Source organism: Microbacterium awajiense (genome assembly GCF_039536545.1).
GTDB lineage: Bacteria > Actinomycetota > Actinomycetes > Actinomycetales > Microbacteriaceae > Microbacterium > Microbacterium awajiense.
Window position 1 is genome coordinate 353,143 of record NZ_BAAAYU010000001.1, and the last position, 114,483, is coordinate 467,625.

The following is a 114,483-nucleotide window of genomic DNA, read 5'->3' on the forward strand; positions in this document are numbered from 1 at the left end:
GACCGTCGGTCTCGGCGATTTCGGCGCGGGCGATGCCGGCGCGCGGCCGCCGAAGGCGTCACCGATGCCCTTGAGGGCTTCGGTGAACTCGCTCGGGATGATCCACATCTTGCTCGACGCGCTCTCGGCGATCTTCGGCAGCGTCTGCAGGTACTGGTAGGCGAGGAGCTTGTCGTCGGGGTCGCCGTTGTGGATGGCATCGAAGACCATCTCGATCGCCTCGGATTCGCCCTGGGCGCGCAGCACCGCGGCCTGCTTGTCGCCCTCGGCGCGCAGGATCTCGGCCTGGCGTCGTCCCTCGGCCTCGAGGATCTGCGACTGCTTCGACCCCTCCGCCGTGAGGATGGCGGCACGCCGATCGCGCTCGGCGCGCATCTGCTTCTCCATCGAGTCCTGGATCGACAGCGGCGGGTCGATCGCCTTCAGCTCGACGCGCGAGACCCGAAGACCCCACTTGCCGGTCGCCTCGTCGAGCACGACGCGCAGCTGGCCGTTGATGTTGTCGCGACTGGTCAGCGCCTCCTCGAGGTTGAGGCCGCCGACGACGTTGCGCAGCGTCGTGGTGGTGAGCTGCTCGACGGCGCTCAGGTAGTTGGCGATCTCATAGGTGGCCGCGCGGGCATCGTTGACCTGGAAGTACACCACCGTGTCGATCGAGACGACGAGGTTGTCCTCGGTGATCACGGGCTGCGGCGGGAAGGACACGACCTGCTCGCGCATGTCGACCAGTGGCCGCAGTCGGTCGATGAACGGAACGAGAAGGTTCAGGCCGGGGCTCAGCGTGCGCTGGTAGCGCCCGAGTCGCTCGACGATTCCCGCGTACGCCTGCGGGATGATGCGGATCGAGCGGAAGATCACGACGATCACGAAGATCGCCAGGACGACCAGCAGCACGATGACGAAGATCTGGCCGATGAAGGCTCCGGGGTCAACCATGGTCGGGGGTCCTTTCTGCCGGGGGAGTGGCGGCCTGAACCTCGACGGTGGCGCCGTGGACGGCGGCGACGGTGACGCGGACGCCGACGTCGAAGCCGGCATCGGGCACACCGTCGGGAAGACGTGCAGTCCAGCTCTCGCCGTTCTCGAGGCGAACGGATCCCGCTCCGTCGACGAACGGCGCGATGACGCGCCCGCCCATGCCGTAGAGGGCGTCGACGTTCGTCGCGACCGCTGGATCGCGTGAGCGCAGTGCCCGCAGCAGCAACGGGCGGATCGTGAACAGGAGGAGCGCGGAGAGGATCGCCGCCATGGCGATCTGCAGCCACCAGGGTCCGCCGAGGAGGTTGACGCCGAGGCCGCCGATGAGGCTGCCGGCCGCGAGCATGAGGAAGGTGAACTCCAGAGTGACGAGCTCGACGATCACGAAGACGAACGCCAGCGCGAGCCACAGAATCCACATGTACTGCGTCAGGTCCGGCAACATCGTCCGTCCTCCTCGTCCCCCCTTCGAGACTACCAACGCGTGGGGCCGACGGCGCCCGATTGGTAGGGTCGAACCGGTCCGGCGGGTGGTCGGATCGCACCGCCAGCTACAGGAGTCCGACATGACCCAGCCCCTCGCATCCGGATCCCTCTCGGGCCGTACCGCACTGGTGACCGGTTCGTCGCGGGGGATCGGCGCCGACACGGTGCGCTACCTCGCCGAAGCGGGGGCCGACGTCGTCATCAATTACCGCAACAAGGCACCCCGCGCCGAGAAGCTCGCCGAGCAGCTGCGCGGGCTCGGCGTGCGCGCCCTCGTGGTGGGTGCGGACCTGACCGACCCGGCATCCGTCGGCGCCATGTTCGACGAAGTGCGGGCGACGTTCGGTTCGCTCGACATCCTCGTGCTCAACGCATCGGGCGGCATGGAGTCGGGAATGGCCGAGGATTACGCGCTCACGCTCAACCGGGACGCCCAGGTGAACGTCCTCGAGACCGCGCTGCCGCTGATGGGCGACGGGGCACGCGTCGTGTTCGTCACCAGTCACCAGGCCCACTTCATCCGCACGACGCCCACGATGCCCGAGTACGAGCCGGTGGCGCTGTCGAAGCGGGCCGGTGAGGACGCCCTCCGCGAGTACATCCCGGCCCTCGCCGAGCGGGGGATCGGCTTCACGGTGGTCTCGGGAGACATGATCGAGGGGACGATCACCGCGACGCTTCTCGAGCGCGCCAATCCCGGGGCCATCGCCTCGCGCCGCGAATCCGCCGGCAAGCTCTACAACGTCTCGGAATTCGCCGCCGAGGTCGCGCGTGCCGCCGTCGACCCGGTGCCCGAAGACAACACCCGCCTGGTCGGCGACACCGGTTCGTTCGCGGGGGAGTGACGTGCGCGCGGGCGACATCGAGACGCTCACCTCCGTCGGACGCCCCGACATCGCGCCGGACGGATCGTTCGCGGTCTTCGCGGCCTCGCGCCCCGATCTGACTGCCAACCGTCCGGTGGGCCAGCTGTGGCGTGTCGATCTGCCCGACGGCACGCCCCGGCGACTCACCCGCGGCATCGCCGACTCGTCTCCGCGGCTCTCGCCCGATGGGCGCGCGGTCGCGTTCGTCCGCGGCGATGCCAAGGGCCGCGGCCAGATCTTCGTCGTGGATGCCGGGGGAGGGGAGCCGGTTCAGGCGACGGATGCACCCGCGGGGGTCGGCGGGTTCGCCTGGTCGCCCGACGGCGAACAGTTCGCGTTCACGGCACGTGTGCCGGAGCACGGGCGGTACGGCACGGTGGAGAGGCTGGAGGCCGCCGCAGAAGCGCCCCGGCGCATCACCGGCGTGCGGTGGCACGCCGACGGCCTCGGGTACCTCGGGGATCGCCCGGCGCACCTGTTCGTGATCGCCGCGCCGCCGACCGACGCCGAGCCCTTCTACGAGCCGGCGCCCGTGGCGCTGGCCGACGGCGAGCCCCAGCCCGAGCATCGGGTGGTCGCGGCGACGGCGCGCCAGCTGACCGACGGTACGGCGTCGCACGCCGGCGTCGTCTTCTCCGCCGACGGCACCGAGATCCTGACCGTTCCCGACGACATCGAGCTGTCCAGGCGCGACCTGAGGGATCGCGTCATCGCCGTCCGCGCGGACGGCTCGGGCTGCCGGGATGTGCTGACCGCCGACGCAGGGATCGGCGTGTACGAGATCGCCGTCGCCGACGACGGCGCCGTGCTGATGCTCGGATACGAGACCGGTCCTGACGGAATCGACTTCGTCGCACCCGGCGTGGCGCTGTGGCTGCTGGAGGCGGGGGAGCCGCGCCGGCTGACGGACGCCGAGACCATGGACCTGGGCGAGGTGGGAAGTCACCTCACCCCGCTGGGCGAAGACGTGCTCGTGCAGAACCGCGCTCACGGCCGCGTGCACCTTCTCCGTGTCGATCGAAGCGGCCGCGTCGCCGAGGTGATGGGCGGCGACATCGAGGTCGGCGGCCACGCGGCAGCAGCCGACCGCATCGTCGTCAGCGCCGCTCTGCCTGATTCGTTCGGTGAGCTGTTCCTGATCGAGTCCGAGCAGCAGACGCAGCTCACCGCGTTCGGCGGCGCGGCGGCCGCTGCGGGCATCGTCGCGCCGCGCGAGCTGACCGTCGCGGGCCGCGATGGCTACGCTGTGCACGGCTGGGTGGCGACACCCGAGGGGGAGGGGCCGTTCCCCGTGATCCTGCAGATCCACGGCGGCCCGTATGCGTCATACGGTATACACCTGTTCGACGAGACGCAGGTGCTCGTCGATGCCGGCTACGCCGTCGCCTACTGCAACCCTCGAGGCTCCGCCGGCTACGGACGCGCCCACGGGCGCAGCATCCGGCGCGCGATGGGAACGGTCGACTTCCACGACGTGATCGACTTCCTCGACGGTGTGCTGGAATCCGACACTCGACTGGATGCCTCGCGGGTCGGCGTCATGGGCGGCTCCTACGGCGGATACCTGACGGCATGGATCATCGCACACGAGCGCCGCTTCTCGGGCGCGATCGTCGAGCGCGGCTTCCTCGACCCGGTCTCGTTCCAGGGAACGAGCGACATCGGATCCTTCTTCGGTGACGAGTACGTCGGCGTCGAATCGGAGTCGATGCAGGCGCAGAGCCCCATGGCGGTCGTCGGCCGGGTGCGGACTCCGACTCTCGTGCTGCACTCCGAGCAGGATCACCGCTGCCCACTCGAGCAGGCGACCCGCTATTACAGCGCGCTCAAACGCGCGGGAGTCGAGGCCGAACTGGTCGTGTTTCCGGGGGAGGGCCACGAGCTGAGCCGGTCGGGCCGGCCGCGCCATCGCGTGCAGCGGTTCGAGGTCATCCTCGATTGGTGGCGGCGCCACCTGCCCGTCGACTGACGATGATGAGGGCCCCCGGGAGCGATCCCGGGGGCCCTCATCGTCACGAAGTCGCTTACGCGCCCTTGCCGAAGGTGAACGCGCGCACGATGTTGATGATACCGAGCACGATCAGCGCGATGCCGATCAGCCACCAGAGGACGACGGCGCCCCACAGCGGCGAGAACAGCAGCACCACACCGGCGATGATGCTGACGATCGCGAAGAAGATCGTCCAGCCCTTCGACGACGCGTCACCGAGCGTCGACAGCGACACGATGCCCTCGATGATCCACATGATTCCCACGAGGATGCCGAGGAACAGCGCGAGCCACGCAGTGGCGGCACCGAGGTTGAGGAATGCGATGATGCCCGCGATGACGAACAGGACGCCGAGCACGATGTGGCCGACGCGCGCCCAGCCGCCCTTGGACTTCGAGAAGATGCCGAGGCCGGCGTAGACGAGGCCCGCGGCGATCGCGTAGATCGCGATGATGGCCGTGACGACCATCGCCGTCTTGCCCGGCCACACGAGGACGAGGATGCCGACGATGACGGCGAGCACGCCGCCGACGCCGAGCGCCGTCCGGATGCCGTTGACCGCGGACTTTTCCGCAGCGGATTCGGTGGTCATGGGGAGGCCTTTCTGAGAGTTTCCTGGGAACTGCGGTGCCGAGTCTAGCGCCCGTCGGGGCCCGTCCGCTTACTCGTCCGCGTGTGTCACCCAACGTCTCACCCCTCACCGACCCTGTCGGAGCCGGGACCCGCACCGGGGACGATCTCCGTGGACGAGTGATCGGCCTGTCCCGCGAGGACGGCCGAGATCAGCGCGTCGAGCACGCTGTGCGTCGCGATGCGGGCCGAGTCGTCGTCCGGACGGTCCGCCAGCCAGAGCGCGGCTTCGTTCATCCCACCGGACAGCAACTGGGTCGCCGCGTCGGTGAAATGACCCGGACCGAGGAGGATCTCGAGAACGGCGCGGAGCTCAGCCGCCGATGCGGCGGCGTCGAGCGCGCGCCATGTATCCCATCCGAGAGCCGCCGGCGCCTCCACCAAGAGCAGCCGCGCGACCGCGCCCTCCGTAATGGCGTCCAGGAACACGTGGCATCCTTCTCGCAGCTGTGCGGCGGGATCGGCGTGGCGTTCGGCGTGGCGCGTGACGGTTGCTGCGATGCGTTCGTGCGCACGTCCGGCGACTGCGCGCATCACGCCAGCCTTGTCGCCGAAGTGGTGGTACACCGCCCCTCTCGTCACCCCGGCCTCCTGGGCGATCTCGTCGATCGAGACGGCCTGGTACCCCTGATCGCTGAACCTTCGTGTGGCGGCATCGAGGACCGCGGCGGCTGTCCGGGCGGCGTCGGCGGCGGATGCGCGGGGCATGGGCTTTCCTTTACGTGCAGTGTGTATGTATATTTCCGTTACATGCATATCGTACGTAAAGGAGGTCCCATGGCGACGCTGAACAGCTTCTATCCCGTGCTCGAGGTCCACGATCCTCGGCGGGCCGCCGATTTCTTCGTGTCGTACTTCGGGTTCGAGGCGACGTTCTTGTCCGACTGGTACGTCAGCCTGGCGCGCGACCCGGCATACGAGCTGGCATTCCTCGCGCATGACCATCCGACGATTCCGGAAGGCTTCGGTTCGCGTGTGGCGGGCGTCCTGCTCAATCTTGAGGTCCCGGACGCGACGGCCGAGTACGACCGACTCGTTCGCGGCGCCGGTCTCACGTGTCCGCTGGCGCTGCGCGACGAGCCGTTCGGGCAGCGTCACTTCATCCTCGAGGGACCCGAGAGGATCCTGGTGGACGTGATCGAGAACATCCCTCCGTCTGGCGAATTCGCAGCCCAGTACGCGGAGTGAGGCCGGGCGCGGTCAGGTAAAGACCGCCGTCGCCGATAATGCACATTATGTCAGTCCTGATCATGACGACGCGCAGTTCCCACTCCCCACAGGACGAAGGGGCGGAGCCTCGCGGCTCCGCCCCTTGGATGATCTCTCGCCGGTCAGAGTCCGGCGGCGTCGTCGGTCGAGCTCGTCGTGCGGTGCGTCACCTGCTCGTTGCCGGCGGAGTCCGTCGTGCGGGCCACCGAGTCGACCTGACGGCGTCGCGCCAGCAGCACGATGCCGATCAGGAGCACGACCACTCCCGCGCCCATCAGGATGTAGCCGACCATGTCGAGGTCGACGAACTCGGTCTCGACGTTCACGGCGAACGCGAGGATCGCTCCGATGGCGATCAGTACGATTCCAGCTCCGATGCTCATGCGGGGTGTCCTTTCCGGGGTGCATCCGCTCCCCTGAACCGGGCGCTGTGCGCGCCGCCCAGCAGAATGACACGGGCGGGGGCACTCTGTGCCAGGGGTTGACACGCGACCGCACAGTGTGCTCAGCGTCGTGGGCCCGAGGCATCCCACCACCGTCGTAGTCTTGATGCGGCTTGAACCGCGGGAGGACTGATGGACGCGATCCGGATCTCGGACGAGGTGCGCGACGCCGTCGCCGACGGACGGCCGGTGCTCGCCCTCGAATCGACGATCTTCACGCACGGACTCCCCCGCCCCCGCAATCTCGACGTCGCCCTCGACGCCGATCGACGCGTGCGCGCTGCCGGCGTCGTGCCGGCGACGATCGGCGTGGTCGAGGGGGTGCCCACCGTGGGCCTGTCCGTCGACGAGATCGAGCGACTGTCGACGTCGGATGCCGCGGTGAAGGCGAGCATCCGCGATCTCGCCGTCGTCGCGGTGAAGTGTCTCAGCGCCGGCACCACGGTCGCCGCCACGGCGCACCTCGCCCATGCTGCGGGCATCCGCGTGTTCTCGACCGGCGGGCTCGGCGGCGTGCATCGAGACGCTCCGCACACGTTCGACGAGTCGGCCGACCTGCCCTCGCTCGCGGCCCTGCCGATCGTCGTGGTGAGCGCCGGCGTGAAGTCGATCCTCGACATCCCCCTCACCCTCGAGCGCCTCGAGACGCTCAGTCTCGCCGTCGTGGGCTACCGAACGACCGACTACCCCGGCTTCTACATCGCCGACTCGGGTCACGACATCGAGTACGCGGCCGACTCCCCCGACGAGATCGCGCGCATGGCGCGGACGCGCGACGCGCTCGGCATCGCGTCGGCGCTGCTGGTGGCCAACCCGGTCTCCGCCGACGAGCAGCTGCCGCCGGACCTCCACGACGAGGTGCTCGCGCGGGCGCTGGCCGAGGCCGAGCGCGCGGGGGTGAGCGGACACGACACGACGCCGTTCCTGCTCGACTTCGTGCAGCGCGAAACGGCCGGACGCAGCCTCGACGTCAACGTCGCGGTGTACCAGGGCAATGTCGACCTCGGCGCGCAGATCGCCGCAGCGCTGATCGCCCGCGCCTGATGCTCACCGTCATCGGCGACCTCATCGACGACGTGATCGTCCGTCGCCCCGGCGCGCTGGAGCGCGGCACCGACAACCCCGCCGTCATCCGCCACACCCGCGGCGGCAGCGCGGCCAACGTCGCCGCGGCAGCCGCGCCCCTCTCCCCCGCGCGGTTCATCGGCCGGGTGGGACGGGATGCCGCCGGCGACAGCCTGGTCGCGGCGCTGCAGTCCGCGGGCGTCGACGCGCGGGTGCAGCGCGGCGAGCGCACCGGCACGATCGTCATCCTCGTCGACGACGACGGCGAGCGGACGATGATCACCGATCGCGCGTCCGCCGCCGACCTCGAGCCGATCGAGCAGTCGTGGCTGGACGGCACCTCGTGGCTGCACCTGCCGCTGTATGGTTTCACCTCGGAATCGTCGCGGGGCGCATTGCTCGCGGCGGCCGCATGGGCGGCGCGATCCGGCGTGCCGGTGAGCATCGACCTGTCGAGCACCGCTCTGATGCGCGAACTGGGCGCGCCCGTGCTCGCCGGCATCCTGGCCGACGTCGTACCCGATGTCGTCTTCGCGAACACCGACGAGGACGGGTGCCTCGCCGAGCTGGGACTGGAGCCCCCGTCGGATGCCGTCTACATCGTCAAGCGCGGGCCGGCGCCGGTGCTGCTCGTCGTCGGCGGCACCTGCACCGAGGTGGCCGTGGAGCCCGTCGCCGACGTCGTCGACTCGACCGGTGCCGGAGACGCCTTCGCCGCCGGGTACCTCGCCGGCGCCCGAGAAGGGCGCTCTCCGCGGGACTGCGTCCTCGCGGGGATCGTCCTGGCCGCGGGCGCCGTTCAGGGATTGGGCGCCCTTCCGGGCTGAGCTCTGAGGATTCGAGCACGGGGACGCCGGGATCTGGCGGGCGCCCCTCCCCGGCCGGCGCTCGGGCAACGGTAAGTTCTTCTCCATGACGTCAGAGTCGCTCGCGGATTCGCCATTGTCCGATGCGGTGGTGCTCAGACCCGCCGTCGACAGCGACATCGGGGCCCTCCGCGCGATCGATTCGGCGTGCTTCCCCGCGGGACGCGCTGACGTCGAGCCGGCGCACGAGGGCGAACTCGAAGGGGCGCTCGCGGCCGGTCAGATCACGGTCGCTGTCCGCGACGGCTCGGTGGTCGGGTTCATGCAGACCGAACTGCTCAATCCCGACCACATCTATCTCGCCGCGCTGGCCGTCAGGCCCGAGCATCAAGGCTCGGGCATCGGCGGCGCGCTCGTGCGGCGCTTCCGCGACGAGGTCGCGGACACCACTCCGCGTCCGTCGGCGACGACGGTCACGAGCCCGCAGAACGTGGCCATGATCGACCTGCTGACACGCAACGGATTCGTCGGTACCCGCGGCATCCGGGACTACTTCGGCCCCGACAAGCATCGCGTGTACTTCCAGCTGAAGAGCCGCCAGCGGGTCGCCGACCCCGATGACCGCTCGCTCGTTCCGGCCGTGGCGGTCGACCACCTGCTCGACCTCCTCGCCGATGCCGAGACGCAGCTGACGTCGGTGGTGCGCAGCTTCCAGGGCACCTTCGTGGAGGTGTCCCGGATCGAAGCCGAGGACCGCGCGGGACTCCGGGCGGACGAGGTGTCGGTGAGCACCGGGGAGGCGGGCGCGGTGCTGGCGGCGCTGACGTTCCTCCTGGGTTTCTCCTTCGCCGTCGATGCCTTCTCGGACGCGCTCCGGATCCTGACGCTCGTGGCGACGATCCTCACCCTTGGGGCTGCGCAGGTGTATGCGAACGCGTCGGGTTCGCTCTCCCGGCTGCAGGACGATCAGTTCGCCGGCTACATGAAGTGGGGCAACCTCCTGCTGGAGTTCGGCGGCGTTTACCCGCTGGTCCTCGTTCTTCCGGCCGTCTTCGCGAATGTGTCCGAGAGCCTCTGGCTGTCGTTGATCACCTCACTGGCGGTGACCGTGCTGATCATCCTGTACGAGGTCTCGCCGTTCTCGATCTCGGGGCGCTACTCGCGGGACCTGGCGTTCTGGGTGCTGGTCTCGGCGAGCGCGCTCCTGCCGCTCGCCGCGATGCCGCTGCAGCAGTGGACCGGCAGCGACACGGTCTGGGTGGCCGCTGTCGCGGTCGTCTTGCTCGTGCGGCTCCTCTGGCTCGTGCCCGGCAGCCGGCAGGAGCTCGGCGTGCGGATGCGCCCGATGCGCCGCCGATGAGCAGCCGCGCCGGCGCACCCTGACCGGCTGTCGGAGGCCTTGGCTAGCGTGTGTGCATGCCCCGCGTGATCTTCTACACCGCCACCACCCTCGACGGCTTCCTCGCCGACGACGAGCACTCGCTGGAGTGGCTCTTCTCGGTGCCCGGCGGCGAGGGAGGCGGTGATGACTTCGCCGCCTTCCTCGACGGCATCGGCGTGCTCGTCCAGGGGTCGTCCACATACCAGTGGGTGCTCGACCATGAGGACCTCGTCGCGCACCCCGAGAAGTGGCCGGAGTACTACGGCGCGCGACCGACGTGGGTGTTCACGTCGCGCAGGCTCCCGAGCGTGCCCGGTGCCGACATCAGATTCGCCGACGGCGACGTGGCATCACATTGGCCCGAGATCCGGGAAGCGGCTGGGGATCGCGACGTGTGGGTCGTCGGCGGCGGCGACCTCGCCGGGCAGTTCGCCGACGCGGGCCTGCTCGACGAGATCCGCGTGTCGGTGGCACCGGCGACGCTCGGGTCGGGCAAGCCTCTCCTCCCCCGACGGTTCGGCGCGGACCGGCTGGAACTCACCGACGCGAAACGTGCGGGCGCGTTCGCCGAGCTGACCTATCGCGTGTCGGCGCCGGGCGCCTGAGGCGCCACCGAGGTCCACGTCGCGAACTTGGGCTCCCGACCGTCGCCCGATGAGGTGCCGGTCAGTCGTCGTCGCACCCAGGGTCCGAGGTGATCCCGGTAGTAGGCGCGAGCACCCACGGCCACGGTCGGCAACTCCGGCAGCGACCACCACGCTGTGGGCGGTTCGACCCCGAGCGCCGTGAGCACGCGCGCGGCCACGCGGTGGTGTCCGCGCGAGTTCATGTGCAGGCGGTCCTCCGACCAGTAGGGCGGCGTCGAGAGCTCGCGGTCGGGCCAGTTCAGCGCGCGCACCACATCGGGGCGATCGGCGACCACCGCGTTCACCGCGCGCGAGAGGTCATCACCGCGACGCTGGATCACCCGCCCCATCGGCAGCTGGGGTGAGGGATTCGCGCCCGAGAGCAGGATGAATGTCACGCCCTCCTCGTCGCAGCGCCTGAGAACCTGCTCGAACGCGCTGACGATGTGCGCGATGCTCGTCCGAGGCCGCAGCATGTCGTTCCCGCCGCCGTTGAAGGACAGATGGGTCGGCTTCAGGGCGAGGGCGGGCTCGAGCTGCTCATCGACGATCGGGCGGACGAGCTTGCCGCGTATCGCGAAGTTCGCGTACTCGACGGTCTCGCCGAGTCCGTTCGCCCACCCCTGTGCGACGAGATCGGCCCACCCCCTCACGTGACCGTCGGGCAGTTCATCGCCGATGCCCTCGCTGAACGAATCGCCGATCGCCACGTAACGCACTGCCATGTCTTCACCCTATGGGCGTGTCAGCGGGCATCCAGACTGGCACCACGACGGTCGGCCAGGCCCCACGCGGCGACCGCGGCCACACCGAAGAAGACCGCGAATACGACGAAGAGCAGGGGCGTGCCGCCGGCGAGCAGCAATCCAGGCACGGCGAGCGGCGCCAGGATCGACGCGATGCGTCCGACGCCGGCGGCCCATCCCGAGCCGGTCGCGCGCAGGGACGTCGGGTACATCTCGGGTGTCACCGCATACAGCGCTCCCCATGCGCCGAGGTTGAAGAACGAGAGCGCCATCCCCGCCCCGATGATGAGCGCCTCGGTGCTCGCGGTGCCGAACACGATGGCCGACAGCGCCGAGCCCACGAGGAACACCGAGAGGGTGGTGCGTCTCCCCCACACCTCGATGAGCCAGGCGGCGGCGGCATAGCCCGGCAGCTGGGCGAGCGTGATGATGACGGTGAAGCCGAACGACCGCACGAGGTCGTAGCCCTGCGCCACGAGGATCGACGGGATCCAGATGAACGCGCCGTAGTACGCGAAGTTGACGCAGAACCACACGAGCCAGAGCGACGCGGTGCGCAGCCGGAACTCGCCCGACCACAGTGTGCGAAGCCGCTGGCTCACGGTGGTCGCCGCCGGAGGGATCATGATCGGCCCGGTGGTCAGCCGCCGGCGTGCCTGCGTCGTCATCGAGGCACTCGATTCGAAGGACGAGACCACGCGGTCGGCCTCGTCGACCCTTCCCTGCCGCTCGAGCCAGCGAGGCGACTCGGGCAGGCCCCAGCGCACCGCGAGCGCGTACAGCGCAGGCAGCGCGCCGATCGCGAACGCCCACCGCCATCCGTCGTCGCTTCCGGGGATCACGAGGAAGCCGATCAGGGCGGCGGCGGTCCATCCGACGGCCCAGAACGCCTCGAGGATGACGATGAGGCGACCGCGCATCCGCGCCGGCGCGAACTCGCTCACGTAGGTCGAAGCGACGGGCAGTTCCGCACCGAGGCCCAGCCCGACGAAGAAGCGCAGCGCGATGAGCAGTGCGACACCGCCGACGAGCGCGCTGGCCCCGGTCGCGATGCCGTACACCAGCAGAGTGATCGCGAAGACCTGACGGCGACCGAATCGATCGGCCAGCAGTCCGCCGAGGGTCGCACCGACCGCCATTCCGACGAATCCCATCGACGCGATCCACGACGTCTCGGTCGGGCTCAGCTCCCACTGCACGGCCAGCGCCGCGATCACGAACGAGATGAGTCCGACGTCCATCGCGTCCAGCGCCCAGCCGATCCCCGACCCGGTGAGCACGCGCAGGTGCATCCGCGTGAAGGGCAGGCGATCCATTCGCCCGGAGAGGGTCGCGTCGTCGGTGCGGGCATCCGTCATGAGCGACATCGTACGGATGCCGCGCCCGCCGTGGTCGCTCTCAGGAGAGCATGTCGTGCACGAGCGGTGCGACATGCGTGCCATAGAGCTCGATCGACCGCATCAGGGCCGGGTGGCCGAGGGTTCCTGTCGAGAACTTCATGTCGAAGCGGTCGACGTCGAGGGTCCTCACCGTCTCGGCGATCTTACGGGCGACGGTCTCGGGCGAGCCGACGTACAGGGCGCCCTCCGGGCCGAGATCGTGCTGGAACCGAAGGCGGCTGTACGCAGGCCATCCGCGCTCACGTCCGATCGTGTCGTTCATCGCCTGGAAGCCCGGATACGCCTCCTCCCAGGCCTGCTCGTCAGTCGGTGCCACGTGACCCGGCGAGTGCACGCCGATCGGCCGCATCGTGTGCTCGAACGTCTCGAGCGAGCGTCGATAGAGGTCGACGAACGGGCGGAAACGGGCAGCCGGTCCGCCGATGACGGCGAGCATCAACCCGAATCCGTACCGCGCCGTGCGCACGACCGACTCCGGGGATCCGCCGACACCGACCCACGTGGTGAGGCCGCGCTCGGTCTTGGGGAACACGTCCGCCTCGTGCAGGGCCGGACGCATCGTGCCCTCCCACGTGACCGGCTCCTCTGCGAGCAGACGCGAGAAGAGCTCGAGCTTCTCGTCGAACAGGACCTCGTAGTCGCGCAGGTCGTAGCCGAACAGCGGGAAGGACTCGATGAACGATCCACGTCCGAGGATGACCTCGGCGCGGCCGTCGGAGACCGCGTCCAGGGTGGAGAACCGCTCGAACACGCGCACCGGGTCGTCACTGGAGAGCACGGTGACCGCCGTGCCGAGGTGGATGCGCTCGGTGCGTGCGGCGGCTGCGGCGAGCACGATCTCGGGGCTCGACACGGCGAACTCCCGGCGGTGGTGCTCCCCGACCCCGAAGAACGCCAGTCCGACCCCGTCGGCGAGCACCGCTTGATCGACGACATCGCGAATGGTCTGGGCGCCGCTGACGCGCGAGCCGTGCTCGTCCAGGGTGATGTCGCCGAACGTGTCGAGGCCGAGTTCGACCGGAGGGGTGTCTGCCATGTCGCTGCTTTCTATTCGGGTGAATGAAACCGAGGATCGCCGACATCCATTCCCGCCGACGGCGTCGCGGCGTACCGTGAAGATCATGGCCATCTTCGCGGATCGCGTCGAGGCCGGTCGGCAGCTCGCGCCCCTGCTCGAGCCGTGGGCGTCGCCGGGCGCCGTCGTCTTCGGCATCGCGCGCGGCGGAGTCGTGGTCGCCGCGCCCGTCGCCCGGCACCTCGGTGCTCCCCTGCGGGCGGCCGTGGTCCGCAAGCTCGGCTCGCCGGGGAACGAGGAGTACGCGATCGGCGCGATCGCCGACTCGGTGCGCGTTCTCGATGCCGACGCCGTGGCACGCACCCGCATCACCTCCACCGAGGTGGCCGAGGTCGAAGCCCGGGAACGTGCGGAGTTGGCGCGGCGGCGCGGACTGTTCGGAGCCTCGGTCGCGGACAACCTCGCGGAGGTCACCGCGATCGTCATCGACGACGGCATCGCCACCGGCTCCACCGCGACGGCTGCGTGCCGCTCGCTGCGGGCGCGGGGGGCGGCATCCGTGGTGCTCGCCGTTCCGGTCGCGCCGGCGCGGTGGGAGCCCGAGGTCGGAACCGTCGACGCGTACGTCTGTCCGCACCGTGAGCACCCGTTCTGGGCCGTCGGTCCGTTCTATCGGGACTTCCGGCAGACGACGGATGCCGAGGTCGCCGCTGCGCTGGACGACGACCCCGCTTCCTCGTGACAGATCAGCGAGTCAGGGCGCTGCGCAGCGTGTCGAGACCGACGCTGCCGACGTCGAGTGCCCTCTTGTGGAAGTCCTTGATCGAGAACGCGTCGCCTTCGCGATCGCGCAGCTCGTCGCGCAGCTCTTCCCAGATGCGCTGACCGACCTTGTACGACGGCGCCTGACCCGGCCAACCCAGGTAGCGGTTCACCTCGAAGCGGATGAACTCGTCGGGCATGTTCACGTTCCCCCGCATGAAGTCGAGCGCGTAGTCCGCGTCCCAGTCGCCCGATCCGTCGGGCCGTGGTTTGCCGAGGTGCACACCGAGGTCGAGCACGACACGCGCCGCGCGCATCCGCTGTCCGTCGAGCATCCCCAGCCGGTCTGCGGGATCGTCCAGATAGCCGAGCTGCTCCATGAGCCGTTCGGCGTAGAGGGCCCAGCCCTCGGCGTGCCCCGACGTTCCAGCGAGCAGACGGCGCCACGAGTTCAGCTGGGCACGGTTGTACACCGCTTGCGCGATCTGCAGATGGTGCCCGGGGACGCCCTCGTGATAGACCGTCGTGAGCTCGCGCCACGTGTCGAACTCGGTGACGCCCTCGGGGACCGACCACCACATGCGGCCGGGACGCGAGAAGTCGTCGGTCGGACCGGTGTAGTAGATGCCGCCTTCCTGGGTCGGGGCGATCCGGCACTCGAGCGTGCGGATCGGCTCGGCGATGTCGAAGTGGGTGCGGCCCAGCTCCTCGACGGCGCGGTCGCTCGTCTCCTGCATCCAGCGCTGCAGGGCGTCGGTGCCGCGCAGCTTGCGGGACTGGTCCTGTTCGAGGTGGGCGACGGCCTCGGCGACCGTGGCACCCGGGAGGATCTCGTCGGCGATCGCCTCCTGCTCGGCGACCATCCGTGCGAGCTCCTCGATGCCCCATTCGTACGTCTCGTCGAGGTCGATCGCGGCGCCGAGGAAGCGCCGCGAGTGCAGTGCGTACAGCTCGCGGCCCACGGCGTCGACATCGGACGCCGCCGGCGCGAGTTCGGAGCCCAGGAACGCCGCCAGCTCGTCGTAGGCGACGCGCGCCGCGTTGGCGCTGTCGGAGAGCTCGCGTGCCAGCGAGGCCGGCAGCTGCCCCTCCTCGGGGGCCGCATCGCCGGCGAACGTGGCGAAGAAGCCGTTGTCGCCGGTGTAGCGGCCGATCTGGGTGACGACCTCGACGACCTGGCGTCGCGCCGGAACCACGCCTTCTGCGATGCCGGTGCGGAGGGTCTCGATGTAACCCGACACCGCCCCGGGAATCGCCTCGAGTCGCTTGGCGACGATCGACCAATCGTCGGCCGACGCGGTCGGCATCAGGTCGAAGACGGCGCGGATGTCCTGCGCGGGCGACGCGATCACGTTGAGGTCGCGCAGGTGCCAGCGCGCATCATGCAGTTCGAGCGTGAGCTCGAGCTCGCGGGTGAGGTCGTCCTTGGTGACGATGTCGATGTCGTCGACGGGCTGCGCCTCGGCCAGCGCGGCCAGGGTGCTGCGTGCTGCGCCGGCCACCTCATCGTGGCCGACGGGAGAGTAGTCGGCGAGGCGGCCGTCGGGATCGGGTCGGCCGATGTACGTGCCCAGCTCGGGCACGAGGGCGGCGATGGTGTCGACCCACGCGTCGGCGATCGTGTCGACCGGCGTCGGGGTACGGGTGGGATCTGTCATGGCATCGAGCCTAGACAGCGCCGCGGACGCCGCCAAGCGTCAGTGCGCGGCCTCGTTCCAGTCGGCGCCGCGGCCGATCTGCACGTCGAGCGGCACCGACAGGTCGGCGGCCCCGCCCATGCGTGTGCGCACGATCGACTCGGCCTCGTCCCATTCGCCGGGCGCGACCTCGACGACCAGTTCGTCGTGGATCTGCAGCAGCACGCGTGACGCGAGTCCGCGCGCGGTGAACTCATCATGGATGCGGAACAGCGCGATCTTCATGATGTCGGCCGCGCTCCCCTGGATGGGGGCGTTCAGCGCAGCGCGCTCGGCGTTCTCGCGCAGCACGCGGTTGGGGCTCGACAGGTCGGGGAACGGCCGGCGGCGACCGAAGATCGTCTCGGTGTACCCGTCGATGCGCGCCTGCTCGACCGAGGAGCGCAGGTAGTCGCGCACCGCGCCGAAGCGGGCGAAGTACTCGAGCATGAGCTCTTTCGCCTCGGATTGCTCGATGCGCAGCTGCTTGGACAGCCCGAACGCCGACAGGCCATAGACGAGACCGTAGGACATCGCCTTGACCTTGGTGCGCATGATCGGCGATACGTCCGCGGGATCGACCGCGAAGACGCGTGCTCCGACGAACCGGTGCAGGTCCTCACCGGAGTTGAACGCCTCGATAAGGCCCGGGTCTTCGGACAGGTGCGCCATGATGCGCATCTCGATCTGCGAATAGTCGGCGGTCAGGAGCGTTTCGTACCCGTCACCGACGACGAACGCCGAGCGGATGCGACGACTCTCATCGGTGCGCACCGGGATGTTCTGCAGGTTCGGGTCGGTCGAAGACAGGCGCCCGGTCTGACTGCCGGTCTGCACGTAGGTCGTACGGATGCGTCCGTCCTCACCGATCGCGGAGTCGAGCGACTCGATGATCTGTCGCAGCTTCGTGGCCTCGCGGTGCTGGAGCAGAAGGTCGAGGAACGGATGCGGTGCAGTCTCCTGCAGATCGGCGAGAACCGCCGCATCGGTCGAGTACCCGGTCTTGGTCTTGCGCGTCTTCGGAAGGGCCAGTTCTTCGAACAGCACCTCTTGCAGCTGCTTGGGCGAACCGAGGTTCACCTCGTGGCCGATCGTCGCGTAGGCCCGCTGCGCGATCGCGTCGGCGCGCTCACCCAGTTCGGCCGAGAAGGTCGAGAGGGCCTCGTGCGAGACGGCGACGCCCGCGAGTTCCATGTCGGCGAGGGTCTGCAGCGTGGGCAGCTCGACGTCGATGAGGATGTCGGTGACCCGCGGCGCGAGCGCGGCGCGCAGCGCCTCGGTCACCCGCCGGACGTACCAGGCGCGCTGTCCCGGGGTGGCGCCATCGGTCTCGGGGACCAGCTGCGACGGGTCGGACTCAGGCAGCTTCTCGTCGAGGTAGCGGTCGACCAGGTCGGCCAGCGACTTGTCGGCGAAGCTCGGCCGCAGCAGCCATCCGGCGAGGATCACGTCGAACGCGATGCCGTCCAATCGCACGCCTGCTCGGCGCAGCGCCTTGACCTGGGGCTTGGCGTCGCACAGCAGCTTGGGTGCAGGCCCTTCGAGCCAGCCGCGCAGAGTGGCGGCGACCTCGTCGCTCCAGGTGATCTCGACCGCTTCGTCGCTGCGGGACAGGCCGAGACGGTGCGGCAGGCCGCCCACGACGTCGACGACGACGCCGACCTCGGCATCGGACGCAGCGACCCACTCCGCCAGGGCGGCGGCATCCGGCTCGGTGGGAACCGGCATGTCGGCGACGGGGGCGGCGGCGACGGTCATCGCCTCGTCGGCGCCCGCGGCCTCGAAGACACGGGGCAGCAGCGTGCGGAACTCGAGGCGCGAGAAGATATCGCGGACGGCCTGCGCATCGATCGGCTGCACGGCCAGGTCGGCCGGCCCGACCGGCAGCTCGACGTCAGTCAGCAGCCGGTTGAGGGAGCGGTTCCGACGCACGTCGTCGAGGTGCTCGCGCAGGTTCCCGCCGACGACACCCTTGATCTCGTGCGCGCGATCGAGCAGGGCGTCGAGGCTGCCGAACTGGGTGAGCCACTTCACGGCGGTCTTCTCGCCGACCTTCGGCACACCCGGCAGGTTGTCGCTGGTCTCGCCGACGAGCGCCGCGATGTCGGGATACTGCGCAGGGGGAAGGCCGTACTTCTCGACGACCGCAGCGGGATCGTAGCGCTTGAGCTGCGAGACGCCCTGCACGTTCGGGTACAGCAGCGTCACATCGTCGCTGACGAGCTGGATCGTATCGCGGTCGCCCGAGCACACGAGCACGTCGAAGCCCTGGTCCGCGCCCTGCGTGGCGAGGGTCGCCAGGATGTCGTCGGCCTCGATGTCCTCCTGCTGGAGCACCGTGATGCTCATGGCGGCGAGACAGTCCTGCAGCAGCGGGATCTGCCCGCGGAACTCGGCCGGCGTCTCGGAGCGGTTCGCCTTGTACTCGCTGTACTCACGGGTGCGGAACGACTGACGAGAGGTGTCGAAGGCGACCGCGAGGTGGGTCGGTTTCTCGGCCTTGATGAGATTGATGAGCATCGCCAGGAATCCGTAGATGCCGTTCGTGTGCTGGCCGTCCTTCGTCGAGAAGTTGTCGACAGGAAGTGCGTAGAACGCCCGGTAGGCGAGCGAGTGCCCGTCGACGACCAGCAGGGTAGGCTTTCCGGAGTCCGTCACCCTGCAAGCGTAGCCGGGGCCGGCGACAGCCCCCCGACCGAGAGCGAGCGATGGCAGAAGAGCCGACCGATGCCGCGCAGGCCGTGAACGCAATGGAATGGGCGGCGCGTCGCGGAGTCGGCGCCCTCGCGGAGAAGATGGGCTTCCGATGGGTCGAGTTCTCCGTCGACCGCTGCGTCGCGACGATGCCGGTCGAGGGGAACACGCAGCCGGTGGGCCTCATGCACGGCGGCGCATACGTCGTGCTCGGTGAGTCTCTCGGGTCGATGGCCGCCAACCTCCACGCCGGACCGGGGCGGCTGGCCGTCGGGGTCGACATCAACGCCACGCACACCCGATCGGCCACGTCGGGCACCGTCACCGGCGTGTGCACGCCGATCCATCTCGGGCGCACGATCACGGTGCATCGGATCGAGATCACCGACGATCAGGGCCGCCTGTGCTCGACCGTGCGCATCACGAACCACATCCGCGTCATGGATGCCTGAGCCGAACGCTCCTCGCATTCACCGGCCGCGTCGATACGCCCGCTTGCGCGGGCTACTCGACGATGGTTCCTTCGGCGTCAAGGCTGCTGTGCAGCATTGATCCCTTCGGACTCATTTCTTCGGCGCGAGCTGCTCGATGATCGCCTTGGCGACGTCCTGCATCGTGAGGCGCCGGTCCATCGACGCCTTCTGGATCCAGCGGAAGGCCTCCGGCTCGCTCAGACCCATCTTCTCGTTGAGCAGACCCTTGGCGCGGTCGACGAGCTTGCGCGTCTCGAACCGCTCGACCATGTCGGCGACCTCGGCCTCGAGGGTGATGATCTGCTCGTGGCGGGCCAGGGCGATCTCGATCGCCGGGAGCAGGTCGTTCGGTGTGAACGGCTTGACGACATAGGCCAGCGCGCCGGCTTCGCTGGCTCGCTCGACGAGTTCCTTCTGGCTGAACGCCGTCAGCAGCACGACGGGCGCGATGTTGTTCTTGCTGAGCTTCTCGGCCGCCGAGATGCCGTCGAGCTGCGGCATCTTCACGTCCATGATCACGAGGTCGGGGCGAAGTTCGGTGGCCAGCTGCACCGCCGTCTCGCCGTCGCCCGCCTCGCCGACGACGTCGAAGCCGTTGTCTCGGAGGATCTCGACGATGTCGAGGCGGATGAGCGACTCATCCTCCGCGACGACGACGCGGCGCGGTGCGGTCTGGGTGCTCTGTTCCTGCTCAGTCACCATTGAATCCTACGGTATGGTCGATCGCGACCGCGCGACGGGCCGGTGTGGCGGAATGGCAGACGCGGCCGACTCAAAATCGGCTGCCCGAGAGGGCGTGTGGGTTCGAGTCCCACCACCGGTACACGAAGAAGAGCGGATGCCCCGCAGGAGGCATCCGCTCTTCTTCGTCTGATCGGGTTCAGGCCCCGAAGTACTGGTTGCCGAGCGCCTTGCTCTTGAGGGCTTCGAACTCGCCCTGCGTGATGGCGCCGGAGTCGAGGAGTTCCTTGGCCCGCGCGATGTCCTCGGAGGGGCTGGCCGATGCCGAAGGACGGTACGAGTCGTCTTCGGGGGCTCCCATGCGTCGCACCTGCGCCCGCTCCGCCATGCCGCGACCGCGCGCGATCACGTAGATCAGCCCGGTCAGGAACGGCAGGAACACCAGCAGGATGATCCACAGCGCCTTCCACCAGCCGTTGAGCGAGTGATCGCGGAACAGGTCCGTGATGACCATGATCACCACGTACACGTAGGCCACGAAATAGAAGCTCCACAGCAGGATCCACAGGAATTCACCGAACAAGCCCATGCGGGCACCTCACTCTCCGTCGGACGGGCACCAGCGTACTGGGTGCGCGGCAGTTGCCGCGACTGCTACTCGCGGTAGATCGGTGCGCGTCCGAGGACGGCGTCGCCGACCTTGTGGATGCGGATGTCGTTGGTCGACCCCACGATGCCGGGGGGCGATCCTGAGATCACCACGACCCTGTCGCCGTCTTCGGCGAGATCGTTCGTCAAGAGGTAGTCGTCGACCTGGATGAACATGCGGTCGGTGTGGGGCACGTGCTCGACCAGGGTCGACTGGACGCCCCACGTCAGTGCCATGCGCCGACGGATCTCCGGTGCCGCCGCGAAGCCGATCATCGGGATGCGTGGGCGAAGTCGCGACATCCGACGGGCGGTGTCGCCGGACTCGGTGAAGATGCAGAGGTACTTGGCCTCGACGAAGTCGGCGACCTCGTTCGCGGCGAGCGTGATGGCTCCCGGCTGGGTGCGCGGCTTCGTGGTGAGAGGTGCGATGCGATCGAGCCCGTGATCCTCGGTGGACTCGATGATGCGCGCCATCGTCTGGACGACGATCACGGGGTACTCCCCCACGCTCGTCTCACCCGACAGCATGACCGCATCGGCTCCGTCGAGCACGGCGTTGGCGACGTCGCTGGTCTCGGCGCGCGTCGGGACGGGACTGGCGATCATCGACTCCAGCATCTGGGTCGCGACGATCACCGGCTTCGCCATGCGGCGACACAGCTCGACGGCGCGCTTCTGTACGATCGGCACGGCCTCGAGAGGCAGCTCGACACCCAGATCGCCGCGGGCGACCATGATGCCGTCGAACGCGTCGATGATCTCCTCGAGGTGGTCGACCGCCTGCGGCTTCTCGATCTTCGCGATGACCGGGATGTGGCGGCCTTCCTCGGCCATGATGACGTGGACGCGCTGCACGTCCTTGGCGCTGCGCACGAACGACAGTGCGATGAAGTCGGCGCCGATGCGCAGCGCCCACCGCAGATCCGCCTCGTCCTTCTCCGACAGCGCCGGCACGTTGACCGCGACACCGGGCAGATTGATGCCCTTGTTGTTCGAGACGGCGCCGCCGACGACGACCTTGGTCGTCACGACCGTTCCGTCGGTCTCGACGACCTCGACACGCACCTTGCCGTCGTCGATCAGCAGGGTGTCGCCGGGCTTGACATCCTGCGGCAGGCCCTTGAACGTGGTGCCGCAGATCTCCTTCGTGCCGGGCACGTCCTCGATGGTGATCTTGAAGATGTCGCCCTCGGCGAGCTCGTGCGGTCCGTCTTCGAAGCGGCCGAGCCGGATCTTCGGGCCCTGCAGATCGACGAGCACGGCGACGGCGCGTCCCGCGTCGTCGGCGGCCTTGCGCACGTTGGCGAAGTTGGCCTCATGGACCGGGTAGTCGCCGTGGCTCAGGTTCAGTCGGGCGACGTCGACACCGGCATCGATGATGGATCGCACCATCTCGTAGCTCGAGGTCGCGGGGCCCAGCGTGGCGACGATCTTGGCGCGTCTCATCCGTGGATTCTCCGGTGGGGGTTCGGTGGCGGAATGGCCGGTGCCAGCCTACGCGGGCTGCAGACCGATCGCGACATCGGTGGGACGCACCGGCGCAGGCAGCTGCGTCTCGCCCATGAGGTAGCGGTCGACCTCGGCGGCCGCCGCACGGCCCTCGGCGATCGCCCACACGATGAGCGACTGGCCGCGACCGGCGTCACCGGCGACGAAGACGCCCGGGGTGGCGGTCTGGAACCGGTCGTCGCGGGTCACGTTGCCGCGCCCGGTGAACTGCGTCCCCAGCTGCTCTTCGAGCGCCGTGCGCTCGGGACCGGTGAATCCCATGGCGATCAGGACGAGGTCGGCGGGGATCTCGCGCTCGGTCCCGCTCTTGGGAACACGGCGTCCGTCGACGTACTCCGTCTCAGCCACGCGGAGCGCGCGCACCTCTCCGACGTCGTTGGCGAGGAACTCCACCGTCGAGGCCAGGTAGGCGCGCTCGCCGCCCTCTTCGTGGGCCGACTGCACTTCGAAGATCGCCGGGGCCATCGGCCACGGCTGGGTGTCCGGACGCTCGGCGGGCGGCTGCTTGCCGATCGCGAGGTTGGTGACGCTCAGCGCGCCGTGGCGGTGCGCGGTGCCGATGCAGTCCGCACCGGTGTCGCCGCCGCCGATGACGACCACGTGCTTGCCGTGGGCGCTGATCTGGTTCGGCACGTGCTCGCCGGCGACCGCGCGGTTCGACTCGACGAGGTACTCCATCGCGAAGTGGACACCGGCCAGATCTCGCCCGGGGATCGGGAGATCACGGGGCAGGGTGGAGCCGGTGGCGACCACGACGGCGTCGTAGCGCGCTCGCAGATCGCTCCACGAGATGTCCTTGCCGATCTCGACGCGCGCGCGGAAGCGGGTGCCTTCGTCCTGCATCTGGCGCAGCCGCGCCTCGAGGTGCTTCTTCTCCATCTTGAAGTCGGGGATGCCGTAGCGCAGCAGACCGCCGATGCGGTCGTCGCGCTCGAAGACGGCCACGGTGTGGCCGGCGCGGGTCAGCTGCTGTGCAGCCGCGAGGCCGGCCGGGCCGGAGCCGACGACCGCGACCGTCTTGCCCGTCAATCGGCCCGGAGGCTCCGGCTCGATCCAGCCGTTCGAGAAGGCCTCGTCGGCGATCGACACCTCGACCTGCTTGATCGTCACCGCCGGCTGGTTGATCCCCAGCACGCACGCGCTTTCGCAGGGCGCCGGGCAGAGGCGGCCGGTGAACTCGGGGAAGTTGTTGGTCGCGTGCAGCCGCTCGCTCGCCGCGCGGCCCTCGCCGCGCCACGTCAGGTCGTTCCACTCCGGGATGAGGTTGCCCAGCGGGCACCCCTGGTGGCAGAACGGGATGCCGCAGTCCATGCAGCGCCCCGCCTGACGGCGCAGCACACCCGAGTCGGAGGCCTCGTAGACCTCCTTCCAGTCCATGATGCGCACCGGCACGGGCCGCCGCGGCGGCAATTCGCGCTCGGTGACTTTCAGAAAGCCCTTCGGGTCAGCCACCGGTCACCTCCATGATTCGGCTCCACACGACATCGCCATCGGGGTCGAGCCCTTCGGCGACGGCATCCTGGCGCGTCTGCAGGACGGCCGCGTAGTCGCGAGGCATCACGCGGACGAAGTTGTCGAGCTCGGTTTCGAAATCGGCGAGCAGTCGCGCCGCCAGCTCGGAGTCGGTCTCGGCGACGTGCTGTGCGAGCAGGTCGCGGAGCATCTCGGCGTCGCCGGACCCGAGCGGACCGAGCTCGAGCTCGCCGGAAGCGAGCGCCTCGCGATTGACGAGATCGGTCGACAGTCTGTACACGTAGGCGGTTCCGCCCGACATCCCCGCGCCGAGGTTGCGCCCGGTCGAGCCCAGGATGACGGCGAGGCCGCCCGTCATGTACTCGAGCGCGTGGTCGCCCACCCCCTCGACGACGGCCGTCGCGCCCGAGTTGCGCACGAAGAACCTCTCGCCCACGGCGCCGCGAAGGAACATCGTGCCCTGCGTCGCACCGTAGCCGATCACGTTGCCCGCGATCACGTTGCGGGATGCGTCGAAGGTCGCCCCGCGCGGCGGCCGGATGACGATCTGCCCGCCCGACAGGCCCTTTCCGACGTAGTCGTTGGAGTCGCCCTCGAGGCGCAGCGTGATGCCGGCGGGCATGAACGCGCCGAACGACTGGCCCGCCGAGCCGGTCAGGTTGACGGTGATCGAGCCCGAGGGCAGACCGTTCTCGCCGCGGGCGCGCGTGACGTGGTGGCCCAGCAGCGTTCCGACGGCGCGGGCGGTATTGCGCACCGGCAGGTCCAGGGTCACCTCGCCCCCGCGCGCGATGACGTCCTGCGCGGCCTCGATGAGCTGCACGTCGAAGTGCTGGTCGAGCTCATGGTCCTGCGCGCGGCTGTTGCGCCGTGACAGCTCCGGAGCGAAGGCCGGGCCGTCGAGGATCGGGGCGAGGTCCATGCCGTTCGCCTTCCAGTGCTCGATGGCCCCGTCGACGTCGAGCAGCTCGCTGTGACCGATCGCCTCGTCGAGCGAGCGGAAGCCGAGCTCGGCGAGGTACTCACGGACCTCCTCGGCGATGAACTCCATGAAATTCACGACGAACTCGGGCTTGCCGGTGAACCGCTGGCGCAGCACCGGGTTCTGGGTGGCGACGCCGACCGGGCAGGTGTCGAGGTGGCACACGCGCATCATGATGCATCCCGACACGACCAGCGGAGCCGTCGCGAAGCCGAACTCCTCCGCACCGAGCAGCGCGCCGATGATGACATCGCGCCCCGACTTCATCTGGCCGTCCACCTGCACGACGACGCGGTCGCGCATCCCGTTGAGCATGAGCGTCTGCTGGGTCTCGGCCAGACCGAGCTCCCACGGCGTTCCGGCGTGCTTGAGCGAGTTGAGCGGGCTCGCTCCGGTGCCGCCGTCGTGGCCCGAGACCAGGATGACGTCGGCGAGGGCCTTCGCGGTGCCCGCGGCGACCGCACCGATGCCCGACTGGCTGACGAGCTTGACATGCACGCGGGCGTTGGGGTTCGCGCGTTTGAGGTCGAAGATGAGCTGTTTGAGATCCTCGATCGAGTAGATGTCGTGGTGCGGGGGCGGCGAGATGAGCCCCACGCCGGCGGTGGCGTGCCGTGTGCGGGCCACCCACGGGTAGACCTTGGCGGGCGGCAGCTGACCGCCCTCGCCCGGCTTGGCGCCCTGCGCGAGTTTGATCTGGATGTCGTCGGCCTGCGTGAGGTACATGCTCGTCACGCCGAAGCGGCCGGAAGCGACCTGCTTGATCGCGCTGCGGCGCTCGGGGTCGAGCAGCCGGTCGACGTCTTCTCCGCCTTCGCCCGTGTTCGACTTGCCGCCGATGCGGTTCATCGCGATCGCGAGGGTCTCGTGCGCCTCGCGCGAGATCGATCCGTAGCTCATCGCACCGGTCGAGAATCGGCGGACGATGGACGAGACCGGCTCGACCTCGTCGATCGGCACCGGCGTGCGCCCCTCGGTGCGCACGCGGAACAGACCGCGAAGGGTCTTGAGCTCCTGTGCCTGGTCGTCGACGAGCTTCGTGTACTCGCGGAAGATGTCGTAGCGGCGGGTGCGAGTGGAGTGCTGGAGGCGGAACACCGTCTCGGGGTTGAACAGGTGCGGCGACCCATCGCGCCGCCACTGGTACTCGCCGCCGGTCCACAGTCGCTCGTGCGCGCGCACGGCGGCGTCCTCGGGATACGCGTACGCGTGCCGCGCGGCGTTCTCGGCCGCGATGACGTCGAGATCGATGCCGCCGAGCTTGGTTTCGGTCCCGGTGAAATAGGTGTCGACGAGTTCCTGCGAGAGGCCGACAGCCTCGAACACCTGCGCGCCGGCGTACGACGACACGGTCGAGATGCCCATCTTCGACATGATCTTCAGCACGCCCTTGCCGAGTGCGTAGATCAGGTTGCGCACCGCCTTCTCCGGGGTGACGCCCGTGATGAAGCCGGCACGCACGAGGTACTCGACGGTTTCCATCGCGAGGTACGGGTTGACGGCCGACGCGCCGTAGCCGATGAGCGTGGCCACATGATGCACCTCGCGGACATCGCCCGCTTCGACGACCAGTCCGCACTTCATGCGGGTCTGGTTGCGGATCAGGTGGTGGTGCACCGCGGCGAGCATGAGCAGCGACGGGATCGGGGCGAGGTCCTTGTTCGAGTCGCGGTCGCTGAGCACGATGAACTCCGCGCCGTCCTCGATGGCCTGATCGACTTCGGCGCACATCTGCTCGAGACGCTTCTTCATGCCCTTGTGTCCGGCCTCGACGCGGTACAGACCTCGGATCGTGACCGAGGTGCGTCCCGGCAGCGCCGTGTCGATGTGCTGGATCTTCGCGAGCTCATCGTTGTCGATCACGGGGAAGTCGAGCGTGACCGTGCGGGTGTGACCCGCGCCCTCGCTCAGCAGATTGCGCTCCGGGCCGAGCCCGAGCGACAGCGAGGTCACGACCTCCTCGCGAATCGAGTCCAGCGGCGGGTTGGTCACCTGCGCGAACTGCTGCGTGAAGTAGTCGAACAGCAGCCGCGGGCGGTCGCTGAGCACGGCCACGGGCGTGTCGCTGCCCATGGCTCCCAGCGGTTCGGCGCCGGTCTGCCCCATCGGCGTGAGGAGGATCTTGACCTCCTCCTCGGTGTAGCCGAAGGTGCGCTGACGGCGGGTGATCGAGGCGATCGGATGCACGATGTGCTCGCGCTCGGGAAGATCGGCCAGTCGCACGCGACCGGCATCCAGCCACTCCTGCCATGGGGCGAGGTCGGCGAGCTGCGCCTTGATCTCCTCGTCCTCGATGATGCGCTGCTGCGCGGTGTCGACCACGAACATGCGACCGGGACGGAGGCGCCCGCGGCGCTTGATGCGCTCGGGAGCGAAGTCGAGCACGCCCGTCTCGCTGCCGATCACCACCAGACCGTCGGTGGTCTCGGTCCAGCGGCCGGGCCGCAGGCCATTGCGGTCGAGGGTGGCGCCGACGAGCGTGCCGTCGGTGAAGATGAGCGCGGCCGGGCCGTCCCACGGCTCCATCTGCATCGAGTGGTAGTCGTAGAAGGCGCGCAGCTTCGGGTCGATGCCGACCTGCTTCTCGTACGCCTCGGGGACCATCATCATGATGGCGTGGGGCAGGGAGCGCCCCGTCAGGGTGAGCAGTTCGAGCACTTCGTCGAACGATGCCGAGTCGCTGGCGCCGGGCGTGCAGATCGGGAGCAGCGGCTCGATGTCGCCGATCAGCTCGGATTCGAGCTGGGACTGGCGCGCACGCATCCAATTGCGGTTGCCGTTGACGGTGTTGATCTCGCCGTTGTGGGCGAGCATGCGCAGCGGCTGGGCGAGAGGCCAGGACGGGAACGTGTTGGTCGAGTACCGCGAGTGGACCACCGCGAGCTCCGACGCGAAGCGCTCATCCTGCAGGTCGGGGTAGAACGGCTCGAGCTGCAAGGTGGTGACCATGCCCTTGTAGCCGAGGGTGCGGGCCGACAGCGAGACGAAGTACGCGCCGAGCTCGGTGCGCGAGCGCTTGCGAAGACGGTACGTGCGACGGTCGAGGGCGATGCCCGACAGCGCGGGGGCGTCGCCGGAGGCCGGGCGGGCGACGAAGAGCTGCTCGAAGACGGGCCGCGCCTCGAACGCGAGCTTGCCGAGGTTGTCGTCGGCCGTGGGGACCTCGCGCCAACCGAGCACCACGAGGTTCTCGCTGGCTGCGATGCGCTCGATCCCGGCTTTCTGCTCCGCCCGAGCGACGTCGTCACGGGGGAGGAAGACCATCCCCGCCGCGTACTCCCCCGCCGGCGGCAGATCGAAATCGACCACCTCGCGCAGGAAGGCGTCCGGCATCTGGGTGAGGATGCCGGCGCCGTCGCCGGTTCCGGCGTCCGAGCCGATCGCTCCGCGGTGCTCGAGGTTGCGCAGCGCCGTCAAGGCCAGGTCGATGATGTCGTGCCCCGGTTCGCCGCGCAGCGTGGCGACCATCGCCAGCCCGCACGCATCCTTCTCGAACGCGGGGTTGTACATGCCCTGCTTGGCGGGCGGGCCCGCGAGGGCGCTCTGCGTGCCGGGGACCGCGGCGGATGCCGCGCGACGGGGGCTCGAAGCCATGCTGACCGTCCTCACGTTGTTGCTCAAGGTTGGGACGACGTCGGCCCTGTGCTCCCTGCGGAGCGAGTTACTTCGTGGCGGCGCTTGTGGCGGTGCCTTCCCCGACTTCGGCCGTCGGCGGTTCGCTGACGTCGACGAAGTCGTCGGTGTCCTGCGATTGTACAGAACCTTCGGGGTGCCACTCCCGGCCCGGCACGTACGGCGATGCCTCGTCGCCGGTGTGCCGTCGCCGCTGCACGACGAGGATCACGATGCCGACCACGACGCCGGCGATGGCGGCCCAGACGTTGGTGCGCAGGCCGAGGAAGATCTCACTGGGATCGATGCGGATCGACTCCCACACGATGCGTCCGGCGCTGTACCAGATGAGGTAGAGCGCGAACAGGCGGCCCCATTGCAGGCGCAGGCGTCTGCCGGCCCACAGCAGGACCAGGACGCCGAGCGCGTTCCAGATCACCTCGTAGAGGAAGGTCGGGTGGAACAGCGTGTCAGGGGCGAGTCCCGGCGGGAACGCCGGATTCTCGGGGTCGATCTCGAGCCCCCACGGCAGGTCGGTGGGTAATCCGAAGAGCTCCTGATTGAACCAGTTGCCGAAGCGGCCGATCGCCTGCGCGAGCAGCAGACCCGGCGCGAGGGCGTCGGCGAAGCTCCAGAACCGGATGCCGGTCCACCGGCAGCCGAGCCACGCGCCGACCGCCCCGCCGATCAGCGCGCCGTAGATCGCGATGCCGCCCTCCCAGATGTAGAGGGCGGACAGCGGGTTCGCGCCCTCGCCGAAGTAGAAGCCCCAGTGGGTGACGACGTGGTAGACGCGGGCGGTGATGATCGCCAGCGGCACGGCCAGCAGCGCGATGTCGATGACCACCCAGGGCTCGGCCCCGCGCTTGGTGAGGCGGTGATTGGTCATGAGGACCGCGACGATGATGCCGGTGATGATGCACAGCGCGTAGAAGTGGATGCGCAGCGGTCCGAGATCGATGTAGCTGATGTCGGGGCTCGGAATGCTGGTGAAGACGCCCTGGGCGAGGCTCTGTACGGCGTTGATCATGCGCGGTGGGGGTCCTTGCTGGAGGGATGCCAGAGGTGGCCGGTGGAACGAGTCTAGTTCGCCCGCATGCGGGTGCCGGCCGAGAGCTGTGCTGCGGCGGCGCGCAGCGCGTCGATGCCGCCGTCGCGCAGCGCACGGACGAGCGCGGTCCCGACGATCGCGCCATCGGCGTAGTCGATCACGCCGGTGACCTGCTCGGCGTTCGAGATGCCGATGCCCACGCATGCACGTGCGGCCCCGTGCGCGCGGAGGCGACCGACGAGGGTGCGGGCGGCGGCATCGAGCTGGGCGCGCTCTCCGGTGATGCCCATGGTCGAGACGGTGTAGACGAAGCCGGTCGAGTTCTCGACGATGAGCGCGAGACGCTCGTCCGTCGAGGTCGGAGCGGCGAGGAAGACGCGGTCGAGGCCGGTGCGGCGGCTGGCCGCGATCCACTCCCCTGCCGCTTCGGGAGTGACATCGGGTGTGATGAGGCCGGCGCCGCCGGCCGCGGCCAGGTCGTCCGCGTATCGATCGACGCCGTACTGCAGAACGGGGTTCCAGTAGGTCATGACGAGCACCGGAACCGACACGCGCGCAGTGATCTCTGCGACCGCGGTGAACGTGTCGCGCATCCGGAAACCCGCGGCCAGGGCGGCCTGCGTCGCCTCCTGGATGACGGGCCCGTCCATGACCGGGTCGGAGTACGGCGGACCGAGCTCGAGCACGTCGGCCCCGGCTTCGGCCAGGGCCACCGCGGCGTCGACGCTGGTGGCGAAATCGGGATAGCCGAGCGGGAGATAGCCGACGAACGCGCCGCGGCCGTCGGCGTGGGCGGCGTCGATCGCCGCTTCGACGCGCGAGGTCATACGCGATCCTCCCGGTCGTACAGGTCGAAGTAACGGGCGGCGGTGTCCATGTCCTTGTCGCCGCGGCCCGAGAGGCTGATCGCGATGACCGCATCGGGTCCGAGCTCCTGGCCGATGCGCATCGCACCCGCGAGGGCGTGGGCGGACTCGATCGCGGGGATGATGCCCTCGGTGCGCGACAGCAGTCGCAGCGCCTGCATGGCCTCGTCATCGGTGGCCGGGATGTAATCGGCGCGGCCGATCGCGGCGAGCCACGCGTGCTCGGGACCGACGCCCGGATAGTCCAGACCGGCTGAGATGGAGTGGGATTCCACGGTCTGGCCGTCGTCGTCCTGAAGGACGTAGGTCATCGCACCGTGCAGGACGCCGGGACGGCCACGCTCGATCGAGGCCGCATGGCGGGGGGTGTCGACACCGTCGCCGGCGGCCTCCACGCCGTACAGCCGTACGCCCTCGTCGTCGAGGAACGCGTCGAACATGCCGATCGCGTTCGAGCCTCCTCCCACGCACGCCACGACCGCGTCGGGCAGACGGCCGGCCTCGGCCACCAGCTGCTCGCGCGCCTCCTCGCCGATGATCTTCTGGAAGTCGCGCACCATCGCCGGGAACGGATGCGGGCCGGCAGCGGTGCCGAAGATGTAGTTCGTCGTCTCGACGCTGGCCACCCAGTCGCGGTACGCCTCGTTGATCGCGTCCTTGAGGGTCCGCGAACCGGTCGTGACGGGGATCACCTCGGCACCGAGAAGCCGCATGCGGGCGACGTTGAGGGCCTGGCGCTCGGTGTCGACCTCGCCCATGTAGATGGTGCAGTCGAAGCCGAACAGGGCCGCGGCGGTCGCGGTGGCGACGCCGTGCTGGCCGGCGCCGGTCTCGGCGATCACGCGCGTCTTGCCGAGCCGCTTGGTGAGCAGGGCCTGGCCGATGACGTTGTTGATCTTGTGCGATCCGGTGTGATTGAGATCCTCGCGCTTGAGGAACACGCGCGCTCCCCCGGCGTGCTCGGCGAACCGGGGCACCTCGGTGAGGGCGGACGGACGTCCGGCGTACGAGCGCAGGAGCCCGACGAACTCGTCCTGGAACGCCGGATCCGCCTTGGCGGAGTCGTACTCCGCGGTGAGTTCGTCGATCGCGGCGATGAGCGATTCCGGCATGAACCGCCCGCCGTACTCGCCGAAGAACGGGCCGGGCGCGTCGCGCAGGCTCATGGGTGCCGCCTTCCGTCTCGGGGGTCGAACGCACCCGCTTCGAGGAACGTGCCGAGCGTTGCGACGGGGTCGCCGGTGACCAGCGCCTCGCCGATGAGCACGGCGTCGGCGCCGGCGCGGCGGTAGTGGGCGACGTCCGCCGGAGCGAGCACCGCCGACTCGGCGACCTTCACGACCCCGTCGGGGACGCGGCCGACGAGGCGCCCGAACAGGTCGGAGTCGAGTTCGAACGTGCTCAGGTCGCGTGCGTTGACACCCACGAGCCGCGCGCCGATCTCGGACGCACGGTCGACTTCGTCGGCGGAGTGGGCTTCGACGAGCGGAGTCATGCCGAGGTCGAGTGTCAGGGCGTGAAGACGTTCGAGCGTCGCCTGGTCGAGGGCGGCGACGATGAGCAGCACCAGGTCGGCGCCGGCCGCACGCGCCTCGAGCACCTGGTATTCGGTGGCGATGAAGTCTTTGCGCAGCACCGGGATGTCGACCGCGGCGCGGACGGACTCGAGGTCGGCGAGGCTGCCCTTGAACCGGCGCCCCTCCGTGAGCACCGACACCACGCTCGCCCCGCCGTCCTGGTAGCGCCGGGCCTGCAGGGCCGGATCGGGGATCGCAGCGAGATCGCCGCGCGACGGGCTCGCACGTTTGACCTCGGCGATGATCTTGACGTGGCCGGACGGCGCAAGTGCCGCCAGGGCGTCGCGAGCCGGAGGGCGGGCGACCGCCGCGGCCTCGACGTCCGTCAGCGAACGGACCTGCTCGCGGTGCGCCGCATCCTCCAGCGCTCCCGCGGTGAGTTCGGCGAGCAGACCTCGTCGCGCGGGCGCTCGCTCAGCGCGGGTGCTCAATGTTCTTTCGGCGCGTACTTCGGCCCGTTGACCCCGTAGCCGGCGCGGGCCATGCCCCAGCCGACGAGCGCGCCGACGACCACGAGAACCGCAGACGCCCAGACCAGCCACTCGACCGCGAAGAAGAAGGCCACGGTGCCGATCGTGATGGCGACGAGCATGATCACGACCGCAGTCCACGCGGCCGGGGAGTGTCCGTGGCCGGGGTCGCCGATGGGGTTGCTCATGGAAGTCCTCCGAGTTGCGGGTCGGTGGTCAGTCTAGCGGGCGGGCGGTCGGATCCTCGCCACGGCTGAGGTCGTCCCACGAGTCGATCGCATCGGTGCGCTCGGCGTCTGCGGGCCGTGGGCCGGACGCCGAGGCATCGGTCTCGTAGCGTCGTCCGCCGCTGCGCCAGCGATGCGCGGTCGCGAGTGTGAGAATCCCCGCGCCCGCCAGGAGAAGGGCTGCGACGACGGTGACGGCGGGCCACCCGGTGGCGCCGATCATCGCCACGAGGGCCGAGACAGACGCCTCTCCGGCTATCCCTGTCGCCTCGGTCACGGTGCCCGCGACGGCGGCGGTCGGATGCTCGGTCGCGATACGCGCGGCGAGCAGCATCAGGATGCATCCGATCGCCAGCGTGAGCACGCCGAACACGTACCGCAGCGCGCGGCCGACGATGGTGAGTGCTCCGCCGAGGGCGAGCGCCGCGAGGCTCAGCGGCGCGAGGAGGGGCACCGCCGCGGCGCCTGCGACGTCGAGGGTCTGCTCGGCCTCGACGAGGGTCACGACCAGCCAGGTCTGCGTTGACGAGATCACCCCGATCGAGCCGGTGGTGAGGATCGTCAGCACGGCCAGCAGCCGGGCGCGTCGCCTCATGGCGCGGCGTCCCGGCCGGCCACCGGCTCCAAGTCGTCGGCGTCGAAGCAGGTGTGCGTGCCGGTGTGGCAGGCGGGGCCGATCTGGTCGACCGAGATGAGCACGGCATCGCCGTCGCAGTCCAGCTTGGCGCCACGCACGTATTGGACGTTGCCGGATGTGTCTCCCTTGCGCCAGTAGTCGCCGCGCGAACGCGACCAGAACGTCACGCGACCCTCGGTGAGCGTGCGTCGCAGCGCCTCGGCGTCCATCCACGCCATCATGAGCACCTCGCGGGTGTCCCACTGCTGGACGATCGCCGCGACGAGGCCGCGGTCGTCGAAGGTGACGCGCGCGAGGCGATCCTCGATCGTCCGGCTCATGCCGCGACCTCCCGCACGTTGACCCCGTCGGCGATCATCGCGGCTTTGACGTCCCCGACGGTGAGCTGACCGGAATGGAAGACCGATGCCGCCAGGACGGCATCGGCGCCGGCGTTGATCGCCGGGCCGAAGTCGGCCGCGGACCCCGCGCCGCCGGAGGCGATCACCGGCACGCTGGAGACCTCGCGCATGAGAGCGACCAGCTCGAGGTCGAATCCCCGCTTGGTGCCGTCGGCATCGATCGAGTTGACCAGAAGCTCCCCCGCGCCCCGCTCGATCGCCTCCCGCGCCCAGGCCAGTGCGTCGAGCGTCGTCTCGGTGCGTCCGCCGTGCGTGGTGACCACGAACCCCGACTCGGTCCCCTCCGAGCGCTTCACGTCGAGCGAGAGCACCAGCACCTGCGCACCGAAGCGGTCGGCGATCTCGTCGACCAGCGAGGGTCGCGCGATCGCCGCGGAGTTGACGCCGATCTTGTCGGCGCCGACGGTGAGCAGCCGGGCGACGTCGTCGCCGGTGCGCACGCCGCCGCCGACGGTGAGGGGGATGAACACCTTCTCGGCGGTGCGGCGGACGACCTCATACGTCGTCGCACGCTCGTCGACCGTCGCCGTGACATCGAGGAAGGTGAGCTCGTCGGCCCCCTGCCGGAAGTACTCCTCGGCGAGCTCGACCGGATCGCCCATGTCGCGCAGGTTCTCGAAGTTGACCCCCTTGACGACACGCCCCGCCGCGACATCGAGGCACGGGATCACACGGCAGACCAGGGCCATCAGAGCCTCGCCGCGTGGATCTCGGTCACCAGGATCGCGCGGGCGCCGATCGCGTAGAGGGCGTCCATCACCTGGTTGACGCCCTTGCGCGGGATCATGACGCGCACCGCGACCCACTCCGGGTCGCGCAGCGGCGAAATGGTGGGCGACTCGATGCCGGGCGCGACCGCGACGGCCTGGTCCACCAGTTCGGTCGGCAGGTCGTAGTCGATCAGGACATAGCGGCGTGCGACCATCACGCCGCGCAGTCGGCGCAGCAGCGTCTCGGTGCCGGCGGCGTCGGAGGGACCGGCGACGAGCACGGCTTCGGACTCGAGCAGCACCGGCCCGAACACGTCGAGCCCTGCTTGCCGCAGTGTCGTCCCGGTCGAGACGACGTCGGCGACGGCGTCGGCGACCCCGAGGCGCACCGCCGACTCGACGGCGCCGTCGAGCGGCACCAGGTCGACCGCCACACCGTGCTCATCGAGGAACGAATCCACCAGCCCCGGATAGGCGGTCGCCACTCGGAGGCCCTCGAGGTCGGTCAGTTCGGAGAACTCACCGGGCGGGCCGGCGAAGCGGAACGTGGAATCGCCGAAGCCGAGCGCCTCGATCTCGCGCGCACCCGGCATGCGCGCGTCGCGCAGCAGATCACGGCCCGTGATGCCGACGTCGAGGGCGCCTGATCCCACGTACGTGGCGATGTCCTTGGGTCGCAGGTAGAAGAACTCGACGTGGTTGGCCGGGTCGATGACGTGGAGGTCCTTGGGGTCTCGACGCCCGGTGTACCCGGCCTCCTGCAGCATCTCGGCGGCGGTCTCGGACAGCATGCCCTTGTTGGGCACGGCGATTCTCAGCATCGGTGAGGCTTTCGTCGGGGTGGAAGGTCGGCGGAGCGGCTCACAGATGTCGGTACACGTCGTCCAGCGTGAGCCCCTTCGCGAGCATGAGCACCTGCAGGTGGTAGATCAGCTGCGAGATCTCCTCGGCTGCGGCGTCGGTCGACTCGTACTCGGCCGCCATCCAGACCTCGGCGGCCTCCTCGACGATCTTCTTGCCGATGGCGTGCACGCCCGCATCGAGCTGGGCCACCGTGCCCGAACCCTCGGGGCGCTGCGCCGCCTTCGCGGCGAGCTCGGCGTAGAGGCCGTCGAACGTCTTCACCCTGCCAGGGTAGCGAACGCAGGCGGTCGTCGGCCGCGTCAGCGGGCGTGGATGTGCCGTGAGGCCTCGGCACGCAGCCGTGCGATGGCCGCTGCGGGATCATCGCTGCCGAACACGGCCGAGCCCGCGACGAATGTATCGGCTCCGGCCTGCGCGGCGTACTCGATCGTGCTGTCCGATATGCCGCCGTCGACCTGCAGCCACACGGCGGATCCGCGTTTGCGGGCGTGGCGGGCGAGATCGCGCAGCTTGGGCATCGTGCCGTGCAGGAACGACTGGCCGCCGAACCCGGGCTCGACGGTCATCACGAGGATCTGGTCGAACTCGTCGACGATGTCGAACAGCGGTGCGACGGGGGTGTCGGGCTTGACGGCGACGCCCGCACGCGCGCCGATCGAGCGCAGGCGCCGTGCCAGGGCGACGGCGTCCTTCGCGGCTTCGAGGTGGAAGGTGACCGATGCCGCGCCGAGTTCGGCGTACTCGGGCGCCCAGCGATCGGGATCATCGATCATCAGGTGGACGTCCAGCGGCACGGGACTGACGTCCTGGATGCGCCCGACCATCTGCGGACCGAACGTGAGGTTCGGCACGAAGTGGTTGTCCATCACGTCGACGTGGACGAAGTCGGCGGATGCGATGCGGGCGAGCTCGGCCTGCATGTTGACGAAGTCGGCGGCCAGGATGCTGGGGTTGATGCGGACCCCGCGGTCGGGTTCGGCCTCGTGTGCGCTCACGGCTCCATCCTGGCATCCGCCGTCATCGGCGGCGCAGCAGCGACACCGACATGGCGTCGGTGTTGTGGCGGTGCGGCCACAGTTGGGCGCGCCCCGACCCGTCCGTCTGCGGCAGCAGTCCGGGATCGTTGTCGCACACCTGCGTGACCGCATCGCGTGCCGACAGCTCCTCGATCGCGTCCCCCCACTCGCGGTGGATGTCGGCGACGACCGTGGCGGTCTCGGCGAGGTGGGGCGAGCACGTGACGTACGCGACGATTCCGCCCGGTCGCAGCGCCCCGACGGCGGCGGTGAGCAGTTCCCTCTGCAGCTGAGTGAGCGCGGGGACATCGGCCGGTGACTTGCGCCACCGCGCCTCGGGGCGCCGGCGGAGCGCGCCCAGCCCCGTGCACGGCGCATCGACGAGAATGCGGTCGTAGGTGTCGGGCGACTCGGCCGCGCGCGTCCTGCCGTCGAGCTCAGACACGGGTACCCGACCCGGCACCGACCGAAGGGCCTGGCGGACGAGGCCTGCGCGGGCGGGGACGATCTCGTTGGCCTCGAGCCGCGCCCCGCCGATCCGCGCTTCGGCGGCCAGCAGCGCGGTCTTCCCGCCCGGCCCGGCACACAGGTCGAGCCACTTCTCGCCGTCGCGGATCGGCTCGACGCGGCTGAGCGCCAGCGCGGCCAGCTGCGATCCCTCGTCCTGCACGCGGCGGCGTCCCGCCGACCCGCTCACGAGCTGCTCGGGGTCGCCGGAGGCGAGCCGGAACGCGATCGGCGAGTAGGGCGTCCGCCGTGCGCGTGCCGGGATGTCGGCGAGTCCGGGCAGCGCCGCCATCGTCACGCGAGGCGAGGCGTTGTCGGCGGCCAGCAGCGCCTCGAGCTCTCCCGCGCGTCCCTCGGCGGCGAGTGCCCGACGGAACGCGCGCACGATCCATACCGGATGCGATGTGACCAGGCCGATCCGCTCGTCGTCGGAGCGTGCCGTTTCGGCGACGTGCGACAGCCAGTCGCCCGGCGTGTCGCGCGAGACGCGACGCAGCACGGCGTTCGCGAAGCCGCCGGCGCCGCGTCCGCCCGCGCGCCGTGCCAGCTCGACGGACTCGTTCACAGCGGCATGCGAGGCGACGCGCGTCGACAGCAGCTGGTGCACTCCCAGGCGCACCGCGTCGAGCACGGCGGGCTCGATGTCGCTGACCGGCCGGTCCGACGCGAGTGAGATGATCGCGTCGTAGGTCCCCTGGCGGCGCAGCGTGCCGTAGGTGAGCTCGGTCGCAAGCGCCGCATCCGCGGTGTCGAGTCCGGCGCGGCGGATGGCCGTCGGCAGCAGCAGGTTGGCGTACGCATCCGACTCGTGCACCGCGCGGATGGTCTCGAAGGCCACGCGTCGGGATCCGGTCGCACCGCTCATGTGCCGACCGCCACGCTCGGGGCGCGCTGACCGCGCCACCAGTCGGCGGCGTCCATCGGCGGCTTGCCGGCAGGCTGCACGCGCAGCAGCTCCACCGCGCCGTCCGATGCCCCCGCCAGCACCGCCCGTCCGTCGCCTGCGATCCGGCCCGATCCGGGTGAGGGTCGATCGGATGCCGCGGCCGAGAGCACCTTCAACCTCGCGCCGTCGATCGTCGTGAACGCGCCGGGCTCGGGGGTCGCGCCGTTGATGCGGTTCAGCACAGCCGTCCCCGGCTCGTTCCAGCGGATGCGGCCGTCCTCGGCGGTGAGCTTCGGCGCGAACGTCGCCTCGCCGGTCTGCGGGGTGGTCGTGGCGGTGCCCGCGGCGATCGCGTCGACGACCTCGAGCAGCACGTCCGCGCCCAGGACGGCGAGCTCGTCGAGCAGGGCGCCCGCCGTCGCACCACGCGGCACGGACACGGCGCGGCGGGCGAACACATCGCCCGCGTCCAGTTCGGCGACCAGTCTGAACACGCTCACGCCGGTTTCGGTGTCGCCGTTGATGAGGGCGTGCTGCACGGGAGCGGCACCGCGCCACCGTGGCAGGAGTGAGAAGTGCAGGTTGATCCAGCCGTGCCGGGGGGTCGCCAGCAGCGGCTCGCGCACGAGCCCGCCGTAGGCCACGATGACGCCGAGGTCGGCGTCGAGCGCCGCAACGCGTGCCGTGGTGTCGCCGTCCAACCGGTTCACGCGGATGGTCTCGGTTCCGGCATCGGCGGCGGTCGCCGCCACCGGCGACGGGGTGAGGACCCGCTTGCGGCCGAGCGGGGCGTCGCGCCGGGTGATCACGGCGACGACGTCGTGGTCGGAGGCCAGCAGCCGGCGCAACGACGGCACGGCCGGCTCGGGTGTGCCGGCGAAGACGAGGCGCATGGGGTTCCTCACAGCTCGAGGTCGGGCAGGTCGACGCGGACTCTGAGTGTATTGCGGCCGGGACCGCCGGCGCGGGGGCGACGGGAGTTCAGCGCGTCCGTCACCACCGCGGAGCGCAGCGCAGCGGTCACCGCGGGTCCGGATGAGTAGTCGAAGCGGACGAGCGCGCGGGCCTGTTCGCTCTCGCCGACCGGACCGAGGACGGCCTCGGAGTCGAGTGCGGTCACGGCTTCGCGCACCGCGCGGATGGCCGCATCCACACGTGCGCGCGGGCCCTCGACGGCGGCGACGCGCACCGTGGGGGGCATCCTCAGCGGTGCGCGGTCGGCGAGCTCGCTCGCGGCATAGGCGGGCTGCGTCCAGGTCGCGAGGGCGCGCGCGACGCCCCCTGCGACACCGACCAGATGAACTGGTGCGCCCGGCGCGGCCAGCGCGGCCGCGTTCGACCACCAGCGCAGGCACGCCTCGCCGACCCGCAGATCGTCGGCCTGCAGCATCCGGTCGCCATCGAGGAGCACGACGGCTCGATATCCGCCCTGTGCGATCGGCTCGGCGCCGCGCGTGGCGACGACCAGAGCGGGGGCGGCGTCGACGTGGGCGACGGGATGCTCGCCGTCGGCGACGATGACGCGGATGCCGGGGAACGCCCGCCCGAGCTCGTCGGCCGTCCGCTCGCTTCCCGACGAGGCCATCCGCACCTGGGTCGAGCTGCAGTGCGGGCACGCCCAGCCGCGCGCGTGGCGCCCGCACCACCCGCACACGGGCGTGGCCCCGGGTCTGGCGGCGCGCAACGGCCCGCCGCAGTGGGCGCAGCGCGCGGGACGCCGGCAGTCGGCGCACACGAGCGAAGGAGCGTAGCCCGGCCGGGCGACCTGCACGAGGACGGGGCCGTCCGCCACGGCCGTGCGGGCGGCTTGGAAGGCGGACGACGGCACGCGCGCACCGCGGCCTTCGCCTTCGCGCGTGGCGCTGAGGACGACCCGCGGGCTCGCCCGGCGCACCGGTGCGACGTCGGCGATCCAGCCCACCGACACGAGTCGCTGCACATCGGTGGTGCGCGTGTGCCCGGCGACGACGAGCGCACCGCCCTCGAGCTCGTGGCGGATCAACGCGGCATCGCGTGCGTGGACGCCGGGGCTGAGCGGCTCCCGCAGCAGCGGGTCGCCGTCGTCCCAGATCGCGACGAGACCGGGTCGCGCGATCGGCGAGTAGACCGCCGATCGGTTGCCCACGACGATCGCGGGCGCGTCCTCGAGCGTGCGCAGGAACGTGGCGTATCGTTCCGGACCGCTGCGTCGTGCGTCGTCGCGCACGACGGCGTCCGGGGGGACGCGGCCGTCGAGTGCCGCGAGCACCTGGGTCGCGTCGCGGTGGTCGGGTACGGCGATGATGCTGCTGCACCCGCGGGCGAGCTGGCGCGTGGCTGCGGCCGCCAGCAGCAGCGCCCACGCCCCGACGGTGCGACCGTCCGCCGTCTCGTCGGGCACGGCCGGGGCCGAGAGCGCGAGCCGCTCCCCCGCATCGATCCGCGCCGACAGGTCGACGAACGCCGCGAGCCGGGCGTCCGCCCACGCGACCGCGTCCTCGGCCACGGTCGGTGCGCCCGCCCGTCCCGCAGCGAGCCACGCCTTCTCGGCGCGCACCATCCGCTTCGGGATCGCGAGGCGCAGGATGTCGGAGGCCGAACCCGCCGCCCGGTCGGCGGCACGCCGTGCCAGCGCGTACAGCGCCGGGGTCAGCACGGGCACCGGCGACACGACGGCGTCGAGTTCGGACAGGGCGCGGTCCGAGGTCGAGGCATCCGTCACCTCGACGAGATAGCCGTCGATGATGCGGCCGGCGGTGCGCAGCGGCACCCGCACCCGCACACCCGGACGCGCGTCGTCGGCGAACTCGGCCGGGATCGCGTAGTCGAACAGTCGGTCCAGCTGGGGCAGCGGCGAATCGACGAGCACGCGTGCCACGCGCCCCGCGCTCATGTCAGAGACCGACGGCGGCCCGCAGCGCCTCGGCGCGATCGGTGCGCTCCCACGTGAATTCGGGCAGTTCGCGGCCGAAGTGCCCGTAGGCGGCGGTCTTCGCGTAGATCGGACGCAGCAGGTCGAGTGCGTCGATGATGGCCTGCGGCCGGAGGTCGAACACCTCGCGGATCGTTCCGGCGATCACGTCGTCGGCCACCGCGCCCGTGCCGAACGTCTCGACGTACAGACCCACGGGTGCGGCTCGGCCGATCGCGTAGGCGACCTGTACTTCGAGGCGCTCTGCGAGCCCGGCCGCCACAGCGTTCTTGGCGACCCACCGCATGGCGTATGCGGCCGAGCGGTCGACCTTCGAGGGGTCCTTGCCGCTGAACGCGCCGCCGCCGTGCCGCGCCGCGCCGCCGTATGTGTCGATGATGATCTTGCGCCCCGTGAGTCCCGCGTCGCCCTTGGGGCCGCCGATGACGAAGTCGCCGGCGGGGTTGATGACGTACTCGACGTCCGAGACGTCGAGACCCGTCTCGGCCAGCACGGGGTCGATCACCTCGGCCTGCACCGCCGCGCGCAGCGCGGCCAGCGAGATGTCGGGCTGGTGCTGAGTCGACAGCACGACCGTCTCGACGGTGCGCGGCACGGCGCCGTCGTAGCCGAGCGTCACCTGCGTCTTGCCGTCCGGCCGCAGGAACGGCAGAGCGCCGCTGCGACGGGCGTCGGCCAGGCGTTCTGCGATGCGATGCGCCGTCCAGATCGCCATCGGCATCAGCTGGGGCGTCTCGGTGGTCGCGTAGCCGAACATGATGCCCTGGTCGCCGGCGCCGAGCGTGTCGACGGGATCGATCGAACCGCCCTCGCGGTGCTCGAGCGCGTTGTCGACACCCGCAGCGATATCACCGGACTGCTCGCCGATCGACACCGTGACCCCGCACGAATCGCCGTCGAAACCGGTGTCGCTCGAGGTGTAGCCGATACGGTTCACAACACCCCGGACGATGCCGGGGATGTCGACGTAGCCGTCGGTGCGCACCTCGCCCGCGACGTGGATCAGGCCCGTCGTGACGAGGGTCTCGACCGCCACGCGACTGTCCCGATCCTCGGCGAGCAGAGCGTCGAGGATGCTGTCGGAGATCTGATCGCAGATCTTGTCGGGATGACCCTCGGTGACCGACTCGGAGGTGAACAGGCGCAGCTGCGTCATCACTCGGCGTCGCGCAGGCGCAGCTTGTCCTCGTGGATCTCGTGCATCGCGATCGTCAGCGGCTTGTCCTCGACGGTCGAGTCGACGAGCGGACCGACGTTGTCGAAGAGGTTCCCCTCGTGCAGGTCGGAGTAGTAGTCGTTGATCTGACGCGCGCGCTTTGCCGCGTAGATGACGAGCTGGTACTTGGAGTCGACCTTCTCGAGCAGGCTGTCGATCGGCGGATCGATGATTCCCTGGCTGGTGCCGGCCATGGCGGACCTCCTGAATGACGGTGGATGTGGGTGGAAGCGGTCGCGCGCCGCGCGCGCATCGGACAAGTCTACCGTGCGAGAGACACGACCTCCTCGGCGGCGCGGGCGACATCGTCGTTGACGACACGGAAGTCGAACTCGCCCTGAGCGGCGAGCTCGCGCTTCGCGGTGCGCAGCCGTCGGGCGCGTTCCTCCTCGCCCTCGGTGCCGCGGCCGACCAGACGGTGGACCAGCTCGTCCCAGCTCGGTGGCAGCAGGAAGACGAGCGTCGCCGTCGGCTCCGCCGCCCGCACCTGGCGGGCGCCCTGCAGGTCGATCTCCAGAAGCACGGTCCGGCCTTCGGCCAGTGCGGTGTCGATCGGCGCACGGGGCGTGCCGTACCGATACGCGTTGTGGACGGTCGCGTGCTCGAGCAGCTCGCCCTGGTCCACCATGCGGTCGAACTCCGCGTCGTCGACGAAGAAGTAGTGTTCGCCGTCGTTCTCGCCCGGCCGGGGCGGTCGGGTGGTCGCCGAGACGGACAGGTGGATCTCGGGGTGCTCAGCGGCGATGCGGGCCGCGACGGTGCCCTTGCCGACGGCGGTGGGCCCCGCGAGCACCATGAGACGGCTGCGGCCGTGTCGCGGCTCGAGCCGCGGCCAGCGCTCATCGAGGAACCTCCACAGCGCCGCGCGCTGGCGCGTACCCAGCCCGCCGATGCGCTTGACCGGTGAGATGCCGAGCTCGGCGAGGATGCGATCGCGCTTGCCGTCGCCGATCGCGGGGATCGCGGTCAGGAACTCGGTGATGCGCATGGCGCCTGCGGCCGAGTCGGGGTCCCGCCACGCGCGATCGAGCAGATCCTGCGGAGTGAGCACGCGCATCGCGACGTCCTTCTTCAGCGCGGCCCGCTCTCGGCGGGCGGCGACGGCGCGCCGCGACGCGGCCGCCCGGTCGACGTCGGGCGGCGTGCGGTGGTCAGACATGCACGCCTCCGTATGCCGCCGCGCGGCGGATGATCGCCTCGCGGACTCCTTCGGGGCCCGCGGACAGGATGCTGCGGCTCTCCGCGGCCACCACGAGGTGCGCCGCGGTGCCGAAGCGCGCCTCGAGGTCGCGCGGATCCGCGCCCTGGAAGCCGAAGCCGGGGCCGAGGATCGGCGCCGAGGGTGCGAAAGACGTGAGACCGGCCTCACGCCAGTCCACCGTCGCCCCGATGACGAATCCGAGTGAGGCCCACTCGCCGTCCGGGGTGGTGCGGGCGTTGCGCTCCGACACCTCGCGGATGATCTGGGCCGACACCGTGCGTCCGTCGCCGGCTGTCGCACGCTGCGAGGTCGCGGCATCCGGGTTGCTCGTCGCGGCGAGCACGAACACGCCCTTGCCGTGAGTCTCGGCGAGGGTGAAGGTGCCCTCGAGCGCGCCCGTTCCCAAGAACGGGTTCGCGGTCATCGCGTCGGCCTCGAGCGGCGAGCCGGGGGTGAGCCACGCGGCGGCGTACGCGTCCATCGTCGAGCCGATGTCGCCGCGCTTGGCATCGGCGATCACGAGCAGTCCCGCTTCGCGCGCCGCTCGGATGACGTCCTCGAGCGCCGCATAGCCCTGCGAGCCGTAGGGCTCGAAGAACGAGACCTGCGGCTTGACGATCCCCACCGTCGCGGCGGCGGCATCGACGACGCGCAGCCCGAACTCTCGCGCGCCCGCGGCGGTGGCATCCAGCCCCCACGCGGCGAGCAAGGTCGCATGCGGGTCGATGCCGACGCACAGGCGGCCGCGGGCGTCGATCGCGGCGCGCACGCGCTCGCCGAACGAAACGCTCATTCGCGCTCCTTCCGGTCGAGGGCGTACTCCTGAAGGCTCTTGACCTCGAATCCCTCGCGCAGCACGGGCAGGGCGCTGACCGCGGCGCCGAGCACGGCCATCGTCGTGAACAGCGCCTTGTCGGCGGCGACGGCCGCCGCGCGGATCTCGTAGCCGTCGGCGCGGGCCGTGCCGCCACTCGGAGTATTGACGACCACATCGATCTCACCGGCGTTGATCAGGTCGACCACGTTCGTCTCGTCGGTCTCCTGCGTGTCGGAGAACTTGTTCACCACACGCACCTCGATGCCGTTGCGCGCGAGGATCTCGGCCGTGCCCTCGGTCGCGACCAGTGAGAAGCCGAGCTCCTGCAGGCGGTGGGCGGGCAGGATGACCGCGCGCTTGTCGGCGTCGGCCACCGAGATGAACACGGTGCCCGACTGCGGCATCCCGCCGTACGCGGCCTCCTGCGACTTCGCGAACGCCGTCGGGAAGTCGCGGTCGATGCCCATGACCTCGCCCGTGGAGCGCATTTCGGGCCCGAGCACCGAGTCGACGATGAGGCCGTCGCGCGTGCGGAAGCGCTTGAACGGCAGCACGGCCTCCTTCACCGACACCGGGGCGTCGAGCGGGACGCGGGAGCCGTCGCGCTGGGGCAGCAGACCCTCGTCGCGCAGCTGGGCGATGGTGGCGCCCGCCATGATGCGGCTGGCGGCCTTCGCCAGCGGGATGCCGAGCGCCTTCGACACGAATGGGACGGTGCGGCTCGCGCGCGGGTTCGCCTCGATGACGTAGAGCACGCCGGCGCTGACCGCGAATTGGACGTTGAGCAGACCGCGCACCCCCACTCCTTGGGCGATCGCGCGCGTCGCCTCGCGCACGCGGTCGATCTCGGTGCGGCCCAGGCTCACGGGGGGCAGGGTGCAACTGGAGTCGCCGGAGTGGATGCCGGCCTCCTCGAGGTGCTCCATCACGCCGCCGATGTACAGCTCATCGCCGTCGTAGAGCGCGTCGACGTCGATCTCCACCGCATCGTCGAGGAACCGGTCCACCAGCAGCGGCAGTCCCGGCCCGATGATCGCCTGGTCGGCGATCCGCACGAAGTAGTCGCGCAGAGCGTCGGAGGAGTAGACGATCTCCATGCCTCGGCCACCGAGCACGAAGCTCGGACGGACGAGCACGGGGTAGCCGATCTTCTCGGCCACGGTCACCGCGCCGTCGACGTCGATCGCCGTGCCGTTGCGCGGTGCGACCAGCCCGGCCTCGTCGAGCAGCCGGGCGAACAGCTCGCGCTCCTCGGCGAGGTCGATCGCGTCGGGCTGCGTGCCGAGGATCGTGTAGCCGGCGTCCTGAATGCCTTTCGCCAGGCCGAGCGGGGTCTGTCCGCCGAGCTGGCACACGACGCCGAGGATCTCCCCCGACTGCGCTTCCGCGTGCAGGACCTCCAGGACGTCCTCCAACGTGAGCGGCTCGAAATAGAGGCGATCGCTCGTGTCGTAGTCGGTCGAGACCGTCTCGGGATTGCAGTTGACCATCACGGTCTCGAACCCGGCATCCGACAGCGCGAACGACGCGTGCACGCACGAGTAGTCGAATTCGACGCCCTGCCCGATGCGGTTCGGACCCGAGCCGATGATGACGACCTTCGTACGGTCGGACGGGGTCACCTCGGTCTCGTGGTCGTAGCTCGAGTAGTGGTACGGCGTCAGCGCGGGGAACTCGCCCGCGCACGTGTCGACGGTCTTGTAGACCGGGCGCACGTCGAGACCGTGGCGCACGCCGCGGACCTCGGCCTCCGAGTCGCCGCGCAGCTGCGCGATCTGCGCGTCGCTGAAGCCGTGCTCCTTCGCGATCCGCAGTGTCGCTGCGTCGAGTTCGCCCGCGGTGCGCACGAACTCGGCGACCTCGTTGATGAGCACGATCTGGTCGAGGAACCACGGATCGATCGCGGTCGCGTCGAACAGCTGCGCGACGGTGGCGCCCTTGCGCAGCGCCTGCTGCACCGCGATGATCCGGCCGTCGGTGGGCGTCTTCGCGATGTCGAGGAGCTCGTCGATCGAACGCGGCTCATCGCCCCAGTGGAAGCTGGAACCGCGCTTCTCGAGCGAGCGCAGCGCCTTCTGCAGGGCGGTCGTGAAGTTGCGGCCGATCGCCATGGCCTCGCCGACGGACTTCATGGTCGTCGTCAAAGTGGGGTCGGCGGCCGGGAACTTCTCGAAGTTGAAGCGCGGCACCTTCACGACGACGTAGTCGAGCGTCGGCTCGAAGCTCGCCGGAGTGACCCTCGTGATGTCGTTGGGGATCTCGTCGAGTCGGTAGCCGATCGCGAGTTTCGCCGCGATCTTGGCGATCGGGAATCCGGTCGCCTTCGAGGCGAGCGCCGACGACCGCGAGACGCGCGGGTTCATCTCGATGACGATGATGCGGCCGTCTTCGGGGTTCACCGCGAACTGGATGTTGCAGCCTCCGGTGTCCACACCCACCGCGCGGATGATGTCGATGCCGATGTCGCGCAGCTTCTGGTACTCACGGTCGGTGAGGGTCAGCGACGGTGCCACCGTGATCGAGTCGCCCGTGTGCACGCCCACGGGGTCGACATTCTCGATGGAGCACACAACGACCGTGTTGTCGGCCGTGTCGCGCATGAGCTCGAGCTCGTACTCCTTCCACCCGAGGATCGACTCCTCGAGCAGCACCTCGTGCGTCGGCGAGTCGTGCAGGCCCGCGCCGGCGATCCGCCGCAGATCGGTCTCATCGAACGCGAAGCCCGAGCCGAGCCCGCCCATCGTGAAGCTGGGGCGCACCACGAGCGGATAGCCGAGGTCGGCGGCGCCGGCGAGCACCTCGTCCATGGAATGGCAGATGCGGGATGCCGCGACGTCGGCACCGGCCTCGATGACCAGTTCCTTGAAGACCTGGCGGTCTTCCCCCTTGCGGATCGCATCGACCTTCGCGCCGATGAGCTCGACGTCGTACTTCTCGAGGATGCCGCGATCGTGCAGCGCCATGGCGGCGTTGAGCGCGGTCTGTCCGCCGAGGGTCGGCAGGATCGCGTCGGGCTTCTCCTTGGCGATGATCGTCTCGATGACCTCGGGGGTGATCGGCTCGATGTACGTCGCGTCGGCGAAGTCGGGATCGGTCATGATCGTCGCCGGGTTGGAGTTGACGAGGATGACGCGCACGCCCTCCTCGCGCAGCACGCGGCACGCCTGCGTGCCCGAGTAGTCGAACTCACAGGCCTGCCCGATGACGATCGGGCCCGATCCGATGACGAGGACGCTGTGGATGTCGGTCCGCTTAGGCATTCTCGGAGGTCTCCAGGGTCTCGGCGACCATGTCGCGGAAGCGGTCGAAGAGGTAGTTGGCGTCGTGGGGACCCGCGGCGGCCTCGGGGTGGTACTGCACCGAGAAGGCGGGGATGTCGAGTGCTCGCAGGCCCTCGACGACGTCGTCGTTGAGACCGATGTGGCTCACTTCGACCCGTCCATAGCCGTTCGGGCTGTCGAAGGCACCCTCGCGCGGCGCGTCGACCGCGAAGCCGTGGTTGTGGGCGGTGATCTCGACCCGACCCGTCGCGCGGTCGAGCACGGGCTGGTTGATGCCGCGGTGTCCGAACGGCAGCTTGTAGGTGCCCAGGCCCAGCGCGCGACCGAGCAGCTGGTTGCCGAAGCAGATCCCGAAGAAGGGCAGACCGTCGTCGAGCACCGACCGGAGCAGATCGACGTGGTCGCCCGATGCCGCCGGGTCGCCGGGTCCGTTCGAGTAGAAGACCGCGACCGGCTCGATCGCGCGGATCTGATCGATCGTCGCCGTCTGCGGCAGCACGTGCACGTCGAAGCCGCGTGCGGCGAGGTTGTCGATCGTGGCCTGCTTGACTCCGAGATCGAGCACGGCGAGCGGTCCGAGCCGGTCCCCCGTCGCCGGCGTCACCTCGACGCCTTCGACCGAGACGGCGGCCGACAGGTTCCGCCCCGCCATGGCGGGCGCCTCGCGCACGATCCGCAGCTGCTCTTCGGCGTCGATGGCGGCGGCCTCGCCCGAGAAGATCCCGCCGCGCATGCTGCCGTCGCTGCGGATGCGGCGAGTGATCGAGCGCGTGTCGACTCCGCTGATCCCCACGATGCCGTCGTCGGTGAGGGCGTCGTCGAGCGAGCGATCGGCTCGCCAGTTCGACACGACGCGCGAGGGATCGCGGACCACGTAGCCGGCCACCCAGATGCGGCGCGACTCGGGGTCTTCGTCGTTCATGCCGGTGTTGCCGATGTGCGGCGCTGTCTGCAGCACGATCTGGCCGGCATACGACGGATCGGTCAGCGTCTCCTGGTAGCCGGTCATGCCGGTCGAGAACACCACCTCTCCGACGGTCGTGCCGAGCGCGCCGTAGGCGCGGCCGGGGTGTCGGCTGCCGTCCTCGAGGACGAGCACGGCGGGATCGGCGGTGAAATGCGAGGTCATACGTCGGCTCCGGATGGCGTGGGGAGGATGCCGCTGATCGCATCGGCGAGTGCGCGGGCGGAGGCATCCTGGGGTCTGAGGTAGGTGTCGACGACCTGGTCGGTGAGCGCGCGCCACTCGAGGCGGGTGAGGCCGTCCTGCTCGACGACGCGGTCGATCGCGACGGTGGACTGGCCCACCCCGACGATGCGGTCGCGCGGGATCACGATGCGATCCTGTCCGGGCAGATCGAGCGCGACGCCGACATCGGCGACGGTGATCGTGGCCCGCGAGCGGAACGCCATGCCGGGCGCGGCGATGCGTTCGAGGGGCAGGTCGTGCCGCGTCGTCGCAACGTAGAGTCCGTCGAACACGGCCAGCACGTCGGCACCACCCGGCAGGTCCCCGGTGGGTGCGAACGGACCGGCGTCGCGGCGGGTCCGGCGGATCCAGGCCCACGCGAGCAGCCCCAGGATGACGAAGGTGACCAGGACCATGACCACCAGGGCGCCCTCGCGGGTCATGCGTCCACCCCCGGCCGATCCACGAGGGCACCGTCGGCGACGGTCGGGACGCCGCGGTGGAGGGTCCAGAGCACCTCACCGGGCAGCTCGCGGCCGAGATACGGCGAGTTCACGCTGCGGCCACGAAGGTCGTCCACGTCGAACGCGCGTACCGGCGCCGGGTCGTACAGAGTGAGAGACGCCGGTTGGCCGGCGGTCAGGGGTGTGCCGTGACCGCTGAGTCGTCCGATCCGGGCGGGCTCGCGCGACATGACGCGAGCGACGTCGGCCCACGTGAGCATGCCGGTGTCGACCATCGCGTGCTGCACGACCCGCAGCGCGCTCTCGAGGCCCACCATGCCGTTCGCGGCGGCCGCCCATTCACAGGCCTTCGCCTCGGCGGGATGCGGCGCGTGGTCCGTCGCGACGATGTCGATGGTGCCGTCGGCGAGCCCCTCGCGCACCGCCTGGACGTCCTCGGCACGCCGCAGCGGCGGGTTCACCTTGAACCGCGCGTCGTAGCCGCGCGCGAGCTCGTCGGTCAACAGCAGGTGGTGGGGTGTGACCTCGGCCGTGACGTCCACGCCGCGGCGCTTCGCCCAGCGGATGATGTCGACGGATCCGGCTGTCGACAGGTGGCAGACGTGCAGCCGCGAGCCCACATGCTCTGCCAGAAGCACGTCGCGCGCGATGATCGACTCCTCGGCGACGGCGGGCCAGCCGGTCAGTCCGAGTTCCGCCGAGACCGCGCCCTCGTTCAGCTGCGCGCCCTCGGTGAGTCTCGGATCCTGGGCGTGCTGGGCGACGACGCCGTCGAACGCTTTCACGTATTCCAGCGCCCGCCGCATGATGAGCGGATCCCACACGCAGAAGCCGTCGTCGCTGAACACACGGACCTTCGCCCGCGACTCGGCCATCGCTCCCAGCTCGGCGAGCCGTTCGCCCTTCTGTCCGACGGTGACCGCCCCGATCGGCTGCACGGTCACGTAGCCGGCCTCCTCGCCGAGCGTGAGCACCTGCTCGACGACTCCGGCCGAGTCGGCGACCGGCGACGTGTTCGGCATCGCGAAGACGGCGGTGTACCCGCCGGCGGCGGCGGCGCGGGAGCCGGTGAGCACGGTCTCGGACGCCTCGAAGCCGGGTTCGCGCAGATGGGTGTGCAGGTCGACGAGGCCGGGGAGCGCGACGAGTCCGTCGGCGTCGACGACCGTGGCTCCCGCCCGGTCCAGTCCCGATCCGACGTCGGCGATCAGACCGTCCTCGATGAGGATGTCGGCTGCGCCACCGCCGTCGAGGCGGGCTCCGCGGATGAGCAGGGTGGCGGTCATCGGGGGTCCTCCTCGGTCACGTTCTGCGCGGCATCCGGCCCGGACCCGGCCAGCAGCAGGTACAGCGCCGCCATCCGCACCGAGACGCCGTTGGCCACCTGGTCCAAGACCGTGGAGCGCGCGGAGTCGGCCGCTTCGGCGGAGATCTCCAAGCCGCGGTTCATCGGGCCGGGGTGCATGACCATGCTATCCGCGCTGAGCGCCGCCAGGCGCCGGGCGTCCAGTCCCCAGCGGCGGGAATACTCCCGTTCAGTCGGGAAATATGCGGCATTCATCCGTTCGAGCTGGATGCGCAGCATCATCAGCGCGTGAGGATCCCCCGCGATCGCCTCGTCGAGGTCGAACGTGACCGTCGCCGGCCAGTGCGAGACGTCCTGCGGGACGAGTGTGGGCGGTGCGACGAGGGTCACCTCGGCACCGAGGGTGTGCAGCAGCCACACATTCGAGCGGGCCACGCGCGAATGCAGGATGTCGCCGACGATCGCGACCCGCAGCCCGGCGAGGTCGCGCCCGCGGCTGGCATCGCCGAAGGTGCGCTTGCGGATCGTGAACGCGTCGAGCAGCGCCTGGGTGGGATGCTCGTGCGTGCCGTCACCGGCATTGACGACGCCCGCCGAGATCCATCCGCTCGTGGCCAGGGTCCGTGGCGCACCGGAGGCACCATGGCGGATGACGACCGCGTCCGCGCCCATCGCCTGCAGGGTCTGCGCGGTGTCCTGCAGCGACTCGCCCTTCGAGACGCTCGAGCCCTTCGCCGAGAAGTTGATGACATCGGCCGACAGGCGCTTGGCCGCCGCCTCGAAGGAGATGCGAGTGCGGGTGGAGTCCTCGAAGAAGAGGTTCACGACCGTCCTGCCCCGCAATGCCGGAAGCTTCTTGACTTCACGGCTCTGCGTGTCGGCCATGTCCTCGGCGACATCGAGAATGCGCAGGGCGTCGTCGCGGGACAGCGAGCGCGTGTCGAGCAGGTGCCTCATCCTTCGATCGTCACCTCCTCGGCGCCGTCGACCTCGGTCAGGCGCACGTTGACGCGCTCGTCACGCGAACTCGGCAGGTTCTTGCCGACGAAATCGGGTCTGATCGGCAGTTCGCGGTGCCCGCGGTCGACCAGGATCGCGAGCCGTACCGCCGCCGGACGCCCGACGTCCTGCAGCGCGTCGAGGGCGGCGCGGATGCTGCGGCCGGAGAAGAGCACGTCGTCGACGAGCACGACGACTCTGCCGTCGATGCCGGCGGGTGGGATCTGCGTCGGCTGCGGCGTGCGCGTCGGATTGCGATGCAGATCGTCGCGGTACATCGTCACGTCGATGGCTCCGGTCGGCACCGGTGCGCCGCCGAACCGCTCGAGCAGCCGTGCGATGCGCTGGGCCAGGGTGACGCCGCGGGTGGGGATGCCGAGGACGACCAGTCCGTCAGGGCCCTTGTTCGACTCCAGGATCTCGTGCGAGATCCGGGTCAGGGCCCGGGTGATGTCGGCTTCGGACATGACGGTGCGGGCAGAACCCGTGCGCGTGCTCATCCGCCGCTCCCTTCTCCGCCTCACGGGACGGGGTTAAAGGTTGCTGTGCTGCCCTCCACCCTACCCGTGTCGTCAGTGCGCGGGTGCCGGCTCGGCCGAGACGGCGCGGATCGGATGGCCCTGCGAGGTGAGGCACTTGCCGCTGGCGAGATCCCAGCTCCAGTCGTGCAGCGAGCAGGTCAGCACGCCGTCCTCGATCTTGCCGGTCTTGGTGAGATCGGCGCGCAGGTGGGGGCAGCGGCGCTGCACGATCCAGTCCCCGAGTCGGGCGTCCTCGGTCTGATCCGTCTGTTCGGCGTACCAGTTCTCGACGTACTCGATCCGGTCGCGCGAGAGGCACTTGAGGAAGGTCGTGAGGAACTCGTTGAACTTGCCGCTGCGGCCGACCTCGAATTGCATCGACAGGAAGATCGAGTTCGACCAGTCGATCTCATGGTCGGCGATGTTCGTGGAGACGAGGTCGGCGGGGATCGTGTACCAGTAGATGCACTCCTCCCCGGCGTACTCGCGCACCTTGGCCTTGGGGAAGTCGACGACCATGTCGAGGTCGCCGATGCGGAACCGGACGTTGCCGCCGACGCCGTTGCGGATCGTGCGGGCACGCCGCAGCAGCGGCTCCCACCACTCCTTGATCACGGCCAGCATCTCGTCGGGCGGCAGCACCGGGGCGCGGAGAGCCTCTTCGGCGGCGATCTCGTCCTGACGGCTGTCGCGCTGTTCGGCGAGGTACGCCCACTTGTCGCCGAAGATCCGCTCGATCTCGGCATCGGTGTACAGGGTCTGGGTGACCGACACCTCGCCGCCGACGATGTCGACGACGGTGCCCGGCAGGAACAGGTGCCCCTGCTGCTCGGGACGCTGCTCGGCCATGTGGGCGAGGAACTCTCGCTGGTCCGTGAAGATCGAGTCGTCCTCGAGCCCGGTGCCGTTGTAGCGGAACAGCTCCTCGCGCAGGAACATCGGCGGACCGGCCATCGGGAACACGTGCTCGGCGTCGACCTTCTCGATGTAGTACATCGCGCGCTTGTTCTGCGCGTCGCGCTTGAGCCTGGCGAAGTTCTGCTTCGAATCCTGCGGCAGGTCGTAGACCATAGGCCACCAGATCGCACCGGACACCTGCGTGAAGTATGCCTCGGGCTTCGAGAACGCCATGAGCTTGTCGAGGTCGAGCGGGTGCGAGTCGTTCTGGTTGAGGATGCTGGCCGTGCCGTCGTCGACCGACAGCGACGAGTCGCCGATCGGGCCGTCGCTGGGCGCGCGCAGCGGCGTGACCATCACCTTCAGGTCTCCGAAGTCCAGCGGCACCCCCGCCTCGGTATAGACGATGTTGTCGTAGCCGAGCTTGCGCAGATCCTGCTCGAGGTCGTCGGTCGGGTACTCGGGCAGCAGCACGCGGATGTCCTTGCGCACCACCCGTTCCATCAGAGCCGGGTCGAAGTGGTCGCGGTGGCGGTGTGAGACGTACAGGAAGTCGGCGCTGCCGAAGCGCTCCCAGTCCAGCGCCCGATTGTCGGGGAACGGAAACCACGACCCGAAGAAGGTCGGGCCGATGACGGGGTCGCACAGGATGCTGCCGCCCGCGGTCTCGATGAACATTCCGGCGTGGCCGAGGCCCGTGATGCGCATGCGTCTTTCCTCCGCCCTCGAGTCTAGGCGTGGGATCGCTCAGTCCTCGAACAGCCCGCGGATGTCGTCCGCGGACAGCTCCCGGCTGAACAGTGCGTCGTCGTCCAGGACGGATCGGAACAGTCGCGCCTTGCGTCGCTGGAGCGCCATGACCTTCTCTTCGATGGTCCCGGCCGCGATGAGCCGGTAGACCATCACGGTGCGTTCCTGGCCGATCCGGTGGGCGCGGTCGATCGCCTGCTCCTCCGCCGCCGGGTTCCACCACGGGTCGAGCAGGAAGACGTAGTCCGCCTCGGTGAGCGTGAGTCCGAATCCGCCCGCCTTCAGGCTGATGAGGAACACCGGCGCCTCGCCCGCCCGGAACGTCGCGATGGCCGCATCCCGGTCCTGGGTCGCACCGTCGAGGTAGGCACAGCGGATGCCGCGCTCGTCGAGTCGCGTCGATACGAGGCCGAGGAACGAGGTGAACTGACTGAAGACCAGGACGCGATGCCCCTCGGCGAGCGCCTCGTCGAGCCGTTCGAACAGCGCGGTCAGCTTGCTGGGCTCGATCTCGGTGTCGGCGGGATCGACGAGCCCGGGGGCGAGGCTCAGCAGCCGCAGGAGTGTGAGCGAGCGGAACACGATGAAGCGATTCCGATCGAGGTCGTCCAGCAGACCCAGCACCTTCTGGCGCTCGCGTTGGAGCACTGCGTCGTAGCGGGCGCGGTGGGCCGCGCTGAGCTCGACCGCCAGCTGCTGTTCCTGCTTGGGAGGCAGCTCGGAGGCGACCTGCTCTTTCGTGCGGCGCAGCACCAGCGGACGGATGCGACGCCGCAAGCGGGCGAGCCGACCGGTCCGGAAGCGCGAGCCCTCCTGGTTCTCGGGAACCTTGCCCTTCTCGATCGGCCCGACGTAGTCCTCGCGGAACCGTCGTGCCGAGGGGAACAGGCCGGGGGCCGTCAGCGACAGCAGTGCCCACAGCTCGTTCAGGCTGTTCTCCAGCGGCGTCCCGGTGACAGCGAAGACGACGTCGGCCGTGAGCGACTTCGCCGCGCGGTAGGCCTTCGTCGTGCTGTTCTTCACGAACTGCGCCTCGTCGAGGACGAGGCCTGCCCACGCCACCGCCGAGAACTCCGCATCGTCCAATCGCAGGAGCGTGTACGACGTGACCACGATGTCGGCCGAGCGAACGGCATCCGCGACCGAGCCGCCCCGTTTGGCCCGCGTCGTGTCGATCACCGTGACGCGCAGGTCGGGGGTGAACCGCTCGGCCTCGGCGCGCCACGTCGACAGCACGGACGTGGGCGCGACGACCAGGAAGGGCCGGGTTTCGCCGGTATCGCGCGTGCGCGAGATCATCGCCAGGATCTGCAGGGTCTTGCCGAGACCCATGTCGTCGGCGAGGATCCCACCCAGCCGGTGTTCCCACAGGAAGCACAGCCAGTCGTAGCCGGTCGACTGATACGGCCGCAGTCGTGCGCGGAGGCCGCGCGGCGAAGGCACGTGCGGAACCCCGGCCGCCGTGCGCAGGCCCTCGACGGTGGCGCGCCAGGACACGGCTGACTCCGACTCGTCCGCAAGGTCTTCGAAGTCGGCCCACACATCGGTCTGGTACCGGTGGATGCGCGGTCGGGCCTCCCACTCGGCCAGCTCGCCCGCCTCACCGATGAGGTCCTTGAGCCGCTGCAGGGCGGGATGGGTGAGCGAGAAGTAGGCGCCGTCGCTGAGCATCATCTTCCGCCGACCGAGTGTCAGCGCCGTGAAGAGAGCGGCGAACGGGATGCTGCGGCCGTCGATGGTCACGACGACGCCGAGTTCGAACCAGTCGGGGTCGTCCGACTCGACGGTCGACACCGCGATGCGCGGGTCACCCGCCAGTTCGCGGTAGGCCGGCCGCGTGCCGCGGATCTCGACGGCGATGTCGGGCTCGGCCTCGAGCCGCGGCAGCAGCGTCGTCGCGAACTCGCCCGCGTCGATCCCGCTGACCGTGCCCTGCGCGGCGAACTCGATCGGAGCGGCCCGCTCCCACACCCCGCGCAGTCTGTCGCCGATCTCGCTCTCGGCCCGCGCGTCGCGATCGCCGAGCCGTTCCGCGTACCACTCGTGCCGGTCGGGGCCGTAGCGCCACCGCAGGGTCCACGCCACGCGGTGCCCCGGCTGGAACTCGACCTGCACGGCCGCCACGGGCCGCTCCACCGCCGGGATGACGAAGCCGGGCGCCTCGACGACGGTGGTCCGCGCGATCCGCGGCAGATGGGTCGCCAGAAACTCATCGGCGTCCTCGACGGGAACCGTCACCTCCACGCCCTTCGCGAGCAGCGAAACCACGGGGGGCGTCAACGGCGCCGGCGCGAGCGTGAGTGCGATGCGGTCGCCGTGCGCGACGAAGCGGTACACGCCGGTCGAGCCGATGGGCCTGATGGATGCGGCATCCGTCGGACGCCCGTCGATCTCGATGCGAGGCGTCACGCGCACCGGGCCGTCGTCGCGCTCGACGCGAAGCGCGACCGACCCGGCGGCGGCAACAGCGACCGTCTGTCTTCGCGTGGTGGAGGTCAGCGGGATCCCGGCGGCCTCGGCGCCCGTGAGATGGGCCCACAGCAGACTCGACTCGACCTCGTCGAGGGTGAGCCATTCCGAGACGTCGGTGAAGGTGCCGAACGTGCGCATGTCGCGCGCGATGCTGAACAGTTCTGCGAACCAGCGCGCCTGCCGCGCGTCGTACCGAGCGGTCGGGCGTCGCAGCGTCTCCCACGAGACGTCGCCCTTGATCCACCCACCGGTGCGCGTGCTGCGCTCCAGGGGGCGAAGGCCGACGAGCACATCGGCGCCGTGCCGATGGATGCCGCGGGCCGTCGCGGTCTCGATCCGTACCGGCGACCACGACGAGTCGCTGCGCCGTGTGCGCTGACGCAGTTCGACGCCGAGAGCGAGGGGCGTCGCATCGGCCGTGCCCGAGTCCGGCGTCGCCCCGAGCACGCGACGCCACGCCACGGGCTCCGATCGTGGGGAGTCGGAGCGCGGCGTGGTCACGGCATCCATCATCCCCGGTGCCGGCGACGCCCGGACGGCCGCCTCAGGAAGCTCGGGCGATGCGCGCGAGGATCCCGTGGACGAACGCGCCGGAGTCGTCCGTCGACAGCTCTTTGGCGAGCTCGACGGCCTCGTCGATCGCCACGGCCGAGGGCACTTCGGGGTTGTACAGGATCTCCCACACCGCCACGCGCAGCACGGCGCGGTCGACCGCGGGCATGCGCGCCAGAGACCAGTCTTTCGAGAACGTCGTGATCTGCTCGTCGATCGCGTCGGCGTTGTCGATCACTCCGTCGACGATTTCGCGCGCGTAGAGCCAGGATGCTTCGCGCGAGGGTTCGCTGGCCGCGCGCGCCGCTTCGGCGGCCAGGATGACGGCCGGTTGCTGCCCGCGGACGTCGGCTTGGAACAGGATGTCCAGCGCGCGCTTGCGGGCCTTGGTGCGTGCACTCATCGACGGTGACGTGCCGCGGTCAGTTGACGCGACCGAGGTAGTCGCCCGTCCGGGTGTCCACCTTCACCTTGGTGCCGGTCTCGAGGAACAGCGGCACCTGGATCTCGTAGCCGGTCTCGACGGTCGCCGCCTTGGTGCCCGCCGAGGACCGGTCGCCCTGCAGCCCCGGCTCGGTGTAGGTGATCTCGAGCACGACCGACGCCGGGAGGTCGAGGTACAGCGGGTTGCCGTTGTTCAGGGCGATCGTGACCTGCTGGTTCTCGAGCAGGAAGTTCGCGGCATCGCCCACGGTGGCGGCCGGCACGTTGATCTGGTCGTAGTCGCTCATGTCCATGAACACGAAGCTCTCGCCGTCGTTGTACAGGTATGTGAAGTCGCGGCGGTCGACGTTCTCGATCTCGATCTTCGCGCCCGCGTTGTACGTCTTGTCGACGACCTTGCCCGTCACCACGTTCTTGAGCTTGGTGCGCACGAAGGCGCCGCCCTTGCCGGGCTTGACGTGCTGGAACTCCACGACGCTCCAGAGCTGCCCGTCGATGTTGAGGACGACGCCGTTCTTGATGTCTGCGGTGGATGCCATGGGTGAAGGGGGTCCGTTCGTGAGGGGTCGGAGGGGCCGGCGCCGGTGCGGCTCGACGGCCGACCAGCCATTCTACGGGATGCCGCGAGGCGACCTCGGGCCGTCAGCCGTCGGCCTGCCCGGTGATGACGTCGACGAGACGCGCGACCGCCGCCGCGTACCCGGCGACGCCTTCGCCGACGACGTGCACGAGGGCGACGTCGGCGACGTAGGAGTGGTGGCGGAACGGCTCCCGCGCGCGCACGTCGGAGATGTGCACTTCCGCGACCGGAAGCCCGACCCCCGACAGCGCATCGCGCAGCACCACGGAGGTGTGCGTGAGCCCTCCGGGGTTGATCACGATTCCGGCGCAGTCGTCGCGGGCGTCGTGGATCGCGTCGATGAGCACGCCCTCGTGGTTGCTCTGCACGGCGCGCACCTCGAAGCCGCGCTGCTGAGCGGCATCCCTCGTGATCGCCTCGACATCGGCGAGGGTCGCCGTGCCGTAGACGGCCGGCTCGCGGGTGCCGAGCAGATTGAGGTTCGGTCCGTTGACGAGCAGCAGTCGGCGGGGTGCGGTCACGGGAGAACCCTACTCGGGAGCGGCGGACGAGTGCGCGGCGACGAACTGGGCGGCATTGAACCCGAGTGCCGCCCCCGCGGTGCGATCCCGCCAGAACGCCTCGTCGCGTGCGAGCTCCTCGTCACGCGTGGACAGGAACGCGATCCCGGCGTCGGGGTCGCTCACCGCCTCGATCCGCAGCGCACGCACCTGGCGCCATTCGTGCAGCCGCACGCGGCGAACGGAGACGGAACCGGTCACCGGGCGACGTTGTCCTGCTCGTGGTACTGGGCGAGCAGCTCCCGCTCGCGGTCGCGCTTGGGGAAGGCGAAGAACACGAGCACGGCACCGAGCACGACCGCGACGATCCCCGCCAGGTACGACCAGTCCTGACCCTGCAGGAACGACTCCTTGGCCGCCTGCGTGATCGCATCGGCGTACTGCGGGTACTGCGCCGCGACCGACTCCGCGCTCGCGAAGGACTTCTGCAGCTGGGTCTGCACGTCCGCGCTGATCTGCGACGCGTCGGACGACGCGCTGATCTGCTTGGCGAACGCCGACGCGTAGCCTGCCGTGAGCAGCACGCCGAGCAGCGACTGCATGACCGCGCCGCCGAGATCGCGCTGCAGGTCCGCGGTGCCCGACGCCATGCCGGCCCGCTGGACCGGCACCGCTCCGGTGAGTGAGCGGGATGCGGGCGTGCCGGCGAGGCCCACCCCGGCGCCCACGAACGAGTATCCGAGTGCGATGGCCCAGTACTGCACCCCTTCTTTCCACAGCAGCAGCATCGTGAGGAAGCCGAGCAGCACGCAGGCGTAGCCCAGCAGCAGGGTGAAGCGCGCCCCGTGCGACTCGACGAGCTTGGCCGAACGTGGGGCGAGCAGCACCATGAAGACCGCCGCGGGGAGGATGGCGACACCCGACTCGATCGTCGAGTAGCCCAGGACGTTCTGCAGGAACTGCTGGCCGATGAACATCGCGGCCATGAGCGAGCCGAACACGATGACTCCCGCGCACGCGGCCACCCAGAAGATAGGGCGGGCGGCCACCTTCAGGTCGTAGAGCGGATTGCGGGCGCGCTTCTGGCGCCAGACGAACGCGACCAGGGCGGCGGTGCCGATGATGGCCAGGCTCAGCACGAGCGTGCCCGCGTCGGGGACGCTGGCGAAGTTGATCGCCAGGATGAGAGCGCCCACGAGCAGGGCGGAGAGGATGCCGCCCAGGTTGTCGACCGGGTCGGTCGCCTCGTTGACGTGGCTGGGAACGAGGAACATGATCATGGGGATCGCGAGCAGGATGAGCGGGAGTGTGACCAGGAACACCGACCCCCAGTCGAAGAACTCCAGCAGCGCCCCCGAGACGAGCGGCCCGAGAGCTGAGATGGCGCCGCCGATCGCGGACCACAGCGCGATCGAGCGGGTGCGCGCGGGGCCCGACCACAGGGCGGTGATCAGCGCGAGGGTGGTCGGGTAGGCCATTCCGGCCGCGACGCCGCCGAGGATGCGCGCCAGGATGAGGATCTCGATGGACGGTGCGAACGCGGACATCAGACACACCGGAAGCGACACCAGCACGCCGACCATCAGCATCATCTTGCGGCCGTGGCGGTCGCCCAGCGCGCCGAGCCAGAGGACCGATGCGGCAAGGCCGAGCGAGTAGCCGACCGCGACCAGGTTCAGCTGGGTCTGTGAGGCGTCGAAGGCCGCGCCGATGTCGGGCAGTGCGACGTTGGCCACCGCCATCGGAAGATTGGCGACGGCGGCGACGAGGATGAGCGTCGCGAGCACGGCGCCGGGGTGGGCCAGTTTGGTCGAGTCGGACATGGTCCGTCTCCTCAGGATCGTGGGGTCGACCGCGTGCGTGGCCGGGAGCTTCTTACGATCCTGGCGGAAAGCGGGTCCCGCGCGCATGTCTTCGCGCCATGCCGCGCCGGAAATCGTCCGATCTGCGTGACATCGCGACCGAAGTCAGCCGGCGATCTCCTGGTACGCGGCGAACAGCAGCGATTCGTCGGGCGCCTGCAGCACGGTGGGGCGCGCGATGTCGTCCAGCACGATGAAGCGCAGCATCCCGCCGCGCGACTTCTTGTCGCGCTGCATCGTCGCCAACAGCTGGGGCCACGCGCCCGCGCGGTAGGAAAGCGGCAGCCCCAGGGCGCCGAGGATGTCGCGGTGGCGCTGCGCGGCGGCATCCGGCAGGCGACCGGCCAGGCGCGAGAGTTCGGCGGCGTAGACCATTCCGACCGAGATCGCCGCGCCGTGGCGCCAGCGGTAGCGTTCGGCGTGCTCGATGGCGTGCCCGAGCGTATGGCCGTAGTTGAGGATCTCGCGCAGCCCGGCTTCTCGCAGGTCGGCGCCGACCACGCGCGCTTTCATCGCGATCGCGAGTTCGATGCTGCGGCGGAACGCCTCGCCGCGCGGATCGACCGCGGCCGATGGGTCCATCTCGACGAGGTCGAGGATCTCGGGCTCCTGGATGAATCCCGCCTTGACGACTTCAGCGAAGCCGGCGACCCGTTCGTTCGGCGACAGCGAATCGAGCAGATCCAGGTCGCACAGCACCGTGTGCGGCGCCCAGAAGGCTCCGACGAGGTTCTTGCCCTCGGCGGTGTTGATACCCGTCTTGCCGCCGACGGCGGCATCCACCATGCCCAGAACGGTTGTGGGCACCTGCACGACGGCGACGCCGCGCAGCCAGGTGGCGGCGACGAAACCGGCGAGATCGGTGACCGCTCCCCCGCCGAAGCCGACCACGGCGTCGGTGCGCGTGAAGTCGGCCTGCCCCATGACCTGCCAGCAGAACGCCGCGACTTCGATGCGCTTGCCCTGCTCCGCATCGGGGATCTCGGCGAGCAGCACGTCGCGGTCGCCCAGCAGCCGGCTGCGCAGGGCCTCGGCCTGCGCGGCCAAGGTCGGCGGATGGACGATCAGCACCTTGCGCGCTGCCGCCGGCAGCGCCTCGTCGAGCCCGGACAGGATGCCGTGCCCCACCCGGATCTCGTAGCCGGCGTCGTCGGTGACGGGGATGACGGTGGTCTGGGTCATGCATCCTCCTGTGTCGATGTGCGCGCCCACGCGGTGATCGCGTCGACGACCTCCTGCAGCGGGCCGTGCGACGTGTCGAAGACGACGTCGGCGAGCTCACGGTAGAGCGGACCACGCTCGCGCATGATCGCGTTCCAGCGCGTCATGGGGTCGCCGTCGTTCAGCAGCGGCCGCGTGCCGCCCCGGATGCGGGACGCCACCACGCGGGGCTCCACGGTGAGCAGCACCACCCGATGGTCGGCCAGCGCGGCTCGGGTCTGCTCATCGAGCACCGCGCCGCCGCCCAGCGACACGACGCCCGCGGTGGCCAGGCCGGTCGCGACGGCGTCGCGCTCGATCGCGCGGAAGGCCGCCTCGCCGCGCTCGGCGAAGATGGCCTCGATCGGACCGTGGTCGCGCACGATCGCCTTGTCGGAGTCGTAGAACGTCACGTCGAGCGCCTTGGCCACGCGCCGCCCGACGCTCGTCTTGCCCGCCCCCATGGGGCCGATCAGCACGATGGCGTCAGTGCGCGAGGTCATGCTCGGCGAGAGCCGGGTCGCTGTCGGCGGCGGACCGAAGCGCGTCGGGGATCGCAGCGAGATACGAGTCGACGTTGCGACGGGTCTCGGCCACACTGTCGCCGCCGAACTTCTCGAGGACGACATCGGCGAGCACGAGCGCCGTCATCGCCTCGGCCACGACTCCCGCGGCGGGCACGGCGCACACGTCGGAGCGCTGGTGGTGCGCGGTGGCCGCATCCCCCGAGGCGACATCGACGGTGCGCAGCGCGCGGGGAACGGTCGCGATCGGCTTCATTCCCGCGCGCACGCGCAGCACAGTGCCGGTCGACATGCCTCCCTCGGTGCCACCCGCGCGGTCGCTGGATCGGGTGATGCCGGATTCGGCGACGAACAGCTCATCGTGGGCGGCGGAGCCGCGGCGCCGCGTCGTCTCGAAGCCGTCACCGACTTCGACTCCCTTGATCGCCTGGATGCTCATGAGCGCCTGGGCCAGCTTGCCGTCGAGACGACGGTCCCAGTGCACGTGCGAGCCGAGCCCCGGAGGCAGGCCGTACGCGAGCACCTCGACGATGCCGCCCAGCGTGTCGCCGTCCTTGCGCGCATCGTCGACCTCCTCGACCATGCGCGCCGACGTGGCTGCGTCGAAGCAGCGCAGCGGATCGGCGTCGAGCGCCTCGACGTCGTCGGGGCCGGGCAATGCGGCGCCGTCGGGCACCCGCACGGGGCCGATCGACAGGGTGTGGCTCACCAGGCGGATGCCGAGCTCGGCCAGGAAGGCGCGGGCGACGGCGCCGAGTGCGACGCGTGCGGCCGTCTCACGGGCGCTGGCGCGCTCGAGGATGGGGCGCGCCTCGTCGAAGTCGTACTTCTGCATGCCGACGAGATCGGCGTGCCCGGGACGCGGTCGCGTCAGTGCCGCACCGCGGCCGCGCGACATCGCGGTCAACTCGACCGGATCGGCGCTCATGACCTCGACCCACTTGGGCCACTCGGTGTTGCCGATGCGCAAAGCGATCGGGCTGCCGAGGCTGAGCCCATGGCGCACGCCGCCCGAGATGCCGAGTTCGTCCTCTTCGAATTTCATGCGGGAGCCGCGGCCGTAGCCGAGCTTGCGGCGCGCCAGATCCGCCTGGATGGCGGGGCGCGAGACGGGCACGCCCGAGGGCAGGCCCTCCATGATGGCGACGAGTTCCGGGCCGTGCGATTCGCCGGCGGTGAGCACGCGGAGCATCCCGCTAGTCTCCCACGAGCGCAGACCGCATCGCGGACAGCACCGTCTCCTCGTCATGCAGCGGCTCGTCGGCGCTGCCCGTCGTGAACACGCGCACCTGGCGGACCGCCTGGTGCAGCAGCATCCCGAGTCCTGAGACGGCGTGCCCGCCCGTGCGGCTCCACGACTCGGCGAGCGGAGTCGGCCAGGTGCCGTACACGACGTCGAGCAGCAGTCCGCCGCACCCGGCCAGCCGCCGCGCCGCCTCGTCGTCGAGTCGTGCGTCGCCGGGAAGCGCGGCGATCGTGACCGGCACATCGGTGGCCGCGCCGTCGAGCGGGATGGGTCTCACGTCGATGTCGTAGTGCCGACCGAGACCCACGAGTGCGCCCGCCGCCTCGGGACGCCGCAGCGCGACCTCGACGACGCGGGCGCCGAGCTCGGCGAGGGCGACCAGTGCCGAGGTGGCGGTCGCGCCGCCCCCGATGAGGCGTGCGCTCGTCGCGCCGCGCACCCCTTCGTCGTGAAGGGCGTCGACCAGACCTCCCACATCGGTGTTGAAACCCCGTGGTCCGTCCGCGTCGAGCAGCAGCGTGTTGACGGCACCCGTTGCACGTGCGTGCAGGTCGTGGTCCACTGCGGCTGCATGGGCGACGCCTTTGAGAGGCATCGTCAGGGACAGTCCGCGCCAGCGCTCGTCGAGCTCGTCCAATCGGGCGCGGAACCGTGAGACGCCCACGCGACGCCGCCCGTACGACCAGTCGAGTCCGAGCACACCGTATGCCGCCTCGTGGAGCTGGGGCGACCGGCTGTGCGCGATGGGGTCTCCCCACACCGCGAGTCGATCGGCTGCGCTGTTCAGCACCCGGAGTCCGGGTTGTCGTTGCACCAGGCGATCCACTGCTCGCGCGCGCGCTCGTGCTCGGCGAGCGTCGAGGTGAAGACCGTCTCGCCCGTGTCCAGATTCACGGTCACGAAGTAGAGCCAGGGGCCGTCAGCCGGGTGCATGGCCGCGTCGATGGCGGTGTCGCCGGGATTGGAGATCGGTCCGATCGGCAGACCGGTGTGGACGTAGGTGTTCCACGGATTGTCGTCGAACTGGGCCTCGGCCGAGGTGCTCACCGATCCTTCGTGCAGTTCGCCGTAGCCGTACTGCGCCGTCGAGTCCATCTGGAGCAGACCGAACGTCTCCTGATTGCCCGGATCGAGGCGGTTCTCAATCACGCGCGAGACCTTGTAGAAGTCCTCTTCGAACCGCGCCTCGCGCTGGATGATCGACGCGACCGTCAGCACACGCTGTCGGTCTTCGACGGGGACCCCGGCGTTGTCCAGCGACTGCACGGTCCGGTTCACGAGGGTTCGGATGACATCCTCGGCTGTGACGCCCGGGTCGAACTCGTACATCGCCGGGAACAGCCAGCCCTCGAGTGAATCCGCCTCGACGCCGTAGTCGGACGGGTTCGCGGTCGCTGCCACGAAGTCCTCGAGCGGCAGCCCCAGGCCATCCGCGAGGATCGGGAGCGTCTGATCGACCGTGAGTCCCTCGCGCACGAGTGCGGAGTTCTCGAGCTTGTTGGCGGGATCCATCATCGCCTCGAGCGCCGCGGCGGAGGTCATCTGCTGCTGCAACTGGAAGACGCCCGGCACGAACGGCGGGTTCTGCCCGGTATCGACGAGGTAGTCGTAGAACGCCTCGGGGGTCTTGGTGACACCGGCCTCGTAGAGCGATTGGGAGATCGACTGACCGGTATCGCCCGACACGACCGTCACGAGCGCCTCGCCGTTGGCGAGTCCCGGCTCGAAGTCCTTGGGCTCCTCCCAGCCCATCACCTCGCGGATTTGCTCCTCATAGGTGTTCCAGACCCACAGGGTGCCGACGGCGATCCCGCCGAAGATGAGCAGGACGACGCCCAGCGCGATCCATCCGCCGATGCGGCGACGACGACGGCTGCGCTCCTGGGGTTCGTAGCCGAGATCGTCGGTGGTGCTGTCCCCCGTGAACAGATCGTCGAGGGTGGCGGTCGACGTCGACGGTGCCGGGCCGGCGGGCGTCGCAGCCGTCGCGGTCCTGCTTCGACGGGGTCCGGGCGCGCCGGTCTCGCCGACGAACGGCGATTCGCCGGATGCCGACTCGGCGGTGGCGACGGGAGCGGATCCGACCGGCTCGGTCACGGCGGCCGGCGGCGGGGCGGCCGCCGTGCGGGCGGCTGCTTCGCGTGCGGCGCGGCGTGACATCGGGGCGGGGGTTCCCGCGGCGGCGGTCGACGGCAGCGGCGCGGGCGTGGCCGCATCCGCCGGGGCCGGCGACGGGGTCACGGGTGCATCCTGAGCCGCCGGGGACGACTGTCCGCGTCTGTCGGGATCGGGGAGCTTGCCGAACAGATCCGCCAACGGATCATCGGACGTGGGTTCGGGCATGTCAGCTGGGCTCCAGGGGGACGGGCGTTCCGGGCGGCCGCCCTGTGCTCTTCTCGACATCGAGTGCCTGCTGAAGCAGCAGGGTGGCGGCGACCTGGTCAACAATGCTACGAGACTCTCGCTGGGATCGGCCCGAGTCCCGCAGTGCGGCGTGGGCGGTCACCGTGCTCAGCCGCTCGTCGACGAGCCGCACCGGCAGCCCCGAGGCCACCGCGAGGGCCTGGGCGAAATCGCGCGCGTCGGTCGTGGACGGCGTGTCCTCTCCCTTGAGATTGATCGGCAGACCGACCAGCACCTCGAAGGCGTCGAGTTCGCGCGCGATCGCGACGATGCGAGGAATCGACGCCTCGCCGCGCGGCACCGTTTCGACGGGTGTCGCGAGCAGTCCGTGCGGGTCGCACCGGGCGACACCGACGCGGGCGCGCCCGACGTCGACACCCAGGCGCGTACCGCGGCGGAAGCCCGTCACGAGGCGAGTGCGTCCTTCACCGCTTGCAGAGCGGCCGGCAGCGCGGACGCGTCCGTGCCGCCGCCCTGGGCGACGTCGTCGCGGCCGCCGCCGCCCCCGCCGAGGATGCCTGCGGCCGTCTTGGCGAGAGGACCCGCTTTCGCGCCCGCATCCCGCGCGCTCTGCCCCGTGGCCACGATCACCGTCGCACGGCCCCCCGATTCGGCGCCGAGCGCGACCACCGCGTCGGGCCCTACGCGCTCGCGCACCTGCAGGGCGAGGGAACGGACGTCGTCGGCCGCCGCCGACCCGAGCGCTGCGACGACGACGCGGTACGGACCCACGATCGCCGCTTCCGCGGCGAGGGACGGCACGCGCTCGGTGAGCGACGCCGACTCGAGGGCGGCGATCTTCTTCTCGGCCGCCTTCAGGCTCGCGGTCAGTTCGGCGATCCGCGCAGGCAGCTGCTCGCGCGGCGTCTTCAGCGTCGTCGACAGCTGCGACACGATGGCGCGCTCGGCGGCCATCGAGCGGAAGGCGTCCAGACCGACGAGAGCCTCGACGCGACGGTTGCCGGCGCCCACGGACGACTCCGAGACGAGATTGACCAGGCCGACCTCGGCGCTCGTCGACACATGGGTGCCGCCGCACAACTCGCGCGACCACGGGCCGCCGATGTCGACCATCCGCACGGTGTCTGCGTACTTCTCGCCGAACAGCGCCATCGCTCCGAGGTCCTTGGCCTCGTCGAGCGGCAGCACGCGAGTGGTCACCTCGAGGTTGTCGCGTACGGCGTTGTTCGCGATCTCCTCGATCTCGGTGCGTGTGGCGTCCGAGAGCGCCTGAGTCCACGAGAAGTCGAAGCGCAGGTAGCCGGCGCGGTTGAGCGAGCCGGCCTGGGTCGCCGATGTGCCGAGTGTGTCGCGCAGCGCGGCGTGCACGAGGTGCGTCGCCGAGTGAGCCTGACGCGCGGCACGGCGGTTGACCGCGTCGACGACCGTGGTCGCGGGCTGGCCGACACCCACTTCACCGTCGGTCACTTCGATGGTGTGGCTGATCAGACCCGGAACCGGTCTCTGCACGTCGAGCACATCGAGCGTGTAGCCCGGGCCGGTGATGATGCCCTTGTCGGCGACCTGACCGCCGGACTCGGCATACAGCGCGGTCTCGGCGAGGATGACCTCGGCGATCGTGCCCTGCGTCGCGCGGTCCACGGGATGCCCGTCGACGAGGATCCCCAGCACGGTCGATTCGGTCTCGAGGTCGGTGAACCCGGTGAATGCGGTCTCGCCCTTCGCGCGCAGCTCCCGGTACACGCTGTGGTCGGCGATGGCGCGCTTGCGCGACTTCGCATCGGCCTTCGCGCGGTCGCGCTGCTCCTTCATGAGCGTGTCGAACGCGGCGCGATCGACGTTCAGGCCGGCCTCCTCGGCGATCTCGAGGGTCAGATCGATCGGGAAGCCGTAGGTGTCGTGCAGCAGGAACGCCTCGGAACCGGCGATCGTCGTTCCCCCCGACTTCTTGGTGTCGGCGACGGCCAAGTCCAGGATCGTCGACCCCGATGCGAGGGTGCGCAGGAAGGTCTCCTCCTCGGCGAACGCGTACTGGCTGATTCGCGCCCAGTCGTCGACGACGACGGGATAGGCGGCAGCCATCGCGTCGCGCGACGCCGTGAACAGCTCGGGGAACGTCGGGCCGTCGACGCCGAGCAGGCGCATGGCACGGACCGAGCGGCGCATCAGGCGACGGAGGATGTATCCGCGGCCTTCGTTCGAGGGCGTGACGCCGTCCGAGAGCAGCATGAGCGAGGATCGGACGTGGTCGGCGATGACGCGGAAACGCACGTCGTCTTCGTGCTCGGCCCCGTAGCGGCGGCCTGACAATGCGACGGCGCGATCGAGCACGGGCCGCACCTGGTCGGTCTCGTACATGTTGTCGACGCCCTGCTTGATGAACGCGACGCGCTCGAGGCCCATGCCGGTGTCGATGTTCTTCGCGGGCAGCTCTCCGACGATGTCGAAGTCGATCTTCGAGCGGACGTTCGTGATCGCGTACTGCATGAACACGAGGTTCCAGATCTCGGTGAAGCGGTTGTCGTCGACCGCCGGTCCGCCGTCGCGTCCGTACGACGGGCCGCGGTCGAAGTAGATCTCGGAGCAGGGTCCTGCAGGGCCGGGCTGGCCCGTCGACCAATAGTTGTCCTCGCGCCCCAGTCGCTGGATCCGCTCGTCGGGCAGGCCGGCGATGCGCTTCCAGAGCCGTGCTGCCTCGTCATCGTCTTCGTACACGGTGACCCACAGGTCGCGCTCGGCGAAACCCAGTCCGCCGTCGGCCTCGGCGCCCGTGAGGAGGTCCCACGCGTAGGTGATCGCACCCTCTTTGAAGTAGTCGCCGAACGACCAGTTGCCCAGCATCTGGAAGAACGTGCCGTGCCGAGCGGTGTGGCCGACCTCCTCGATGTCGTTCGTGCGGATGCACTTCTGCACATCGGCGGCGCGGGCGTACGGTGCAGGCACGACACCGGTCAGATAGGGGATGAACGGCACCATGCCGGCGATCGTGAACAGGATCGAGGGGTCATCGCTGACCAGCGACGCCGAGGGCACGATCACGTGGTCGTTCTTCTCGAAGTAGTCCAGGTACCGGCGTGCGATCTCGGCGGTCTTCATTCGTGTGGATTCCTCGTCGGGCAGGCGGGCGAGGGCCCGGAACGGGCCCGTCGCAGGGTCGGGGTCAGTCTGTGGACTTCGCAGCCTTCTCGGCGGCGGCAGCCGCATCGGCCGCGGCCTCCTTCACCTCATCGACGATGTCGGAGAAGCGCGCCTCCTGCTCGCGGTAGGAGTCGCCGATGCGGTCGGTGAAGGCCGAGATCCGGGCATCCACCTCGGCGAGCACTTCTCGTCCGCGAGGGTCTTTGTTCACGTAGTGGGCCGCGACGAATCCGGCGCCGATGCCCACGACGAACCACAGCACGTTCTTCATGTGCCCATCGTAGGCGGAAACGCCGAAGGGCGCCGGGGTGAACCCGGCGCCCTTCGGCGATGAAGAACGCGACGTCAGCGCGCCGCGTAGTACTCGACGACGAGCTGGACGTCGCAGACCACGGGGACCTCAGCGCGCTTGGGGCGACGCACGAGGCGCGACTGCAGCGTCGAGAGGTCGACCTCGAGGTAGCCCGGGACGGGCGGCAGCACGTCGGCGTGACCGCCGGCGGCGGCGACCTGGAAGGGCTCGGTGCCTTCGCTGCGCTGCTTGACGTGGATGAGCTGACCCGGCTTCACGCGGAACGACGGGCGGTCGACGAGCTGGCCGTCGACGAGGATGTGGCGGTGCACGACCATCTGACGCGCCTGCGCGGTGGTGCGGGCGAAGCCCGACCGCAGTACGAGGGCGTCGAGGCGCATCTCGAGCAGCTCGACGAGGTTCTCACCCGTCAGGCCGTCCTTGCGGCGGGCCTCGTTGAACGTGTTGCGCATCTGCTTCTCGCGGATGCCGTACTGCTCGCGCAGACGCTGCTTCTCGCGGAGGCGGACGGCGTAGTCGCTGTCGGCCTTGCGCTTGGTGCGGCCGTGCTCACCGGGAGCGTACGGACGCTTCTCGAGGTAGCGCGCGGCCTTCGGGGTCAGAGCGACGCCGAGCGCGCGGGACAGACGGACCTTGCGGCGGTCCTGGGCCTTCGTGGTCACGAAGTGATCCTTCCGATGACGTGGCCGCGCATCTCGCGGCTCACGGACGTATCTCCCTCGCCTCGCCCTGTCCGGACTGCACGCCGGGGCACGCCGGGAGGTGGTCAGGAAGTGAGGGGATGCCCGAAAACTCGGTTTCGAGCCGATCCAGTCTACCAGACCGGCCCGTGGCGCTCAGTCGCCGCCGAGGATGCGGCGGATCTTGTCGACGCGCGCCGCGATGTCGCGCTCGACGCCGCGCGACGTCGGCTGGTAGTACCGCTTGCCGTCGAGCTCGTCCGGAAGGTACTGCTGCGTCGCCACGCCGACGTCGAGGTCGTGCGGATACACGTACCCCTTGCCGTGCCCCAGGCGCTTCGCGCCCGGATAGTGCGCGTCCCGCAGGTGCGCGGGCACCCGGCCGAACCCGCCGGCGCGGACGTCGGCGATCGCCCGGTCGATCGCGACATAGGCCGCGTTGGACTTCGCGGTCGTCGCCAGGTACGCGGTCGCCTCCGCGAGCGGGATGCGACCCTCCGGCATCCCGATGAACTGCACCGCATCTGCTGCGGCGACCGCGATGGTGAGCGCCTGGGGGTCGGCCAGGCCGATATCCTCGGATGCCGAAATGATCAGACGCCGGGCGATGAAGCGCGGGTCCTCCCCCGCCTCGACCATGCGCGCCAGGTAGTGCATCGCCGCGTCGACGTCGGAGCCGCGAATCGACTTGATGAACGCGCTGATCACGTCGTAATGCTCGTCGCCCTGTCGGTCGTAGCGCAGGAGCGCGCGGTCGACGGCGTGGGCGACGTGATCGGCTGTGACGACCGGCGCGGCATCCGTGTCGGACGCATCCGCGCCGGAGGCGGTCACGGCCAGACCTGCAGCGACCTCGAGCGCGGTCAGCGCGCGCCGCGCGTCGCCCGACGCGAGCCGGACGAGCGCATCGCGGGCGCCGTCGTCCAGCGCGACGGCGTCGTCGAGTCCCCGCGCGTCGACGACTGCGCGATCGAGGAGCATCCCGAGGTCATCATCGGTGAGCGGCTGCAGCGTCAGCAGCAGTGACCGCGACAGCAGGGGTGAGATCACCGAGAACGAAGGGTTCTCGGTGGTGGCGGCGATCAGCACGACCCAGCCGTTCTCGACGCCCGGCAGCAGGGCGTCCTGCTGCGCCTTGGAGAATCGATGGATCTCGTCGAGGAACAGGATCGTGGACTGCCCGTACAGGTCGCGCTGCGTCAACGCCTCCTGCATCACTTCCCGGACGTCTCGTACTCCCGCGGTGACCGCCGACAGCTCGACGAAACGCCGCCCCGACGAGCGGGCGATGGCCTGCGCGAGCGTCGTCTTGCCCGTCCCGGGCGGACCCCACAGAATGACGGATGCGGCGGTGCGGGAGGCATCCGGATCGGCGAGGGCGACCAGGGGCGAACCGGGCGCGAGCAGATGCGACTGACCCGCGACCTCGTCGAGCGACGTCGGGCGCATGCGGACGGGCAGCGGAGTCTGGCCCTGGAACAGCGCGGCAGAGGTCACGAAGCAAGGCTAGCCGCGGGCGGGGACTCTGCGCGTTTGGAGCCGCCCGCCCGCAGTGCATAGGATCAACGCGGCCCGGCGGCGACCGGGAGAGGGAGGTGCCGTGGCCACCGGCGGGAAAGATCGCACCGCGCGCGAGGCGCGGGAGCGAGCGCGCGTCTACGAGGCGCGGCGCGAATTCCACGAGTCCCAGCAGCGGCGCCGTGTCCGCGACAACTGGATCGCCGGCATCGCCGGCGGCGCGCTGATCGTCGCGCTGTTCGGCTCGCAGTACGTGTACTTCACCATGGGCCCGGGTGCGCCGTCGCCGGCACCGACGTCGACGTCGACGCCCACGCCCGTCGAAACGACGACCCCGACTCCCGAGCCGACGCCGACGGACACGGGTTCGCCCACGCCGACGCCGACCTCCTGAGGCTCTCCCCCTACGCACGGCTGCGGTTTCGCGCGCCCCGGTCGCACGAGCGGTGCGTACTAGGCTGTCATCGTCCATCCCCCACAGTGCGGCGCGCGCCGCGATGAGGTGCATCTCGTGACTGCTGCAGCAGAGTCCGCCACGTCCCCGACCGCCGACGAGCCCTGGGGCCGCGTCGACGACGACGGCACCGTCTCGGTGCGCGAAGCCGACGGCTGGCGCGTCGTCGGTCAGTTCCCCGACGGCACCCCCGAAGAGGCGCTCGCCTACTTCGAGCGCAAGTACGCCGATCTCGCTGCCGAGGTGGGCCTGCTCGAGGTGCGCCATCGGCGAGGCGGGGCATCTGCGTCCGACCTGCGGAAGGCGGCGCGCGCGGTGAGCGAGAAGCTCGCGGACGCCGCCGCGGTCGGAGACCTCGCCGATCTGCAATCACGCGTGGCGGCGCTCGGCGCCGAACTCGCCGAGGCGTCGGCCGAGGAAGCCGCCGCCAACAAGCAGGCGGTCGAGGACGCCGTGCGTGAGCGCACCGCCATCGTCGAGAAGGCGGAGGCGCTGGCGGCGAAGGATCCCAAGTCGGTGCAGTGGAAGCAGGCTTCGGCCGAGCTGAACGATCTCTTCGCCCAATGGCAGTCGCACCAGCAGAACGGGCCGCGGCTGCCCAAGGCGGCGTCGCAGGAGCTGTGGAAGAGGTTCCGAGACGCGCGGGCGACCGTCGACCGCCACCGTCGTGCGTTCTACGCCGAACTCGACGAAGCCCACAAGACCGTGCGTGACCGCAAAGCCAAACTCGTCGAGAAGGCCGAGGCGCTCGCGCCCAAGGGCGAGGACGGCATCGGCGCCTATCGAGAGCTGCTGGACCAGTGGAAGCAGGCGGGCCGGGCGGGTAAAAAGGCCGACGACGCGCTCTGGGCGCGCTTCAAGGCCGCCGGCGATGCGCTCTACGCCGCCCGCGGCGAGCGCGAGGCCGCCGAGGTCGAGGCATCACGGGAGAAGATCGAGGCGAAGCGGGAACTGCTCGTCCAAGCCAGGACGATCGCCGACGAGCCGTCGATCACGGCCGCGCGATCGGCCCTCACCCGCATCCAGCGCGCATGGGACGAGATCGGCCGGGTCTTCCCGCGCGACACCGAGCGGGCACTGGACGATGATCTCCGGAAGATCGAGCAGGCACTGCGCTCGCGCGAGGATGCGGACTGGAAGCGCAACGACCCACGCACGCGGGCCCGCGCCGACGACATGACCCGTCAGCTCAACGATGCGATCGCCAAGCTCGAGGACGAAGTCGCGGCCGCGGAGAAGACCGGCGACAAGAAGGCGATCGCCGCGGCGCAAGAGGCGCTCGAGGCACGCAAGGCGTGGCTCACCGCGCTCGGCGGCTGACTCCTCCCCTATCCGCTCCTCCTCAGAGGTTGTCCACAACCGCCGCTGTACGGCGCCGTCGGCAGCGACGATGCGGCACCATTCGGGAATGGGCTCGCCGTTCCTCTACTACGCCGAAGATCGTCTGTCGCTCGCTGAGCTGAGCGCGGCCAGGCTCGACGGAGACGTGGTCGAACTCGGCGATGCGTACATCCCGGCCGACGCGGTCGAGACTCCGTCCCTGCGCGCGGGTTCGCTGCGCGGCATCCTGGGCACCACTCTCGCGGCCACGCATCTGAGCGCGGCGTGGATCCACGGGGCGATACCGCAGCCGCCCACGCGACACACCGTCCAGCGCGCGGTCGAACGACGTCTGCACCACGTGATGGGCAGGCGCCTCGTATACCGAGACGTCGCCATCGCGGGCGAGGACCTGCTGCTGCTCGGCGGGGTGCTCGTGACGGCAGGCGTGCGCACGCTCGCCGATCTCGCGCGCGTCGACGACGCCTCCCACCGTGAGGCGATGCTGTCGCTCGCCGCTGACCGACCCGGGCTGGCCCGCGAAGCGGTCCGGTGGCTGGACGACCACCGCCCGCTCCCCCGGTGCCGCCCTGCGATGGCGGCGCTGTCGGCGCTCGCCGCGGACGAGGTCAGGACGAGGTGACCCGGTACACGTCGTAGACCGCGTCGATGCGACGCACCGCGTTGAGGACACGGTCGAGGTGCACGATGTCGCCCATCTCGAAGACGAACCGGCTGATGGCCAGGCGATCATTCGATGTGGACACCGACGCCGAGAGGATGTTGACGTGGTGCTCGCTGAGCACGCGCGTCACGTCGCTGAGCAGCCCTGATCGGTCGAGTGCCTCGACCTGGATCTGCACCATGAAGATGCTCTTGGTGTTGGGGGCCCATTCGACGTCGATGAGACGTTCCGGGTCGGACATCAGGGACTTCACGTTGGTGCAGTCGGCGCGGTGCACGGACACACCACTTCCCCGCGTGACGAATCCGACGATCGGGTCGCCCGGCACGGGTGTGCAGCACTTCGCGAGCTTGACGAGGATGTCGGGCGCGCCGCGGACGAGCACGCCCGAGTCGCCGTCGCGCGTGACGCGGCTCCGGCCGACCGGCGGAAGATCGATCGGCCCCGTGGTGGTGTCCTCCGCCGCGACGAGGGCTGTGACCTTCTCGATGACCGACTGCGTGGACACATGCCCCTCGCCGACGGCCGCGTACAGGGCGGACACATCCTCGTATCGCAGCTGCTGGGCCACCTCCTCGAAGGAGTCCTGGCTCATCAGACGCTGCAACGGCAGGTTCTGACGCCGCATCGCACGTGCGATGGCGTCCTTGCCCTGCTCGATGGCCTCTTCGCGACGCTCCTTCGTGAACCAGCCGCGGATCTTGCTTCTGGCGCGCGTGCTCTTGACGAACCCGAGCCAGTCCTGACTGGGCCCGGCGTCCGGGTTCTTCGACGTGAACACCTCGACGACGTCACCGCTCTTGAGCTCGGTCTCGAGCGGAACCAGACGTCCGTTGACCTTCGCACCCATGGTGCGGTGCCCGACCTCGGTGTGGACGGCATACGCGAAATCGACGGGAGTGGCCCCGGCCGGGAGACCGATCACGCGCCCCTTCGGCGTGAAGACGTAGACCTCCTTCGCACCGATCTCGAAGCGCAGCGAGTCGAGGAACTCGCCGGGGTCGGCTGTTTCGGCCTGCCAATCCGAGATGTGCGCGAGCCATGCCATGTCGGCGTCGATGGCTTTGGCGTCGGGCTTTCCCCCCGCCATCTGCTCCTTGTACTTCCAGTGCGCCGCGACTCCGTACTCGGCCTGCTGGTGCATCTCGTTCGTGCGGATCTGGATCTCGACCGTCCGTCCTCCCGGACCGATCACCGTGGTGTGCAGCGACTGGTAGAGGTTGAACTTCGGCGTTGCGATGTAGTCCTTGAACCGACCCGACAGGGGCGTCCAGCGCGCGTGGATCGAGCCGAGCACGGCGTAGCAGTCACGGACGCTTCCGACGAGGATGCGGATGCCGATCAGATCGTAGATGTCGTCGAACTCGCGACCGCGCACGACCATCTTCTGGTACACCGAGTACAGCTGCTTGGGGCGACCCATGACCCTGCCGCGAATGCGCAGCTCGCGCAGATCCGACTCGATCGCCTCGATGACCGACTGCACGTACTGCTCGCGTTGCGGGGTGCGCTGTTTGACCAAGCTCTCGATCTCGGCGTAGAGCTTCGGATGCAGAACGGCGAACGAGAGATCCTCGAGTTCCGACTTGATCGCCTGGATGCCGAGCCGATGTGCCAGCGGAGCGTAGATCTCGAGCGTCTCGGTCGCCTTCTTGGACGCCTTCTCGGGCGGTACGAAGCCCCACGTGCGGGCGTTGTGGAGGCGATCGGCGAGCTTGATGAGAAGGACCCGGATGTCGCGCGACATCGCCACGATCATCTTGCGAACGGTCTCGGCCTGGGCGCTCTCGCCGTACTTGACCTTGTCGAGCTTGGTGACGCCGTCGACGAGCATCGCGACCTCATCGCCGAATTCGGCGGCCAGATCGTCGAGCGGGTACCCGGTGTCCTCGACGGTGTCGTGCAGCAGCGCCGCGGCGATCGCCCGCGGGCCCAGGCCCAGATCGGCGAGGATCTGCGCGACGGCGAGCGGATGCGTGATGTAGGGCTCGCCGCTGCGTCTGGTCTGCCCGGCATGCGCGCGGTCGGCCACGCCGTACGCGCGCTCGATGATCGCGAGATCGCCCTTCGGGTGGTGCGTGCGGACGGTGCGCAGAAGCTGCTCGACGTCGTCGCGGCGGGCAGACCGCGAGAAGATCCTCGGGACGAGCCGCCGAAGCGACGATGAAGGCGCGCCGGGGGCGGTCTCGGTCATCCGGTCGCCTCCCCTCCCGCGGCCCTTGTCATCCTACGCCCGGGCGCGGGAGCGGGATCTCACGCAGGGGTGCCGGCGAGTTCGCGCGCAGCGAGCACGCGCTCGTCGCGTGTCTTGATTCCCGGCTCGTTCTCACGGAACAGGGCATACAGCGGCGCGGCGACGAACAGCGTCGAGTACGCGGCGACGATCGTGCCGACGAAGATCGACAGCGAGATGTCGGTCAGCGTCTGAGCGCCGAGCCAGAGCGCGCCGATGAACAGGATCGCCGCCGTCGGCAGCGCGGCGACGACCGTGGTGTTGATCGAGCGGATCAGGGTCTGGTTCACCGCGAGGTTGACGGACTCGCCGAACGTTCGACCCGACACTTCTCCGTCCTCGCTCGTGTTCTCCCTGATCTTGTCGAACACGACAGTCGTGTCATAGAGCGCGTAGGACAGAATCGTCAGGAATCCGATGACGGCGGCGGGCGAGATCTCGAAGCCGAACAGCGCGTACACGCCGATCGTGATGACCAGCACGTCCACGAGGCCCAGGATCGCGGCCGTCGACATCTTCCACGTGCGGAAGTAGATGGCGAGGATCAGGAAGGTGAGGGCGAGGAAGATCGCCAGGCCCCACAGCGACTGCCGGGTCACGTCCTGACCCCAACTGGGCCCGATGAACGAGGACGTCACCTCTGCGATCGGCACATCGTAGACATCGGCGAGTTCCTGCGAGACATCACGGGTCTCGGCGTCCGTCAGCTGATCCGTCTGCACGCGCACCGCGGTGTCGCCGATCGTGGTGACCTTCGTCGTCGCGCCGGGAACGACCGACTGCACGGCCTCGGTCGCCAGGGACTGGTCGGGGCTGGTGACGCCGGAGACGGTGAACTGCGAGCCGCCGGTGAACTCGATCGAGAACTGGATCGGGCGTACGAGCGGCACCAGCGCGGAGCCGATCACGAGGATCGCCGCGATGATGAACCACAGCTTGCGCCGCCCCACGAAGGGGAAGGAGGTCTTGCCGGTGTAGAGGTCGTTGCCGAGCTGGCTCATGGAGCGCATCAGTCGTCTCCCTCCTTCGCCGTGGTGGGCTTTCGGCCGTCATCGGCCCCTGCTGCTGCCAACTCCGCCTGCTTGCGCTCGGCGATCGTCTGGCGGCGCGCCGCCTCGCCGCGCGACTTGGCGCTGCGGCGTCCGGCGCCGCCGGTGGTCGTGGGCACCGGTGCACGGAACTGCGCGCGGCCGCGGTAGACGGCCCCCAGAGCCGCCGGGTCCATCCCCGACAGCGGATGCCCGGAGCCGAAGAACTTCGTCCGCGCAAGCAGCTGCATGACCGGGTGCGTGAACAGGATGAAGATCAGGACGTCGATGGCCGTGGTCAGACCCAGCGTGAAGGCGAACCCCTTCACCGTGGCGTCCGCGAGGATGTAGAGCACCACGGCGGCGAGCACGTTGATCGACTTCGAGATGTAGATGGTGCGCTTCGCGCGGTTCCACCCATCCTCGACGGCGCCCGTGATCGACTTGCCGTCGCGCAGCTCGTCTCGGATGCGTTCGAAGTAGACGATGAACGAGTCGGCGGTGAACCCGATCGCGACGATGAGTCCGGCCACGCCCGCGAGCGACAGGCGGAAGCCGATCCGCCACGCCAGGATGCAGATGGTGACGTAGGTGAGCACCGCCATCACCGCGAGCGAGGCGATGATGATGAAGCCCAGTGCCCGGTAGACGATCAGCGAGTAGATGGCGACGAGCGCGAGACCGATGAGGCCCGCGATGAGGCCGATCTGCAGCTGCTGCGAGCCGAGGGTGGCCGAGATCGTGTCCGAGCTGACGACCTCGAAGCTGAGCGGCAGCGCGCCGTACTTGAGCTGGTCTGCGAGGACCTGCGCGGTCTCCTGCGTGAAGCTGCCGGTGATGCTCGGTTTGCCATCGAGGATCACGCCGTTCATCGAGGGAGCAGAAAGCACGTAGCCGTCCAGGACGAACGCGAACTGGTCGAGCGGCGGCTCGGCACCGTAGAGGCGCTGACTGATCTCGCCGAACACCTGTGTGCCCTGCTCGTCGAACGTGAGGTTCACCGCCCAGCGACCCGTGGTCTGCTCCATGCCGAACGTGGCGTCGCTGATCGACGAGCCATCCAGCTCGACGGGGCCGAGGATGTACTTGACCGTCGTGTCGGGGTCGCACGTGATCAGCGGCTCGTCGACCGGGGCGGCGGCGGGGTCGTTGTCGGGATCGCTGCAGTCGTAGGCGAGGTATTCGGCCCACAGTGCTTCGGTGATCCAGTTCTGGTCGCTGCCGTTGGTCGGTGCGATCGTCGGAGTCGACTCCAGAGTCGGGTCGGGTGTGGGGTAGGGCGTTTCCTCGCCGTCCTCGCCGACGAAGGTGTTCGCCGGGGCCCCGGTGAACAGGACCGCGCGCAGCTGCAGCTGCGCGGACGCCTCGATCCGCTCGCGGGTCTGCTCGTCGGCCGTTCCGGGGATCTGCACGACGATGTTGCGACCGCCCTCGGTCGTGACATCCGCTTCACCGACGCCCGAGGCGTCGACGCGCTGGCGGATGATCGTCACGGCTTGGTTCATCTGCTCCGCTGACGGTGCGGCACCGTCTTCGGTCTGCGCTTCGAGGATGATCTGCGTTCCACCCTGCAGGTCGAGCGCGAGTTCGGGCGCCCAGCTGCTGGCGTTGAACACGTAGACGCCGAGGGCATTGATGCCGAACAGGACGGCCGTGGTCACCAGCAGTCCGGTGAGCGCGCGCCAGGCATGACGAACGGGGGTGGGTGTGGCCACGATTCAGCCTTCGAGTGGGGGGCGAGAGGGTGTCAGGCCGACTTCGAGCCGGTGTCGGAGTCCGGGTCGGTGCCCGGCTCCGCATCGGCCGTGGGCTCACCCGGCTCGACGGCGTCGGTCTCGTCGATCGATTCGATCGCCGGCGCGTCCGAGATCGGCTCATCGTCCGTGGGGGTCACGACGCGCAGGATCGCCTGGCTGTGCACCTCGATCTCGACACCCGGCGCGATCTCGACGGTCGCGGGCTGGTCGAGGTTGTCGGGGTCGAACGCGATGATGGTGCCGTACAGGCCTCCCTGCAGCATGACGCGTGCACCGGGCACGGTCTGGCGCGCCTTCTGCTCCTGCTCGAGCTTCTGCCGCTGCATACGGCGACGCGAGCTCCAGAACATGAAGACGAGCAGGGCGCCGAGCAGAAGGATGAGTCCGTACTGCTGGAAGAAGACGGCGAATTCCATGGAGGCGTTGGACCTTTCGGGTCAGGCGCGCCAGGCGGCACTGCCGGTGAGGGGAAAGACGAGGGGCGGAAAGCCTTCAGTGATTATAGGTCATCGAATGTGAAGGCCCCGTCGGGGTGCGCCACGCCCAGGTGGGCGTAGGCCTCGGGGGTGGCCACCCGGCCGCGAGGAGTGCGGCCCATGAATCCGATGCGCACCAGGTAGGGCTCCACGACGGACTCGATGGTCTCGGCCTCTTCGCCGACGGCGACCGACAACGTGCCCAGACCGACCGGTCCGCCGCGGAAGCGGCGAACGAGTGCGTCGAGGACGGCGCGGTCGAGTCGATCGAGACCTATCGCGTCGACGTCGTAGAGGTCGAGCGCCCGATCGACCGTCGCGATGTCGGCCGCCGTGCCGTCGCCGTGGACGACCAGGTAGTCACGCACGCGGCGCAGCAGGCGGTTCGCGATGCGCGGCGTGCCACGGGATCGACGCGCGATCTCGGCGCGCGCCCGCGCGGGCATTTCGACACCCAGTCGCGCGGCTGACCGCGCGATCACCTGCTCGAGTTCGGCGGCGTCGTAGAACTCGAGGTGGGCGGTGAAGCCGAATCGATCGCGCAGCGGATTCGGGAGCAGACCCGATCGTGTCGTCGCTCCGACCAACGTGAAGGGTGCCAGGTCCAACGGGATGCTCGTGGCGCCCGCGCCTTTGCCCACCATGATGTCGATGCGGAAGTCCTCCATCGCGAGGTAGAGCATCTCCTCCGCCGAACGTGCCATGCGGTGCACTTCATCGATGAACAGCACTTCGCCCGGCGTGAGGCTCGACAGCAGGGCGGCCAGATCGCCCGCGTGCTGGATCGCGGGTCCGCTCGACAGCCGCAGCGGCCGATCGCTCTCGTGGGCGACGATCATGGCCAGCGTGGTCTTGCCGAGCCCGGGTGGTCCCGACAGCAGGATGTGATCGGCCGGACGCTGCTGGATGCGTGCGGCGTCGAGCAGCAGCTGAAGCTGGCCGCGCACCTTCTGCTGACCCACGAACTCCGCGAGGGATGTCGGGCGCAGGGCGCCCTCGATCGCGAGCTCGGTCTCATCGATCGGCTCGCCGGCGTCGCGATGCTCATCCACCGGCCGGCTCCTTCCTCGCGGGGCCCAGCACCGAGAGCGTGAGCCGCAGCAGCGCCTGCACCGACGCGCGATCTGCGTCGGAGGCATCCTCGGCAACCGATGCGACCGCTTCTGCGGCGGTGCGTTCCGACCATCCCAGCCCGACGAGCGCGACCGCGACCTGGTCGCGCACCGCGCTCCCGCCGCCGTTCGATATCGCCGCGGCAGTGGCCGCGGGTGCGGCGAGCTTCCCCGTGAGCTGCACGACGATGAGCTTCGCGGTCTTGGGCCCGATCCCCGAGACGCGGCGGAACGGGGCGTCGTCGCCGTCGGCCACTGCCGCGGCGATCTGATCGACGCTGAGGGTCGACAGCACTCCGAGCGCCGACTTCGGCCCGACACCGGTCACGCCGAGAAGATGCGTGAAGACGGACAGCTCCTCGCGTGACGCGAAGCCGAACAGCGACAGCGCGTCCTCGCGCACGATCAGGGTGGTGTGCAGCATCGCGGTATCGCCCACATGCGTCGACCTCGTGACCGCCACGGGGACGGCGACGGAGAGCCCGACGCCACCGACATCGACGACGACGGCGTCGCCGTCGATGTGGAGCACTGTGCCGCGCACCGAGGAGATCATGGACCGAGCCTACGGAGCGGTTCGCAGTTTTGTTCGAGCGACACGCTCAACGACGGGCGAGTCGCTCGGCCTCGGCCCACGCGCGCTGCGCCGGCGTGGCCACGGCGGCCGTCCCGACCGTGGGCCCGCGGCGCCAGGCGTGGCACAGTGCGAGCGCGAGGGCATCGGCGGCATCCGCCGGCTTGGGTGGCTCATCCAGTCGAAGGATGCGCGCGACCATCGCTTGGACCTGACGCTTGTCGGCGGCGCCGTACCCGGTGATGGCGGCCTTGACCTCGGTCGGCGTGTGGGTCGCCGCAGGCAGGCCGCGCTCCCCCGCGACCAGCAGCGCGATGCCGCTGGCCTGGGCGGTTCCCATCACGGTCTGGCGGTTGTGCTGTGCGAAGACGCGCTCGACGGCGACGACGGCGGGAGCGTGCGCGTCGATGACGGCGCGGATCCCCGACGCGATCGTGGCCAGGCGGGTCTCGATGGCCGCCGTGGGGTCGGAGCGCACGACACCGACGTGGACCAGCGTCGCGGATCGATCGGACGCCACATCGACGACGCCGATGCCGCACCGGGTGAGGCCGGGGTCGATTCCCAGCACTCGCACCGTTCCGCGCCGCGCACTCGTCACCCCGTCACGCTAGGCGACGGGTGCGGTCGAGACGACCAGGCGCGCCCGGATGCCGGCTACTCCTCGTCGCCCTCGAGCTCCGCCTGCACCTCGGCGGAGAGATCGAAGTTCGAGAAGACGTTCTGCACGTCGTCGGAGTCCTCGAGCGCGTCGATGAGGCGGAAGATCCTGCGGGCGGTGTCGGCGTCGATCTCGACTTTGAGGTTCGGGACGAATTCCACATCCGCCGACTCGTAGTCGATCCCCGCATCCTGCAGCGCGGTGCGGACGGCGACCATGTCGGTCGCCTCGGTGACGACCTCGAACCCCTGCGCGTGCGGCTCGACCTCTTCGGCGCCGGCGTCGAGCACCGCGAGCATCACATCGTCTTCGGTCGTCTCCTCTCCGGAGACCACGATGACGCCCTTGCGGGTGAAGTTGTAGGCGACGCTGCCCGGGTCGGCGAGGGTGCCTCCATTGCGCGTGAGGGCGGTGCGCACCTCGGCGGCAGCGCGATTGCGGTTGTCGGTGAGGCACTCGATCATCAGCGCGACGCCATTGGGGCCATAGCCCTCGTAGACGATCGTCTGGTACTCGACGGCGTCGCCCGAGATCCCGGCGCCGCGCTTGATCGCGCGATCGATGTTGTCGTTGGGAACCGAGGTCTTCTTGGCCTTCTGAACCGCGTCGTACAGGGTCGGGTTGCCTGCGAGGTCGGCACCGCCGAGTTTGGCGGCGACCTCGATGTTCTTGATGAGCTTGGCGAACGACTTCGCACGGCGCGCGTCGATGACGGCCTTCTTGTGCTTGGTCGTCGCCCACTTGGAGTGGCCGGACATGCGGTCGAGTCTACCGGCGCTCTCAGAGCGCGAATTCGAAGCCGAAACGCGACGAGAGCAGGGCGACGAGGTCGCGCGGCACCTTGGAGAGGTACGCCGGCGCGGGTACGAGGGTGTCGGCCGCTCCGATGAACGGGAAGTACACGGGACCGTCGGTCCACGATTCGACCTCGTCGCGGATGGCGACGATCTCGCCGCCGATGCGGCGCAGCGCCGACAGCGAGATCGGTGTCGCGAGCCGCAGGGTGTCCGACACCGGCATGCGCCAGTGCGTCATCGACTCGCCCCGCCGGTCACGTGTCTCCTCGCCGAGCGGACCGAGGACGCGTCCCCATGCCGCGATACCCTGCACCGAGAGCGTGCGGTCCCACACGAACAGCGTGTCGCCGGGCGCAGTCGCGCTCACCAGCTCGTGCGACCACTCGAACCGCCGGTCATCCGCGGACTTCGGCGCCGACAGAGCGTCGCCCACGACGCCACCGGATGGAGCGATCAGCCAGTAGCGCTCCTCGGGGCGATCCGTCCACCAGTCGTTGATCGCCATGCGTTCGAATGTAGTCCGTGCGGACGGCGGGGCGTCAGGCTGAACGGACCGTGTCGAGGAACAGCCGGTGGAAGCGATGTTCGCCGGTGACCTCGGGGTGGAAGGACGTGCCGAGGAGCGCACCCGATCTCACGGCCACCACGCGTCCGTCGTCGAGGGCGGCGAGGGTCTCGACGCCCTCGCCGGTCTGCTCGACCGAAGGCGCGCGGATGAACACGGCGTGCACGGGCGGCTCGCCGAGCACCGGCACGTCGAGGTCGGTCTCGAACGAGTCGACCTGGCTGCCGAAGGCGTTCCGCCGCACCGTGACATCCAGTCCCCCGAACGTGTCCTGCCCCTCGATGCCGTCGGTGATCCGATCGGCGAGCATGATGAGGCCCGCGCAGGTGCCGTACACCGGCATGCCGGCCGCGATGGCCTCCCGCACGGGCTGCTGCATCCCGAACGCACGCGACAGCTTGTCCATGACGCTCGACTCGCCGCCGGGGATCACAAGCCCTTCGACGGCCGCGAGTTCGAACGGCCGCCGGACCAGCTCGACGTCGGCACCCAGATCCGCCAGCACACGCGCGTGCTCGCGGACATCGCCCTGCAGGGACAGGACGCCGACGCGGGGACGCGCCGCCACCCGACTACCAGCCGCGCTCGGCCAGGCGGTGCGGAGCGGCCAGGTCGGCCACGTTGATGCCGACCATCGCCTCACCGAGACCGCGCGACACGTCGGCGATGACCTTGGCGTCGTCGTAGAACGTGGTGGCCTTGACGATCGCCGCGGCGCGCTGTGCGGGGTTGCCCGACTTGAAGATCCCCGAGCCGACGAACACGCCGTCCGCGCCGAGCTGCATCATCATCGCGGCGTCCGCAGGAGTGGCCACGCCGCCTGCGACGAAGAGCACGACAGGCAGCGTGCCGGTCTCGGCGACCTCTGCCACGAGCTCGTAGGGCGCCTGCAGTTCCTTTGCGGCGACGTACAGTTCGTCCTTGGTCATCGAGCGCAGGTGGTTGATCTCTCCCGAGATCTTGCGGATGTGCTTCGTGGCCTCAGAGACGTCTCCGGTTCCGGCCTCGCCCTTGCTGCGGATCATGGCGGCGCCCTCGTTGATGCGTCGCAGTGCCTCGCCGAGGTTGGTGGCGCCGCACACGAACGGCACCGTGAAGCCGAACTTGTCGATGTGGTTGACGTAGTCGGCGGGCGAGAGGACCTCCGACTCGTCGATGTAATCGACGCCCAGCTCCTGCAGCACCTGGGCTTCGACGAAGTGACCGATCCGGGCCTTGGCCATCACGGGGATCGAGACCGACGCGATGATGTCGTCGATGAGATCCGGGTCGCTCATGCGTGCGACGCCGCCCTGGCTGCGGATGTCGGCGGGGACCCGCTCGAGAGCCATGACGGCGACGGCCCCGGCGTCTTCGGCGATCCTGGCCTGCTCGGCGGTGACGACGTCCATGATGACGCCGCCCTTGAGCATTTCGGCGAGGCCGCGCTTGACACGGCTCGAACCCGTCTCGGCTGTGGTCACGATGAATCCCTTCCGTTGCGCTGCGCGCGTGCTGGATCGAACAATCAATCGATTGGCCTAGGCCAAAAGATAGCATGGTCGCACGAGCTGCCCGGATAGGTGAAGGACGGTGACATGGACCTCGACATCAGCGGTCGGTCCGCGACCGAGATCGCCGAGAGCCTGCGCGCCCTCGTCGAGCGGGGAACGCTCGCGCCGGGCGAGTTGCTGCCACCGGTGCGCACCCTCGCCGAGTCGCTGGGGGTGAACCGCAACACGGTCGTCGCCGCCTATCGTCAGCTCGCCCAGGCGGGCGTGCTGGTCAGCCGAGGGCGCGGGGGAACGCGGGTCGCCGACCGTGCACCGGTCGCGCAGGAGGGCTACGCCGTGGACAGCGTGTTGCGCGACATCGGCACGGGAAACCCCGATCCCGACCTCATCCCCGATCCGTCCCCGCTTCTCGCCGGGATCGTCGGGCGACCGGTGCTGTACGGCGAGCCGGTCATCGACCCCGGTCTCGAGCGATGGGCGCGAGCGTGGATGTCGGACGGCGGCGCCGCACCGGATCGGCTGCAGCTGACCGTCACCAGTGGGGCCGCCGATGCCGTCGAGCGCCTCCTCGCCCAGTCCCTCACCCGTGACGACGCAGTGGCGCTCGAGGACCCGTGCTTCCTGGCGAGCATCCACACCGTTCGACTCGGCGGATACCGCCCGGTCCCCGTCGCCGTCGACGCCGAGGGCATGACCGTCGCGGGATTGAAGGCCGCTCTCGCCGAGGGGGTGCGGGCCGTGGTGTGCACACCACGCGCACAGAACCCCACGGGCGCGAGCCTGAGCGCCCGGCGAGCGGCAGACCTTCGAGCGGTGCTGAGCGACCACCCGTACGTCCTGGTGATCGAAGACGACCACTTCTCGGCGCTCAGCCGTCACCCCTACCACTCCCTCATCGGACCGCAGCACGAGCGGTGGGCCCGGATCCGATCGGTGTCGAAGTTCCTCGGCCCCGACATGTGCCTGGCCGTCGTCGCGTCCGACGGCGAGACGGCCGACCGGCTCGCGATGCGTCTCACCCCCGGCACGACGTGGGTGAGCCACCTCCTCCAGCGGCTCACGTGCGCGCTGATGACCGATCCCGGCGTGATCGCGTCCATCCAGGACGCCGGCGCGCACTACGCCGAGCGCAACGCCGCGTTCGCCCGACGACTCGCCGCGCACGGCATCCCGGTGCAGGTCGGTGACGGGTTGAACGTGTGGGTGGGGCTCCCGGTCCCTGCGCGCGCCGTGGCCGAGCAGCTGATGCGGCGCGGCTGGCTGGCACGCGGTGGCGACGACTTCCAGCCGACCGGCGACACGGCATCCACGCATGTGCGACTCACCGTGCACGACCTCGACGACGAGGAGGCGGAGCACCTCGCCGGCGACCTCGCCGCGGCCGTCAGGGCGGTGGGAGCGACCCTGGGCAGCGCGAACGTGCTCGCCGCACCACGGATGGGATGATCGAGCGGTGAAGATCCTTTCCATCCAGTCCGCCGTCGCTCACGGCCACGTCGGCAACTCCGCGGCCGTCTTCCCGCTGCAGCGCATCGGCGTCGAGGTCCTCCCCGTGTACACGGTGAACTTCTCGAACCACACGGGGTACGGGGCATGGCGCGGACCACTCATCGCCCCCGACGACGTCCATGAGGTGATCCTCGGCATCGAGGAGCGCGGCGTCCTCCCCCAGATCGATGTCGTACTCAGCGGATATCAGGGAGGCGAGGGAATCGCCGATGTGATCCTCGACGCGGTCGCCCGGGTGAAGGCCGCGAACCCTGCCGCCGTCTACGCGTGCGATCCCGTGATGGGCAATGCGAAGAGCGGATGCTTCGTGGCCCCCGCGATTCCCGTCCTGCTGCGCGATCGCGTCGTGCCGGCGGCCGACATCATCACCCCGAACCAGTTCGAGCTCGGCTTCCTCACCGGCACCGAGCCGGCGGACCTGGCCTCGACCCTCGCAGCAGCCGACCTTGCGCGTGCGAGCGGCCCCGCAACCGTGCTGGTCACCAGCGTCGAGAGGCCGGACGCGCCCGACGGCACCATCGAGATGCTCGCCGTCACGGACGACGGTGCGTGGATCGTGCAGACGCCGCGGATCCCGATGAAGGCGAACGGCTCGGGCGACGTCACCGCCGCGCTGTTCACCGCGCACCTCGCCCGCAGCGGTGACGCGGCCGACGCGCTCGCCCGAGCGACCTCGAGCGTCTTCGATCTGCTCTCGCTCACCCACCGCTCGGGCGAGCGGGAACTCCAGCTCATCGAGGCGCAGGAGGCGTACGCGCACCCGCGCATGCAGTTCGAGGTCGAACAGGTGCGCTGACGCCTCGGCACCGCACGCGTGCCCGTCTGCTAGGAGGGCCACGCCTCGGCGATGGCGTCGCGCACCTCGCCGAGCAACTGCGGAAGCGCCTTGGTCCTCGCGATGATCGGAAAGAAGTTCGCGTCGGTCGCCCAGCGCGGAACCACGTGCTGATGCAGGTGGCCGTCGACGCCGGCGCCCGCGACACGGCCCTGGTTCATCCCGATGTTGAATCCATCGCACTTCGACACGCTGCGCAGCACCCGCATGGCCTGCTGGGTGAGCGCGGCGATCTCGGCGGTCTCGGCGTCCGTCGCCTCGTCGTACAGCGACACGTGACGGTACGGACACACGAGCAGGTGGCCCGAGTTGTACGGGAAGAGATTGAGCAGCACGTACGCCGAGTCGCCGCGCGCGACGATCAGACCGTCCTGATCGCTCTTGCGAGGGGCCTCGCAGAACGGGCACACCTCGCGCAGCGGCTCGGGCCCGGCCTGGATGTACGCCATGCGATGAGGAGTCCACAGCCGCTGGAACCTGTCGGGCACCCCGGCGAACGCCGCGCCGTCCTCGAGCTCCGCGGCGCCGGTCACGCCAGATCCTCGGCGGTGTCGACGAGGCGTCGCTCGTCGATCGCGCGGCGGATCAGCGCGACCGCTTCGTCGCGCGGCACACCGTTGAGCTGAGTGCCGTCACGGAAACGGAAGGACACCGCGTCGGCCGCACGGTCCTGCTCACCGGCGATGAGCATGATCGGCACCTTGTGGGTGGTGTGGGTGCGGATCTTCTTCTGCATGCGGTCGTCGGCATGATCGACCTCGGCACGGACCCCACCGGCGCGCAGTTCGGAGATGATCCCCGACAGATGGGCGGCGTACTCCTCGGCCACCGGGATGCCCACGACCTGCACCGGCGACAGCCACACCGGGAACGCCCCGGCGTAGTGCTCGAGCAGGATGGCGAAGAACCGTTCGATCGAACCGAACAGCGCTCGGTGGATCATCACCGGGCGATGCTTCTCGCCGTCGGGACCGGTGTACTCGAGCTCGAAGCGCTCGGGCTGGTTGAAGTCGAGCTGGATCGTCGACATCTGCCACGTGCGGCCGATGGCGTCGCGCGCCTGAACCGAGATCTTCGGCCCGTAGAAGGCGGCACCACCCGGGTCCGGAACGAGTTCGAGTCCGGACGCCTCCGCGACTTCGCGCAGCGTCTGCGTCGCCTCCGCCCAGAGGCCGTCGTCGCCGATGAACTTGGGATTGCCCTCCTCCTTCGTCGACAGCTCGAGGTAGAAGTCGTTCAATCCGTAGTCGCGCAGCGTCTGCAGCACGAAGTCGAGGCTGTGGGTGAGCTCATCCTTGACCTGGTCGGCGGTGACGTAGATGTGGGTGTCGTCCTGCGTCATGCCGCGCACGCGGGTGAGCCCCGACAGCGTTCCGCTCTTCTCGTAGCGATAGACGGACCCGAACTCGCTCAGCCGCAGCGGCAGCTCGCGGTAGCTGCGGCCGCGCGACCGGAAGATCAGATTGTGGAACGGGCAGTTCATCGGCTTGAGGTAGTACTCCTGCCCCTGCCGGGTGACGTTGCCCTCTGCATCCACCAGCTCATCCAGCTGCATGGGCGGGTACATGCCCTCGGCGTACCACTGCAGGTGACCGCTGGTGATGAACAGGTCGCCCTTGGTGATGTGCGGACTGTTCACCACGTCGTAGCCGTTCGCGAGCAGCCGCTCGCGCATGTAGCGCTCGATCTCGTAGCGGATGATGCCGCCCTTGGGATGGAACACCGACAGCCCGGGTCCGATCTCGTCGGGGAACGAGAACAGGTCGAGCTCGACGCCGAGCTTGCGGTGATCACGGCGCGCGGCTTCGGCGATGCGCTGCTGATATGCCCGCAATTCATCCTTGGTCGGCCAAGCGGTGCCGTAGATGCGCTGCAGCTGAGGGTTGCGTTCGCTGCCGCGCCAGTACGCGCCTGCGACGCGCGTGAGGTCCCATCCGTTGCCGACCAGCCGGGTGGTGGGCACGTGCGGGCCGCGGCACAGATCCTTCCAGACCGTGACACCGTCGCGATCGACGTTGTCGTAGATCGTGAGTTCGCCCGCGCCGATCTCGGCGGCGGCGCCCTCGGCGGCATCCGCACCCGACCCCGGCCCGCCCTGCAGGCCGATCAGCTCGAGCTTGAAGGGCTCGTCGACGAGTTCGGCGCGCGCCTCGTCGGCGCTCACGACCCGGCGGGTGAAGCGCTGACCCTCGCGGATGATGCGCTCCATCTCCTTCTTGATCGCCTTGAGGTCTTCGGGGGTGAAGGGATCGATCACCCCGAAGTCGTAGTAGAACCCGTCGGCGACGGGCGGGCCGATGCCGAGGTTCGCCTGCGGTCGGATGCGCTGCACCGCCTGGGCGAGCACGTGCGCGGCCGAGTGCCGCAGGATCGAGAGCCCGTCGGCACTGTCCACGGTCACCGGCTCGACGGAGTGCGTCTCGTGAACCGTGGTCGCGAGGTCTCTCAGCTCGCCGTCGACGCGCATCGCGATGACGGATCGGTCGGGGAACAGGGTGAAGCCGTCGGTGGGATAGACGATGTCCGACGGAAGCTCAGCGTCGCTCAAAGGGAACTCTCCAGGTGGTCGGCATCCAGGCTACCGGTCGCCGCGGGCGGCTCCGCGTGTATCACGCGGAGCACCGGATCCTCCTCCACCTCGTGACGAGAGGTGCACCCGCGCAATATGCTGAGCGTCGTCGCGCCCGCACACGTCGTGCCGCCGCGACAGGGCACCACGCAGGACGACCGTGGGGGTCGACATGAGCGAGAGTGGCACCGCCGAGACCTCGGAGCGCGCTGATCGCGCCCGACGTCCGCTGCGCTGCGGCGAGCCGACCGTGTACGAGTACCCGACCGAAGACGGCGTCACACTCCGCCTGACGCGATTCCAGGGCGGCCGGAAAGGACCTGTCATCCTCTCCCCCGGCTTCGGCACCTCGGCCCTGGCCTACACGATCGACACGACTGAGACGAACTATCCCGAGTACCTGTACGAAAGCGGCTACGACGTCTGGGTGCTCGACTACCGCGCCAGCCCCGCGCTCGCCTCGGGCTCGACTCAGTTCACGCTCGACGAGATCGCCCGCTACGACTATCCCGCCACGGTCGAGAAGGTGCGTGCCGAGACGGGCGCCGACGACGTGCAGATCATGGCGCACTGCGTGGGATCGCTGACGATGCTGATGTCGCTGAGTCTCGGTCTGCCGCACGTGCGGTCGGCGGTGGCGTCGCAGCTGACGCTGCACCCTCGTGCGGGCGCACTGAACGAGCTGCGAGCCGGGGTGTACGCGGCGAACGTGATGGATGCGCTCGGAATCGACACCCTCACCACCGAGATCGACGACGACGCCTCCTGGTGGGAACGCCTCTACGACAAGGCTCTGGCGATCTATCCGTCAGGCGACGAACCGTGCGATCGCCCGTTCTGTCGACGGGTGATGTTCATGTACGGCGAGGTGTACGACCATGACCGGCTCAACGAGGCGACGCACGACCACATCGAAGAGGCGTTCGGCGTGGCGAACATCACGACACTCACCCAGATCACCCGCATCCTGCGCGAGGACCACGCCGTATCGGCCGACGGCGAGCACTCCTACGTGGCGGACGCCTCAAGAATGACGACCCCGATCGCCTTCATCCACGGGGAGCACAACCGGCTCTTCCTGCCTGAGGGCAGTCGGCTCACGTACGAGTGGCTGCGCGAGAGCAGCGACCCGGCGCTGTACACGCGCCACGTCATCCCCGACTACTCGCACATGGACTGCTTCATCGGCAAGGACGCCGCGCGCGATGTGTACCCGCTGGTGACAGCACAACTCGACAAGCACAACTGACCCTGGGAGAACCGATGAGCGGCGATGCGACCACCCCGCGCCCCGAACTGGAGGAGCTGTTCGCCTACCCGCTGTTCTCGGCGCTGACCGAGCGTCGCACCCGACGGATCCCGCGAGGGTTCTCGGTCGACGCGGGTCCGTTGGGCCACACGAGCTCCAACGACCCCGCTCCGCTGTCGAAGCTCGAGGAGGCGATACTGGTGACCACCATCGCCGGGATCACGGGTGCGACGACGCACGACGGCCCGCTGACCAAGCCGGACGGTGGCAGTGAATTGGGCACACCCTTCCTCAACATCCTCGCGCGCACGGCGAGCAGCGCCGACAACGCGCAGGCGACGTACTTCTTCATGATCAACGACGACGGGATCTTCCTGGTGCGCCACCCCACCGGAGCGCGTGCCCTCGAGATGGCATCGGATCTGCCGCCGAAGTGGTCGGACTGGTCCGACGCCGACTGGCTCGGGGCCGCCGACGAGTTCCTGGTGCAGGTCTCGGACAAGCGCATGGATTTCCCTCGGGAGTGGCCGTACTACCTGGGGTGGAATGCGCAGGCCTCGAACGCGCCCGGGACGACCCTGTTCTTCCCCGTGGTCGACTGCACGTGGCAGTACATCAACGCGCTGTTGATCCTCGCGTGCGAGCCCGACGGCAAACGCCCGATCTTCGTGGACGACTGGCGGTCCTTCCACCCCGCGTCGCCGTTCGAATGGCTCGCGAAGATCGCGGGCGGCCTCGGATTCTCGGACAAGGTCCCCTATCAGCCGATCGGCGGACTGAAGTGGGTGCGCAACGGCTTCGTGAGCACCGAGAGCAGTGTTCCGCTCGGCTTCGGCGGCGCGTTGCGCACCGACTACGAGGCGTTCTTCTACTTCCAGAACCTCATGCTCGTCGGACAGGCGATGGGGCTCGGCGGATGGATCCACGGTGCCGTGTTCCCGCCCTACATCTGGCAGCAGGCTCCCGAGAAGGGCCGGCACGGCCTCGGCTTCCGACTCGAAGAGCCCAAGAAGCACCGCGCCTGGCCACCTGTGCCGGCCTCGCAGGCGAACCCGGTCGGCATCGACGGCATCCTCGAGAGCCTCACGCCGCCCTACGTCTCGTCGATGGACGAGGCGGTCGATCGCGTGGTCGAGGCCAAGTACTCGGCCACCGGATCGGGGTACGGCAACGAGGGGATCTTCGCGCGTTCGTACAAGGACCCCGCCGACGCCAAGGCCTACGTCGACGCGGGAACCCGATTCGGCCCCAGGCAGATCGAGTACGTCAAAGAGACGTGCAACTACATCTGGGACACCTACGGACGATTCCCCGCCCACGTCGACGCGTTCTACACCCCTGGCATGTGGTTGCAGTTCTCGCACCTCGAGCTCGAGTACTACGAGCGCTTCTTCGACGGTTCGCAGTACACGCGCCAGTCGAGCCACGACGCGCTGTGGCATCCGTGAGGCCCTCCGGCCGCGCTCAGAGGTGGTCGGCGAAGAACGCGATCACGTCGTCGACGTGCGTGTCGATGTAGGAGTAGCCGCTGTACCGCTCTGTCGACGGGTAGGCGACCACGCCCAGCGATCTCGGCGTCGCGCGCGACATCCGCTCCACATCTGCCATCGTCCCCCACTGGTCGCCGGTGCCCTGCACGTACTGCACCACGGTGTCGCCGAGGCTCGCGGCCGGAACGGCGGGATCGTGCGCGTAGGGCAGCGGTGCGCGCAGGGCCCAGTAGACGACCGTGAGCCCTCGAGACAGGAGTGTGCCCAAGCGGCCGAACGCGTCTCGCGCCATGTTGTCGGCGAACACCCCGACCGTCGTCGGCTGGATCGCCAGCAGCGCGCGGATCGGCTGCGCGTCGGGCGTGCCGTAGAGGATCGTGCTGCCGCCGGCGGACAGTCCGATCGCCCCGATGCGGGCCGGGTCGACCTCGGGGCGCGACCGCAGGTGACCGATCGCTCCTGCGTAGTCGCGCGACTCCCACACCCCATACGTCAGCGGCAGCCGTCGGGCGCTCGTGCCGTGGTTCGCGAGGTCGAAGAGCATGACGTGGAAGCCCGCGTCGTGGAGGGCCCTGCTGCACGCCAGCGTGTCGACGTCGCCGTCGGCCCAGGGCACGTTGCCCACGGCGTTTCCGGTGCGGTTCCACGGCCATCCGTGCACCCACAGCACCGTCGGGCCGGGCTCGGTCCCCGCCGGGACGAACCAGCCGCGCAGCGTGACACCGTCGGTGGCAGGGAAGACCACGTCCTCGTACTCGAGGCCGACGTCGGCGGGCGTCCGGGTGATCGGCTGTCGGACTCCCGCGACCATCACGCGGGCGAAGGCGAGCGGATCGGGCATGGTCTCCCCTTTCGGGTCAGCGGTTCAGAGGTTCTCGAGGAAGAACGAGACGACGTCGTCGACCCGTTCGCTGACGTACTGATAGCCCTCGTAGCGCCCGGTCGACGGGTACTCCACCACCCCGAGGGAGTGCGGCGTGACCGACGAGAACTCCTTGACGATCTCCATCCCGCCCCAGCGATCACCCGTGCCCTGCACGTACTGCACCACGGTGTGGCCGAGGTGGGCGGCCGGCACCGCCGGGTCGTGGCGGCTCGGCAACGGGGCCCCGAGCATCGCGTAGAGCAGGTCCATGCTCCGGGCTTCGGCGGGTCCGACCGGGCCGAGGACCTCGCGCGAGAAGTGGCGGTTGAAGACGGCGAGCCGCGTCGGCTGCACGGCGAGGAAGGCCTTCACCGGTGGGGCGTCGGGAATCGCGTACATGACGGTGTTGGCTCCCGCTGAGGTCCCGAGCGCGCCGATGCGCTCGACGTCGACGTCGACGCGGCTGCGCAGGTAGCGTACGGCGCCGATGACGTCCCGGGCTTCCCACGGGCCGAACGTGAGCGGAGGTCTCCGGCCGCTCTCACCGTGGTTGGCCAGATCGAACAGCAGCACGTGACAGCCGGCGTCGTGCAGCGCGCGCGTCGCCGGGAGGAAGTCGACGGATGCGTCGGGGAAGGGCACCCTGCCGGCGGTGTTGCCGAGGCGGTTCCAGAGCCAGCCGTGCACGAAGACGACGGCCGGCGCGACGCGGTCGCAGGCGGGAACGAACCACCCCCGCAGTTCGACCCCGTCGGTCGACGCGAACGCGACGTCTTCGAAGTCGAGATCGGCCTCGGCGGGCGTCCGCGTCAACGGCTGCCGATCCCCGACGATCATCAGGGCCGTGAGATGGCGCAGCCTGGTCAGACCGCGCTCCTGAAGGATCGTCATGTCGCGCCGCCGGTCGGTGCGGGCGCGTGCTCACGGAACGCCACGCTCAGGCCGCTCGCGGGCAGCGGGAACAGTTCGTTCGTCAGCGAGAGATCCTGCGCGGGGATGCTCCACTCCAGACGCCGCAACAGCAACACGAGGTACTGTGCGACCGCCACCGTGACGATGTTCTCGCCGGGGCAGCGATGGTGAGTCGCCTGCCCGTCACCGTGCGGCACGTAGCTGCCGGGGGCGAGCGCGGCTTCGCGCGAGGCCTCGAACCGATCCGGGTCGAACGTGTCGGGGTCGGCGAAGACGTCGGGGTTGCGCATGGTGACGTGGATGCCGCCGGCCGCGGCCCAGCCCGCCGGGATCCGGTAGCCGCCGACCTCGATCTCCTCCTTCACGCGGCCGAAGAACGTCGCCGAGTTCATGGCGAAGTATCGTCGCAGCTCCTTCGAGATGCTCTCGAGGTAGGGCATCCGCTCGACCTGATCCATCGTCACATCGCCGTCGGGCGCGACGGCGAGCACCTCGGCGCGGGCGCGCTCCCGGATCTCGGGGTGTTGTCCGAGGATCATGGTCACGAGTGTGAGCGGCACGAAGTAGCCGCCCTGGCTCGCGAAGATGAGGTGACGGAGGTCGCCGCTCAGCGTCTCCACGGGAATGCCGGCCTCGCGAGCGGCGAGGACCATCCGCGACGTCACGTCGTCGTACTCCCCCGGGGCGTCGACGTGGCGCGCGATCGCGTCTTCGACGATCCGTTCGAGGCGGTTGCGCCCGTTCTGCGCTCTGCCGTACGCGGTCCACGGCAGCGGAACCGGCAGTGCCATGAAGGCGCCCCGCACGGCGGCGGCCGCGTCGTTGATCTCGTGGGCCGCCTCCTCCGAGCGGTCACCGGTGTAGAGCTCGCCGGTCAGCCGCGCCGAGAACAGCTGCAGGTCGGGCAGGATGGCGCGCGGTTGTTCTGCGGCTGCCCACGCGTCGACCATGCTCTGGATGAGCTGCTGCATCCGAGGCATGTACGCCTCGATCGCCGAGCGGTAGCCGATGCCACGCAGCATGAGCGTCTTGCGGGTGCGGTGTTCGACGCCGTCGATCAGGGCGAGTGAATTGCGGAACATCGCCTCGGCCGTGATCGGATCGGCGTCGCCCCGCTCGATGCGTGGATCCGTCGCGAAGCGGTGGAACGCTTCGTGGCCGGAGAAGACCACGAAGTCGTTGCCGAACAGCCGCGTCTTGAAGATCGGTCCGTACTTCGCGACCCGATCGGTGTAGAAGCCGTGATTGCTCTTGACGATCGCGAGGGTCTCGCCGAGCCAGGGCAGGCCGAACCGCCCGGGCGGAAGGGGAAGCGGTGTCATCGTCGGCTCCCCTTCTTGCGCGAGAAGACGCGCGGGATCCAGCCCAGCCATCGCGAGGAACGGAAGACCCAATTGATCATGTTCTGGTTCCACTCGTGGAGCCAGTACTCCTGGATCCTGAGGTCGTCATCGAGGATGAACAGACCGATCGCGCGACCGTGGAGCACCCTCAACGGTGTCGTGATGTCGTAGCGGATCACGACGGAGGTGTAGACGTCGCCGGTGGTGATGTCGAGCACCTCGCCCTCGAACGTGCCTTGCTGCACGAATTCGGTGAGACGCCGGTACAGCTCGACGATCTCGTCTGTGGTGGTGTAGTCGCCGGACATGTGATTCTGTCCGGGATAGTGGATCACCGCGTCGGGGGCCAGCAGTGATCGGAAGGTCGCCATGTCGCCCGACATCAGCACGTCCCAGTACTTCCGGATCACGGCGGTGCGCGCGGCCCGTGACTCCTCCGTGTGCTGCGTCATCGCCGCTCCCGAGGTGCGCCGGTCACGCCGTCGCGGATGCAGCGGCGGAGGACAGGGATCGTGAGGCCGACGACCGCCACGGGGCGAAGGCGTTGTCGACACCCTCGAGGCTCGTGGCGAGGCCCGGGTAGTGGCGGATGAGTATCGAGCGCATGTCGTTGTCGGCGATCCAGTCCATGCCGGTCTTCGTGTAGTACTCCTCGGTGTAGCAGTCGGTGATGAACCGATCGCTCTTCAGCCGTCGGCTGGCCATCAGGATGAAGACGCGGAACGCCGTGTCGCTGAAGCCGAACCCGGGCGGCGGCGTCTCGGCGTGCATGCCGATCTGCAGGTCGACATGCTCGATGTCGTCGCCGTACATCTCGCGGAGCTCCTGCGCCCACGTCGGGTTGTCGGTGAGTTCCTCGAAGGTCTCGGCGGGCTTCAGGTGCAGCAGCCGGCGGAACTGGTTGTACCGCGGCACCCCGCGTTCGCGGTCGCGCAGGATGTCGACCGCGCCGAGGTCGAGCCGGGTGCCGTCGGGCAGCGTGAGGTCCTGCATCCATCGAGGGAAGTTGTGCAGCTGGACCGCACCCGGATGCTGGCGTCCGAACGAGTACCAGAGGTCCTCCGCCTTGACATCGCCGGTGAACACGCGCTGGGCGTTCAGCAGGATGATCTCCTCGAAGTCCATCGTGTCCAGCAGTGCGTCATCCTCGAGCGAGCGGACCTCGAGCGCATCGGGCAGCAGCGGATGCAGACGGTAGACCGCGGCGAACTCCTCCGTGAGCTGATAGGGAGCACCGTGGTGGTCGTGGGTCGAGCCGGGGATGCCGCTGATCACCTCGCTCTTGCTGATGCGGCCGAACAAGCGGTGCAGCTTCTCCTCGGCCAGCCCCCACCAGTTCGCGCGCATGGCGACTTTGAGAACGGGGTGCGCGATGATCGCCGGGGTCCACTCGACCGTGTGGATCTTGGCGATGAGCGCCGAGTTGATCAGCTGAGCGGTGCCGAACAGCTCGTCCTCGGTCATCTCCGGATGGTCGCGGACGAGCGCGTCGCAGATCGCGTTGTGCTCGAGGGTGAACAGCGTGTGGAGCAGACCCAGGCCGACCCACCAGTTCTCGCTGAAGCCGGTCAGCGAGACGCCCGTGTCGGGGTCGAGCGGCAGGTAGCCGTCCTTCAGGACGAGCTTGCCGTCGACATGGCTGCGCACCTCGTCTCGGCGTTGCGCCGAACTGCCGTAGATCGCCGACGCATCCCACCAATGAGACTGCGAGTTGATGTAGGTCGGCGGAAGCTCGGCGTCGGCGTCCGTACGGGTGTGGTCGGCGAGGGTGTGCTGCACGCGCATCGGCTTCTCGAACCACTCGTCGTCGTCGGCGAGCGCGATGTCGAAATGGCGTCCGGCGTCGCGGCCGTGCGCGAACCAGTCGTGCGTCTGGAACTGGATCCACGCGGCCGCGAGCAGGTTGAGACTGGTCGCGGGGGTGAACTGGTCACGGCGCATGAGCGTGCGGCTGATCTCGCGCGGACTCGGTGTGAGCAGCGCCTCTCCCTCGGCCGGCCATGCCTCGGAGAGGGGCACGTTGCGGGCGAACCGCGAGCCGGCCCGTCCCATGTCGGGGTCGCTCAGGTCGTTGTACGAGCCGTCCGCCGTGCGGAACCGTCGCTCGTGGTACGGGCACGTGTCGAGGGTCACGCCCGGCGTCCGCGCAGGCTCGTCCGGAGTGCGGGTGTCGGTGAGGTTCTCCTCGCGCAGCTGATCGCGCAGCGCGATCAGATTGAACAGACCGAACAGGAACGGCAGTCGGTACCACGGCCGTGTCCGGTTGATGCGGGCGTACAGACGATGGAACACCGTGTTCTCCTCACAGCCGACGCGGGATCGCCCCGAGAGCGGGCCAGTGGAACTGCCCGCATACTAGCGGCGCTGGCGGTCGTCGGCCATCATGTCGAGTCGTCTTCGCCGTGCCCTGATACACCCGCCCGACGGTGTGCGGTCGACGCGGTCCATTGCGGCACGCCGCGCAGGCTCACTACCGTGTGACCAACGCAGGCGGGCGCGACCGGCACCGCTCGGGGTATCAGACCGGCGTCGCGGCGCTCGTCGAATGCGAGGAACGGCATCACCGCACCCTGGGGAAGGACCGCCGATGGCCAACGCAGCACTTGAGCATGTCGAGGCGATCGTCGTCGGGTCCGGCTTCGGGGCCGCGACCGCCGCCTACCGCCTCGCTGAGGCGGGCCGGTCGGTCGTGGTGCTCGAGCGCGGCCGTGCGTATCCTCCCGGCAGCTTCGCGCGCAACCCGTACGAGATGAGCCGTGCGTTCTGGGAGCCCGAGGACGAGCTGTTCGGCCTGTTCGACATCCGGTCGTTCCGCAAGCTGGAGGCCATCGTGTCGTCGGGACTCGGCGGTGGCTCGCTCATCTACGCCAACGTGCTGCTGCGCAAGGACGAACGCTGGTTCGTGCACGATTCGCCGTTGCCCGGCGGCGGCTACGAGAACTGGCCCATCGGCCGCGCCGACCTCGACCGGCACTACGACGAGGTCGAGGCGATGCTCACGCCCGCGCCGAATCCGTACGACGACCTGCCCAAGTCGAAGGCGCTGCGTGACGCGGCGACGACCCTCGGACTCGAGCCGTTCAGCCCGCCCCTCGCGGTGTCGTTCGCGACACGTCCGGGCGGTGAGCCGGTGCAGAAGCAGATCATCGAGCCGCCGTCGTACGGAAACATCCACGGTGTGCCCCGACTGACGTGCCGGCTGTGCGGAGAGTGCGACATCGGATGCAACGAAGGGTCGAAGAACACGCTCGACCACACCTATATCTCGGCGGCCGCCCACCACGGCGCCGACATCCGCACCCTCGCCGACGTGTACGGGATCACGCCGCTCGCCGGCGGCGGGTACGAGGTGCGCTACCGCCAGTACGGCGAGGAGCCGGACGAGACCGGCATACGCCCGCGCACCGAGGTGCGCATGACGTGCGACGAGCTCTTCCTCGGCGCCGGAACGTTCGGCACCTCGGCGCTGCTGTTGCGCAACCGCATCGGGCTGCCGGGGCTGGGGCGAGCCCTCGGCACCCGGTTCAGCGGCAACGGCGACCTGCTCACCTTCTGCCTCGATGCCAAGTCCACCACCGACGAGGGCGCGACTCGCCTCATCGACCCCGCGTACGGGCCCGTGATCACCACCGCGATCCGCCAGCCCGACGGATTGGACCAGGAAGGCGCCGGCCGCGGGTTCTACGTGCAGGAGGCCGGGTTCCCCGAGTTCGCGAACTGGTTGATCGAGACGGCGCAGATCACCGCATCCGTTCGTCGCGCCGCCGGCGTCGTACGCCAGTTCGTCGCGTACCGGATGCGTGACAAGAACGAATCGAACATCTCGGCCGAGGTGGCGGGGCTGGTGGGGCAGGGGCGATTGACCTCGAGCTCGCTGCCCCTCCTCGGAATGGGACGCGATACCCCGGACGGTCGCATCATCCTCACCGACGGCCAGCTCGACGTGCAGTGGACCACGGCGACCAGTGCCGCGTACTTCGAGTCGATGCGCACGACGATGCGCGACATCTCCGAAGCGCTGGGCGGCCGGTTCCGTGACAACCCGCTGTGGTGGACCAAGCGGGTGGTGACCGTGCATCCGCTCGGCGGCGTGCCGATGGGTCGACACATCCACGAGGGTGTCGTCGACAGCTGGAACGAGGCCTTCGGCGCGCCCGGTCTGTACGTCGTCGACGGCGCGGCCGTGCCGGGACCGGTCGGACCGAATCCGTCGCTCACGATCGCGGCGATGTCGAATCGGGCCGTCGAGCACGCCCTCGAAAAGCCCCGGCCACGCAAACGCTCTGCGAAGGCCCGCGCCGCCGACGTCGCCGCCATCTCGCCCGACGTCGTCGATCCCGTACCCGGGCGCAGCATGGAGTTCACCGAGCAGATGAAGGGGTTCTTCGCGTTCGACGAGGAGGATCCGCACCGCGGGTGGCGGCTCGGGCGACAGATCACGCAGCGGTTCATGTTCCAGCTGACGGTGACCGCGCCCGACGTCGAGCGGTTCGTCGCGGGCGACGACCACACCGCGACCGCGACGGGGTTCGTCGACTGCGATGTGCTGGGCGGTGAGCTCCCGGTCCAGCGCGGCTGGGCGAATCTCTTCGTCGAGACCGGTATCGACGGCACCCTCGAGATGCGCTACCGGCTGTGGTTCAGCGACCTGTCGGGCACCCCGTTGACGATGTACGGCTTCAAGACCGTGCGCGACGACCCGGGACTCGACATCTGGCGCGACACGTCGACGCTGTACATCACGCTGCTCAAGGGCCACATCCCGCCCGGCGACCGTGGGGCTCAGGAAGGTGAGGTGGAGGTGCTCGGTGCCGGCATCCTGCGGATCCTGCCGCGGGACTTCGCGCGGCAGATGACGACCTTCCGCGGATCGGGCACGGGGCCGCTCGCTTCGATCGCGCGATTCGGCAGGTTCTTCATGAAGTCCGTCGCAGACACCTACCTGCCGGCGGCGAAGCCGCCTCCTCCGCCCGCTGAGCCCTCGCCGTCGACCTCGATCGAACCCGGCAAGGCGGTGCGGTGATGGTGACGACCCGCACCGCGCATCGGGACGAGCCGCACTTCCTGTTCGCCGACGACGGGGTTCCCCTCACACTCGTCCGTGTGCGCGGGGGCGCGGCGTCTCACAAAGGACCGGTGCTGCTCGTCCACGGTCTGGCCAACCGCTCCGAATCGTTCCGTCCGCCTGTCAGCCGTTCGATCGTCGACGTGCTCATCGACGACGGGTGGGACGTCTGGATGCTCAACTGGCGCGGCTCGATCGACCTCGATCCACTCCCGTGGACGCTCGACGACGTGGCGGTCAACGATCATCCGGCGGCGGTGCGCTACATCACCGAGGTGACGGGGTCCGAGACCGTGAAGGTCGTCGCACACTGCGTGGGGGCGATGACGATGAGCATGTCGGTCGTCGGCGGTCTTCTGCCGGAGGTCGATGTGCTCATCGCGAACGGGGTGTCGCTGCATCCGGTGCTTCCGCGCGGCGGGCGGGTCAAGCTCCACACCATCCGCGCACTCATGCAGCACCGCCAGCCGTTCGTCGACGTCGCGTGGGGAGACGGCCCCGAACACGGCGTAGCGCGGCTGACGCGGACGAGCGTGCGGATGTGGCACATCGAGTGCCGCAATCCGGCCTGCAACATGGCGAGCTTCGCCCTGGGTTCGGGGCACCCGGCGCTCTTCCGGCACGAGAACCTGGACGACGCGACCCATGACTGGCTCGGTGGCGAGTTCGGCAAGGTGCCGATGAGCTTCTACACGCAGATGGCGGCGTCCGACCGACGCAAGGAGGTCGTGGCCCTTCCCGGTCAGGGCCGGGAGGGCTTCGCGCCGCGCTGGGCCGGCGCGGCGCCGCGCTCCGATACCCGCTTCGCCCTGCTGACGGGGCGGCACAACCGTGCGTTCCTGCCCGAGAGCCAGCGCGCGACGTTCGCGTTCCTCGAACGTCACCAACCCGGCCGCCACAGCCTGCGGGTACTCCCCCGCTATGGGCACAGCGACGTGTTCTTCGGATCGAGAGCCCACAACGAGGTCTTCCCGCTGATCGTCGCCGAGCTGAACCGCTGACACGTCTTCGCCGTGAGAAGAGAAAACCCCCGGCGGACCGAGGGTTTCAGGTGGTGCGCGATACTGGGATCGAACCAGTGACCTCTTCCGTGTCAGGGAAGCGCGCTACCGCTGCGCCAATCGCGCCCGAAGGGGCTGTTCTGTTGTCAGGAGTGGAGGTGGCGACGGGATTCGAACCCGTGTAAACGGCTTTGCAGGCCGGTGCCTAGCCGCTCGGCCACGCCACCGCGTGTGGTTCGACCCACGTGTCGTGATCGCCCCGAAAGGCGATCCCCGCACTCGAGCGGATGACGAGACTCGAACTCGCGACCCTCACCTTGGCAAGGTGATGCGCTACCAACTGCGCTACATCCGCGTGCTCCGGATCTCTCCGGCGCCTCACTGACTTTAGCCGACTACGCGCCGTTCACCAAACCAGATCGCATCGCGCGTGTCGCTGCTTCTCGGGTTCGTGGCCGCGCCGCGGATCGGGTAGGATCGTGACTCGGTCCCGACGGGGCCATGGGCGATTGGCGCAGTTGGTAGCGCGCTTCCTTCACACGGAAGAGGTCATCAGTTCGAGTCTGGTATCGCCCACCGTGATCCTCCGATGAGTCACTCGCCGACGTCCCATCCGTAGCGCTGCTGCAGTGCATGCGCGACGCGCACGAAGCGATCGAGATCCAGAGCGGATGCCTCGCGGCGCATACCCTCCTCGTGGACGCTGTACAGCTGCTCGATGTCGACCCACGACGGGCGTCCCTTCGAATCCCACGGTCCCGAGCCGATCGGAAGGAAGTCGCGGTCTCCGTCGTGCGCCTTGCTGGTGAGGCGGACGGCATAGACGCGCTGCCGGTCCTGTCTGCCGATGACCAGGACGGGACGATCCTTGCCCCGCCCGTCGTTCTCGACATAGGGCACCCACGTCCACACCACCTCGCCCGCGTCGGGCGAGCCGTCCGCGTCGGGTGCGTAGGTGATGCGCAGCCGTGCCGGAGGGTCGAGTCGCACGGTCGCGGTCGCGCCGGCGCGTCCGTCCGCACCGTCGCTCCGCGTGCGGGTCTGAGAGCGGCGTGCGGGCCGCAGAAGGCTCTTCAGGGTGCCGAGGATGCCACGGGATGCCACACGCCCCACCCTACGGGGCCACACGCCGAGGGGCGCCGCGGCCGTAGCCGCGACGCCCCTCGATGTGATGATGCAGGTCAGGCCTGCTCGGTGAGGTAGTAGCCCTCTTCGCCGTGCACGACGGTGTCGACGCCGGCGAGCTCGTCCTCGTTCTTGATGCGGAAGCCGATCGTCTTCTCGATCGCGAAGCCGATGATCCATGCGACGACGAAGGAGTAGATCAGCACGCCGACCGCGGCGACGACCTGGACGATCAGCTGCTCGGCGCCACCGCCGAGGAACAGACCGGTCTCGGTGGCGAAGAAGCCGAGGTAGATCGTACCGATGAGGCCGCCCACCAGGTGGATGCCGACGACGTCGAGCGAGTCGTCGTAGCCGAGCTTCCACTTCAGCTCGATGGCCAGGGCGCACACGGCACCGGTGACGACACCGAGCAGCAGGGCCCAGCCGGGGGTCAGGTTGGCGCACGCCGGGGTGATGGCGACCAGACCGGCGACGGCGCCCGAGGCGGCGCCGACCGAAGTGGCCTTGCCGTCCTTGAGCTTCTCGACGACCAGCCAGCCGAGGATCGCGGCGGCGGTCGCGCCGAGCGTGTTGATCACGATGAGGCCGACGACCGAGTCCTCGGTGCCCAGCGCGCCCAGACCCTCGGCGCCGCCGTTGAAGCCGAACCAGCCGAACCACAGGAGCGAGGCGCCCAGCAGCGTCAGCGGCACGTTGTGGGGCTTCTGGATGCCCTTCTGGAAGCCGATGCGCTTGCCGAGCACGAGCGCCAGCGCGAGGGCAGCGGCACCCGCGTTGATGTGCACGGCGGTACCGCCGGCGTAGTCGATGACCTCGGTGGAGAACCCGAGCGACGTGCCGAGGTTCATGATCCAGCCACCGCCCCAGACCCAGGCGGCCACAGGGAAGTAGACGACCGTCGCCCAGATACCGGCGAAGATCAGCCACGAGCCGAACTTCGCGCGGTCGGCGATCGCGCCCGAGATCAGCGCGACGGTGATGATCGCGAACGTCGCACCGAACAGCGCGCCCACGAGGTCATCGCTGCCGAGGCTGCCGAGACCGAGGTCCGAGAACGGGTTGCCCGAGAACGCCCAGGGGCTCTCCTCGGGGACCGCGCTCATGTTGAAGCCGTAGATGATCCACAGCACGCTGATCAGACCCATCGCGCCGAAGCTCATCATCATCATGCTGACGACGCTCTTCGCCTTGACGAGGCCTCCGTAGAAGAAGGCGACGCCCGGAGTCATCAGGAGCACCAGTGCTGATGCGGTGATCAGCCAGGCAAGATTTCCGCTGTCCATGAGATTTCCTCATCCATGTGTCGTGTTACTCGAGGTGCCGAAGCCGCCGCTGAGTCGGGTCGCGGCTGTCCGGGCAGGTGCCAGTCTCCCGAGAGCGGGTTTCGAGCGGCGTGCGCGTCGTGTTTCGCGTTCGTTACGAGGTCGACGCTCAGGTAAACATCAGGTTTCGGATCGGCGGGAAGCTCCCCCGCATCCGCCGGCGCGACTGGTGGGCGAGATCAGGCGAGAGTAGAGGCGACCAGTCGTGAGATCGCGCGAAGGTACTTCTTGCGGTACCCACCGGTCAGCATCTCCTCCGAGAAGACGCGATCCAATGTGGTTCCGGTGGCGCGGATCGGCAGCTGCGCGTCGTACACGCGGTCGATGAACGCGACGAAGCGCAGCGCAGCCGATTGGTCGGCGAGTGTCGCGACGTCGCGCAGTCCGACGAGCTCGAGCCCGTCGATGAGGCGGATGTAGCGGGACGGGTGCACACGCGCCAGGTGCGCGACGAGGGCGTCGAAGCCGTCATCGGATGCGAGACCGTGCGCGGCGGCATCCGCCACCGCCGCCTCGTATGCGGGCACCTGCAGCGCGATGGCGTGACCGTCGACGTCGCGGTGCCGATAGTCGGTGCCGTCGATGCGGACCGTCTGGAAGCTCGACGCCATCGCATGGATCTCACGCAGGAAGTCCTGCGCGGCGAATCGTCCCTCGCCCAGGGCGTTGGGCGGCGTGTTCGACGTCGCGGCGAGGCGGGTGCCGGATGCCACGAGCTCGCCCAGCAGCCGCGTCATCACCATGGTGTCGCCCGGGTCGTCGAGCTCGAACTCGTCGATGCAGAGCAGATCCGCGCCGCGGAAGAGTTCGACGGTGTTCTTGTATCCGAGGGCTCCGACGAGGGCCGTGTACTCGATGAACGAGCCGAAGTACTTGCGGCGAGCCGGCATCGCGTGGTGCACGGCGGCGAGCAGATGTGTCTTGCCGACCCCGAACCCGCCGTCGAGGTAGACGCCGGGACGCATCGGCGGGGACTTCTTGGCTCGGCGGAACAGACCCGCGCTCTTGGGCGCCGATCCCCCGCCCGCGAAGGCCATCAGCAGGTCCTTGGCCTCCTGCTGCGAGGGATAGGCGGGGTCGGCGCGGTACGAGTCGAACGTGGCGGCGGAGAACTGAGGCGGCGGCACGAGCGCGGCGACCATCTCGGCCCCCGAGATCTCGGGAGACAGGTCGGTGAGGTGGACGATGCCCGTCCGCGTGCCGGTGGTGCCCATGCCAGTCCTGTATCGCCTTCTTACGGGGAGGGTGCCGCTGATGCTCCGGAGAATCTAGGCTCGGTACGGCGGTGTCCACCCTACGCCGTCAGCCCCGCCGCCTGATCCGAGGAGCCCCCCGTTGCCCGTCGAGACCGACACGACGTCCCAGAAGTTCGCCGAGTACGCACACCCGGAGCGGCTCGTCACCGCGGACTGGCTGCAGGAGCGGCTCGGCACTCCGGGCCTGGTGGTCGTCGAGTCCGACGAGGATGTGCTGCTGTACGAGACCGGACACATTCCCGGCGCGGTGAAGGTCGACTGGCACACCGAGCTCAACGATCCTGTGGTGCGCGACTACGTCGACGGCGAGGGCTTCGCCGATCTGATGAGCCGCAAGGGCATCGCGCGCGACGACACCGTCGTCATCTACGGCGACAAGAACAACTGGTGGGCCGCCTACGCGCTGTGGGTGTTCTCGCTGTTCGGTCACGAGGACGTCCGGCTGCTCGATCGAGGGCGCGACGGCTGGATCGCCGATGGCCGCCCGATCACCACGGATGCCTCGACCCCTGCGGCGACGCGGTACCCGGTGGTCGAGCGTGACGATTCGGTGCTGCGCGCCTACAAGGACGACGTGCTCGCCCACCTCGGGCACCCGCTCATCGACGTGCGCTCCCCCGAGGAGTACGACGGCTCGCGCACGTCGGCACCCGCGTACCCCGAGGAGGGGGCGCTGCGCGCCGGCCACATCCCCACCGCGCGCAGCGTTCCGTGGGCCCGGGCGGTCGCCGAGGACGGGGGCTTCAAGACGCGGGCGGACCTCGACGCGGTGTATCGCGCGGAAGCCGGCCTGACCGAGGGTGAGCCCGTGATCGCCTATTGCCGCATCGGCGAGCGGTCGAGCCACACGTGGTTCGTGCTGCACCACCTGCTCGGCTTCGACGACGTGCGCAACTACGACGGCTCGTGGACGGAATGGGGCAGCGCGGTACGCGTGCCCATCGTGACCGGCGCCGAGCCGGGTGAACCACCGGCCGGCCGCTGAGGGGGCCGCGTGGGACAATATCGGGGATGACCGCTTCCGCCCTCCCCGATGGCCTCGCCGACATCCGCGACGAATTCCTCGAACTCGACGAGCCTGAACGACTGCAGCTCCTGCTCGAGTTCTCGCGCGAGCTGCCCGCGCTTCCCGAGCGGCTCGCCGACCATCCCGAGCTGCAGGAACGCGTGCTGGAATGCCAGTCGCCGGTCTGCATCATCCTCGAAGTCGACGACGAGGGCGCGGTCACGATGCATGCGACCGCACCCGCCGAGGCGCCGACGACCCGCGGGTTCGCGAGCATCCTCGCCCAGGGACTCACCGGCCTGACGGTCGACGATGTGCTCGCGGTGCCCGACGACTTCCCGCAGACACTCGGTCTGACCCGCGCCGTTTCGCCGCTGCGGCTGGCGGGGATGAGCGGAATGCTGCGCCGCGCGAAGCGGCAGGTAGCGGCCCGGCGCGCCACCTGACGACGACTCAGGCCTGCGCGGTCTCTCCCTCGCGGCTCAGCCCCTGGCGCTCCAGCCACGAGCGGATGCTCGAGCTCCAGCGCTCCTGGTCGTAGTTCCACAGCTTGGTGTGACGCGCGACCTCGAAGACCTGCATCTCGACGAGGTCGGGACGGGCGACGACGAGGTCGTGCGACGCGTCCGACGGCACGAAGCCGTCATCGTCCGAGTGCAGGATGAGGATCGGATGCCGCAGCTCGGCCGCCCGTGCCACGACGTCGAGCCGATCGAACGGGATCGATGCCCCGGCCCGGGTGACCGGCGCGGCCCAGTCCGACTTGAGTGCCTCGATCGCCAGGCCGGTCACAGGCGACGGCAGATGCATGAGGCGCGCCTGGTACGAGAGGACGAGCCGCCAGTCGATCACCGGGGACTCGAGGATGAGGCCCGCGATGACGCCACGGTGTGCGGAGTTCAGCGACAGCTGCAGCGCGATCGCGCCACCCATCGACCAGCCCATCACGATGACGCGCTTCGCTCCGCGGCGCCGGGCGAAGCCGACGGCGGCGTCGACGTCGCGCCACTCGGTGGCGCCCAGCGTGTAGGTGCCCGCGCGGCTTCGCGGCGCCTCTCCGTCGTTGCGGTATGAGACGAGCAGCGACGTGATTCCGAGCGCGTGGAACACCGGCACAGCCCGCAGGCACTCCGCGCGCGTCGTGCCACGGCCGTGCACCTGTATGACCCACACGTCGCCCTCGCCGGCGGGGAACAGCCACGCCGGGCACGGCCCGACGGCCGAGCCGATGAGTTCGGGCGAGAACGGGAGCTGGAGCTGCTCGGGACGGTCGTAGTACCAGCCGCTGAAGGCCGCATCGGGCGCCAGGCGCGCGGTCGGCCCGATGTGGGTGAGCAGTTTGCGCTTGACGGTCGTCTCGTCCGCGCTCAGCACCGACCCGACCTTGACGTAGGGAGCGGTCCCCTTCGTGAAGAGCCCGTACCGGCCCGGCAGCTGGGTGTCGGGCGTGCGCGAGAGCGTGATGGTCTGGGCGCCGGTGTCGAGTCCCAGGATGCGTGTGTCGGCGACGCGGGCGGCCGGGGTCACCACGCGCCGGGCCATACGGACGCTGATGAACGCGAGCACGGCGGCGACGCCGGCCAGGGCGGTCGAGAGCGTCACGACGGCGGCACGGAGGCCGGCGACGAGGGCGGGGGTGGCGCCGCGGTGCGCGGCGCGCCTGGAGGCGAGCATCGAGGCCTCACTCTAGTCTGTCGGCGTGGCTCAGCATGGTCCCCCCGCGACAGCGCCCTCGTTCGCGGACGACGCGGGCGAGGTGCGGGCGATGCACTTCCGCGACGACTTCACCGTCCGCGAGATCGCCGCACCGTCCGGGCTCGCGCCCGACGCCCTCGCACTGGCGGGTGACGTGCGTCCCGAGGTGGCGGGCGAGGACTCGGCCTATGCGACCGGACGATTGATTCTGCTGCACGACCCGGACGAGCCGTCCGGGTGGAACGGCGCACGCCGGATCGTGTGCTTCGCCCAGGCACCGCTCGAGCCCGACATCGGCGTCGACCCACTTCTGGCCGATGTCGCGTGGGCGTGGCTCGTCGACGCGCTCAACGCCCACGGCGCCACGTTCCACTCCGCATCCGGCACGGCGACGAAGACCCTGTCGAAGGGATTCGGGAGCCTCGCGGTCGAAGGTGAGGGCGCGCAGATCGAGCTGCGCGCCTCGTGGTCGCCCGAGGGACCGCTGTCCGGCCATGTCTCGGCGTGGGCCGAGCTGGTGTGCATGCTCGCCGGACTCCCGCCGGGCTCGGAGGGCATCGCGACACTCGGATCCCACAGGACGACGCGTGACTGACTACACGATCATCGACGACTCCGCCGGGCTCGCCGAGGCGGCGGCACGCCTCGCCGCCGGCACCGGACCCATCGCGGTCGACGTGGAGCGCGCGTCGGGCTTCCGGTACTCGCAGCGGGCCTACCTGGTGCAGGTGTTTCGCCGCGGATCCGGCCTGTTCCTCATCGATCCGCCCCCCATCGACGACTTCGCGCCTGTGCAGCAGGCCGCGTCGGATGCCGAATGGGTGCTTCACGCGGCGAGCCAGGACCTGCCGTCGCTTCGCGAGATCGGCCTCGATCCCCCGTCGATCTTCGACACCGAGTTGGCCGCCCGGCTGCTCGGTCACGAGCGGGTCGGGCTGGGTGCCGTCGTGCAGGACACGCTCGGGATCGCCCTCGCGAAGGCGCACTCGGCGTCGGACTGGTCGGTGCGTCCCCTGCCGCAGGCATGGCTCGAGTACGCGGCCCTCGACGTCGTGCATCTCGTCGACGTGCGCGACGCCCTGGCGGCGGAGCTCACCGAGCAGGGCAAGACCGAGTTCGCCGCACAGGAGTTCGAGGCTGTGCGGACGCGTCCGCCCAAGCCCCCACGCCAGGATCCGTGGCGTCGGCTGAGCGGACTGCACGCGGTCCGCGGGCGGCGGGCTCTCGCCGTCGCCCGGGCACTGTGGACCGCACGCGAGGAGTTCGCCCAGCAGCAGGACGTCTCACCGGGACGCCTCGTGCCCGATCGGGCCCTCGTCGCCGCGGTGCTGGCAGACCCTGCCTCCAAGCAGGAACTCGCCTCGGTGAAGGATTTCACCGGCCGGGCTTCACGCTCACAGCTCGATCGGTGGTGGGCGGCGATCGAGAGAGGACGCGCCGAGAAGGATCTTCCGCTCGAACGGCTGCGCGGAGGCGATTCCCTTCCGCCACCGCGCGCCTGGGCCGATCGCAACCCCGAGGCGGACGCCCGGCTGAAGACGGCTCGCCCCGCGATCGAGGCCCACGCGGCAGCCCTGGGCATGCCCACCGAGAACCTGCTCACTCCCGAACTGCTGCGACGGGTGGCCTGGGCGCCGCCGACGCCGCTGTCGGTCGATGGCGTGGCATCCGCTCTCGCCGAAGCGGGCGCACGGAGTTGGCAGATTGACGAGACTGCACAGTTGATCGTCGATGCCTTTGTCGAATCCGTGCAAGTCGTCGACGCCGCCGACGAAGGCGATTCGTAGGTTTCCGCCACCCCGTTTTCGGGCCCTCGGCACTCTGCCTAGGCTGAGGACATCCCCGAATCTCAGGAGGCAGAGTGGCCGAGCTCTCTGACGTCTTCTTCGTCGATGGAATGCGCACACCCTTCGGGCGCGCCGGCGAGAAGGGCATGTACTGGAACACGCGATCGGACGATCTCGCCGTCAAGGCGACCATCGGCCTGATGGAGCGGAATCCCGCCGTTCCCGCCGATCGCATCGATGACGTCGCGATCGCGGCGACCTCGCAGACGGGCGATCAGGGACTCACCCTCGGACGCTCCGTCGCGATCCTCGCCGGGCTGCCCCAGACGGTCCCCGGATTCGCGATCGACCGGATGTGCGCAGGTGCGATGACGAGCGTCACGACCATGGCGGCATCGATCGGCGTCGGGATGTACGACGTCGCGCTCGCGGGCGGTGTCGAGCACATGGGCCATCACCCGATCGGATCGAACGCCGACCCCAACCCGCGCTTCGTCGCCGAGAAGATGGTCGACCCCGGTGCGCTCAACATGGGTGTGACCGCGGAGCGCATCTTCGACCGCTTCCCGCACCTGACCAAGGAGCGCTCCGACCGGTTCGGAATGCTGAGCCAGCACAAGGCGCAGGCCGCGTACGACGCGGCGAGGATCCAGCCCGATCTCGTCTCCGTCGCGATCAAGGACGCCGACGGGGCCTGGGGGCTCGCGACCGAGGACGAGGGCCGCCGCCCGCAGACCACGATGGACGACCTCGCCGCGCTCAAGACCCCGTTCCGGCCTCACGGTCGCGTGACGGCCGGCACCTCGTCACCCCTCACCGATGGCGCGACGATGTCGCTGCTGGCCGGCGGTGGTGCGGTGAAGGAGCTCGGTCTTGCGCCGAAGATGAAGCTCGTCTCGTTCGCATTCGCCGGCGTCCAGCCCGAGATCATGGGCATCGGTCCGATCCCCTCGACCGAGAAGGCGCTGCAGAAGGCCGGGCTCACGATCGACGACATCGGTCTGTTCGAACTCAACGAAGCCTTCGCCATCCAGGTGATCTCCTTCCTGGACCACTTCGGCATCGCCGACGACGATCCACGGGTGAACCAGTGGGGCGGTGCCATCGCGATCGGCCACCCGCTCGCGGCCTCGGGCGTACGCCTGATGATCCAGCTCGCAGCCCAGTTCGCCGAGCGTCCCGACGTCCGCTACGGCCTCACCGCGATGTGCGTGGGTCTGGGCCAGGGCGGCTCGGTCGTCTGGGAGAACCCGCACTACGACGGAAAGAAAAAGTGAGTCACACGACGATGACCGACTACGCAGCCATCGACTTCTCGGGCATCCGCGACCTCGCCGCCGACGAGGTCGTCACACACTCGCCGGTGCGCGACGTCCGTCTGCCGTCCGGCAAGGTGCTCGCCCTCATCACCCTCGACAACGGACGCGACCACACGCGACCGAACACGCTCGGGCCGAAGACGCTGCTCGAGCTCGGCGAGCGGCTCGACGAGCTGAAGGCACGAGCGGACGCGGGTGAGATCCACGCGGTCGCCGTGACGGGCAAGCAGTACATCCTCGCCGCAGGCGCCGATCTGTCGGACATCACGCTCGTGCGGTCCAAGGACGACGCGCGCAAGATCGCCCAGCTGGGCCATCACGTGCTCGGCCGACTCAGCGAGCTCGGGGTGCCGTCGTTCGCCTTCGTGAACGGACTGGCCCTCGGCGGAGGGCTTGAGATCGCGCTCAACTCCACCTACCGCACGGTCGATGCGTCGGCGGCGGCGATCGCGCTCCCCGAGGTCTTCCTCGGGATCATCCCCGGCTGGGGCGGGGCATACCTGCTGCCCAATCTCATCGGAATCGAGAACGCGCTCGAGGTCGTCATCTCCAACCCGCTCAAGCAGAACCGGATGCTCAAGCCGCAGCAGGCCTTCGATTACGGCATCGTCGACGCGATCTTCCCCGCCGCCAACTACCTCGAGAACTCGCTCGCGTGGGCGGACGGCGTGCTCGGCGGCAGCATCAAGGTCGTCCGCAAGAACGAACCCGGCAAGATGGAGCGCCTCACCAAGTGGCCCATCGCCATCAAGATGGCGCGCGGCATGCTCGAGTCGCGCATCGGAACCGTTCCCCGCTCGCCCTACATGGCGCTCGAGCTGCTCGACAAGGCGAAGAGCGGCACCCGAGCCGAAGGGTTCGCCCGCGAGGACGAAGCCCTGGCCGACCTGGTCGTGGGCGATCAGTTCGCGGCGTCCATGTACGCCTTCGACCTGGTGCAGAAGCGTGCCAAGCGTCCGGTCGGCGCTCCGGACAAAGAGCTCGCGAAGAAGGTCACGAAGGTCGGCATCATCGGGGCCGGCCTCATGGCCAGCCAGTTCGCGCTGCTGTTCGTCCGCAAGATGCAGGTTCCCGTTCTCATCACCGATCTGGATCAGGCCCGCGTCGACAAGGGCGTGGCCTACATCCACGACGAGATCGGCAAGCTCGAGGCGAAGGGCCGACTCGACGGCGACGCCGCGAACAAGCTGCGCGGACTCGTCACCGGCACGACGGACAAGAGCCTCTACGCGGACTGCGACTTCGTCATCGAGGCCGTGTTCGAAGAGGTCGGCGTGAAGCAGCAGGTCTTCGGCGAGATCGAGCAGATCATCGCCGAAGACGCGATCCTGGCGACGAACACCTCGTCGTTGTCGGTCGAGGAGATCGGGGCGAAGCTCGCCCACCCCGAACGCCTGGTGGGCTTTCACTTCTTCAACCCCGTCGCCGTCATGCCGCTGATCGAGATCGTGAAGACGCCGCAGACGGCGGATGCCGCGCTGTCGACGGCGTTCGTGGTGGCCAAGAGCCTGGGCAAGAACGCCGTGCTCACCGCCGACGCGCCCGGATTCGTCGTCAACCGGCTGCTGGCGAAGGTGATGGGCGAGGCGGCGCGGGCCGTGTACGAGGGCACGCCGATCGTCGAGGTCGAGAAGGCGTTCGCCCCGCTCGGACTGCCGATGGGGCCGTTCCAGCTGATCGACCTCGTGGGCTGGAAGGTCGCCGCCCACGTGCAGGACACGATGGTGCGCGCATTCCCGGAGCGCTTCTACGCGAACGAGAACTTCCACGCGCTCGCCGAGCTGCCCGAGGTCGTGGAGAAGGACAAGAGCGGGCGGGTCACGGGCTGGACCAAGCCCGCCGAGAAGCTGCTGCGTCCGGCCGTGGGATCGACGCCGGCCACTGCGGACACGATCCTGCGTCGCGTGCAGGACGGTCTGGCGCAGGAGATCCGGATCATGCTCGATGAGGGAGTGGTCCCCGAGGTCGAGGACATCGACCTGTGTCTCATCCTCGGTGCGGGCTGGCCGTTCATCGACGGCGGCGCGTCTCCCTACCTCGACCGCGAAGGCGCCTCCGAGCGCGTGTTCGACGACACCTTCCACCATCCGGTCATCCGGGGCATCGCCTCGACGTGACCCGCGACCCGGTCGGGGCTCCCCCGGCCGGGTTCGCTCAGTCCTGGCGTGACCAGACGTCGACGGCGCGAAGCTCGGAGTCGGTCTGCCTCGCCACCGGGATCCGGGTGCCGAGCACCTGCGCCACGATGTCCTGCGCGATCTTCGCGGGCACCAGCCCGGCATCCTCGAGGATCTGCTCGCGTGCGGCGTGATCTATGAACTCGTCCGGCACGCCGAGCTCGTCGACCGCCGTGTCGACCCCGGCCTCTCGCAGCACCTGCCGCACCCGGGTTCCGATGCCGCCGACGCGGATGCCGTCCTCGATGGTGATGACCAGGCGGTGGGATGCGGCCAGTGTCACGATCGAGGGCTGCACCGGCACGACCCAGCGCGGGTCGACGACGGTCGCGCCGATCCCCTGGGCGCGCAGACGGTCGGCGACCTCGACGCCGACATGGGCCATCGGGCCGATCCCCACGATGAGCACGTCCTCGGCCCCCGACCTCACCAGGACATCGACGCCGTCGTCGAGGCGTTCGATCGCGGGAAGGTCGGCTCCGACCGATCCCTTGGGGTAGCGCACCACCGTCGGCGCGTCCTCGACGGCGACCGCCTCGCGCAGCTCTTCGCGAAGGGTCGCCTCGTCGCGCGGCACGGCGATGCGGATGTTCGGCACGATCTGGAGGATCGCGAGATCCCAGATTCCGTGGTGGCTCGGTCCGTCGGGCCCGGTCACGCCCGCGCGGTCGAGCACGAACGTCACGCCCGCGCGGTGGAGGGCGACGTCCATCAGAACCTGGTCGAATGCCCGGTTCATGAACGTGGCGTAGATGGCGACGACCGGATGCAGGCCCCCGTACGCGAGGCCTGCCGCGGAAGCGACAGCGTGCTGCTCGGCGATGCCGACGTCGTAGACCCGGTCGGGGAAGCGCTGGGCGAACGGCAGCAGTCCCGTGGGTCGCAGCATCGCTGCCGTCATGGCGATGACGTCGTGGCGCTCGGCGCCGACCTCGACGAGTTCGTCGGCGAAGACGTCCGTCCACGAGGTGCCACCGCCTGCGGCGAGCGACTCGCCGGTGACCGGATCGATCCGTCCCACCGCGTGGAACTGATCGGCTTCATCGGAACGGGCCGGTGCGTAGCCCCTGCCCTTCTCGGTGATCGCGTGCACGATGACCGGCGCACCGTACTCCTTGGCGAGCTCGAGCGTCTCGATGAGCGTGGTGAAGTCGTGGCCGTCGACCGGGCCGAGGTACTTGATGTCGAGATTGGAGTACAGCGCCGCGTTGTTGGTGAAACGGGACAGGAACCCGTGTGTGCCTCCGCGGACACCTCGATAGACCGCGCGCGCCGCCGGGCCCATCCGACGGGCCAGATCTGTCGAGCCACGGTGCAGCGTCCGATACGACTCGGTCGTGCGGACCCGGTTGAGGTAGCGCGCCATGCCGCCGATCGTCGGGGCGTAGGAGCGACCGTTGTCGTTGACGATGATGACGAGGTTGCGATCGTTGTCGTCCGAGATGTTGTTGAGCGCCTCCCACGTCATGCCGCCGGTCAGTGCGCCGTCGCCGACGACGGCCACGACGTGGCGATCGCGACGTCCGGTGCGGCTGAAAGCACGCGAGACGCCGTCCGCCCAGCTCAGCGAACTCGACGCATGCGAGGACTCCACGACGTCGTGCGGACTCTCAGCCCGCTGGGGGTACCCCGCGAGTCCTCCCCGTGAACGCAGCTTCTCGAAGTCCTGGCGACCGGTGAGCAGCTTGTGGACGTACGACTGGTGCCCGGTGTCGAAGATGATCGGGTCGTTCGGCGAGTCGAAGACGCGATGGAGCGCGATCGTGAGCTCGACGACGCCGAGGTTGGGCCCCAGATGGCCGCCCGTTCGCGAGACGTTCTCGACCAGGAACGCGCGGATGTCGCCGGCGAGCTCCCGCAGTTGCGCGGAGGTCAGCGCGTCGAGATCACGAGGCGAGCCGATCGACGAGAGCAGCGACATCGGGCTCACCTCTTCTCCTCGGCCGACGCGGGATGCCGTGGTCCAGTCTATCCGCGGCCCCGGTCGGACATCCCGACTGGCCGCCGCGCGCCTGATCACCTATGATCCCGGCCTCGACCCCACCGGAGGGGCGAGCCCGGGGCGCACTCATCGCCGCCGTGGTCGTGGCGGCGATGAGTGCGCGCGTCGGAATCCGGCCGCGTCAGACGAGCGAGCGCAGCACGTACTGGAGGATCCCGCCATTGCGGTAGTAGTCGGCCTCGCCGGGCGTGTCGATCCGCACGACCGCGTCGAACTCGACGGTCTCCTTGCCCTCCGGCGAGAACTCACTGGGCGCGGCCGTCACGCGAACCGTCTTCGGCGTGACGCCTTCGTTGAGCTGCTCGAGCCCCGTGATCGAGACGACCTCGGTGCCGTCCAGACCCAGGCTCTCCCAGCTCTCCCCCTCGGGGAACTGCAGCGGCACGACGCCCATGCCGATCAGGTTCGAGCGGTGGATGCGCTCGAAGCTCTCGGTGATGACGGCCTTGACGCCGAGAAGGCTCGTGCCCTTCGCCGCCCAGTCGCG

At 69.5% G+C, this 114,483-nt stretch carries 104 protein-coding genes and 5 tRNA genes (1 of these 109 only partly in view); 26 read left to right on the forward strand and 83 right to left on the reverse strand.

Features of this window, described 5'->3' with window-relative positions; translation table 11 throughout:
- Nucleotides 1–936, reverse strand: a 936-nt coding sequence (locus ABD663_RS01765) for an SPFH domain-containing protein (RefSeq protein ID WP_344736128.1), incomplete at its 3' end; no start/stop codon positions are given.
- Nucleotides 929–1,423, reverse strand: coding sequence for an NfeD family protein (locus ABD663_RS01770; protein WP_344736129.1), 495 nt, complete (start codon nt 1,421–1,423; stop codon nt 929–931). The genes ABD663_RS01770 and ABD663_RS01765, both read right to left, overlap by 8 nt.
- 121 nt (nt 1,424–1,544) lie before the next feature.
- Between ABD663_RS01770 and ABD663_RS01775 the strand changes: the two genes are divergently transcribed.
- Both ABD663_RS01775 and ABD663_RS01780 read left to right on the forward strand, forming a co-directional pair.
- Nucleotides 1,545–2,309 (forward strand): SDR family oxidoreductase, encoded by a 765-nt coding sequence (locus tag ABD663_RS01775; RefSeq protein WP_344736131.1) that lies wholly within the window; start codon nt 1,545–1,547, stop codon nt 2,307–2,309.
- A gap of 1 nt (nt 2,310) precedes the next feature.
- Complete coding sequence (locus ABD663_RS01780) at nt 2,311–4,299, forward strand: S9 family peptidase (RefSeq protein ID WP_344736132.1); 1,989 nt, start codon at nt 2,311–2,313, stop codon at nt 4,297–4,299.
- Between the two features lie 55 nt (nt 4,300–4,354).
- Here the strand turns inward: ABD663_RS01780 and ABD663_RS01785 are convergent, their stop codons facing one another.
- Together ABD663_RS01785 and ABD663_RS01790 are read right to left on the reverse strand one after the other, a co-directional pair.
- On the reverse strand, nt 4,355–4,912 hold the full coding sequence (locus ABD663_RS01785; protein ID WP_344736134.1) for an HdeD family acid-resistance protein: 558 nt from the start codon (nt 4,910–4,912) through the stop codon (nt 4,355–4,357).
- 98 nt (nt 4,913–5,010) lie between these two features.
- The gene (locus ABD663_RS01790; RefSeq protein WP_344736135.1) at nt 5,011–5,658 is read right to left on the reverse strand and encodes a TetR/AcrR family transcriptional regulator; all 648 of its coding nucleotides are present in this window, start codon (nt 5,656–5,658) and stop codon (nt 5,011–5,013) included.
- 69 nt (nt 5,659–5,727) lie between these two features.
- Here ABD663_RS01790 and ABD663_RS01795 point away from each other — a divergent pair, with 69 nt between their 5' ends.
- Nucleotides 5,728–6,138 (forward strand): VOC family protein, encoded by a 411-nt coding sequence (locus tag ABD663_RS01795; RefSeq protein WP_344736136.1) that lies wholly within the window; start codon nt 5,728–5,730, stop codon nt 6,136–6,138.
- Between the two features lie 143 nt (nt 6,139–6,281).
- Here the strand turns inward: ABD663_RS01795 and ABD663_RS01800 are convergent, their stop codons facing one another.
- The gene (locus ABD663_RS01800; protein WP_344736137.1) at nt 6,282–6,542 is read right to left on the reverse strand and encodes a DUF6458 family protein; all 261 of its coding nucleotides are present in this window, start codon (nt 6,540–6,542) and stop codon (nt 6,282–6,284) included.
- Between the two features lie 192 nt (nt 6,543–6,734).
- On the opposite strand from ABD663_RS01800, the gene ABD663_RS01805 reads away from it, so the two are divergent.
- The 4 genes from ABD663_RS01805 to ABD663_RS01820 all read left to right on the forward strand — a co-directional run bounded on the left by ABD663_RS01805 (nt 6,735) and on the right by ABD663_RS01820 (nt 10,459).
- Nucleotides 6,735–7,646: a pseudouridine-5'-phosphate glycosidase gene (locus ABD663_RS01805; RefSeq protein ID WP_344736138.1), complete on the forward strand. Its 912-nt coding sequence runs from the start codon at nt 6,735–6,737 to the stop codon at nt 7,644–7,646.
- A complete protein-coding gene (locus ABD663_RS01810; protein WP_344736139.1) occupies nt 7,646–8,494 on the forward strand; it encodes a carbohydrate kinase family protein in 849 nt (282 codons plus the stop codon). The genes ABD663_RS01805 and ABD663_RS01810 overlap by 1 nt, the downstream gene beginning before the upstream one ends.
- A 130-nt stretch (nt 8,495–8,624) precedes the next feature.
- Complete coding sequence (locus tag ABD663_RS01815) at nt 8,625–9,833, forward strand: GNAT family N-acetyltransferase (RefSeq protein ID WP_344736140.1); 1,209 nt, start codon at nt 8,625–8,627, stop codon at nt 9,831–9,833.
- 56 nt (nt 9,834–9,889) lie between these two features.
- Nucleotides 9,890–10,459 carry a dihydrofolate reductase family protein gene (locus ABD663_RS01820; RefSeq protein WP_344736141.1) on the forward strand — a complete coding sequence of 190 codons (570 nt, stop codon included), beginning with the start codon at nt 9,890–9,892 and terminating at the stop codon, nt 10,457–10,459.
- Here ABD663_RS01820 and ABD663_RS01825 read toward each other — a convergent pair.
- The 3 genes from ABD663_RS01825 to ABD663_RS01835 are packed head-to-tail and all read right to left on the reverse strand — an operon-like array spanning nt 10,432 to nt 13,662.
- Nucleotides 10,432–11,205, reverse strand: coding sequence for an SGNH/GDSL hydrolase family protein (locus tag ABD663_RS01825; protein WP_344736142.1), 774 nt, complete (start codon nt 11,203–11,205; stop codon nt 10,432–10,434). The two genes, ABD663_RS01820 and ABD663_RS01825, sit on opposite strands and share 28 nt — an antisense overlap.
- A gap of 20 nt (nt 11,206–11,225) precedes the next feature.
- Nucleotides 11,226–12,584 carry an MFS transporter gene (locus ABD663_RS01830; protein WP_344736143.1) on the reverse strand — a complete coding sequence of 453 codons (1,359 nt, stop codon included), beginning with the start codon at nt 12,582–12,584 and terminating at the stop codon, nt 11,226–11,228.
- A gap of 40 nt (nt 12,585–12,624) precedes the next feature.
- Nucleotides 12,625–13,662 carry an LLM class flavin-dependent oxidoreductase gene (locus tag ABD663_RS01835; protein ID WP_344736144.1) on the reverse strand — a complete coding sequence of 346 codons (1,038 nt, stop codon included), beginning with the start codon at nt 13,660–13,662 and terminating at the stop codon, nt 12,625–12,627.
- Nucleotides 13,663–13,747: 85 nt separating this feature from the next.
- Here ABD663_RS01835 and ABD663_RS01840 point away from each other — a divergent pair, with 85 nt between their 5' ends.
- The gene (locus ABD663_RS01840) at nt 13,748–14,383 is read left to right on the forward strand and encodes a phosphoribosyltransferase (protein WP_344736146.1); all 636 of its coding nucleotides are present in this window, start codon (nt 13,748–13,750) and stop codon (nt 14,381–14,383) included.
- A gap of 4 nt (nt 14,384–14,387) precedes the next feature.
- Here ABD663_RS01840 and ABD663_RS01845 read toward each other — a convergent pair whose 3' ends face one another.
- Nucleotides 14,388–16,061: a DUF885 domain-containing protein gene (locus tag ABD663_RS01845; protein ID WP_344736148.1), complete on the reverse strand. Its 1,674-nt coding sequence runs from the start codon at nt 16,059–16,061 to the stop codon at nt 14,388–14,390.
- 39 nt (nt 16,062–16,100) lie between these two features.
- Entirely contained in the window at nt 16,101–18,737 is a 2,637-nt protein-coding gene (gene polA, locus ABD663_RS01850) for a DNA polymerase I (RefSeq protein WP_344736149.1), read from the reverse strand.
- A gap of 50 nt (nt 18,738–18,787) precedes the next feature.
- On the opposite strand from polA, the gene ABD663_RS01855 reads away from it, so the two are divergent.
- Complete coding sequence (locus ABD663_RS01855; RefSeq protein WP_344736150.1) at nt 18,788–19,225, forward strand: PaaI family thioesterase; 438 nt, start codon at nt 18,788–18,790, stop codon at nt 19,223–19,225.
- Nucleotides 19,226–19,336: 111 nt separating this feature from the next.
- On the opposite strand, the gene ABD663_RS01860 is transcribed toward ABD663_RS01855, so the two are convergent.
- Nucleotides 19,337–19,948, reverse strand: coding sequence for an ANTAR domain-containing response regulator (locus tag ABD663_RS01860; protein WP_344736151.1), 612 nt, complete (start codon nt 19,946–19,948; stop codon nt 19,337–19,339).
- A 38-nt stretch (nt 19,949–19,986) separates the two neighbouring features.
- Between ABD663_RS01860 and ABD663_RS01865 the strand changes: the two genes are divergently transcribed.
- Nucleotides 19,987–20,069: transfer RNA gene (locus ABD663_RS01865), tRNA-Leu, on the forward strand.
- Between the two features lie 57 nt (nt 20,070–20,126).
- On the opposite strand, the gene ABD663_RS01870 is transcribed toward ABD663_RS01865, so the two are convergent.
- The 45 genes from ABD663_RS01870 to ABD663_RS02090 form a co-directional block, all read right to left on the reverse strand.
- A complete protein-coding gene (locus tag ABD663_RS01870) occupies nt 20,127–20,516 on the reverse strand; it encodes an SHOCT domain-containing protein (RefSeq protein ID WP_344736152.1) in 390 nt (129 codons plus the stop codon).
- 65 nt (nt 20,517–20,581) lie between these two features.
- Nucleotides 20,582–22,024, reverse strand: coding sequence for a pyruvate kinase (gene pyk, locus ABD663_RS01875; protein WP_344736153.1), 1,443 nt, complete (start codon nt 22,022–22,024; stop codon nt 20,582–20,584).
- Between the two features lie 48 nt (nt 22,025–22,072).
- Complete coding sequence (locus tag ABD663_RS01880; protein ID WP_344736154.1) at nt 22,073–23,539, reverse strand: glutamate synthase subunit beta; 1,467 nt, start codon at nt 23,537–23,539, stop codon at nt 22,073–22,075.
- Nucleotides 23,532–28,136 carry a glutamate synthase large subunit gene (gene gltB / locus ABD663_RS01885; RefSeq protein ID WP_425561746.1) on the reverse strand — a complete coding sequence of 1,535 codons (4,605 nt, stop codon included), beginning with the start codon at nt 28,134–28,136 and terminating at the stop codon, nt 23,532–23,534. Before gltB ends, ABD663_RS01880 begins: the two co-directional genes overlap by 8 nt.
- A 67-nt stretch (nt 28,137–28,203) precedes the next feature.
- Nucleotides 28,204–29,184: a prolipoprotein diacylglyceryl transferase gene (gene lgt / locus ABD663_RS01890; RefSeq protein WP_344736155.1), complete on the reverse strand. Its 981-nt coding sequence runs from the start codon at nt 29,182–29,184 to the stop codon at nt 28,204–28,206.
- 53 nt (nt 29,185–29,237) lie between these two features.
- Nucleotides 29,238–30,032 (reverse strand): tryptophan synthase subunit alpha, encoded by a 795-nt coding sequence (gene trpA / locus ABD663_RS01895; protein WP_344736156.1) that lies wholly within the window; start codon nt 30,030–30,032, stop codon nt 29,238–29,240.
- Entirely contained in the window at nt 30,029–31,237 is a 1,209-nt protein-coding gene (trpB, locus tag ABD663_RS01900; RefSeq protein ID WP_344736157.1) for a tryptophan synthase subunit beta, read from the reverse strand. The genes trpA and trpB overlap by 4 nt, the downstream gene beginning before the upstream one ends.
- Complete coding sequence (trpC, locus tag ABD663_RS01905; protein WP_344736908.1) at nt 31,234–32,040, reverse strand: indole-3-glycerol phosphate synthase TrpC; 807 nt, start codon at nt 32,038–32,040, stop codon at nt 31,234–31,236. The genes trpB and trpC overlap by 4 nt, the downstream gene beginning before the upstream one ends.
- A 35-nt stretch (nt 32,041–32,075) precedes the next feature.
- Entirely contained in the window at nt 32,076–32,306 is a 231-nt protein-coding gene (locus ABD663_RS01910; RefSeq protein WP_344736159.1) for a DUF6704 family protein, read from the reverse strand.
- Between the two features lie 28 nt (nt 32,307–32,334).
- On the reverse strand, nt 32,335–32,940 hold the full coding sequence (locus ABD663_RS01915) for a Trp biosynthesis-associated membrane protein (protein ID WP_344736160.1): 606 nt from the start codon (nt 32,938–32,940) through the stop codon (nt 32,335–32,337).
- Entirely contained in the window at nt 32,937–33,302 is a 366-nt protein-coding gene (hisI, locus tag ABD663_RS01920; RefSeq protein ID WP_344736161.1) for a phosphoribosyl-AMP cyclohydrolase, read from the reverse strand. The genes ABD663_RS01915 and hisI overlap by 4 nt, the downstream gene beginning before the upstream one ends.
- Complete coding sequence (gene hisF, locus ABD663_RS01925) at nt 33,299–34,072, reverse strand: imidazole glycerol phosphate synthase subunit HisF (protein ID WP_344736162.1); 774 nt, start codon at nt 34,070–34,072, stop codon at nt 33,299–33,301. The genes hisI and hisF overlap by 4 nt, the downstream gene beginning before the upstream one ends.
- A complete protein-coding gene (gene hisG / locus ABD663_RS01930) occupies nt 34,072–34,914 on the reverse strand; it encodes an ATP phosphoribosyltransferase (RefSeq protein ID WP_344736163.1) in 843 nt (280 codons plus the stop codon). Before hisG ends, hisF begins: the two co-directional genes overlap by 1 nt.
- 40 nt (nt 34,915–34,954) lie before the next feature.
- Nucleotides 34,955–35,218 carry a phosphoribosyl-ATP diphosphatase gene (locus ABD663_RS01935; protein ID WP_344736164.1) on the reverse strand — a complete coding sequence of 88 codons (264 nt, stop codon included), beginning with the start codon at nt 35,216–35,218 and terminating at the stop codon, nt 34,955–34,957.
- A 38-nt stretch (nt 35,219–35,256) separates the two neighbouring features.
- Nucleotides 35,257–35,952: a ribulose-phosphate 3-epimerase gene (gene rpe / locus ABD663_RS01940; RefSeq protein WP_344736165.1), complete on the reverse strand. Its 696-nt coding sequence runs from the start codon at nt 35,950–35,952 to the stop codon at nt 35,257–35,259.
- A gap of 22 nt (nt 35,953–35,974) precedes the next feature.
- Entirely contained in the window at nt 35,975–37,345 is a 1,371-nt protein-coding gene (locus ABD663_RS01945; protein ID WP_344736166.1) for an RsmB/NOP family class I SAM-dependent RNA methyltransferase, read from the reverse strand.
- The gene (fmt, locus tag ABD663_RS01950) at nt 37,342–38,259 is read right to left on the reverse strand and encodes a methionyl-tRNA formyltransferase (protein ID WP_344736167.1); all 918 of its coding nucleotides are present in this window, start codon (nt 38,257–38,259) and stop codon (nt 37,342–37,344) included. Before fmt ends, ABD663_RS01945 begins: the two co-directional genes overlap by 4 nt.
- Nucleotides 38,260–38,267: 8 nt before the next feature.
- Nucleotides 38,268–40,238, reverse strand: coding sequence for a primosomal protein N' family DNA-binding protein (locus ABD663_RS01955; RefSeq protein ID WP_344736168.1), 1,971 nt, complete (start codon nt 40,236–40,238; stop codon nt 38,268–38,270).
- A gap of 1 nt (nt 40,239) precedes the next feature.
- Nucleotides 40,240–41,433 (reverse strand): methionine adenosyltransferase, encoded by a 1,194-nt coding sequence (gene metK / locus ABD663_RS01960; protein WP_344736169.1) that lies wholly within the window; start codon nt 41,431–41,433, stop codon nt 40,240–40,242.
- Nucleotides 41,433–41,687: a DNA-directed RNA polymerase subunit omega gene (gene rpoZ / locus ABD663_RS01965; RefSeq protein ID WP_344736170.1), complete on the reverse strand. Its 255-nt coding sequence runs from the start codon at nt 41,685–41,687 to the stop codon at nt 41,433–41,435. Before rpoZ ends, metK begins: the two co-directional genes overlap by 1 nt.
- A 68-nt stretch (nt 41,688–41,755) precedes the next feature.
- Nucleotides 41,756–42,652, reverse strand: a complete 897-nt coding sequence (gene gmk / locus ABD663_RS01970) for a guanylate kinase (protein WP_344736171.1) — start codon at nt 42,650–42,652, stop codon at nt 41,756–41,758.
- The gene (gene pyrF / locus ABD663_RS01975; RefSeq protein ID WP_344736172.1) at nt 42,645–43,487 is read right to left on the reverse strand and encodes an orotidine-5'-phosphate decarboxylase; all 843 of its coding nucleotides are present in this window, start codon (nt 43,485–43,487) and stop codon (nt 42,645–42,647) included. Before pyrF ends, gmk begins: the two co-directional genes overlap by 8 nt.
- Nucleotides 43,484–46,771: a carbamoyl-phosphate synthase large subunit gene (gene carB, locus ABD663_RS01980; RefSeq protein ID WP_344736173.1), complete on the reverse strand. Its 3,288-nt coding sequence runs from the start codon at nt 46,769–46,771 to the stop codon at nt 43,484–43,486. Before carB ends, pyrF begins: the two co-directional genes overlap by 4 nt.
- Nucleotides 46,764–47,921, reverse strand: coding sequence for a glutamine-hydrolyzing carbamoyl-phosphate synthase small subunit (gene carA, locus ABD663_RS01985; protein WP_344736174.1), 1,158 nt, complete (start codon nt 47,919–47,921; stop codon nt 46,764–46,766). Before carA ends, carB begins: the two co-directional genes overlap by 8 nt.
- A complete protein-coding gene (locus ABD663_RS01990; RefSeq protein ID WP_344736175.1) occupies nt 47,918–48,424 on the reverse strand; it encodes a PH-like domain-containing protein in 507 nt (168 codons plus the stop codon). The genes carA and ABD663_RS01990 overlap by 4 nt, the downstream gene beginning before the upstream one ends.
- Nucleotides 48,421–49,731, reverse strand: coding sequence for a dihydroorotase (locus ABD663_RS01995; protein ID WP_344736176.1), 1,311 nt, complete (start codon nt 49,729–49,731; stop codon nt 48,421–48,423). Before ABD663_RS01995 ends, ABD663_RS01990 begins: the two co-directional genes overlap by 4 nt.
- The gene (locus tag ABD663_RS02000; protein WP_344736177.1) at nt 49,728–50,708 is read right to left on the reverse strand and encodes an aspartate carbamoyltransferase catalytic subunit; all 981 of its coding nucleotides are present in this window, start codon (nt 50,706–50,708) and stop codon (nt 49,728–49,730) included. Before ABD663_RS02000 ends, ABD663_RS01995 begins: the two co-directional genes overlap by 4 nt.
- A complete protein-coding gene (gene pyrR, locus ABD663_RS02005; protein WP_344736178.1) occupies nt 50,705–51,250 on the reverse strand; it encodes a bifunctional pyr operon transcriptional regulator/uracil phosphoribosyltransferase PyrR in 546 nt (181 codons plus the stop codon). The genes ABD663_RS02000 and pyrR overlap by 4 nt, the downstream gene beginning before the upstream one ends.
- 72 nt (nt 51,251–51,322) lie before the next feature.
- Nucleotides 51,323–52,876, reverse strand: a complete 1,554-nt coding sequence (locus tag ABD663_RS02010) for a Rieske 2Fe-2S domain-containing protein (RefSeq protein ID WP_344736179.1) — start codon at nt 52,874–52,876, stop codon at nt 51,323–51,325.
- Between the two features lie 39 nt (nt 52,877–52,915).
- On the reverse strand, nt 52,916–55,891 hold the full coding sequence (locus tag ABD663_RS02015) for a DEAD/DEAH box helicase (protein ID WP_344736180.1): 2,976 nt from the start codon (nt 55,889–55,891) through the stop codon (nt 52,916–52,918).
- Between the two features lie 43 nt (nt 55,892–55,934).
- Nucleotides 55,935–56,345 (reverse strand): transcription antitermination factor NusB, encoded by a 411-nt coding sequence (nusB, locus tag ABD663_RS02020; protein ID WP_344736181.1) that lies wholly within the window; start codon nt 56,343–56,345, stop codon nt 55,935–55,937.
- Between the two features lie 19 nt (nt 56,346–56,364).
- Nucleotides 56,365–56,925, reverse strand: a complete 561-nt coding sequence (gene efp, locus ABD663_RS02025) for an elongation factor P (RefSeq protein WP_344736182.1) — start codon at nt 56,923–56,925, stop codon at nt 56,365–56,367.
- Nucleotides 56,926–57,028: 103 nt separating this feature from the next.
- Nucleotides 57,029–57,487 carry a type II 3-dehydroquinate dehydratase gene (gene aroQ, locus ABD663_RS02030; protein ID WP_344736183.1) on the reverse strand — a complete coding sequence of 153 codons (459 nt, stop codon included), beginning with the start codon at nt 57,485–57,487 and terminating at the stop codon, nt 57,029–57,031.
- A 9-nt stretch (nt 57,488–57,496) separates the two neighbouring features.
- Nucleotides 57,497–57,727: a hypothetical protein gene (locus tag ABD663_RS02035; RefSeq protein ID WP_344736184.1), complete on the reverse strand. Its 231-nt coding sequence runs from the start codon at nt 57,725–57,727 to the stop codon at nt 57,497–57,499.
- Entirely contained in the window at nt 57,724–59,289 is a 1,566-nt protein-coding gene (locus tag ABD663_RS02040) for an MFS transporter (protein WP_344736185.1), read from the reverse strand. The genes ABD663_RS02035 and ABD663_RS02040 overlap by 4 nt, the downstream gene beginning before the upstream one ends.
- A 144-nt stretch (nt 59,290–59,433) precedes the next feature.
- Nucleotides 59,434–60,510, reverse strand: a complete 1,077-nt coding sequence (gene aroB, locus ABD663_RS02045) for a 3-dehydroquinate synthase (protein ID WP_344736186.1) — start codon at nt 60,508–60,510, stop codon at nt 59,434–59,436.
- Nucleotides 60,507–61,031, reverse strand: a complete 525-nt coding sequence (locus ABD663_RS02050; protein WP_344736187.1) for a shikimate kinase — start codon at nt 61,029–61,031, stop codon at nt 60,507–60,509. Before ABD663_RS02050 ends, aroB begins: the two co-directional genes overlap by 4 nt.
- A complete protein-coding gene (gene aroC, locus ABD663_RS02055; RefSeq protein WP_344736188.1) occupies nt 61,015–62,244 on the reverse strand; it encodes a chorismate synthase in 1,230 nt (409 codons plus the stop codon). Before aroC ends, ABD663_RS02050 begins: the two co-directional genes overlap by 17 nt.
- Before the next feature lie 4 nt (nt 62,245–62,248).
- The gene (locus ABD663_RS02060) at nt 62,249–63,112 is read right to left on the reverse strand and encodes a shikimate dehydrogenase family protein (protein WP_344736189.1); all 864 of its coding nucleotides are present in this window, start codon (nt 63,110–63,112) and stop codon (nt 62,249–62,251) included.
- Nucleotides 63,082–64,539: an endolytic transglycosylase MltG gene (gene mltG, locus ABD663_RS02065; RefSeq protein ID WP_344736190.1), complete on the reverse strand. Its 1,458-nt coding sequence runs from the start codon at nt 64,537–64,539 to the stop codon at nt 63,082–63,084. Before mltG ends, ABD663_RS02060 begins: the two co-directional genes overlap by 31 nt.
- 103 nt (nt 64,540–64,642) lie before the next feature.
- Nucleotides 64,643–65,110: a Holliday junction resolvase RuvX gene (gene ruvX / locus ABD663_RS02070; RefSeq protein ID WP_344736191.1), complete on the reverse strand. Its 468-nt coding sequence runs from the start codon at nt 65,108–65,110 to the stop codon at nt 64,643–64,645.
- Nucleotides 65,107–67,758: an alanine--tRNA ligase gene (gene alaS, locus ABD663_RS02075; protein ID WP_344736192.1), complete on the reverse strand. Its 2,652-nt coding sequence runs from the start codon at nt 67,756–67,758 to the stop codon at nt 65,107–65,109. The genes ruvX and alaS overlap by 4 nt, the downstream gene beginning before the upstream one ends.
- A gap of 64 nt (nt 67,759–67,822) precedes the next feature.
- Nucleotides 67,823–68,071 (reverse strand): ATPase, encoded by a 249-nt coding sequence (locus ABD663_RS02080; RefSeq protein ID WP_344736193.1) that lies wholly within the window; start codon nt 68,069–68,071, stop codon nt 67,823–67,825.
- 74 nt (nt 68,072–68,145) lie between these two features.
- Nucleotides 68,146–68,775 (reverse strand): 30S ribosomal protein S4, encoded by a 630-nt coding sequence (gene rpsD, locus ABD663_RS02085; protein WP_344736194.1) that lies wholly within the window; start codon nt 68,773–68,775, stop codon nt 68,146–68,148.
- Nucleotides 68,776–68,949: 174 nt separating this feature from the next.
- Nucleotides 68,950–70,242 (reverse strand): replication-associated recombination protein A, encoded by a 1,293-nt coding sequence (locus ABD663_RS02090; RefSeq protein ID WP_344736909.1) that lies wholly within the window; start codon nt 70,240–70,242, stop codon nt 68,950–68,952.
- A gap of 151 nt (nt 70,243–70,393) precedes the next feature.
- On the opposite strand from ABD663_RS02090, the gene ABD663_RS02095 reads away from it, so the two are divergent.
- The 3 genes from ABD663_RS02095 (at nt 70,394) to ABD663_RS02105 (ending at nt 72,728) form a co-directional block, all read left to right on the forward strand.
- Complete coding sequence (locus tag ABD663_RS02095; protein WP_344736195.1) at nt 70,394–70,705, forward strand: dioxygenase; 312 nt, start codon at nt 70,394–70,396, stop codon at nt 70,703–70,705.
- A gap of 117 nt (nt 70,706–70,822) precedes the next feature.
- Entirely contained in the window at nt 70,823–72,085 is a 1,263-nt protein-coding gene (locus ABD663_RS02100) for a DUF349 domain-containing protein (RefSeq protein WP_344736196.1), read from the forward strand.
- Nucleotides 72,086–72,173: 88 nt separating this feature from the next.
- Nucleotides 72,174–72,728, forward strand: a complete 555-nt coding sequence (locus ABD663_RS02105) for a hypothetical protein (RefSeq protein WP_344736197.1) — start codon at nt 72,174–72,176, stop codon at nt 72,726–72,728.
- Here ABD663_RS02105 and ABD663_RS02110 read toward each other — a convergent pair.
- The 11 genes from ABD663_RS02110 to pdxS form a co-directional block, all read right to left on the reverse strand.
- Nucleotides 72,715–74,964 (reverse strand): RelA/SpoT family protein, encoded by a 2,250-nt coding sequence (locus tag ABD663_RS02110; RefSeq protein ID WP_344736198.1) that lies wholly within the window; start codon nt 74,962–74,964, stop codon nt 72,715–72,717. The genes ABD663_RS02105 and ABD663_RS02110 overlap by 14 nt on opposite strands.
- Before the next feature lie 59 nt (nt 74,965–75,023).
- Complete coding sequence (gene secF / locus ABD663_RS02115; RefSeq protein ID WP_344736199.1) at nt 75,024–76,013, reverse strand: protein translocase subunit SecF; 990 nt, start codon at nt 76,011–76,013, stop codon at nt 75,024–75,026.
- The gene (gene secD / locus ABD663_RS02120) at nt 76,013–77,746 is read right to left on the reverse strand and encodes a protein translocase subunit SecD (RefSeq protein WP_344736200.1); all 1,734 of its coding nucleotides are present in this window, start codon (nt 77,744–77,746) and stop codon (nt 76,013–76,015) included. The genes secF and secD overlap by 1 nt, the downstream gene beginning before the upstream one ends.
- A gap of 32 nt (nt 77,747–77,778) precedes the next feature.
- The gene (locus ABD663_RS02125) at nt 77,779–78,204 is read right to left on the reverse strand and encodes a preprotein translocase subunit YajC (protein WP_344736202.1); all 426 of its coding nucleotides are present in this window, start codon (nt 78,202–78,204) and stop codon (nt 77,779–77,781) included.
- A gap of 83 nt (nt 78,205–78,287) precedes the next feature.
- Nucleotides 78,288–79,316, reverse strand: a complete 1,029-nt coding sequence (gene ruvB / locus ABD663_RS02130) for a Holliday junction branch migration DNA helicase RuvB (protein ID WP_344736204.1) — start codon at nt 79,314–79,316, stop codon at nt 78,288–78,290.
- Nucleotides 79,309–79,932 carry a Holliday junction branch migration protein RuvA gene (gene ruvA / locus ABD663_RS02135; RefSeq protein WP_344736205.1) on the reverse strand — a complete coding sequence of 208 codons (624 nt, stop codon included), beginning with the start codon at nt 79,930–79,932 and terminating at the stop codon, nt 79,309–79,311. The genes ruvB and ruvA overlap by 8 nt, the downstream gene beginning before the upstream one ends.
- Nucleotides 79,933–79,978: 46 nt before the next feature.
- Complete coding sequence (gene ruvC / locus ABD663_RS02140) at nt 79,979–80,551, reverse strand: crossover junction endodeoxyribonuclease RuvC (protein WP_344736206.1); 573 nt, start codon at nt 80,549–80,551, stop codon at nt 79,979–79,981.
- Between the two features lie 56 nt (nt 80,552–80,607).
- Nucleotides 80,608–81,369, reverse strand: coding sequence for a YebC/PmpR family DNA-binding transcriptional regulator (locus ABD663_RS02145; protein WP_344736207.1), 762 nt, complete (start codon nt 81,367–81,369; stop codon nt 80,608–80,610).
- 22 nt (nt 81,370–81,391) lie between these two features.
- Nucleotides 81,392–81,913, reverse strand: a complete 522-nt coding sequence (locus ABD663_RS02150; protein WP_344736208.1) for a hypothetical protein — start codon at nt 81,911–81,913, stop codon at nt 81,392–81,394.
- Nucleotides 81,914–81,947: 34 nt separating this feature from the next.
- Nucleotides 81,948–82,541, reverse strand: coding sequence for a pyridoxal 5'-phosphate synthase glutaminase subunit PdxT (gene pdxT / locus ABD663_RS02155; protein ID WP_344736209.1), 594 nt, complete (start codon nt 82,539–82,541; stop codon nt 81,948–81,950).
- A 4-nt stretch (nt 82,542–82,545) separates the two neighbouring features.
- On the reverse strand, nt 82,546–83,436 hold the full coding sequence (gene pdxS / locus ABD663_RS02160) for a pyridoxal 5'-phosphate synthase lyase subunit PdxS (RefSeq protein ID WP_344736210.1): 891 nt from the start codon (nt 83,434–83,436) through the stop codon (nt 82,546–82,548).
- A gap of 114 nt (nt 83,437–83,550) precedes the next feature.
- Here pdxS and ABD663_RS02165 point away from each other — a divergent pair, with 114 nt between their 5' ends.
- The gene (locus tag ABD663_RS02165; protein WP_344736211.1) at nt 83,551–84,912 is read left to right on the forward strand and encodes an aminotransferase class I/II-fold pyridoxal phosphate-dependent enzyme; all 1,362 of its coding nucleotides are present in this window, start codon (nt 83,551–83,553) and stop codon (nt 84,910–84,912) included.
- 7 nt (nt 84,913–84,919) lie between these two features.
- Nucleotides 84,920–85,771, forward strand: coding sequence for a pyridoxal kinase PdxY (gene pdxY, locus ABD663_RS02170; RefSeq protein WP_344736212.1), 852 nt, complete (start codon nt 84,920–84,922; stop codon nt 85,769–85,771).
- Nucleotides 85,772–85,800: 29 nt separating this feature from the next.
- Here pdxY and ABD663_RS02175 read toward each other — a convergent pair whose 3' ends face one another.
- Both ABD663_RS02175 and thrS read right to left on the reverse strand, forming a co-directional pair.
- A complete protein-coding gene (locus ABD663_RS02175; RefSeq protein ID WP_344736213.1) occupies nt 85,801–86,343 on the reverse strand; it encodes an HIT family protein in 543 nt (180 codons plus the stop codon).
- The gene (gene thrS / locus ABD663_RS02180) at nt 86,340–88,277 is read right to left on the reverse strand and encodes a threonine--tRNA ligase (RefSeq protein WP_344736910.1); all 1,938 of its coding nucleotides are present in this window, start codon (nt 88,275–88,277) and stop codon (nt 86,340–86,342) included. The genes ABD663_RS02175 and thrS overlap by 4 nt, the downstream gene beginning before the upstream one ends.
- A 274-nt stretch (nt 88,278–88,551) precedes the next feature.
- Here thrS and ABD663_RS02185 point away from each other — a divergent pair, with 274 nt between their 5' ends.
- Both ABD663_RS02185 and ABD663_RS02190 read left to right on the forward strand, forming a co-directional pair.
- A complete protein-coding gene (locus ABD663_RS02185) occupies nt 88,552–89,628 on the forward strand; it encodes an alpha/beta hydrolase (protein ID WP_344736214.1) in 1,077 nt (358 codons plus the stop codon).
- A gap of 14 nt (nt 89,629–89,642) precedes the next feature.
- Nucleotides 89,643–91,076 (forward strand): hypothetical protein, encoded by a 1,434-nt coding sequence (locus tag ABD663_RS02190; RefSeq protein ID WP_344736215.1) that lies wholly within the window; start codon nt 89,643–89,645, stop codon nt 91,074–91,076.
- Nucleotides 91,077–91,092: 16 nt separating this feature from the next.
- Here ABD663_RS02190 and ABD663_RS02195 read toward each other — a convergent pair whose 3' ends face one another.
- From ABD663_RS02195 to ABD663_RS02215, 5 genes are read right to left on the reverse strand one after another with little or no spacing between them, the layout of a single operon-like run.
- Complete coding sequence (locus ABD663_RS02195) at nt 91,093–91,959, reverse strand: alpha/beta hydrolase (RefSeq protein ID WP_344736216.1); 867 nt, start codon at nt 91,957–91,959, stop codon at nt 91,093–91,095.
- Nucleotides 91,960–91,983: 24 nt separating this feature from the next.
- On the reverse strand, nt 91,984–92,874 hold the full coding sequence (locus tag ABD663_RS02200) for an alpha/beta hydrolase (RefSeq protein WP_344736217.1): 891 nt from the start codon (nt 92,872–92,874) through the stop codon (nt 91,984–91,986).
- Nucleotides 92,871–94,217, reverse strand: a complete 1,347-nt coding sequence (locus tag ABD663_RS02205; protein WP_344736218.1) for a cytochrome P450 — start codon at nt 94,215–94,217, stop codon at nt 92,871–92,873. Before ABD663_RS02205 ends, ABD663_RS02200 begins: the two co-directional genes overlap by 4 nt.
- The gene (locus ABD663_RS02210) at nt 94,214–94,690 is read right to left on the reverse strand and encodes a nuclear transport factor 2 family protein (RefSeq protein ID WP_344736219.1); all 477 of its coding nucleotides are present in this window, start codon (nt 94,688–94,690) and stop codon (nt 94,214–94,216) included. Before ABD663_RS02210 ends, ABD663_RS02205 begins: the two co-directional genes overlap by 4 nt.
- Nucleotides 94,691–94,712: 22 nt before the next feature.
- The gene (locus ABD663_RS02215; RefSeq protein WP_344736220.1) at nt 94,713–96,530 is read right to left on the reverse strand and encodes a peroxidase family protein; all 1,818 of its coding nucleotides are present in this window, start codon (nt 96,528–96,530) and stop codon (nt 94,713–94,715) included.
- A gap of 295 nt (nt 96,531–96,825) precedes the next feature.
- Here ABD663_RS02215 and ABD663_RS02220 point away from each other — a divergent pair, with 295 nt between their 5' ends.
- Together ABD663_RS02220 and ABD663_RS02225 are read left to right on the forward strand one after the other, a co-directional pair.
- Complete coding sequence (locus tag ABD663_RS02220) at nt 96,826–99,261, forward strand: GMC oxidoreductase (protein ID WP_344736221.1); 2,436 nt, start codon at nt 96,826–96,828, stop codon at nt 99,259–99,261.
- Nucleotides 99,261–100,304: an alpha/beta fold hydrolase gene (locus ABD663_RS02225; protein ID WP_344736222.1), complete on the forward strand. Its 1,044-nt coding sequence runs from the start codon at nt 99,261–99,263 to the stop codon at nt 100,302–100,304. Before ABD663_RS02220 ends, ABD663_RS02225 begins: the two co-directional genes overlap by 1 nt.
- A gap of 51 nt (nt 100,305–100,355) precedes the next feature.
- On the opposite strand, the gene ABD663_RS02230 is transcribed toward ABD663_RS02225, so the two are convergent.
- The 3 genes from ABD663_RS02230 to ABD663_RS02240 all read right to left on the reverse strand — a co-directional run bounded on the left by ABD663_RS02230 (nt 100,356) and on the right by ABD663_RS02240 (nt 100,659).
- Nucleotides 100,356–100,430, reverse strand: a tRNA-Val gene (locus ABD663_RS02230).
- Between the two features lie 27 nt (nt 100,431–100,457).
- Nucleotides 100,458–100,531, reverse strand: a tRNA-Cys gene (locus tag ABD663_RS02235).
- Nucleotides 100,532–100,586: 55 nt separating this feature from the next.
- Nucleotides 100,587–100,659: transfer RNA gene (locus ABD663_RS02240), tRNA-Gly, on the reverse strand.
- Between the two features lie 148 nt (nt 100,660–100,807).
- Between ABD663_RS02240 and ABD663_RS02245 the strand changes: the two genes are divergently transcribed.
- Nucleotides 100,808–100,880: transfer RNA gene (locus ABD663_RS02245), tRNA-Val, on the forward strand.
- Nucleotides 100,881–100,898: 18 nt separating this feature from the next.
- On the opposite strand, the gene ABD663_RS02250 is transcribed toward ABD663_RS02245, so the two are convergent.
- From ABD663_RS02250 to zapE, 3 genes are all read right to left on the reverse strand, one after another.
- A complete protein-coding gene (locus ABD663_RS02250; protein ID WP_344736223.1) occupies nt 100,899–101,408 on the reverse strand; it encodes a type II toxin-antitoxin system PemK/MazF family toxin in 510 nt (169 codons plus the stop codon).
- Nucleotides 101,409–101,485: 77 nt separating this feature from the next.
- Entirely contained in the window at nt 101,486–102,715 is a 1,230-nt protein-coding gene (locus ABD663_RS02255; protein WP_344736224.1) for an ammonium transporter, read from the reverse strand.
- A gap of 218 nt (nt 102,716–102,933) precedes the next feature.
- Nucleotides 102,934–103,968: a cell division protein ZapE gene (gene zapE, locus ABD663_RS02260; RefSeq protein WP_344736225.1), complete on the reverse strand. Its 1,035-nt coding sequence runs from the start codon at nt 103,966–103,968 to the stop codon at nt 102,934–102,936.
- A 121-nt stretch (nt 103,969–104,089) separates the two neighbouring features.
- On the opposite strand from zapE, the gene ABD663_RS02265 reads away from it, so the two are divergent.
- Together ABD663_RS02265 and ABD663_RS02270 are read left to right on the forward strand one after the other, a co-directional pair.
- The gene (locus ABD663_RS02265) at nt 104,090–104,995 is read left to right on the forward strand and encodes a sulfurtransferase (protein ID WP_344736226.1); all 906 of its coding nucleotides are present in this window, start codon (nt 104,090–104,092) and stop codon (nt 104,993–104,995) included.
- Between the two features lie 26 nt (nt 104,996–105,021).
- Entirely contained in the window at nt 105,022–105,462 is a 441-nt protein-coding gene (locus tag ABD663_RS02270; RefSeq protein ID WP_344736227.1) for a SufE family protein, read from the forward strand.
- Nucleotides 105,463–105,469: 7 nt separating this feature from the next.
- Here the strand turns inward: ABD663_RS02270 and ABD663_RS02275 are convergent, their stop codons facing one another.
- Nucleotides 105,470–106,690 (reverse strand): alpha/beta hydrolase family protein, encoded by a 1,221-nt coding sequence (locus tag ABD663_RS02275; RefSeq protein WP_344736228.1) that lies wholly within the window; start codon nt 106,688–106,690, stop codon nt 105,470–105,472.
- Nucleotides 106,691–106,715: 25 nt separating this feature from the next.
- Here ABD663_RS02275 and ABD663_RS02280 point away from each other — a divergent pair, with 25 nt between their 5' ends.
- The 4 genes from ABD663_RS02280 (at nt 106,716) to ABD663_RS02295 (ending at nt 111,934) form a co-directional block, all read left to right on the forward strand.
- The gene (locus tag ABD663_RS02280; RefSeq protein WP_344736229.1) at nt 106,716–107,306 is read left to right on the forward strand and encodes a DUF3000 domain-containing protein; all 591 of its coding nucleotides are present in this window, start codon (nt 106,716–106,718) and stop codon (nt 107,304–107,306) included.
- On the forward strand, nt 107,299–108,498 hold the full coding sequence (locus ABD663_RS02285) for an HRDC domain-containing protein (protein ID WP_344736230.1): 1,200 nt from the start codon (nt 107,299–107,301) through the stop codon (nt 108,496–108,498). The genes ABD663_RS02280 and ABD663_RS02285 overlap by 8 nt, the downstream gene beginning before the upstream one ends.
- Nucleotides 108,499–108,572: 74 nt before the next feature.
- Nucleotides 108,573–109,775 carry a thiolase family protein gene (locus ABD663_RS02290; RefSeq protein WP_344736231.1) on the forward strand — a complete coding sequence of 401 codons (1,203 nt, stop codon included), beginning with the start codon at nt 108,573–108,575 and terminating at the stop codon, nt 109,773–109,775.
- Between the two features lie 11 nt (nt 109,776–109,786).
- Complete coding sequence (locus tag ABD663_RS02295) at nt 109,787–111,934, forward strand: 3-hydroxyacyl-CoA dehydrogenase NAD-binding domain-containing protein (protein ID WP_344736232.1); 2,148 nt, start codon at nt 109,787–109,789, stop codon at nt 111,932–111,934.
- Between the two features lie 37 nt (nt 111,935–111,971).
- On the opposite strand, the gene dxs is transcribed toward ABD663_RS02295, so the two are convergent.
- Nucleotides 111,972–113,915, reverse strand: coding sequence for a 1-deoxy-D-xylulose-5-phosphate synthase (dxs, locus tag ABD663_RS02300; protein WP_344736911.1), 1,944 nt, complete (start codon nt 113,913–113,915; stop codon nt 111,972–111,974).
- Between the two features lie 202 nt (nt 113,916–114,117).
- Nucleotides 114,118–114,483 carry the end of an aconitate hydratase gene (locus ABD663_RS02305; RefSeq protein WP_344736233.1) on the reverse strand. Its footprint extends 2,469 nt past the window's final position, so 366 of the gene's 2,835 nt are visible here — the last part of the coding sequence; its start codon lies off the right edge, out of view; the stop codon is at nt 114,118–114,120.

Bases quoted from the DNA above. Each gene is read 5' to 3' on its own strand.
- pyk (WP_344736153.1), bottom strand. From the start codon at position 22,024: ATGAGACGCGCCAAGATCGTCGCCACGCTGGGCCCCGCGACCTCGAGC.
- ABD663_RS01775 (WP_344736131.1), top strand. From the start codon at position 1,545: ATGACCCAGCCCCTCGCATCCGGATCCCTCTCGGGCCGTACCGCACTG.
- pyrF (WP_344736172.1), bottom strand. From the start codon at position 43,487: ATGAGCGTTTCGTTCGGCGAGCGCGTGCGCGCCGCGATCGACGCCCGC.
- ABD663_RS02010 (WP_344736179.1), bottom strand. From the start codon at position 52,876: ATGCGCATCACGGGCCTCGGCCACGCCGGAATGTTCATCGAGACCGCG.
- ABD663_RS02165 (WP_344736211.1), top strand. From the start codon at position 83,551: ATGGACCTCGACATCAGCGGTCGGTCCGCGACCGAGATCGCCGAGAGC.
- ABD663_RS01820 (WP_344736141.1), top strand. From the start codon at position 9,890: ATGCCCCGCGTGATCTTCTACACCGCCACCACCCTCGACGGCTTCCTC.
- ABD663_RS01810 (WP_344736139.1), top strand. From the start codon at position 7,646: ATGCTCACCGTCATCGGCGACCTCATCGACGACGTGATCGTCCGTCGC.
- zapE (WP_344736225.1), bottom strand. From the start codon at position 103,968: ATGGGCACCACCGGCACGCGGACGGGCATCGTCCACCTCACCGACCTG.
- ABD663_RS01855 (WP_344736150.1), top strand. From the start codon at position 18,788: ATGGCAGAAGAGCCGACCGATGCCGCGCAGGCCGTGAACGCAATGGAA.
- aroB (WP_344736186.1), bottom strand. From the start codon at position 60,510: ATGACCCAGACCACCGTCATCCCCGTCACCGACGACGCCGGCTACGAG.
- ABD663_RS02200 (WP_344736217.1), bottom strand. From the start codon at position 92,874: ATGACGATCCTTCAGGAGCGCGGTCTGACCAGGCTGCGCCATCTCACG.
- ABD663_RS02210 (WP_344736219.1), bottom strand. From the start codon at position 94,690: ATGACGCAGCACACGGAGGAGTCACGGGCCGCGCGCACCGCCGTGATC.
- hisF (WP_344736162.1), bottom strand. From the start codon at position 34,072: ATGGCCCTGGTCTGCCGTGTGATCCCGTGCCTCGATGTCGCGGCGGGG.
- secF (WP_344736199.1), bottom strand. From the start codon at position 76,013: ATGCGCTCCATGAGCCAGCTCGGCAACGACCTCTACACCGGCAAGACC.
- carB (WP_344736173.1), bottom strand. From the start codon at position 46,771: ATGCCTAAGCGGACCGACATCCACAGCGTCCTCGTCATCGGATCGGGC.
- ABD663_RS02275 (WP_344736228.1), bottom strand. From the start codon at position 106,690: ATGCTCGCCTCCAGGCGCGCCGCGCACCGCGGCGCCACCCCCGCCCTC.
- ABD663_RS01840 (WP_344736146.1), top strand. From the start codon at position 13,748: ATGGCCATCTTCGCGGATCGCGTCGAGGCCGGTCGGCAGCTCGCGCCC.
- ABD663_RS02000 (WP_344736177.1), bottom strand. From the start codon at position 50,708: ATGAGGCACCTGCTCGACACGCGCTCGCTGTCCCGCGACGACGCCCTG.
- ABD663_RS02040 (WP_344736185.1), bottom strand. From the start codon at position 59,289: ATGTCCGACTCGACCAAACTGGCCCACCCCGGCGCCGTGCTCGCGACG.
- ABD663_RS02270 (WP_344736227.1), top strand. From the start codon at position 105,022: ATGACCGCTTCCGCCCTCCCCGATGGCCTCGCCGACATCCGCGACGAA.
- nusB (WP_344736181.1), bottom strand. From the start codon at position 56,345: ATGAGTGCACGCACCAAGGCCCGCAAGCGCGCGCTGGACATCCTGTTC.
- ABD663_RS01955 (WP_344736168.1), bottom strand. From the start codon at position 40,238: ATGAGCGCGGGGCGCGTGGCACGCGTGCTCGTCGATTCGCCGCTGCCC.
- ABD663_RS02195 (WP_344736216.1), bottom strand. From the start codon at position 91,959: ATGCCCGATCCGCTCGCCTTCGCCCGCGTGATGGTCGCGGGAGTCCGA.
- ruvA (WP_344736205.1), bottom strand. From the start codon at position 79,932: ATGATCTCCTCGGTGCGCGGCACAGTGCTCCACATCGACGGCGACGCC.
- ABD663_RS02150 (WP_344736208.1), bottom strand. From the start codon at position 81,913: ATGGCGATCAACGACTGGTGGACGGATCGCCCCGAGGAGCGCTACTGG.
- efp (WP_344736182.1), bottom strand. From the start codon at position 56,925: ATGGCATCCACCGCAGACATCAAGAACGGCGTCGTCCTCAACATCGAC.
- ABD663_RS02190 (WP_344736215.1), top strand. From the start codon at position 89,643: ATGAGCGGCGATGCGACCACCCCGCGCCCCGAACTGGAGGAGCTGTTC.
- ABD663_RS01945 (WP_344736166.1), bottom strand. From the start codon at position 37,345: ATGAGCGGTGCGACCGGATCCCGACGCGTGGCCTTCGAGACCATCCGC.
- trpB (WP_344736157.1), bottom strand. From the start codon at position 31,237: ATGAGCCTGCGCGACGCGCCCGGCCCGTTCTTCGGCGAGTACGGCGGG.
- carA (WP_344736174.1), bottom strand. From the start codon at position 47,921: ATGACCTCGCATTTCACCGCCGATCCCGCCGTGCTCGTCCTCGAGGAC.
- ABD663_RS02110 (WP_344736198.1), bottom strand. From the start codon at position 74,964: ATGACCGAGACCGCCCCCGGCGCGCCTTCATCGTCGCTTCGGCGGCTC.
- ABD663_RS01825 (WP_344736142.1), bottom strand. From the start codon at position 11,205: ATGGCAGTGCGTTACGTGGCGATCGGCGATTCGTTCAGCGAGGGCATC.
- ABD663_RS02225 (WP_344736222.1), top strand. From the start codon at position 99,261: ATGGTGACGACCCGCACCGCGCATCGGGACGAGCCGCACTTCCTGTTC.
- rpoZ (WP_344736170.1), bottom strand. From the start codon at position 41,687: ATGGCCGGCACCAGCCAGGGAATCATCGATCCGCCGATCGACAGCCTG.
- ABD663_RS01915 (WP_344736160.1), bottom strand. From the start codon at position 32,940: ATGAGGCGACGCGCCCGGCTGCTGGCCGTGCTGACGATCCTCACCACC.
- hisG (WP_344736163.1), bottom strand. From the start codon at position 34,914: ATGCTGAGAATCGCCGTGCCCAACAAGGGCATGCTGTCCGAGACCGCC.
- ABD663_RS01805 (WP_344736138.1), top strand. From the start codon at position 6,735: ATGGACGCGATCCGGATCTCGGACGAGGTGCGCGACGCCGTCGCCGAC.
- lgt (WP_344736155.1), bottom strand. From the start codon at position 29,184: ATGATCAACGCCGTACAGAGCCTCGCCCAGGGCGTCTTCACCAGCATT.
- gltB (WP_425561746.1), bottom strand. From the start codon at position 28,136: ATGGCTTCGAGCCCCCGTCGCGCGGCATCCGCCGCGGTCCCCGGCACG.
- ABD663_RS01870 (WP_344736152.1), bottom strand. From the start codon at position 20,516: ATGGGCTTGTTCGGTGAATTCCTGTGGATCCTGCTGTGGAGCTTCTAT.
- ABD663_RS02145 (WP_344736207.1), bottom strand. From the start codon at position 81,369: ATGTCCGGCCACTCCAAGTGGGCGACGACCAAGCACAAGAAGGCCGTC.
- ABD663_RS02105 (WP_344736197.1), top strand. From the start codon at position 72,174: ATGGGCTCGCCGTTCCTCTACTACGCCGAAGATCGTCTGTCGCTCGCT.
- trpA (WP_344736156.1), bottom strand. From the start codon at position 30,032: ATGACCTCGCGCGTCGAAGCGGCGATCGACGCCGCCCACGCCGACGGC.
- ABD663_RS01795 (WP_344736136.1), top strand. From the start codon at position 5,728: ATGGCGACGCTGAACAGCTTCTATCCCGTGCTCGAGGTCCACGATCCT.
- hisI (WP_344736161.1), bottom strand. From the start codon at position 33,302: ATGAGCCGGACGATCGAGGATCGCCTCGCGCGCGTCACCTTCGACGAC.
- alaS (WP_344736192.1), bottom strand. From the start codon at position 67,758: ATGAAGACCGCCGAGATCGCACGCCGGTACCTGGACTACTTCGAGAAG.
- dxs (WP_344736911.1), bottom strand. From the start codon at position 113,915: ATGTCGCTGCTCTCGTCGATCGGCTCGCCTCGTGATCTCGACGCGCTG.
- ABD663_RS02185 (WP_344736214.1), top strand. From the start codon at position 88,552: ATGAGCGAGAGTGGCACCGCCGAGACCTCGGAGCGCGCTGATCGCGCC.
- ABD663_RS01835 (WP_344736144.1), bottom strand. From the start codon at position 13,662: ATGGCAGACACCCCTCCGGTCGAACTCGGCCTCGACACGTTCGGCGAC.
- ABD663_RS01990 (WP_344736175.1), bottom strand. From the start codon at position 48,424: ATGACCCGCGAGGGCGCCCTGGTGGTCATGGTCCTGGTCACCTTCGTC.
- ABD663_RS01860 (WP_344736151.1), bottom strand. From the start codon at position 19,948: ATGGTGACTGAGCAGGAACAGAGCACCCAGACCGCACCGCGCCGCGTC.
- ABD663_RS02255 (WP_344736224.1), bottom strand. From the start codon at position 102,715: ATGGACAGCGGAAATCTTGCCTGGCTGATCACCGCATCAGCACTGGTG.
- aroC (WP_344736188.1), bottom strand. From the start codon at position 62,244: ATGCTCCGCGTGCTCACCGCCGGCGAATCGCACGGCCCGGAACTCGTC.
- ABD663_RS02090 (WP_344736909.1), bottom strand. From the start codon at position 70,242: ATGCGCCCGACGTCGCTCGACGAGGTCGCGGGTCAGTCGCATCTGCTC.
- ABD663_RS01830 (WP_344736143.1), bottom strand. From the start codon at position 12,584: ATGACGGATGCCCGCACCGACGACGCGACCCTCTCCGGGCGAATGGAT.
- metK (WP_344736169.1), bottom strand. From the start codon at position 41,433: ATGACGCAGCTGCGCCTGTTCACCTCCGAGTCGGTCACCGAGGGTCAT.
- ABD663_RS01845 (WP_344736148.1), bottom strand. From the start codon at position 16,061: ATGACAGATCCCACCCGTACCCCGACGCCGGTCGACACGATCGCCGAC.
- ABD663_RS02080 (WP_344736193.1), bottom strand. From the start codon at position 68,071: ATGAAGAACGTGCTGTGGTTCGTCGTGGGCATCGGCGCCGGATTCGTC.
- gmk (WP_344736171.1), bottom strand. From the start codon at position 42,652: ATGTCTGACCACCGCACGCCGCCCGACGTCGACCGGGCGGCCGCGTCG.
- ABD663_RS02220 (WP_344736221.1), top strand. From the start codon at position 96,826: ATGGCCAACGCAGCACTTGAGCATGTCGAGGCGATCGTCGTCGGGTCC.
- pyrR (WP_344736178.1), bottom strand. From the start codon at position 51,250: ATGAGCACGCGCACGGGTTCTGCCCGCACCGTCATGTCCGAAGCCGAC.
- ABD663_RS02050 (WP_344736187.1), bottom strand. From the start codon at position 61,031: ATGACCTCGCGCACTGACGCCATCGTGCTGATCGGCCCCATGGGGGCG.
- ABD663_RS01800 (WP_344736137.1), bottom strand. From the start codon at position 6,542: ATGAGCATCGGAGCTGGAATCGTACTGATCGCCATCGGAGCGATCCTC.
- ABD663_RS01770 (WP_344736129.1), bottom strand. From the start codon at position 1,423: ATGTTGCCGGACCTGACGCAGTACATGTGGATTCTGTGGCTCGCGCTG.
- thrS (WP_344736910.1), bottom strand. From the start codon at position 88,277: ATGCGCGTCGACGGCGAGCTGAGAGACCTCGCGACCACGGTTCACGAG.
- ABD663_RS02125 (WP_344736202.1), bottom strand. From the start codon at position 78,204: ATGGAATTCGCCGTCTTCTTCCAGCAGTACGGACTCATCCTTCTGCTC.
- ABD663_RS01790 (WP_344736135.1), bottom strand. From the start codon at position 5,658: ATGCCCCGCGCATCCGCCGCCGACGCCGCCCGGACAGCCGCCGCGGTC.
- fmt (WP_344736167.1), bottom strand. From the start codon at position 38,259: ATGCGCCTCGTCTTCGCCGGCACACCCGAGCCGGCCGTGCCGTCGTTG.
- ABD663_RS01785 (WP_344736134.1), bottom strand. From the start codon at position 4,912: ATGACCACCGAATCCGCTGCGGAAAAGTCCGCGGTCAACGGCATCCGG.
- ABD663_RS02295 (WP_344736232.1), top strand. From the start codon at position 109,787: ATGACCGACTACGCAGCCATCGACTTCTCGGGCATCCGCGACCTCGCC.
- ABD663_RS02205 (WP_344736218.1), bottom strand. From the start codon at position 94,217: ATGACACCGCTTCCCCTTCCGCCCGGGCGGTTCGGCCTGCCCTGGCTC.
- ABD663_RS01995 (WP_344736176.1), bottom strand. From the start codon at position 49,731: ATGACCGCCACCCTGCTCATCCGCGGAGCCCGCCTCGACGGCGGTGGC.
- ABD663_RS01910 (WP_344736159.1), bottom strand. From the start codon at position 32,306: ATGAGCAACCCCATCGGCGACCCCGGCCACGGACACTCCCCGGCCGCG.